This is a genomic window from Pantoea sp. AG1095 (genome assembly GCF_003208415.1).
Lineage (GTDB): Bacteria > Pseudomonadota > Gammaproteobacteria > Enterobacterales > Enterobacteriaceae > Pantoea > Pantoea leporis.
The window spans coordinates 56,822-172,164 of record NZ_QKMJ01000006.1 but is presented as its reverse complement, the minus strand read 5'-3'; the positions used below and the strand labels follow the sequence as shown (position 1 = coordinate 172,164).

Annotated in this window: 96 protein-coding genes, 1 riboswitch and 1 other annotated feature (2 of these 98 running past the window's edge); of the genes, 40 read left to right on the top strand and 56 right to left on the bottom strand. The window is 55.5% G+C overall.

Translation table 11 applies throughout. The features are described 5' to 3' along the window. On the bottom strand, positions 1 to 2,457 hold the 5' portion of the coding sequence (aceE, locus tag DEU53_RS14410; protein ID WP_110867538.1) for a pyruvate dehydrogenase (acetyl-transferring), homodimeric type. Its footprint begins 210 nt before the window's first position; only the first 2,457 of its 2,667 coding nucleotides appear in the window; its start codon is at positions 2,455 to 2,457; its stop codon lies off the left edge, out of view. Positions 2,458 to 2,584: 127 nt separating this feature from the next. Then, positions 2,585 to 3,349, bottom strand: coding sequence for a pyruvate dehydrogenase complex transcriptional repressor PdhR (gene pdhR, locus DEU53_RS14405; protein WP_008108566.1), 765 nt, complete (start codon positions 3,347 to 3,349; stop codon positions 2,585 to 2,587). A gap of 513 nt (positions 3,350 to 3,862) precedes the next feature. Here pdhR and aroP point away from each other — a divergent pair. The 3 genes from aroP to DEU53_RS14390 all read left to right on the top strand — a co-directional run bounded on the left by aroP (position 3,863) and on the right by DEU53_RS14390 (position 7,736). Continuing rightward, positions 3,863 to 5,218 carry an aromatic amino acid transporter AroP gene (gene aroP, locus DEU53_RS14400; protein WP_110867537.1) on the top strand — a complete coding sequence of 452 codons (1,356 nt, stop codon included), beginning with the start codon at positions 3,863 to 3,865 and terminating at the stop codon, positions 5,216 to 5,218. Positions 5,219 to 5,379: 161 nt separating this feature from the next. Then, positions 5,380 to 6,786, top strand: a complete 1,407-nt coding sequence (locus DEU53_RS14395; RefSeq protein WP_110867536.1) for a glycoside-pentoside-hexuronide (GPH):cation symporter — start codon at positions 5,380 to 5,382, stop codon at positions 6,784 to 6,786. Next, a complete protein-coding gene (locus tag DEU53_RS14390) occupies positions 6,783 to 7,736 on the top strand; it encodes a family 43 glycosylhydrolase (protein ID WP_110867535.1) in 954 nt (317 codons plus the stop codon). Before DEU53_RS14395 ends, DEU53_RS14390 begins: the two co-directional genes overlap by 4 nt. On the opposite strand, the gene ampE is transcribed toward DEU53_RS14390, so the two are convergent. Next, a complete protein-coding gene (ampE, locus tag DEU53_RS14385; RefSeq protein WP_110867534.1) occupies positions 7,718 to 8,572 on the bottom strand; it encodes a beta-lactamase regulator AmpE in 855 nt (284 codons plus the stop codon). The genes DEU53_RS14390 and ampE overlap by 19 nt on opposite strands. A 16-nt stretch (positions 8,573 to 8,588) precedes the next feature. Then, entirely contained in the window at positions 8,589 to 9,140 is a 552-nt protein-coding gene (ampD, locus tag DEU53_RS14380; protein ID WP_110867533.1) for a 1,6-anhydro-N-acetylmuramyl-L-alanine amidase AmpD, read from the bottom strand. 181 nt (positions 9,141 to 9,321) lie between these two features. On the opposite strand from ampD, the gene nadC reads away from it, so the two are divergent. From nadC to hofC, 4 genes are all read left to right on the top strand, one after another. Further along, complete coding sequence (nadC, locus tag DEU53_RS14375) at positions 9,322 to 10,218, top strand: carboxylating nicotinate-nucleotide diphosphorylase (RefSeq protein ID WP_110867532.1); 897 nt, start codon at positions 9,322 to 9,324, stop codon at positions 10,216 to 10,218. A gap of 177 nt (positions 10,219 to 10,395) precedes the next feature. Next, on the top strand, positions 10,396 to 10,839 hold the full coding sequence (gene ppdD, locus DEU53_RS14370) for a prepilin peptidase-dependent pilin (protein WP_110867531.1): 444 nt from the start codon (positions 10,396 to 10,398) through the stop codon (positions 10,837 to 10,839). Further along, on the top strand, positions 10,839 to 12,227 hold the full coding sequence (gspE, locus tag DEU53_RS14365) for a type II secretion system protein GspE (protein WP_101762102.1): 1,389 nt from the start codon (positions 10,839 to 10,841) through the stop codon (positions 12,225 to 12,227). Before ppdD ends, gspE begins: the two co-directional genes overlap by 1 nt. Continuing rightward, entirely contained in the window at positions 12,220 to 13,419 is a 1,200-nt protein-coding gene (gene hofC, locus DEU53_RS14360) for a protein transport protein HofC (RefSeq protein ID WP_110867530.1), read from the top strand. The genes gspE and hofC overlap by 8 nt, the downstream gene beginning before the upstream one ends. 33 nt (positions 13,420 to 13,452) lie before the next feature. Here hofC and DEU53_RS14355 read toward each other — a convergent pair whose 3' ends face one another. Further along, complete coding sequence (locus DEU53_RS14355) at positions 13,453 to 14,493, bottom strand: GMP reductase (protein ID WP_110867529.1); 1,041 nt, start codon at positions 14,491 to 14,493, stop codon at positions 13,453 to 13,455. 218 nt (positions 14,494 to 14,711) lie between these two features. Between DEU53_RS14355 and coaE the strand changes: the two genes are divergently transcribed. From coaE to yacG, 3 genes are read left to right on the top strand one after another with little or no spacing between them, the layout of a single operon-like run. Continuing rightward, entirely contained in the window at positions 14,712 to 15,320 is a 609-nt protein-coding gene (gene coaE / locus DEU53_RS14350; RefSeq protein WP_110867528.1) for a dephospho-CoA kinase, read from the top strand. A 4-nt stretch (positions 15,321 to 15,324) separates the two neighbouring features. Next, positions 15,325 to 16,068, top strand: coding sequence for a cell division protein ZapD (zapD, locus tag DEU53_RS14345; RefSeq protein WP_101762106.1), 744 nt, complete (start codon positions 15,325 to 15,327; stop codon positions 16,066 to 16,068). Positions 16,069 to 16,076: 8 nt separating this feature from the next. Then, entirely contained in the window at positions 16,077 to 16,274 is a 198-nt protein-coding gene (gene yacG, locus DEU53_RS14340) for a DNA gyrase inhibitor YacG (protein WP_061718119.1), read from the top strand. A 27-nt stretch (positions 16,275 to 16,301) separates the two neighbouring features. On the opposite strand, the gene mutT is transcribed toward yacG, so the two are convergent. Next, positions 16,302 to 16,697 carry an 8-oxo-dGTP diphosphatase MutT gene (mutT, locus tag DEU53_RS14335; protein WP_101762107.1) on the bottom strand — a complete coding sequence of 132 codons (396 nt, stop codon included), beginning with the start codon at positions 16,695 to 16,697 and terminating at the stop codon, positions 16,302 to 16,304. Between the two features lie 188 nt (positions 16,698 to 16,885). Here mutT and DEU53_RS14330 point away from each other — a divergent pair, with 188 nt between their 5' ends. Beyond that, positions 16,886 to 17,272, top strand: coding sequence for a response regulator (locus DEU53_RS14330; RefSeq protein WP_110867527.1), 387 nt, complete (start codon positions 16,886 to 16,888; stop codon positions 17,270 to 17,272). Positions 17,273 to 17,312: 40 nt separating this feature from the next. Here DEU53_RS14330 and secA read toward each other — a convergent pair whose 3' ends face one another. From secA to ilvI, 21 genes are all read right to left on the bottom strand, one after another. Continuing rightward, positions 17,313 to 20,018, bottom strand: a complete 2,706-nt coding sequence (gene secA, locus DEU53_RS14325; protein WP_101762109.1) for a preprotein translocase subunit SecA — start codon at positions 20,016 to 20,018, stop codon at positions 17,313 to 17,315. 76 nt (positions 20,019 to 20,094) lie between these two features. Then, complete coding sequence (gene secM / locus DEU53_RS14320; RefSeq protein ID WP_222185270.1) at positions 20,095 to 20,595, bottom strand: secA translation cis-regulator SecM; 501 nt, start codon at positions 20,593 to 20,595, stop codon at positions 20,095 to 20,097. Between the two features lie 274 nt (positions 20,596 to 20,869). After that, positions 20,870 to 21,787 carry a UDP-3-O-acyl-N-acetylglucosamine deacetylase gene (gene lpxC, locus DEU53_RS14315; RefSeq protein ID WP_097094933.1) on the bottom strand — a complete coding sequence of 306 codons (918 nt, stop codon included), beginning with the start codon at positions 21,785 to 21,787 and terminating at the stop codon, positions 20,870 to 20,872. A 101-nt stretch (positions 21,788 to 21,888) separates the two neighbouring features. Continuing rightward, positions 21,889 to 23,043 (bottom strand): cell division protein FtsZ, encoded by a 1,155-nt coding sequence (ftsZ, locus tag DEU53_RS14310; protein WP_008108602.1) that lies wholly within the window; start codon positions 23,041 to 23,043, stop codon positions 21,889 to 21,891. Between the two features lie 71 nt (positions 23,044 to 23,114). Continuing rightward, positions 23,115 to 24,371 (bottom strand): cell division protein FtsA, encoded by a 1,257-nt coding sequence (ftsA, locus tag DEU53_RS14305; protein ID WP_007888634.1) that lies wholly within the window; start codon positions 24,369 to 24,371, stop codon positions 23,115 to 23,117. Continuing rightward, positions 24,368 to 25,207 (bottom strand): cell division protein FtsQ, encoded by an 840-nt coding sequence (gene ftsQ, locus DEU53_RS14300; protein WP_110867525.1) that lies wholly within the window; start codon positions 25,205 to 25,207, stop codon positions 24,368 to 24,370. Before ftsQ ends, ftsA begins: the two co-directional genes overlap by 4 nt. Before the next feature lies 1 nt (position 25,208). After that, positions 25,209 to 26,129 carry a D-alanine--D-alanine ligase gene (locus DEU53_RS14295; RefSeq protein WP_110867524.1) on the bottom strand — a complete coding sequence of 307 codons (921 nt, stop codon included), beginning with the start codon at positions 26,127 to 26,129 and terminating at the stop codon, positions 25,209 to 25,211. Then, on the bottom strand, positions 26,122 to 27,597 hold the full coding sequence (gene murC / locus DEU53_RS14290) for a UDP-N-acetylmuramate--L-alanine ligase (protein ID WP_101762113.1): 1,476 nt from the start codon (positions 27,595 to 27,597) through the stop codon (positions 26,122 to 26,124). Before murC ends, DEU53_RS14295 begins: the two co-directional genes overlap by 8 nt. A 70-nt stretch (positions 27,598 to 27,667) precedes the next feature. Next, complete coding sequence (murG, locus tag DEU53_RS14285) at positions 27,668 to 28,726, bottom strand: undecaprenyldiphospho-muramoylpentapeptide beta-N-acetylglucosaminyltransferase (protein ID WP_110867523.1); 1,059 nt, start codon at positions 28,724 to 28,726, stop codon at positions 27,668 to 27,670. Beyond that, a complete protein-coding gene (ftsW, locus tag DEU53_RS14280) occupies positions 28,723 to 29,937 on the bottom strand; it encodes a cell division protein FtsW (protein ID WP_101762115.1) in 1,215 nt (404 codons plus the stop codon). Before ftsW ends, murG begins: the two co-directional genes overlap by 4 nt. Beyond that, entirely contained in the window at positions 29,937 to 31,253 is a 1,317-nt protein-coding gene (murD, locus tag DEU53_RS14275; protein WP_110867522.1) for a UDP-N-acetylmuramoyl-L-alanine--D-glutamate ligase, read from the bottom strand. The genes ftsW and murD overlap by 1 nt, the downstream gene beginning before the upstream one ends. Positions 31,254 to 31,255: 2 nt before the next feature. Beyond that, positions 31,256 to 32,338, bottom strand: coding sequence for a phospho-N-acetylmuramoyl-pentapeptide-transferase (gene mraY, locus DEU53_RS14270; protein ID WP_007888613.1), 1,083 nt, complete (start codon positions 32,336 to 32,338; stop codon positions 31,256 to 31,258). Next, on the bottom strand, positions 32,332 to 33,693 hold the full coding sequence (gene murF, locus DEU53_RS14265; protein WP_110867521.1) for a UDP-N-acetylmuramoyl-tripeptide--D-alanyl-D-alanine ligase: 1,362 nt from the start codon (positions 33,691 to 33,693) through the stop codon (positions 32,332 to 32,334). The genes mraY and murF overlap by 7 nt, the downstream gene beginning before the upstream one ends. Further along, positions 33,690 to 35,177 (bottom strand): UDP-N-acetylmuramoyl-L-alanyl-D-glutamate--2,6-diaminopimelate ligase, encoded by a 1,488-nt coding sequence (murE, locus tag DEU53_RS14260; RefSeq protein ID WP_110867520.1) that lies wholly within the window; start codon positions 35,175 to 35,177, stop codon positions 33,690 to 33,692. The genes murF and murE overlap by 4 nt, the downstream gene beginning before the upstream one ends. Further along, positions 35,164 to 36,930 carry a peptidoglycan glycosyltransferase FtsI gene (locus DEU53_RS14255; RefSeq protein WP_008108616.1) on the bottom strand — a complete coding sequence of 589 codons (1,767 nt, stop codon included), beginning with the start codon at positions 36,928 to 36,930 and terminating at the stop codon, positions 35,164 to 35,166. Before DEU53_RS14255 ends, murE begins: the two co-directional genes overlap by 14 nt. A 16-nt stretch (positions 36,931 to 36,946) precedes the next feature. Further along, a complete protein-coding gene (ftsL, locus tag DEU53_RS14250; RefSeq protein WP_101762119.1) occupies positions 36,947 to 37,267 on the bottom strand; it encodes a cell division protein FtsL in 321 nt (106 codons plus the stop codon). Beyond that, entirely contained in the window at positions 37,264 to 38,205 is a 942-nt protein-coding gene (gene rsmH / locus DEU53_RS14245; RefSeq protein WP_101762120.1) for a 16S rRNA (cytosine(1402)-N(4))-methyltransferase RsmH, read from the bottom strand. Before rsmH ends, ftsL begins: the two co-directional genes overlap by 4 nt. A 2-nt stretch (positions 38,206 to 38,207) precedes the next feature. Next, the gene (gene mraZ, locus DEU53_RS14240) at positions 38,208 to 38,666 is read right to left on the bottom strand and encodes a division/cell wall cluster transcriptional repressor MraZ (protein WP_007885013.1); all 459 of its coding nucleotides are present in this window, start codon (positions 38,664 to 38,666) and stop codon (positions 38,208 to 38,210) included. Positions 38,667 to 39,155: 489 nt separating this feature from the next. Then, entirely contained in the window at positions 39,156 to 40,166 is a 1,011-nt protein-coding gene (cra, locus tag DEU53_RS14235; protein WP_101762121.1) for a catabolite repressor/activator, read from the bottom strand. Between the two features lie 197 nt (positions 40,167 to 40,363). Beyond that, positions 40,364 to 40,855 (bottom strand): acetolactate synthase small subunit, encoded by a 492-nt coding sequence (gene ilvN, locus DEU53_RS14230; RefSeq protein WP_007885011.1) that lies wholly within the window; start codon positions 40,853 to 40,855, stop codon positions 40,364 to 40,366. 2 nt (positions 40,856 to 40,857) lie between these two features. Further along, on the bottom strand, positions 40,858 to 42,582 hold the full coding sequence (gene ilvI / locus DEU53_RS14225; protein WP_110867519.1) for an acetolactate synthase 3 large subunit: 1,725 nt from the start codon (positions 42,580 to 42,582) through the stop codon (positions 40,858 to 40,860). 732 nt (positions 42,583 to 43,314) lie between these two features. Between ilvI and leuL the strand changes: the two genes are divergently transcribed. The 5 genes from leuL to leuD all read left to right on the top strand — a co-directional run bounded on the left by leuL (position 43,315) and on the right by leuD (position 48,168). Continuing rightward, a complete protein-coding gene (leuL, locus tag DEU53_RS23320) occupies positions 43,315 to 43,398 on the top strand; it encodes a leu operon leader peptide (protein WP_099686952.1) in 84 nt (27 codons plus the stop codon). A gap of 93 nt (positions 43,399 to 43,491) precedes the next feature. Beyond that, entirely contained in the window at positions 43,492 to 45,054 is a 1,563-nt protein-coding gene (gene leuA, locus DEU53_RS14215) for a 2-isopropylmalate synthase (RefSeq protein ID WP_101762123.1), read from the top strand. A 2-nt stretch (positions 45,055 to 45,056) separates the two neighbouring features. Beyond that, positions 45,057 to 46,148: a 3-isopropylmalate dehydrogenase gene (gene leuB / locus DEU53_RS14210; RefSeq protein WP_101762124.1), complete on the top strand. Its 1,092-nt coding sequence runs from the start codon at positions 45,057 to 45,059 to the stop codon at positions 46,146 to 46,148. A 4-nt stretch (positions 46,149 to 46,152) separates the two neighbouring features. Next, positions 46,153 to 47,559 (top strand): 3-isopropylmalate dehydratase large subunit, encoded by a 1,407-nt coding sequence (gene leuC / locus DEU53_RS14205; protein ID WP_101762125.1) that lies wholly within the window; start codon positions 46,153 to 46,155, stop codon positions 47,557 to 47,559. Between the two features lie 3 nt (positions 47,560 to 47,562). Then, positions 47,563 to 48,168, top strand: coding sequence for a 3-isopropylmalate dehydratase small subunit (gene leuD / locus DEU53_RS14200; RefSeq protein WP_101762126.1), 606 nt, complete (start codon positions 47,563 to 47,565; stop codon positions 48,166 to 48,168). 36 nt (positions 48,169 to 48,204) lie between these two features. Here the strand turns inward: leuD and DEU53_RS14195 are convergent, their stop codons facing one another. Next, positions 48,205 to 49,392: an MFS transporter gene (locus tag DEU53_RS14195; protein WP_110867518.1), complete on the bottom strand. Its 1,188-nt coding sequence runs from the start codon at positions 49,390 to 49,392 to the stop codon at positions 48,205 to 48,207. Between the two features lie 254 nt (positions 49,393 to 49,646). Between DEU53_RS14195 and sgrR the strand changes: the two genes are divergently transcribed. The 4 genes from sgrR to thiQ all read left to right on the top strand — a co-directional run bounded on the left by sgrR (position 49,647) and on the right by thiQ (position 54,743). Next, positions 49,647 to 51,308, top strand: a complete 1,662-nt coding sequence (gene sgrR / locus DEU53_RS14190) for an HTH-type transcriptional regulator SgrR (protein WP_110867517.1) — start codon at positions 49,647 to 49,649, stop codon at positions 51,306 to 51,308. 35 nt (positions 51,309 to 51,343) lie between these two features. Continuing rightward, a riboswitch (TPP riboswitch) is annotated at positions 51,344 to 51,439 on the top strand. Positions 51,440 to 51,485: 46 nt separating this feature from the next. Beyond that, positions 51,486 to 52,472, top strand: coding sequence for a thiamine ABC transporter substrate binding subunit (gene thiB, locus DEU53_RS14185; protein WP_110867516.1), 987 nt, complete (start codon positions 51,486 to 51,488; stop codon positions 52,470 to 52,472). After that, positions 52,472 to 54,058 carry a thiamine/thiamine pyrophosphate ABC transporter permease ThiP gene (thiP, locus tag DEU53_RS14180; RefSeq protein WP_110867515.1) on the top strand — a complete coding sequence of 529 codons (1,587 nt, stop codon included), beginning with the start codon at positions 52,472 to 52,474 and terminating at the stop codon, positions 54,056 to 54,058. Before thiB ends, thiP begins: the two co-directional genes overlap by 1 nt. Next, positions 54,042 to 54,743, top strand: coding sequence for a thiamine ABC transporter ATP-binding protein ThiQ (gene thiQ / locus DEU53_RS14175; RefSeq protein WP_110867514.1), 702 nt, complete (start codon positions 54,042 to 54,044; stop codon positions 54,741 to 54,743). Before thiP ends, thiQ begins: the two co-directional genes overlap by 17 nt. Here thiQ and DEU53_RS14170 read toward each other — a convergent pair. Continuing rightward, on the bottom strand, positions 54,740 to 55,504 hold the full coding sequence (locus DEU53_RS14170) for a DedA family protein (RefSeq protein ID WP_101762132.1): 765 nt from the start codon (positions 55,502 to 55,504) through the stop codon (positions 54,740 to 54,742). The genes thiQ and DEU53_RS14170 overlap by 4 nt on opposite strands. A gap of 164 nt (positions 55,505 to 55,668) precedes the next feature. Between DEU53_RS14170 and polB the strand changes: the two genes are divergently transcribed. The 3 genes from polB to rluA all read left to right on the top strand — a co-directional run bounded on the left by polB (position 55,669) and on the right by rluA (position 61,767). Then, positions 55,669 to 58,029 carry a DNA polymerase II gene (gene polB, locus DEU53_RS14165; protein ID WP_110867513.1) on the top strand — a complete coding sequence of 787 codons (2,361 nt, stop codon included), beginning with the start codon at positions 55,669 to 55,671 and terminating at the stop codon, positions 58,027 to 58,029. A 152-nt stretch (positions 58,030 to 58,181) separates the two neighbouring features. Next, positions 58,182 to 61,088 carry an RNA polymerase-associated protein RapA gene (gene rapA, locus DEU53_RS14160; protein ID WP_110867512.1) on the top strand — a complete coding sequence of 969 codons (2,907 nt, stop codon included), beginning with the start codon at positions 58,182 to 58,184 and terminating at the stop codon, positions 61,086 to 61,088. Positions 61,089 to 61,107: 19 nt separating this feature from the next. Next, positions 61,108 to 61,767 carry a bifunctional tRNA pseudouridine(32) synthase/23S rRNA pseudouridine(746) synthase RluA gene (gene rluA, locus DEU53_RS14155; protein ID WP_101762135.1) on the top strand — a complete coding sequence of 220 codons (660 nt, stop codon included), beginning with the start codon at positions 61,108 to 61,110 and terminating at the stop codon, positions 61,765 to 61,767. Between the two features lie 220 nt (positions 61,768 to 61,987). Here the strand turns inward: rluA and djlA are convergent, their stop codons facing one another. Continuing rightward, positions 61,988 to 62,800, bottom strand: coding sequence for a co-chaperone DjlA (djlA, locus tag DEU53_RS14145; RefSeq protein WP_110867511.1), 813 nt, complete (start codon positions 62,798 to 62,800; stop codon positions 61,988 to 61,990). 182 nt (positions 62,801 to 62,982) lie between these two features. Here djlA and lptD point away from each other — a divergent pair, with 182 nt between their 5' ends. Genes lptD through apaH form a run of 6 tightly spaced genes read left to right on the top strand, consistent with a single transcriptional unit; the run spans position 62,983 to position 69,802 of the window. Continuing rightward, a complete protein-coding gene (gene lptD, locus DEU53_RS14140; RefSeq protein ID WP_225614463.1) occupies positions 62,983 to 65,352 on the top strand; it encodes an LPS assembly protein LptD in 2,370 nt (789 codons plus the stop codon). Positions 65,353 to 65,406: 54 nt separating this feature from the next. Next, a complete protein-coding gene (gene surA, locus DEU53_RS14135) occupies positions 65,407 to 66,702 on the top strand; it encodes a peptidylprolyl isomerase SurA (protein WP_101762137.1) in 1,296 nt (431 codons plus the stop codon). Continuing rightward, positions 66,692 to 67,684 (top strand): 4-hydroxythreonine-4-phosphate dehydrogenase PdxA, encoded by a 993-nt coding sequence (pdxA, locus tag DEU53_RS14130; protein WP_110867509.1) that lies wholly within the window; start codon positions 66,692 to 66,694, stop codon positions 67,682 to 67,684. The genes surA and pdxA overlap by 11 nt, the downstream gene beginning before the upstream one ends. After that, on the top strand, positions 67,677 to 68,501 hold the full coding sequence (gene rsmA / locus DEU53_RS14125; protein WP_008108647.1) for a 16S rRNA (adenine(1518)-N(6)/adenine(1519)-N(6))-dimethyltransferase RsmA: 825 nt from the start codon (positions 67,677 to 67,679) through the stop codon (positions 68,499 to 68,501). Before pdxA ends, rsmA begins: the two co-directional genes overlap by 8 nt. Before the next feature lie 4 nt (positions 68,502 to 68,505). After that, positions 68,506 to 68,883, top strand: coding sequence for a Co2+/Mg2+ efflux protein ApaG (apaG, locus tag DEU53_RS14120; protein ID WP_101762139.1), 378 nt, complete (start codon positions 68,506 to 68,508; stop codon positions 68,881 to 68,883). A gap of 49 nt (positions 68,884 to 68,932) precedes the next feature. Then, entirely contained in the window at positions 68,933 to 69,802 is an 870-nt protein-coding gene (apaH, locus tag DEU53_RS14115; protein ID WP_110867508.1) for a bis(5'-nucleosyl)-tetraphosphatase (symmetrical) ApaH, read from the top strand. Between the two features lie 53 nt (positions 69,803 to 69,855). On the opposite strand, the gene folA is transcribed toward apaH, so the two are convergent. From folA to ribF, 10 genes are all read right to left on the bottom strand, one after another. Next, positions 69,856 to 70,338, bottom strand: a complete 483-nt coding sequence (gene folA / locus DEU53_RS14110; RefSeq protein WP_101762141.1) for a type 3 dihydrofolate reductase — start codon at positions 70,336 to 70,338, stop codon at positions 69,856 to 69,858. Between the two features lie 285 nt (positions 70,339 to 70,623). Then, the gene (locus DEU53_RS14105) at positions 70,624 to 71,766 is read right to left on the bottom strand and encodes a porin (RefSeq protein WP_101762142.1); all 1,143 of its coding nucleotides are present in this window, start codon (positions 71,764 to 71,766) and stop codon (positions 70,624 to 70,626) included. A 237-nt stretch (positions 71,767 to 72,003) separates the two neighbouring features. Then, on the bottom strand, positions 72,004 to 75,228 hold the full coding sequence (gene carB, locus DEU53_RS14100) for a carbamoyl-phosphate synthase large subunit (protein ID WP_101762143.1): 3,225 nt from the start codon (positions 75,226 to 75,228) through the stop codon (positions 72,004 to 72,006). A gap of 13 nt (positions 75,229 to 75,241) precedes the next feature. Then, positions 75,242 to 76,390 carry a glutamine-hydrolyzing carbamoyl-phosphate synthase small subunit gene (gene carA / locus DEU53_RS14095; RefSeq protein WP_101762144.1) on the bottom strand — a complete coding sequence of 383 codons (1,149 nt, stop codon included), beginning with the start codon at positions 76,388 to 76,390 and terminating at the stop codon, positions 75,242 to 75,244. Between the two features lie 469 nt (positions 76,391 to 76,859). After that, a complete protein-coding gene (gene dapB / locus DEU53_RS14090) occupies positions 76,860 to 77,675 on the bottom strand; it encodes a 4-hydroxy-tetrahydrodipicolinate reductase (protein WP_110867507.1) in 816 nt (271 codons plus the stop codon). 221 nt (positions 77,676 to 77,896) lie between these two features. Next, the gene (gene ispH / locus DEU53_RS14085) at positions 77,897 to 78,850 is read right to left on the bottom strand and encodes a 4-hydroxy-3-methylbut-2-enyl diphosphate reductase (protein WP_064737614.1); all 954 of its coding nucleotides are present in this window, start codon (positions 78,848 to 78,850) and stop codon (positions 77,897 to 77,899) included. Further along, complete coding sequence (fkpB, locus tag DEU53_RS14080; protein WP_101762146.1) at positions 78,831 to 79,301, bottom strand: FKBP-type peptidyl-prolyl cis-trans isomerase; 471 nt, start codon at positions 79,299 to 79,301, stop codon at positions 78,831 to 78,833. Before fkpB ends, ispH begins: the two co-directional genes overlap by 20 nt. Before the next feature lie 3 nt (positions 79,302 to 79,304). Next, complete coding sequence (gene lspA / locus DEU53_RS14075) at positions 79,305 to 79,811, bottom strand: signal peptidase II (RefSeq protein WP_101762147.1); 507 nt, start codon at positions 79,809 to 79,811, stop codon at positions 79,305 to 79,307. Continuing rightward, positions 79,811 to 82,630 carry an isoleucine--tRNA ligase gene (gene ileS / locus DEU53_RS14070; RefSeq protein ID WP_110867506.1) on the bottom strand — a complete coding sequence of 940 codons (2,820 nt, stop codon included), beginning with the start codon at positions 82,628 to 82,630 and terminating at the stop codon, positions 79,811 to 79,813. The genes lspA and ileS overlap by 1 nt, the downstream gene beginning before the upstream one ends. Positions 82,631 to 82,657: 27 nt before the next feature. Continuing rightward, a complete protein-coding gene (gene ribF / locus DEU53_RS14065) occupies positions 82,658 to 83,596 on the bottom strand; it encodes a bifunctional riboflavin kinase/FAD synthetase (RefSeq protein WP_101762149.1) in 939 nt (312 codons plus the stop codon). Positions 83,597 to 83,914: 318 nt separating this feature from the next. Here ribF and rpsT point away from each other — a divergent pair, with 318 nt between their 5' ends. Further along, positions 83,915 to 84,178, top strand: a complete 264-nt coding sequence (rpsT, locus tag DEU53_RS14060) for a 30S ribosomal protein S20 (protein ID WP_036619798.1) — start codon at positions 83,915 to 83,917, stop codon at positions 84,176 to 84,178. Between the two features lie 40 nt (positions 84,179 to 84,218). On the opposite strand, the gene nhaR is transcribed toward rpsT, so the two are convergent. The 4 genes from nhaR to dnaK all read right to left on the bottom strand — a co-directional run bounded on the left by nhaR (position 84,219) and on the right by dnaK (position 89,721). After that, complete coding sequence (nhaR, locus tag DEU53_RS14055; RefSeq protein ID WP_110867505.1) at positions 84,219 to 85,133, bottom strand: transcriptional activator NhaR; 915 nt, start codon at positions 85,131 to 85,133, stop codon at positions 84,219 to 84,221. A gap of 35 nt (positions 85,134 to 85,168) precedes the next feature. Next, positions 85,169 to 86,347 (bottom strand): Na+/H+ antiporter NhaA, encoded by a 1,179-nt coding sequence (nhaA, locus tag DEU53_RS14050; RefSeq protein WP_101762151.1) that lies wholly within the window; start codon positions 86,345 to 86,347, stop codon positions 85,169 to 85,171. 231 nt (positions 86,348 to 86,578) lie between these two features. Then, complete coding sequence (gene dnaJ / locus DEU53_RS14045; protein WP_101762152.1) at positions 86,579 to 87,712, bottom strand: molecular chaperone DnaJ; 1,134 nt, start codon at positions 87,710 to 87,712, stop codon at positions 86,579 to 86,581. Positions 87,713 to 87,816: 104 nt separating this feature from the next. Next, positions 87,817 to 89,721, bottom strand: coding sequence for a molecular chaperone DnaK (gene dnaK / locus DEU53_RS14040; protein ID WP_101762153.1), 1,905 nt, complete (start codon positions 89,719 to 89,721; stop codon positions 87,817 to 87,819). 300 nt (positions 89,722 to 90,021) lie between these two features. On the opposite strand from dnaK, the gene satP reads away from it, so the two are divergent. After that, on the top strand, positions 90,022 to 90,582 hold the full coding sequence (satP, locus tag DEU53_RS14035; protein ID WP_101762154.1) for an acetate uptake transporter: 561 nt from the start codon (positions 90,022 to 90,024) through the stop codon (positions 90,580 to 90,582). Positions 90,583 to 90,620: 38 nt separating this feature from the next. Here the strand turns inward: satP and DEU53_RS14030 are convergent, their stop codons facing one another. From DEU53_RS14030 to tal, 3 genes are all read right to left on the bottom strand, one after another. Beyond that, positions 90,621 to 91,931, bottom strand: a complete 1,311-nt coding sequence (locus tag DEU53_RS14030; RefSeq protein WP_110867504.1) for an MFS transporter — start codon at positions 91,929 to 91,931, stop codon at positions 90,621 to 90,623. 110 nt (positions 91,932 to 92,041) lie between these two features. Beyond that, entirely contained in the window at positions 92,042 to 92,629 is a 588-nt protein-coding gene (gene mog / locus DEU53_RS14025) for a molybdopterin adenylyltransferase (protein WP_101762156.1), read from the bottom strand. A 120-nt stretch (positions 92,630 to 92,749) separates the two neighbouring features. After that, the gene (tal, locus tag DEU53_RS14020; RefSeq protein ID WP_110867503.1) at positions 92,750 to 93,703 is read right to left on the bottom strand and encodes a transaldolase; all 954 of its coding nucleotides are present in this window, start codon (positions 93,701 to 93,703) and stop codon (positions 92,750 to 92,752) included. A 212-nt stretch (positions 93,704 to 93,915) separates the two neighbouring features. Here tal and yaaA point away from each other — a divergent pair, with 212 nt between their 5' ends. After that, complete coding sequence (gene yaaA, locus DEU53_RS14015) at positions 93,916 to 94,692, top strand: peroxide stress protein YaaA (RefSeq protein WP_110867502.1); 777 nt, start codon at positions 93,916 to 93,918, stop codon at positions 94,690 to 94,692. A gap of 178 nt (positions 94,693 to 94,870) precedes the next feature. Here the strand turns inward: yaaA and thrC are convergent, their stop codons facing one another. The 5 genes from thrC to DEU53_RS13990 all read right to left on the bottom strand — a co-directional run bounded on the left by thrC (position 94,871) and on the right by DEU53_RS13990 (position 100,602). Beyond that, on the bottom strand, positions 94,871 to 96,154 hold the full coding sequence (thrC, locus tag DEU53_RS14010) for a threonine synthase (RefSeq protein ID WP_110867501.1): 1,284 nt from the start codon (positions 96,152 to 96,154) through the stop codon (positions 94,871 to 94,873). Positions 96,155 to 96,157: 3 nt separating this feature from the next. Next, positions 96,158 to 97,087 carry a homoserine kinase gene (gene thrB, locus DEU53_RS14005; protein WP_110867585.1) on the bottom strand — a complete coding sequence of 310 codons (930 nt, stop codon included), beginning with the start codon at positions 97,085 to 97,087 and terminating at the stop codon, positions 96,158 to 96,160. Positions 97,088 to 97,089: 2 nt separating this feature from the next. Then, the gene (gene thrA, locus DEU53_RS14000) at positions 97,090 to 99,552 is read right to left on the bottom strand and encodes a bifunctional aspartate kinase/homoserine dehydrogenase I (protein ID WP_110867500.1); all 2,463 of its coding nucleotides are present in this window, start codon (positions 99,550 to 99,552) and stop codon (positions 97,090 to 97,092) included. A gap of 26 nt (positions 99,553 to 99,578) precedes the next feature. Continuing rightward, positions 99,579 to 99,701 (bottom strand) — a sequence feature (Thr leader region). Next, entirely contained in the window at positions 99,637 to 99,708 is a 72-nt protein-coding gene (thrL, locus tag DEU53_RS23315) for a thr operon leader peptide (protein WP_071531027.1), read from the bottom strand. (Overlaps the previous feature by 65 nt.) Before the next feature lie 189 nt (positions 99,709 to 99,897). Further along, on the bottom strand, positions 99,898 to 100,602 hold the full coding sequence (locus DEU53_RS13990; RefSeq protein WP_101762160.1) for a tRNA/rRNA methyltransferase: 705 nt from the start codon (positions 100,600 to 100,602) through the stop codon (positions 99,898 to 99,900). 589 nt (positions 100,603 to 101,191) lie between these two features. Between DEU53_RS13990 and arcA the strand changes: the two genes are divergently transcribed. Continuing rightward, a complete protein-coding gene (arcA, locus tag DEU53_RS13985) occupies positions 101,192 to 101,908 on the top strand; it encodes a two-component system response regulator ArcA (protein ID WP_008108686.1) in 717 nt (238 codons plus the stop codon). A 46-nt stretch (positions 101,909 to 101,954) separates the two neighbouring features. Here arcA and creA read toward each other — a convergent pair whose 3' ends face one another. Continuing rightward, a complete protein-coding gene (gene creA, locus DEU53_RS13980) occupies positions 101,955 to 102,428 on the bottom strand; it encodes a protein CreA (RefSeq protein ID WP_101762161.1) in 474 nt (157 codons plus the stop codon). Between the two features lie 194 nt (positions 102,429 to 102,622). Here creA and robA point away from each other — a divergent pair, with 194 nt between their 5' ends. Next, positions 102,623 to 103,501: an MDR efflux pump AcrAB transcriptional activator RobA gene (gene robA, locus DEU53_RS13975; protein WP_110867499.1), complete on the top strand. Its 879-nt coding sequence runs from the start codon at positions 102,623 to 102,625 to the stop codon at positions 103,499 to 103,501. 37 nt (positions 103,502 to 103,538) lie between these two features. On the opposite strand, the gene gpmB is transcribed toward robA, so the two are convergent. Beyond that, positions 103,539 to 104,186, bottom strand: coding sequence for a 2,3-diphosphoglycerate-dependent phosphoglycerate mutase GpmB (gpmB, locus tag DEU53_RS13970; RefSeq protein ID WP_110867498.1), 648 nt, complete (start codon positions 104,184 to 104,186; stop codon positions 103,539 to 103,541). A 51-nt stretch (positions 104,187 to 104,237) separates the two neighbouring features. Between gpmB and yjjX the strand changes: the two genes are divergently transcribed. After that, positions 104,238 to 104,759: an inosine/xanthosine triphosphatase gene (gene yjjX / locus DEU53_RS13965; RefSeq protein WP_110867497.1), complete on the top strand. Its 522-nt coding sequence runs from the start codon at positions 104,238 to 104,240 to the stop codon at positions 104,757 to 104,759. Here yjjX and trpR read toward each other — a convergent pair. Further along, positions 104,756 to 105,079 (bottom strand): trp operon repressor, encoded by a 324-nt coding sequence (trpR, locus tag DEU53_RS13960; protein ID WP_101762165.1) that lies wholly within the window; start codon positions 105,077 to 105,079, stop codon positions 104,756 to 104,758. The genes yjjX and trpR overlap by 4 nt on opposite strands. A 44-nt stretch (positions 105,080 to 105,123) precedes the next feature. After that, the gene (gene sltY / locus DEU53_RS13955) at positions 105,124 to 107,043 is read right to left on the bottom strand and encodes a murein transglycosylase (protein WP_110867496.1); all 1,920 of its coding nucleotides are present in this window, start codon (positions 107,041 to 107,043) and stop codon (positions 105,124 to 105,126) included. Positions 107,044 to 107,301: 258 nt separating this feature from the next. Here sltY and atzF point away from each other — a divergent pair, with 258 nt between their 5' ends. From atzF to urtB, 5 genes are all read left to right on the top strand, one after another. Next, positions 107,302 to 109,098, top strand: coding sequence for an allophanate hydrolase (gene atzF, locus DEU53_RS13950; RefSeq protein ID WP_110867495.1), 1,797 nt, complete (start codon positions 107,302 to 107,304; stop codon positions 109,096 to 109,098). Between the two features lie 2 nt (positions 109,099 to 109,100). Continuing rightward, positions 109,101 to 112,718 (top strand): urea carboxylase, encoded by a 3,618-nt coding sequence (uca, locus tag DEU53_RS13945; RefSeq protein WP_110867494.1) that lies wholly within the window; start codon positions 109,101 to 109,103, stop codon positions 112,716 to 112,718. A 9-nt stretch (positions 112,719 to 112,727) separates the two neighbouring features. Continuing rightward, entirely contained in the window at positions 112,728 to 113,426 is a 699-nt protein-coding gene (locus tag DEU53_RS13940; protein ID WP_110867493.1) for a GntR family transcriptional regulator, read from the top strand. A gap of 28 nt (positions 113,427 to 113,454) precedes the next feature. Then, entirely contained in the window at positions 113,455 to 114,723 is a 1,269-nt protein-coding gene (gene urtA, locus DEU53_RS13935) for an urea ABC transporter substrate-binding protein (protein ID WP_110867492.1), read from the top strand. 185 nt (positions 114,724 to 114,908) lie between these two features. Next, a protein-coding gene (gene urtB / locus DEU53_RS13925; protein WP_110867491.1) for an urea ABC transporter permease subunit UrtB crosses the window boundary here: on the top strand, positions 114,909 to 115,343 show its start. It continues 1,131 nt past the right edge of the window; the window shows 435 of its 1,566 coding nt (coding positions 1-435); its start codon is at positions 114,909 to 114,911; its stop codon lies beyond the right edge, outside the window.

The window sequence follows — 115,343 nt, the reverse complement described above, 5'->3', positions numbered from 1 at the left end:
GGAAGGCACGTAGCTGCGAACCTGTTCTGCGAACAGCTTCATGTAGTCGGTCGATGCGACGGCCGGTGCTTCGTTCATCACTTGCGCGATGTAAGGTACGCGTGGCTCATCGGTTGGGTGCAGCATGTTCCAGCGCTCACAATCCTGACCATCACGCGCCAGCTCGGTGAACGAGGTTACGCTGTAGACGTCAGAAGCGATGCCGTAATCTTTCGCCAGGATCTGCGCGGCTTCACGCACGTGACGCAGAATTGAACCTGAACCCAGCAGCTGCACTTTGCCTTTGCTACCTTCTACGGTTTCCAGCTTGTAGATACCCTTACGGATACCCTCTTCCGCACCCTGCGGCATCGCAGGCATGTGGTAGTTTTCGTTCAGCGTGGTGATGTAGTAGTAGATGTTTTCCTGCGCTTCGCCGTACATACGCACCAGGCCATCTTGCATGATGACCGCGATTTCGTACGCGTAAGACGGATCGTAAGAGATACAGTTCGGGATAGTCAGCGACTGAATGTGGCTGTGACCATCTTCGTGCTGCAAGCCTTCGCCGTTCAGCGTAGTACGACCTGAAGTACCGCCCACCAGGAAGCCGCGTGCCTGCATATCGCCGGCCAGCCACATCAGATCGCCGATGCGCTGGAAGCCGAACATCGAGTAATAGATGTAGAACGGAATCATCGGCAGGTTGTTGGTGCTGTAAGAGGTTGCCGCCGCCAGCCAGGATGAACCTGCGCCCAGCTCGTTGATCCCTTCCTGCAGAATCTGGCCTTTCTCGTCTTCTTTATAGTACGCAACCTGCTCGCGGTCCTGCGGGGTGTACTGCTGACCGTTCGGGCTGTAGATACCAATCTGACGGAACAGACCTTCCATACCGAAGGTACGGGCTTCGTCGGCAAGGATTGGAACCAGACGATCTTTGATCGACTTGTTCTTCAGCATCACGTTCAATGCACGCACGAAGGCGATGGTGGTGGAGATCTCTTTATTCTGCTCTTCCAGCAGTGGACGGAACTCTTCCAGCGTTGGCATTTCCAGCTTCTCGCTGAACTCCGCCTGACGCGTTGGCAGGTAGCCGCCCAACTTCTCACGCTGACCGTGCAGATAGTTGTACTCTTCAGAACCTTTTTCGAAGGTGACGTATGGCAGCTCTTCGATTTTGTCATCGGCCACCGGCACATTGAAGCGATCGCGGATGTAGCGAACGCCATCCATGTTCATCTTCTTAACCTGGTGCGCGATGTTTTTACCTTCAGCAGTGTCACCCATGCCATAACCTTTGATGGTATGGGCCAGAATCAGCGTTGGCTGACCTTTGGTGTCCTGCGCTTTTTTCAGTGCAGCGTAGACTTTCTTCGGATCGTGGCCGCCGCGGTTCAGCGCGAAGATCTCTTCGTCTGACCAGTCTTTCACCAGAGCTGCGGTTTCCGGATATTTACCGAAGAAGTGCTCACGTACGTACGCGCCGTTACGGGATTTGAAGGTCTGATAATCGCCATCAACGGTTTCGTTCATCAGCTGAATCAGCTTGCCGCTGGTGTCCTGACGCAGCAGTTCATCCCAACGACCGCCCCAAATCACTTTGATCACGTTCCAGCCAGCACCGGCAAAGATGCCTTCCAACTCGTTGATGATCTTACCGTTACCGGTGACCGGGCCGTCCAGACGCTGCAGGTTACAGTTGATGATGAACACCAGGTTGTCCAGCTTCTCGCGGGTGGCGATGGTGATCGCACCTTTGGATTCCGGCTCATCCATCTCGCCATCACCGAGGAAGGCGTAAACGGTTTGTGCTGAGGTGTCTTTCAGACCGCGGTGTTCCAGATACTTCAGGAATTTCGCCTGATAGATCGCGTTCAACGGACCCAGGCCCATTGATACGGTTGGGAACTGCCAGAAGTCCGGCATCAGTTTCGGGTGCGGGTAAGAAGAGAGACCTTTGCCCTGCACTTCCTGACGGAAGTTGTTCATTTGGTCTTCGCTCAGACGACCCTCAAGGAAGGCGCGGGCGTAGATACCTGGAGAAATGTGACCCTGGAAGAAAACCAGATCGCCGCCGTCTTTGTCGCTACGCGCGCGGAAGAAGTGGTTAAAGCACACTTCATAAATGGTCGCGGAAGACTGGAAGGAGGACATATGGCCACCCAACTCCAGATCTTTCTTCGACGCACGCAGCACCGACATGATGGCGTTCCAACGAATTGCGGAACGGATACGACGTTCAAGAGAGGTGTTGCCCGGATAGTCCGGCTCATCTTCAACAGCAATAGAGTTAATGTAGTTGCTGATTGCAGAGGAACCTGCGGCAACTTTCACGCCACCTTTGCGTGCTGCACTCATTACCTGATCAATCAGATACTGCGCGCGCTCAACACCTTCTTCACGGATGACCGATTCGATCGCTTGTAGCCAATCACGAGTTTCGATCGGATCCACGTCATTCTGTAAACGTTCTGACATGGGGTGTATTCCTTATCTGTGTCTAATACGTTGAAATTATCAGGAGCCTGTCTTCTTGTGCTTTGCTTCTGGTTCACAGCACAAGAAGACAGGCCCGTCGTGTTTTCCGCACGTTCGTTGCCGTGCGTTATTCCTTACGTTGCTGTAAACGACGCAGGGAGCGTTCACGACGACTCTGCTCCCGACTTCTATCCAGCAAGATTTCCTCAATGAACGCCAGGTGACGATGAGATGCCTCGCGTGCTTGTTCTGGCTCACGAGCTACAATCGCCTCGTAGATACTGGCGCGGTGACCGCTCACTTTCGCCAGCATTTCCCGACGAGCGTAGAGCAATTCAAAATTCTGACGGACGTTTTGTTCCAGCATAGGGCCCATGGAACGCAGTAGATGCAGCAACACCACATTATGGGCGGCTTCTGTGACAGCGATCTGATACTTCATCACTGCATCCGCTTCGGCGTCGAGATCGCCGCTGTCCTGTGCCTGCTGAATATGAACGTGGCAGTCGCGGATGCGCTGCAGATCTTCATCGGTTCCCCGCAGTGCCGCGTAATAGGCAGCCACGCCTTCCAGCGCGTGGCGGGTTTCCAGCAGATCAAACTGAGATTCTGGATGTTCGGCAAGCAGACCGACCAGCGGGTCGCTCAGGCTTTGCCAGAGATTTTTTTGGACGAAGGTGCCGCCGCCCTGACGACGTAGCAGCAGGCCTTTAGCTTCCAGGCTCTGAATCGCTTCGCGCAGGGATGGACGTGAGACATCAAACTGTTTCGCCAGTTCACGCTCGGGGAGCAGTTTTTCACCCGGCTGGAGCGTCCCTTCCATAATGAGGGATTCCAGCTGTTGCTCGATCGCATCGGAGAGCTTGGGTTGGCGAATTTTACTGTAGGCCATCTTCCCTTCTTATCAGCCAAACGTCCGGAGTAAATTGGTAATACCAATTGAAAAATGGTGCCGGTAAAGTAACAAAGTATTCACCTTGTGTCTATATGGGTGCGGTCACACTTCAGGGGATGATCGTAGCGCTGGTGCGCTAACCTACCGGCATCAAGCGAGAAATCCCACGCACACGGCAAATGTTAATGAATTGCACTTTTACCTAACCTTACACTGAGTTAGCGTCCAGAAAACGGCTCAACCATAAGGGAAACCTATTCGTGTTCACCCTTTTTTCATGGCAGAAATACTGCGACGGGCGCGCAGAGGATGCTGCTGCTTTTTCAGTCATCTCTCAGCACAAAAAGCAAAAGCAGGTGCAAACTGACGCGCTTATCACTATTCTGAACGCCGTGGTAGCTCATGCATGCACACAGCACGCCAGATACCGTAAAGAAAAGAATACATTAAGGTAAACAGCCTTACAGTGCGCGCACTGCAGGTGCACAATAACAACATCACGAGGTTTGTATGGAACAACAGCATGGCGACACGCTGCACCGCGGCTTAAAGAATCGCCATATTCAGCTGATTGCGCTGGGCGGAGCCGTAGGTACTGGCCTGTTTCTGGGTAGCGCATCAGTGATTCAATCGGCCGGTCCGGCCGTGATTCTGGGATATGCGATTGCCGGTTTTATTGCCTTTCTGATCATGCGCCAACTCGGCGAGATGGTGGTTGAAGAGCCGGTTGCCGGCAGCTTCAGTCACTTCGCCTACAAATATTGGGGCAACTTCGCCGGTTTCGCCTCGGGCTGGAACTACTGGGTGCTGTATGTGCTGGTTGCCATGGCCGAGCTCACCGCTGTGGGCAAGTACGTACAATTCTGGTGGCCGGATTTCCCTACCTGGGCCACCGCCGCCATCTTCTTTGTATTGATCAACGCCATTAACCTGACCAACGTCAAAGTGTTCGGTGAGATGGAGTTCTGGTTCGCGATTATCAAAGTGGTCGCGGTCATCGGCATGATTCTGTTCGGTGGCTGGTTGCTGTTTAGCGGCAACGGCGGCCCGCAGGCGAGCGTCAGCAACCTGTGGGATCAGGGCGGCTTCCTGCCTCACGGCATGACCGGATTGGTGATGATGATGGCAATCATTATGTTCTCGTTTGGTGGTCTGGAGCTGGTGGGCATCACTGCCGCAGAAGCCGACAATCCACAAGAGAGCATCCCGAAAGCCACCAATCAGGTGTTGTGGCGTATTCTGATTTTCTATATTGGCTCACTGGCGGTGCTGCTTTCGCTGCTGCCTTGGACGCGAGTCACTGCCGATACCAGCCCGTTCGTGCTGATTTTTCATGAGCTGGGCGATGCCTTTGTGGCCAACGCGCTGAACGTGGTAATCCTGACGGCGGCGCTTTCGGTCTACAACAGCTGCGTTTACTGCAACAGCCGCATGCTGTTCGGCCTGGCGCAACAGGGTAACGCGCCGAAAGCATTGCTGAAAGTGGACAGTCGCGGCGTGCCGGTCGCCACCATTCTGGTCTCAGCCGTAGCGACCCTGCTGTGTGTACTGATCAACTATCTGATGCCAGGCGAAGCCTTTGGCCTGCTGATGGCGCTGGTGGTTTCTGCACTGGTGATCAACTGGGCGATGATCAGCCTCGCGCATCTGAAATTCCGTAAAAAGAAAGACCAGCAAGGTGTCACCACGCGCTTCAAAGCGGTGCTCTATCCGCTGGGTAACTGGATTTGCCTGGTGTTCCTCGCCGGTGTGTTGGTCATTATGCTGATGACGCCAGGCATGGCGATATCGGTATGGTTGATTCCGGTATGGCTGGTGATTCTGGCTATCGGTTACACCATCAAAAACAAACTACAGAAAGCGTAATGTTGTTCCTGCCCGGCACGCTGTTGCCGGGCAGCACTTCTGATCTGGCTCACACTTTTCCCCGCCCGCGCGTTTTGTCCATCTACCCGACCATTTGCTCCCCAGCAGATTACTGATTTTGCACAGATAATTCCTGCTCATCATATCGCTGGAGACGATCAATGAAAGGAGCAGCCCTCTCGTTCAGAGAGAAACTGGGATATGGCATGGGCGATGCCGGATGCAACATGATTGGCGGTGCCATCATGCTGTTCCTCAATTATTTCTACACTGATGTGTTTGGTTTAGCCCCGGCGCTGGTCGGAACGCTATTACTGTCGGTACGCGTACTTGATGCGGTAACCGATCCGATCATGGGCGCCATTGCCGATCGTACGCAAAGTCGCTGGGGCCGCTTCCGTCCGTGGCTGCTGTGGGTTTCCGTGCCTTACGTGCTGTTTAGCGTGCTGATGTTCACCACGCCGGAGTGGAGCTATGACAACAAGGTTATCTGGGCGTTTGTCACTTACTTCCTGATGTCACTCACTTACACCGCCATCAACATTCCTTACTGCTCGCTGGGCGGTGTGATCACCAACGATCCGGGTGAGCGCGTGTCATGCCAGTCCTATCGCTTTGTGATGGTGGGCATTGCCACGCTGATCCTCTCACTTTCGCTGTTGCCGATGGCCGAATGGTTTGGCGGCGACAACAAAGCGCGCGGTTACCAAATGGCCATGGGCGTGCTAGCGCTGATCGGTTTAGCGATGTTCCTGTTCTGTTTTGCCAATGTGCGTGAACGCATTCATCCTGCGACGCCAAGCAACGATGATTTGAAACAAGATTTGCGCGACGTGTGGAAAAACGATCAGTGGGTGCGCATTCTGCTGCTGACCTTCTGCAACGTCTGCCCCGGTTTTATCCGCATGGCCGCCACCATGTACTACGTCACCTGGGTGATGGGGCAATCAACGCACTTTGCCACGCTGTTTATCAGCCTGGGCGTCATCGGCATGATGTTCGGCAGCACACTGGCAAAAATCCTCACCGATCGCTGGTGCAAGCTCAAGGTGTTCTTCTGGACCAACATCGCGCTGGCGCTGTTCTCCTGCGGCTTCTACTGGATTGATCCGCACGCCACCGTCGCGGTGGTCATCGCCTACTTCCTGCTGAATATCCTGCACCAGATTCCCTCGCCGCTGCACTGGTCGCTGATGGCCGACGTGGATGATTACGGCGAATGGAAAACCGGCAAACGCATCACTGGTATGAGCTTCTCCGGCAACCTGTTCTTCCTCAAGGTGGGGCTGGCGGTGGCGGGGGCGATGGTCGGTTTCCTGCTGTCGATTTATGGCTACGATGCCGGCGCAAAACAGCAGGCTCCCAACGCGATTAACGGCATCATGCTGCTGTTCACGGTGATTCCGGGCGTGGGATATCTGATCACTGCCGGCGTCGTGCGTTTAATGAAAGTGGATCGCAACTTAATGCGTACGATTCAGGCCGATCTGGCGCTGCGCCGTGCCCATTCACACCACGAATCCCCTATCGCGTCCTCTGCGACCACGCAACCTGGAGAGATCAAATGAGCTGGCCCAATCCTTTTATTACGCAACGCGCCGATCCCTTTATTCTGCGCCATGCCGATGGCTACTATTTTATCGCCTCGGTGCCGGAATATGACCGACTGGAGATTCGCTATGCCTCAACGCTGACTGGCCTGATTGAGGCAGAAGCGGTAACGGTGTGGCACAAACCGGATACCGGCCCGTTTAGCGCGCTGATCTGGGCGCCAGAACTGCATCACATCAACGGGCAATGGGTGATCTATTTCGCCGCCGCACCGACGCGGGCGATAAAAGATGGCCTGTTCCAGCACCGCATGTATGCGCTGGTGTGTAATGATGCCGATCCGCTGAGCGGTAACTGGCAGCCCTGCCGCCGCGTACATACGCCCATCGACTCCTTCTCACTGGACGCCACCTACTTCCACCATCAAGGTAAACACTGGTATCTGTGGGCGCAAAAAGATCCGGCGATTCCCGGAAACTCTAACCTGTATCTTGCCGAGTTGCTCAATCCGTGGACGCTAAAAAGCGCCCCGCTGATGCTGAGCCGACCGGAGTATGAATGGGAGTGCGCAGGATTTAGCGTTAATGAAGGACCGGCGGTGATTCAGCATGGCGACCAGCTGTTTGTCACCTATTCCGCCAGCGCGACCGATGAAAATTACTGTCTGGGGATATTAAGCATTGATGTGTTGGCCGATCCGCTCAACATCAACGCCTGGCGTAAATCCGCGCGGCCGGTATTTGCCACCAGCTGGGATAATCAGCAATACGGACCGGGACACAATAGCTTTACGGTGGATGAAGCGGGAAGAGCGGTGCTGGTGTATCACGCACGCAATTACACCGAAATTGAGGGCGATCCGCTGTGGGATCCGAATCGCCATACGCGCTTGAAATATTTCGACTGGCGTGAAGACGGCACACCGGATTTTGGCGTGCCGCCAGCCGATCACACCAGCGTGCCGTAGATCGTCAACAGCGCGACCACCACCACCAGCACCAGAGAAATACGTTTCGCCAATGCCACTGCAACACGTGGCGTTTCAACTTTATCCATGTGCGGATCGCGCGCCAGCGAGAACTGCGCCAGGCTGGTCAGCACCTGATATTGCGGGCGATGCAGATCGCCCAGCGCGGCAAACCACGCTGGCAGCGCACGTTCGCCGTGGCCGAGCAACGCGTAAGCCACGCCGGCTAAACGCACGGGGATCCAGTCCAAAACGTGCAGCAGACGATCAACGCCAGACTGCGAGCGCGCCAGCGGCGACTGATGCTTCGCCAGCCAGCTCTGCCAGGCGCGCAGAAACGCATAACCCACCAGCAGCACCGGGCCGTAAGGTCCACCGACCACAAACCAGAACAGCGGCGCAAGATAGAAGCGGAAGTTAATCCAAATCAGCGCGTTCTGCAGTTCACGCAGGAACTCGCGCTCGCTGCACTCAACCGGCACGCCGTGAATCAGCGTCAGTTCGGCCGCCATCGCCTGATGCGCCGCTTCATCGTCATGGCTCGCGGCTTTGAGATAGCTGTGATAGTGCAGTCGCACCGAACCCGCGCCGATACACAGCAATCCCACCAAAATCCAGAACAGCAGTTGCGCCACGCCAAACAAGATGCCTTTCAGGCTCCACACCACCAGCCAGACGATCAGCATCGCTACCACTGTCATCATCAGCGTGCGCAGCAGGGAAAAACGCTGGCGGCCACGAAACAGCGGCTCCAGCCGATGGTCCAGTTGCCAATGCTCACCCAACTTAAACAGGCGTTCCCAACCTAAAACTAATAACAAGCTAAACAACGTCATACCCGCTCCTGCTGTCTCAGGGATTCTCCTGCCTGATGGATTCTTTATAGCGCAACCAGTCAAAAGAGGAACCGGGATCGGTTTTCCGCTCTGGTGCGATATCGCTATGGCCGGTGATGCGCGCAGGCGTCAACGGATAGTGCTGCAGCAGGAGTTGAGTTACCTGTTGCAAAGTCGCGTACTGGGCATCGGTATAGGGCAGCGTATCAGTGCCTTCCAGTTCAATGCCCATGGAAAAATCGTTGCAGCTTTCACGTCCTTCAAACTGCGACACGCCGGCGTGCCAGGCGCGCTGATCGAAAGAGACGTATTGCACCAGCTCGCCGTCGCGACGGATTAAACAGTGCGCCGCCACGCGTAAATGGGCGATGTCCGCAAAATAGGGATGCGCATCGGCAGGCAACGTGCCGGTAAATAAGCGATCAATCCACGGCCCGCCAAACTCACCGGGCGGTAAGCTGATGTTGTGAATCACCAACAGCGAGGGCACTTCATCATTTGGACGCTGATTGAAGTGTGGTGAAGGTAATTTACGCGCGCTGGTAATCCAGCCCTCTTCCAGTTTCATGCTGTTAAATCCTAAGCAAAATCAGGCTGAGAATAACATGTTTCACCCTGCAGACTTGCGACTTAATGCGCCGACGCAGGTGAGTTCAGGATACTAAACATTTCACCGCCAGTAACTGGCAATGGTCGATAAATCAGGCTAAGGTGAGCGCACGAAATTTCGTCTTGTGAAGGGGCACACCATGGCAACGCGTCGTTACGATCCCGATCATCGCCGTCAGGAACTGATTAAACGTATAGAACAGGATATCCCGGAAGCCGTTGCCCGGGCGCTTCAGGAGGATTTAGGCGGCGAAGTGGATGCGAATCGCGATATCACCGCGTTGCTGCTGCCAGCAGACAAGCAGGCGGTGGCAAAAGTCATCACCCGTGAAGCCGGTGTTTTTTGTGGTAAACGCTGGGTAGAGGAAGTCTTTATCCAGCTCGGTAATAAAGTCACTCTTAACTGGCATGTAGAAGATGGACAAGCGCTGGTTGCCGATCAGCTGCTGTTCGAGCTTACCGGCCCGGCGCGCCTGCTGTTAACCGCAGAACGCACCGCACTCAACTTCGTGCAGACGCTCTCTGGCGTGGCCACCGAGGTTAGCCGTTATGTCGCCCTGCTGGCGGGCAGCGAAACCCAGTTGCTTGATACACGCAAGACCTTGCCAGGCCTGCGTACCGCGCTGAAATATGCGGTGTTGTGCGGTGGCGGTAATAACCACCGTTTAGGCCTGTCGGATGCTTTCCTGATAAAAGAAAACCACATTATCGCCAGCGGCTCGGTGCGTAACGCCGTAGAAAAAGCGCTGTGGCTGTCGCCGGATGTGCCGGTAGAAGTTGAAGTTGAATCGCTGGCGGAACTGCAGGATGCCATCGATGCCGGAGCGGACATCATCATGCTCGACAACTTTAGCCTTGAGATGATGCATGCAGCGGTTGCGCTAACCCACAAACGCGCGCTGCTGGAAGTCTCTGGCAACGTAACCGAAACCACGCTGCCACAAATTGCCCAGACCGGCGTTGATTATGTCTCTGTTGGTGCGCTGACCAAACATGTACGCGCGCTGGATCTGTCGATGCGTTTCCGCGAGCTTTAATGCCCCGTTCTGCCGCGTGTTAGTGCGGCAGATATGCGAGCTGGCTTCCAAAATGCTGTTATCTCCGCTGTAAAACTGACGATTCTCTGCGCGATGCTTTCCAGCCTCGCGCAGCCATGACTTCCGCTTTCCCTCGCCCTTTTCTACCGTAGCGGCTCCACAACAAGGAGCCTCACTATGGACAGACAACGCGGTTTTACCCTTATCGAATTAATGATTGTGATTGGCATCGTCGCCATTCTCAGCGCCATCGGTTTACCGGCCTATCAAAACTACCTGCAACGCGCAGCGCTCACCGACATGCTGCAAACCATGGTGCCGTACAAAACAGCAGTAGAACTCTGTGCCATTGAGCGCGGCGGACCGGCGCAGTGTCAGGCAGGAGAACGCGGCATTCCGGTGGCCAAAGGTTCGCGCTATGTGGCAACGCTGAGCGTGGTCAACGGAACCATCAACCTGACCGGCCAGGAAAGTCTCAGCGGATTAACGGTTGAAATGCTGCCGATTTGGAGCGCAACGGATGGCACGTTGCGCTGGCAACGCACTTGTACCAGCAATAACAGCAGCCTGCGCGATAGCTGCCTCGAGCAGTTTCGCTTTGCCGACAAGGATGCCAACTGATGGACAACCCTAATAGTGCGCTGCACACGTTGTGCGCCCGTTATCAGGCGGTGATTCTGCACCATGACGCCACGTTACTGCGCGTAGCGGTAGCCGACACACCCGATCCGCTGCTGCTGGAAGCGCTACAGTTCGCCAGCCAGTGCAAGGTGGAGGTCGAGTGCTGGCCTGCGGCACGGCTTGAGCAGTTGCTGCACGAGCCGGATGCCGCTGCAGCACCACGTGAACAGGCCAGCGCTGAGTCAGCGATTAACGCGGTCGATCAGATTTTGCGCCAGGCCATTCAGCGGCGCGCCTCAGATGTGCATTTTGAACCGCAGCGCCATGGACTGCGGGTGCGTCTGCGCATCGATGGCGTGTTGCACAAACTACCGCAGCCTTCTGAAGCACAACCCGCTGCGATTCTGGCGCGCCTGAAAATTCTCGGAGGATTGGATATCGCCGAACGGCGTCTGCCGCAGGACGGACAGTTTACGCTGGAAATAGAGGACAAACTGGCGGCGTTTCGTCTCTCAACGCTACCGGTAAGCCAGGGCGAAAAAGCCGTGGTGCGGCTGCTACAAAGTGAAAACAGCGCCATCACCCTCGATAAACTCGGCATGCCCGCAGCACAGCTGCGTTTACTGAAAAATGCGCTGGCGAAACCGCAGGGTTTGATTCTGGTCACCGGACCGACCGGCAGCGGTAAAACCTTCACGCTCTATAGCGGGTTAAGCGCGCTTAATGTGCCAGAGAAGAACGTTTGTAGCGTGGAAGATCCGGTTGAGATCCCGCTGGATGGTATTAATCAAACGCAGATCCAGCCGCGTAGCGGGCTCGATTTCAATCGTGTGCTGCGCGCACTACTGCGCCAGGATCCCGATGTGATTATGGTGGGGGAAATCCGTGATGCCGAGACGGCCAGCATCGCCGTTAAAGCAGCGCAGACCGGCCATCTGGTGCTTTCCACACTGCATACTAACTCGACTGCTGAAACCCTGACGCGCCTGCGCCAGATGGATATTCCCGGTTATCTGCTGGGCCCCGCTTTGCAGTTGGTGGTGGCGCAGCGTCTGGTCAGACGCTTGTGCGTGCATTGCCGTCAGCCGGGACAAGCCATCGCCCATCTGCCGGCCGAACTCTGGCCGGGCACACTGCAAACCTGGCGAGCGCCGGGCTGTGATCACTGCTTCTCCGGCTATTACGGGCGGCTGGCACTGTTTGAAGTCTTGCCGCTAACCAGCAAATTGCAGAATGCTATCTCGGCAGATATGCCGCTGGAACATCTGCTAACGCTGGCAAATGAACAGGGAATGAAAACATTGCTAGCTGCGGGGCTGGAAGCAGTAAGTCGCGGCGATACTTCTTTTGAAGAGATGCAGCGCGTGGTGGGACTGGGCGATGGCTAATCTCTATCATTTCCGCTGGCAGGCTCTTGATACCATGGGTGTGCTGCAGGAGGGCGAATCACTTAATGCCAGCCAGGATGCGTTGCTCAATCAACTCTCCGATCGCGGCATGCTGCCGGTGAACTGGCAGCGTGGAAAATGCTGGCGTTCGCACGACTGGAAGTGGCAGCAAAAAATCGATTTGGTGCGGCAACTGGCGACGCTGCTCAAGGCCGGCTTACCGCTGGCGGAAAGTCTGATTCTGCTGGCAGAAGGCCATCCTCATGCCGGTTGGCGGGTATTACTGAAAGGATTGCAGCGCCGCGTCATCGCCGGTGAGCCCTTCTCGCAAGCCTTGCAGGAGTGGCCGCAAATCTTTCCCCCGCTGTTTCCCGCTTTGATGCAAGTGGGTGAATTAACCGGCCAACTCGACGAGTGCTGTCGCCAGCTGGCGCAGCAGCAAAGCAAGCAGCAATACTTACGGCAAAAAGTGGTGAAGGCGCTGCGCTATCCCCTGTTTATCTTGCTGGTAGCGCTCGCGGTCAGTGCTGGCATGCTGCTGTTTGTTTTGCCAGAATTTGTCTCTGTCTATGCCAGTTTTGATGCGCCGCTGCCCGCTTTTACTGCTGCGGTGATGTCGCTGTCAGAACTGCTGCAGAAGGCCGCGCTGCCGCTGTCGCTGGTAGGTGCCGTATTACTGATGATTGTGCAGCAGACTTATCGACGTTCGGTACCGTGGCAAAAGCGCGTACATCAATGGTTACTGCGTATGCCACTGTTATCTCCGCTGTGGCGCGGCGGGCAGCTCAGCCAGATATACGCCATCCTGCAACTTACACAACAATCCGGTTTGACCTTGTTGCAAAGCCTGCAGGCGGTTGAAGTGACCTTAGTATCGCGATTGTGGCGCGATGCCATCGTTCAGTTGCAGCAGCACATTGCTGCGGGTGCGCCGCTGCATCAGGCGCTGCAACAGCATCTGCTGTTTACACCTCTTTGTGCCCAACTCATCCGAGTAGGTGAAGAAGCGGGTGCATTAGATGTGATGCTGGCACGGCTGGCGGAGTGGCATGAGGCGCAAACATTAGCGCGCGCTGATGCTCTGGCGGCATCGCTGGAACCGATGATGATGGTGGTAATCGGCGGGATAGTTGGCACTTTAGTGATTGCAATGTATCTGCCGGTATTTGGTCTTGGTGATGCCATTCGATGACGGGCACGCTCGATGCGCGCCCGTTGTCTGAGATCAGCGAGTGAACACACGGTTCTCTTGTTCAGCGACGCGGATAAAGGTGGTGCGTTTCGTCAACTCTTTCAATCGTTCTGCACCGACGTAGGTACAGGCTGAGCGTAAACCGCCAAGGATATCTTTAACCGTCTCCTCAACCGGGCCGCGCACTGGCAACCGCACGGTTTTGCCTTCCGCCGCACGGTATTGCGCAACACCGCCAACGTGGCGTTTCATGGCCGATTCGGAGCTCATGCCGTAGAACAGCATAAATTTCTCACCCTGTTCTTCAACGATGGTTCCTTCACACTCGTCATGTGCCGCAAGCATGCCGCCGAGCATGGTGAAATCTGCACCGCCCCCGAAAGCTTTGGCAATGTCACCTGGAACCGAGCAGCCGCCGTCGCTGACGATCTGTCCGCCTAAACCGTGTGCCGCATCTGCGCACTCGATAACGGCAGAAAGCTGAGGATAACCAACGCCGGTCTTCACGCGCGTGGTGCACACTGAGCCGGGGCCAATACCCACTTTGACGATGTCTGCGCCAGACAAAATCAGTTCTTCCACCATTTCACCGGTAACCACGTTGCCTGCGCAGATGGTTTTACCAGGGAAGCTTTCACGCACGCGCAGCAGGAACTGAACGAAGTGCTCAGAGTAGCCGTTAGCAACGTCGATGCAGATAAAGTTGAGCTGCGATGATAACGCCAGAATGGCGGATAACTTCGTGAAATCTGATTCTGATGTACCAGATGAGACCATCACATGACTCAGCACCGCCGCTGGCACGCGTTGTACAAATGCCTGCCACTCTTGCACGCTGTAATGTTTATGCACTGCGGTCAGTACGTTAAAACTCGCCAGGGCTTCAGCCATCGTGAAAGTACCGACGGTATCCATGTTGGCGGCAATAATCGGTATGCCACTCCAGTTCAAGCCTGAGTGTTTAAAGGTGAAGGTGCGTTCCAGCTCAACCTCGGAACGGCTTTTCAAAGTGGAACGTTTTGGGCGGATCAAAACATCTTTAAAGCCCAGTTTTAAATCTTCTTCAATGCGCATAGCTGATTATCCTGGTTAGTGACGACGAACCGCGGTTCGGGTAGCGCTCACGGCTCCAGTGTCGTTATCATACGCGCCATTCGTTCCGCGACAAGACTGCGAATTTCACTTTATTTAGGCTACAATCCCTTAAATTTAGCTGAGAAAATTGATTGTGATCATGCTCTCATCTTGCTGTGGTTAATCGCCGCTCACGATATAAATTTTGCGAGAACGCTATGCCTTATACCGTTGCGCTCACCGGCGGCATTGGCAGTGGTAAAACCACTATTGCCAACGCTTTCAAAGCGCTAGGCGTTGATATTATTGACGCTGACGTCATTGCCAGAGAAGTTGTTGAGCCCGGAACGCCTGCCCTAAAGGCGATTGCTCAGCGTCATGGAGATACCATTTTGACGGCAGAAGGCACGCTCTATCGTGCGCGGCTTCGTGAAATTATTTTCCAACAGCCACAAGAGAAAAACTGGCTCAATCAGTTGCTTCATCCACTCATCAACGCCCGCACGCAACAATTAAAATTACTGGCCACCTCACCTTATGTGCTTTGGGTGGTGCCGCTGTTGGTCGAAAACGGTTTACAGCATCAGGCCGATCGCGTGTTGGTCGTGGATGTGGATACCGCCACGCAGTTGCAACGCACCCAACAGCGAGATGGTATTTCGCTAAGTCAGGCGAAAAATATTCTTGCCGCACAGGCTAGTCGCGAACAGCGTCGGGCCTGTGCGGATGACATCATTGATAACAGTGGTACGCCTGAACAGGTGCTACCGCGCGTTGCTGAGCTTCACCAGCGCTATCTACGCCTGTCAGCAACCGGAAAGGATTAACATCATGAGCACAATTGTTCTGTTTGAACACCCTTTGAATGAGAAGATGCGCACCTGGCTGCGTGTCGAATATCTGATTGATCAGCTGCATGAAACGGTGCCGGTTAACGGTTCGGTATCAGCACTCGGCGTTTTCCGTATTCTTAGCGATTTACTGGATATTTTTGAGCGCGGAGATATGCGCACTGAATTGTTAAAAGAACTGGAGCGCCAGCAACAAAAATTACGCGCCTGGCTGGATGTGCCAGGCATTGATGAACTGCGCGTGAATGATCTGCGTCAGCAGCTGAAGCAATGCTCAAGCGAACTCATGGCGGCACCGCGCATGGGCCAACAGTTACGTGAAGATCGCCTGGTTGCTCTGGTACGTCAGCGTTTGAGCATTCCCGGCGGCTGCTGCAGTTTCGATCTACCCAGCCTGCACATCTGGCTGCATCAGGAGCAAGCGGTGCGAGATGTTCAGGTGAATGGCTGGCTGGCATCACTGAATCCGCTGCGTAATAGTTTGACGATGATCCTCGATTTGGTGCGTCAGTCTGGCATATTTCGTCATCAAACCAGCCTCAACGGTTTTTATCAGGATAACGCCGAAGGATCCGATTTACTGCGCCTGCAATTAACTCTGGAAGACGCGCTGTACCCACAAGTCTCGGGTCACAAAAGCCGTTATGCGATTCGTTTCCTGCCATTAGACAGCGAACGCGGAGAAGTACCAGCCCGACTGAATTTTGAATTAGCTTGTTGTTAGAGGAAGTTATGCCGGAAGAGATAATTACCGTACCTTGCCCCAATTGTCGTCGCGATGTGATTTGGGATGAGTTGAGCCCGTGGCGGCCATTCTGCAGCAAACGTTGCCAGCTGATTGATTTAGGTGAATGGGCAGCAGAAGAGAAACGTATTCCCAGCAGCGGTGACCAGATGGACAGCGATGACTGGAGCGAAGAACAGCAGTAAAAAGTAAGGGGCTTAGCGCCCCTTCACTTAAATCTCGCCAGCCACTAATCGGCTGATCAATTCATGGTTCGCAGGCGGAAATTCATCCGCGACCAAATCCTGCTGTTCGACCCAACGCTGTGGCTGACCTTCACGACCATAAGGTTCGCCGTTCCAGCCTTCAACCAGGAAGAAATGCAGCGTAACGCGCAGATCTTCATAACTGTGATCGGCCTGACCAATCGCGCTTGCCGACGTGACTTCAATACCGGTTTCTTCCATCAGCTCACGCTTGAGCGCCTGCTCGGCAGATTCATCTTGTTCAATTTTTCCGCCGGGAAACTCCCACTTATTCGCCATATAGGAGCTTGCCGCACGCTGGGCAAGGAAGATTTGACGTTCTGTATTGCGAATGATGCCCACCGCAACCTGCAGGTGTTTCATAAGCTGGATTCCGCTTTTTTAATAAAATGAGCGCTGAGTGTAAATCAGACATCGAGTGATGTTAACCGTTGAGAGGAAAGTGACGTCCCACGCCCTACAAAAGCCAGTGATTAAGACATGTCGTAAGGATCGCAACCGGGAATGTTGGGAATACTCGCAGCACTTTCTTCTGTTAAACCCGACTACCTATGGAATTCAAAGAAACAACGTTTCTGGCGCAAAATACGCCGGAACAATTACATGCCCTACGCCATCTGGTATTTCATGACATCCTGACGTTAGACAGCGCAAAGAACACCTTAACATGGTGGCCTGAACACAAAGTTATTTCGTTGAATGAAGCGCAAAAACGATTCTTCTCCTGTCTGTTGCTGCGGATTACCTCGAAGCGTCAGATTATTGCCACCGTTTGGAATGAGAGCTATCCGAGCATCAGCGATAACAATTACCATCAGCTACTGTTCCAAAGCCGGGCGCTGTTGAAGCGAGCTGGCTTACCGGATGGTTTACTGGTCACGCTGCCGTATCATGGCGTGCGCCTAAATGAAGAGAAACTCATGGCGATAACACGCTAAATCGTCAGCAAAAAAAAGGAGCCCGAAGGCTCCTTTTTTATCAGGCCAGACGGCCGTGGCACTGCTTGTATTTTTTGCCGGAACCACATGGGCAGAGATCATTACGGCCCACTTTACGCTCCCCGCCTTGTGCGGCTAACGCTTCGGCTGCTGCGGTGGCATCATCAACATGGCTCAGCTGCTGCTGTTGCGCTAAACGCTCCGCTTCTTCACGACGCTGCTGCTCCATCGCTTCCACTTCTTCTGGCATGCGCACCTGAACTTTGCTCAGGGTGCTAATCACTTCGTACTTCAGTGATTCAAGCATCGCCGCAAACATAGAGAAGGATTCACGCTTGTATTCCTGCTTCGGATCTTTCTGGGCATAACCGCGCAGGTGGATGCCCTGACGCAGGTAATCCATCGCTGCCAGATGCTCTTTCCACAACGAATCCAGCGTTTGCAGCATCACGCCTTTCTCAAAGTTGCGCATCATCTCTTCGCCAACCACTTCTTCTTTGGCAGCATAGCTTTCCGCGGCGTGGGTCATGATACGTTCGCGCAGCGTCTCTTCGTGAAGATCGGGCTCTTTATCCAACCACTCAGCAATAGGCAAGTTGAGATCGAAGTCGTTACGCAGACGTTCTTCCAGGCCGGCAACATCCCACATCTCTTCCAGTGACTGCGGCGGAATGTAGGTATCAATGGTAGTTTTGTAGACATCTTCACGGATGCTATTGATGGTTTCAGACACATCAGACACATCCAGCAGTTCGTTACGCTGGCTGTAGATGGCGCGACGCTGATCGTTGGCAACGTCATCGTATTCCAGCAGCTGTTTACGAATATCGAAGTTGCGGCTTTCCACTTTACGCTGCGCGTTGGCAATCGCTTTAGTCACCCATGGATGCTCGATTGCTTCGCCTGGCTTCATGCCCAGTTTACGCATCATGTTCGATACGCGATCTGAAGCGAAGATACGCATCAATGCATCTTCCATCGACAGGTAGAAGCGTGAAGAACCGGCATCACCCTGACGACCCGCACGACCACGCAGCTGGTTATCGATACGGCGAGATTCGTGACGCTCAGTACCAATAATGTGCAAACCGCCTGCAGCTAGCACCGCATCGTGACGCAGTTTCCACGCTTCTTTCATCGCCTGAATCTGCTCTTCGGTTGGCTCGTCCATTGCGGCGAGTTCAGCCTGCCAGCTCCCGCCCAGCACGATATCGGTACCACGACCGGCCATGTTGGTTGCGATAGTAACCGCTGCAGGTTGACCCGCCTGAGCAACGATGTCTGCTTCGCTGGCGTGGAATTTGGCGTTCAGTACGCTGTGTTTAATGCCCGCGCGCGTCAGTTCATTGGAAACGACTTCAGATTTCTCAATCGAAATTGTGCCCACTAACACCGGCTGCCCTTTAGCAGTGCAGGCACGGATGTCTTCGATAATGGCGTCAATCTTCTCTTTCTCGGTCATATAGACCAGATCGGCCATATCTTTACGCACCATCGGACGGTTGGTTGGCACCACGATCGTGTCGAGCTTATAGATGGAGCTGAATTCGAATGCTTCGGTATCTGCGGTACCGGTCATACCGGCCAGTTTCTCGTAGATACGGAAGTAGTTCTGGAAGGTAATGGAAGCCAGCGTCTGGTTTTCATTCTGGATTTCCACGCCTTCTTTCGCTTCAACCGCCTGATGCAGACCATCTGACCAGCGGCGACCTTGCATGGTACGGCCGGTGTGTTCATCAACGATGACCACTTCGCCATCTTTAACGATGTAATCAACATCGCGGGTGAAGAGTGCATGAGCACGCAGCGCCGCAGTAACGTGGTGCATCAGCATGATGTTGGTCGGGGAGTAGAGTGACTCGCCCTCTACCATGATGTTTTGGCTAACCAGTAGCTCTTCAACTTTTACCAGGCCGCGCTCGCTCATGTGTGCCTGGCGCGCTTTTTCATCGACCCAGAAATCGCCTTCGCCCTGGAAGGTTTCAGAGTCTTCTTTTTCCTGACGCACCAGATGCGGGATGATCTTGTTAACTTTGGTATACAGCTCAGAGCTGTCTTCCGCCGGACCAGAGATGATCAATGGCGTACGTGCTTCATCGATCAGGATTGAGTCGACTTCATCCACTAATGCGTAATGCAGCTTACGCTGCACGCGCTCTTCCGGACTGAACGCCATGTTGTCGCGCAGGTAGTCGAAGCCGTATTCGTTGTTGGTGCCGTAGGTGATGTCAGCGGCATAAGCTGCACGCTTAGCCACGGCTGGCATGTTTGGCAGGTTAATGCCGATGGTCAGGCCAAGGAATTCAAACAGTGCACGGTTATTTTCGGCATCACGCTGCGCCAGATAGTCATTGACGGTAACAACGTGCACGCCTTTGCCGCTCAGCGCGTTCAGGTAAGCGGGCAGAGTCGCGGTCAGGGTTTTACCTTCACCGGTGCGCATCTCTGCGATGCAACGTTCGTTGAGCACCATGCCGCCAATCAGCTGCACATCAAAGTGACGCATACCGAAGACGCGCTTACTTGCTTCACGTACGGTGGCAAAGGCCTCAGGAATCAGGCTCTCAAGGCTTTCGCCTTTTTTCAGGCGCTCGCGGAACAGGTCAGTTTTCGCTTTCAGTTCATCGTCAGAGAGCTTTACGAAATCCGGCTCCATCTTATTGATGACGTCGACGATTTTGCGCATACGGCGCAGAGTGCGATCATTGCTGCTGCCGAATACTTTAGTTAATAATTTGATTAACATGATAAATTTTTCTCAATTCAGCCGTGATTTCACGGGCTGCAAAATCTGATTCAGGATGTGGAAAAAACGTTAGCAGTTAAGCAATGAAAGGCCCGGCGCGGATGCCATGAATAGCAGCTTGCCAATCAGCAGAGGAAAGGATTTGTGGTTCGTTGTGACGCAGGTTTTGTTGCGGCTCAACAACAGTCAGCGATTGCGCCGGAGAAGTCAGCAACGCCTGAAGCGAACCTATCAACGCCAGCTTTTGTGCCGTTAGCGGCACAGCTTGATCGGCTTCCGCCTGAGCGGGCGGCGTCATACTAAAGGAAAGGTGGCGAATAACGGTGCGAATCGCATGCTGGTGCCAGTAATCGACGTTGAAATTCGGTCGACGCGCGCTTTCCTGCAGACGAATCAGATGGTCAAAATGGACAACATTGCCGACAAACAGGCTGCTGATCGGCGAATCATTTGCTTTCGGCTCAGAACTTTGCGCACAGGCAGGCAAACCTAAACTGGCCGCCACCATCCCCAACAGGAGATGTGGCCAGAAATAGCGTCTGCCTAATTGTCGCCAGCGTGAGAAAATCCCGATCACAATCCGTCCACAATGCATTGAATAAAGTAATAAAGCGGTAGCAAAAATCTGCGTTACCCAGCTTATGTGAGCGCCAGATGATAGCACTTATGTGGGGCTTCGACACCAGTGATTAAAGGGGCTTCGGCGGAATTCACGTTTTTTTGTACAGGGTTTCGCCAGTTGCTACAGCGAATTGGGATCGGCTTGGCAGGAATAAAAATGAGGCAATAAAAAACGGCAGGTTAAACTGACCGGAGAGGGTGTCAGCGAAACCTGCCGTTTTATGTCTGACTTACGCCAGAACTAAATTTGGTGCTTTGAATGCCAGTGGCAGTTCAGCTTCATCTTCGAAGGTCGCCCATTCCCAGGCTTCCTGTTTAGCCAGAACCGCTTGTAGCAACTTGTTGTTCAATGCATGGCCCGATTTAAAGGCGGTAAACGCGCCAATAACATTATGACCGCACATGAACAGGTCGCCGATCGCATCGAGCATTTTATGACGAACAAATTCGTCTTCAAAGCGCAGACCGTCTTCGTTTAATACGCGGAAATCATCAAGGCCAATCGCACAATCTAAACTACCGCCCAGGCACAGGCCTTTAGACTGCAGATATTCGATTTCACGCATAAAGCCAAAGGTGCGCGCACGGCTGATTTGGCGAACAAAGTTCTCAGCCGAGAAGTTGAGCTGGTAACGCTGCGAGCTTGAGTCGATCGCTGGATGTTTGAAGTCGATAGTAAAGTCAAGTGAGAAACCGTTATACGGCTTGATCTCGGCCCACTTATCGCCATCTTCCACACGCACCGTTTGCTTAACGCGTACGAATTTCTTCGCGCTGCTTAGCTCTTCGATGCCAGCGTCCATCAGCAAATAGACAAAAGGCGCGGCACTGCCATCCATGATCGGGATTTCCGGTGCATCAACTTCAACAATAATGTTGTCGATGCCCAAGCCCGCCAATGCGGCGTTCAGGTGTTCAACGGTTGAAATACGCACGCCTTCATCGTTCACCAGGCAAGTACTCAGCATGGTGTCGCGCACATATTTTGCATCAGCCGGGAAATCTACCGGTGGATTCAAGTCAGTGCGACGATAGATGACCCCGGTGTTAGCCGACGCAGGGCGTAACGTCAGTGTGACTTTCTTGCCGGTATGTAAACCGACACCAGTCGCCTGAACAATACGTTTTAATGTCCTTTGTTTGATCATCGCTTTATCTCGCAATATTACCTGTCCGACCGCCAGTATAAATTACCAGCGGGCGAATACTTTAGCACAAAGAGCGGAGAATCCCAATTCTCGGGATATTCTTAATCAGCTTGCTTACGCAAGAAGGCTGGAATATCAAGGTAATCGGGTTCTTTGCTGGATGCCGCCGGTTGGTCATTCACCACTTTCGCAGCCGGCTTCTGCTCCTGCGGCAGCGGCGCCATGCCGTGCTGCTGGTAGCGATGATCCATCACTGGCTGAGTGGCCGGCTTGTTGGTCACCAGCGTGATTTCCGGACGCTTATCCATGCCGATGCCGGTTGCAACTACGGTCACACGCAGTTCGTCGTTCATCTCTGGATCCAGAGAAGTACCGATAACCACGGTTGCGTTGTCAGAAGCGAAGGCGCGGATGGTGTTACCCACGGTTTCAAACTCATCAAGACGCAGGTCGAAGCCCGCAGTAATGTTGACCAGTACGCCGCGCGCGCCGGACAGATCGATGTCTTCCAACAGCGGAGAAGAGATAGCCATCTCTGCCGCTTCTTCCGCACGATCTTCACCACATGCCACGCCTGAACCCATCATGGCGTAACCCATTTCTGACATCACGGTACGCACGTCCGCAAAGTCAACGTTCATCAGGCCAGGACGGGTAATCAGTTCAGCGATACCCTGTACAGCGCCTTTTAATACGTCGTTGGCTGCGCCAAACGCATCCAACAGAGAAATACCGCGACCCAGAACTTTCAGCAGCTTGTCGTTTGGAATAGTAATCAGTGAATCGACATGCTTAGACAGTTCAGCGATACCTTGCTCAGCAAAAGCCATACGCTTTTTGCCTTCAAAGTTGAACGGCTTAGTTACCACCGCAACGGTCAGGATACCCAAATCTTTTGCCACTTCAGCCACAACTGGCGCTGCACCAGTACCGGTACCGCCGCCCATGCCAGCTGCGATGAACACCATGTCTGCACCATCCAGCGCAGCACGCAGTGCTTCGCGATCCTCTTCTGCAGAGTTGCGGCCCACTTCTGGGTTCGCACCTGCACCAAGACCTTTGGTGATATTGGTCCCGATCTGGATCGTCTGGCCGACCGCTGTCTTACGCAACGCTTGCGCGTCGGTGTTCACAGCGAAGAATTCCACACCTTCGATACGCTCGCGTACCATGTGCTCTACGGCGTTGCCACCGCCACCGCCGACGCCGATGACTTTAATCACCGCGTCATTGGTTAATTCCATAGGTTCAAACATGATTTCTCTCCGTTATGTGCCTGTCGCCTGGAGATCATAAACATTGCCAGCATGATCTCCTTTTTCAAAAATTAAAACTCTTTCTTCAGCCAGCTGTTGATTCGCTTGAACCAGTTGCCCACTGAAGCACGTTTTTCCGTTTCTGCGTCACCGTTCATGTGTGACTCTTTGCCGTAATGCAGCAGACCAACCGCCGTAGAGTAATACGGCTCCTGCGCATAGTCCGTCAGGCCGGTGATGTTAAGCGGCTGTCCGATGCGCACTTGCGTGTGAAACACGCGCTGTGCGCAAGCTGCCAAACCTTCAATCTGCGCCGCACCACCGGTCAGCACGATACCGGCCGCCAGATGGTGTTTCACGCCTTGCTGGCGCAGCTGCTCCTGTAATTGCAGAATCTCGTCGTTGACCAGATTCAACAGTTCGGTGTAACGCGGCTCGATGACTTCAGCCAGCGTTTGACGCTGCAGGCTACGTGGTGGACGTCCACCTACGCTCGGCACTTCGACATTTTCGTCTTTGCCGACAATCGAGCCCAATGCACAACCGTGACGCACTTTAATCGCTTCTGCGTCGGTCGGCGGAGTACCAAAAGCGTATGCGATATCGCTGGTTACCACGTTCCCGGCATACGGGATCACTTTAGTGTGACGCAGTGCACCGCCAGTATAGACAGCGATATCCATTGTACCGCCACCGATATCAACAACACAGACGCCCAGCTCACGTTCATCTTCCGTTAGTACGGAGAAACTGGATGCCAACCCGGCAAAAATCAGTTGGTCAACTTTCAGGCCGCAACGTTCAACGGCTTTGACAATATTTTTTGCCATATCGTTGTGGCAAGTGATCAAATGTACTTTCGCCTGCATACGTACGCCAGAAAGTCCCACTGGATTCTTAATGCCTTCCTGATAATCGATGGCGTATTCCTGCGGGATAACATGCAGAATACGATGCTCATCACGTACGCGAACGGATTTCGCCGTATGCACCACGTTCTCTACATCATCCTGAGTCACTTCCTCTTCCGAAATCGGAACCATCCCGATTTCGTTCTGGCAACTGATATGTTTGCCCGATAAAGCAAGGTAGACCGAGGAAATCTGGCAGTCCGCCATCAATTCAGCCTGATCGATGGCGCGCTGTACGCATTTCACCACCGATTCCAGATCGTTTACGCCGCCTTTATCCATGCCGCGAGACGGGCAACTGCCCACCCCAATAATATTGACCATACCATCGGGCAGAATTTCCCCAACCAGGGCGGACACCTTCGCGGTGCCAATTTCGAGTCCTACTACCAGTTTTCTGTCCGTTGCCTTGATCATTGTGGTTTAGCCTGTGCCTGGTTCTGTTGCTGATTACTGTCCTGTGGCTCTATCGGTGCAGCGGCCCAACCGACTGCGGCGCCCGAATCGTAGCGCAAATCAACGTACGTAATGCGCTGGTTCTGAATCTGGCCCTGCTGCTGCAAATCCGGATAAAGCTCAATAAAACGGTTCAGACGCTTCATGGTATCGCTACGACCTAATTCGATGCGCACATCGTCACTGGTCACTAATTGCCACGAGCGCCGCGCCGTCATCGACGCGACCTTCAGGGTAAACTTGTTAGCCTTTAATACATCACTCATGGTGTGATAGCCGGCTAACACCTCGTTTTCACTGCCTTCCGGACCGTACAGCATCGGCAACGTTTCTTTGCCAACGTGACTGGCCGGAACGCTGAAGGAGACGCCAGCGGCGTCCACCATATGTGAGTCATTCCAGCGTGCAACCGGAACATACTCCACCAGATTTATCTTAAGCTCATCAGGCCACTGCTTGCGCACACTGACCTGCTTAATCCAGGGTAAACGCTCAATCTGCTGCTGGATGATATCCACGTTCTGCGACATGAAGGTTCCCGGCGCGCCAAGCGATAAAATGGCCTGACGAATATCATCATGCGTGGTGTAGTGGGTTTGCCCGGTCACCACCAGCTTCGATAACGGCAAGCGTGACGCGTCATTCATCCACTTCAGCACCACGAGGCCACCCGCCACCATAATGCCCAACACAATCAACAGGAACACCATGCCAAACAGTCGCGCACCGTTGCTGCGCCCGGAGCGTGTCCGCTCCTGAGGTTCGCGATTGCGTACTCGTATCGCTGCCTGAGACATATCAGTCAGCCAGCTCCAGAATACGCGCCACCAGCTGCGGGAAGCTGTATCCCGCTTGCTTCGCGGCCATCGGCACTAAACTGTGGCTGGTCATGCCGGGCGAAGTATTCACTTCCAGCAGCTGGAAGTTGCCCTCACCGTCAGCCATCACGTCCACGCGACCCCAGCCGCTGCAACCCAATGCGCGCCAGGCTGACCACACCAACGTCTGCAATTCTGCTTCCTGCTCGGCGCTTAATCCGCTCGGGCAGAAGTATTCAGTATCGTCAGAAATGTATTTAGCTTCATAGTCATAGAACTCGCTGGCGGTTTTAATTCTGATAGAAGGCAGAATTTGCTCACCCACGATGCCCACGGTGTATTCCGCGCCGCTCAGAAAAGCTTCGATCAGCACGTCATCATCATGACGAAAGGCTTCTTCAAGCGCTGCGGGTAATGCATCCGCATGGTTCACGCGGCTGATACCGACGCTAGAACCTTCGCAGCTTGGCTTGACAAACAGCGGTAAACCCAGCGCCTCAATGGCTTTGGTAGTATCCGCGTTTAAACCTTGTTCATGCTGCTGACGCGTCAGCCAGACAAATTTGCCTGAAGGTAATCCCCTGCCCTGCCACAGCAATTTGCTGCGCAGCTTATCCATGGTGATGGCGGAAGCCATCACACCGCTGCCGGTATAGGGCAGTTGCAGAAACTCCAGCACCGCTTGCAGCGTGCCGTCTTCACCACCACGACCGTGCAAAGCAATAAACGCTTTAGCGAAGCCTTGCTTTTTCAGGTCAAGCACCGACACATCACGCGTATCGACTGCATGCGCATCAATGCCCATTTCACGCAGTCCGGCCAGCACTGCCGCACCGGACATCAGCGACACATCACGCTCGGCCGAGGTGCCGCCCATCAATACTGCAACCTTCTCAGTCATGGCGCGCCTCCGACTTAACGGCAGGCTGTAATTCGTTTTCGGCCAGCTTGCGGGCAATCTTGCCGATGTTGCCTGCACCCTGCACGATCACCAGATCGTCGCCCGACAGCAACGGTGCCAGCGCATCTGGCAGTGCGTCATGCTCAGAGACCAGAATCGGATCAACTTTGCCACGGTTACGAATCGCGCGGCACAGCGAGCGGCTATCAGCGCCGGGAATCGCCGCTTCACCCGCCGGATAGACATCCAGCATCAGCAACACATCCACCTGCGACAGCACATTAGCGAAATCATCAAACAGGTCACGCGTACGCGTGTAGCGATGTGGCTGGAACACCATCACTAGCTTCTTGTCAGGCCAGCCCGCACGTGCGGCTTTGATGGTGACATCCACTTCGGTGGGATGGTGGCCGTAATCGTCGACCAGCATCGCACTGCCTGGATTACCGTTGACGGCGGCGGTATCGAACTCGCCCAGCACGTCAAAGCGGCGTCCGGTGCCCTGGAAGCTCTCCAGCGCGGCCAGAATCGCGTTATCTTCAATCCCCTCTTCGCTGGCAACAGCTACCGCGGCGGCCGCGTTCAGCGCGTTATGACGGCCCGGCGCATTCAGCGTTACTTTCAGCACCGGCTTATCCTGACGAATAATGGTGAAGTGGCCTTGTGCGCCACGCTGCTCGTAATTCTCGATACGCACATCTGCGTCATCGCTGAAGCCGTAGGTGGTTACCTGGCGGCCTACGCGCGGGATCAGGTCACGAATCACTGCATCATCCACGCACATTACCGCGCGTCCATAGAATGGCAGGTTGTGCAGGAAGTTAATGAACGTCTGCTTCAGGTTCTCGAAATCGCCCTGATAAGTGTCCATGTGATCCGCTTCGATGTTGGTGACAATTGCCACCATCGGTTGCAGATGCAGGAAGGACGCATCACTTTCATCTGCTTCAGCAATCAGATAACGGCTGCTGCCCAGGCGCGCATGCGTGCCTGCGGCTTTAACCAAGCCACCGTTAACGAAGGTGGGATCCAGTCCGCCTTCCGCGTAAATGCTGGTCACCATCGCGGTGGTGGTGGTTTTACCGTGCGTGCCCGCAACGGCGATGCCGTGACGGAAACGCATCAGTTCAGCCAACATCTCAGCACGACGAATCACGGGAATACGCTGCTCACGGGCGGCAACCAGTTCAGGGTTATCCTGCGCTACGGCCGTCGACACCACGACAACGCTGGCATCGGTGACGTTTTCCGGACGATGGTTGAAATAAATCGTCGCACCCAGCGCAGCCAGATGCTGTGTCACCGCGTTCGGCGCCAGATCAGAACCGCTGATGTGATAGCCTTCGTTCGCCAACACCTCGGCAATACCGCCCATGCCAGCACCACCGATGCCGACAAAGTGAATGTGCCGGACGCGACGCATCTCGGGCACAATAGAACGCAGTTTTGCCAATTGTTGTGTATTCATCTGTTTCAATTACCTGTTTTTCCCGTTTGTACCTGCTGAAGGTACGGGCCAAATCAACTGGCCGATTAATTTACTTCGCGACGCGCGCCACTTCATTTGCAACCCGCTCGGTTGCATCGGGAATCGCGACCTGACGGGCTTTTTCTGCCATCGCCAGCAATGTGGTGCGATCCCAGTGACGCAGCGTGTCCGCTACCACAGCCGCGGTGAACTGCGGCTGCTCGAAAATTTTGGCTGCGCCCGCTTTTTCCAGCGGCAACGCATTCCAGTACTGCTGACGATCTTTGTGCTGAAACGGTACGAAAATTGCCGGTAAACCTGCAGCCGCCACTTCACTTACCGTCAATGCGCCCGAACGGCACACTACGACATCGGCCCAGGCGTAAGCTTCGGCCATGTCATCGATAAATTCGGTGACTTTGTGCTGCGGCTGGCCCGCTGCGCGGTAAGCCTGCTGCACGGTTTCCAGTCCGCCTTTACCGGTTTGATGCCAAACCGTAATGGCATCGCCCAACGCTGCGGCCACTTGCGGCACGGTCTGGTTAAGGATGCGCGCGCCCTGACTGCCGCCAACCACCAGCACGCGAATCGGGCCGAAACGTGCACTTAGGCGCTCTGCCGGTAACGGCAGCGCTAACACATCGGTACGCACCGGATTGCCAACCACTTCAGCATTTGGAAACGCCCCCGGAAACGCCTGCATCACTTTGGTGGCGATCTTAGCCAGCCACTTGTTGGTCAGTCCGGCAATGCCGTTCTGCTCATGCAGCACCACCGGAATACCGTAGCTCCACGCCGCTAAGCCGCCAGGGCCCGAAACGTAGCCACCCATTCCCAGCACCACATCCGGCTGCCAGCTCTTCATGATGCGACGCGCCTGGCGCCATGCATTGAAGATGCGTACCGGTGCCAGCAACTGCGCTTTAACACCTTTACCGCGTAAACCGCTGATGCGGATAAAATCAATTTCAATGCCGTGTTTCGGCACCAAATCCGCTTCCATTCGGTCAGCGGTTCCCAGCCAGCGCACCTGCCAGCCTTGTTCCATCAGGTGATGGGCAACGGCCAGACCGGGGAACACATGTCCGCCAGTACCGCCTGCCATGACCATCAACCGTTTGCCACTCATCGTGCACCTCGGGTAAACGCCTGCGCTTTTGCCAAACGCGTTTCATAATCTATGCGCAATAAAAACACGATGGCGGTCGACATGATGATCAGACTCGAACCACCGTAACTGATCAGCGGCAGCGTCAGACCTTTCGTCGGCAGCATGCCAGCAGCTGCACCCACGTTAACCAGCGCCTGGAAGCTAAACCACACGCCAATTGAGCAAGCGAGGAAGCCTGAGAAGCGCTGATCGATCTCCAGAGCACGGCGACCAATCGACATCGCGCGAAAAGCGACGAAGAATACCATCAACAGCGCTAAAACCACACCGACATAACCCAACTCTTCACCGATGATGGAGAAGATGAAGTCAGTATGTGCTTCCGGCAGATATTCCAGTTTCTGCACCGAGTTGCCTAAGCCCTGCCCCCAGAACTCACCGCGCCCAAACGCCATCAACGATTGCGTCAGCTGGTAGCCGCTGCCGAAGGGATCTTCCCACGGGTTCCAGAAGGAGGTCACACGGCGCATACGGTACGGTTCGGCAATGATCAGCAGCACCACGGCGAAAATGCCGGAGCCGATGATCGCCAGGAACTGCCACATTTTCGCCCCGGCGAGGAACAGCATCGCCAGCGTGGTAACAAACAGCACAACGACGGTACCGAGGTCCGGCTGCGCCAGCAGCAGCACGGCCAGTACCACCATCACGCCCATCGGCTTACAGAAGCCCCAGAAGTTGTTACGCACCTCTTCGACTTTGCGCACCAGGTAACTGGCGAGATAGCAAAACAGCGTCAACTTCGAAAGCTCGGCTGGCTGAATACGCAGCGGGCCAAGGGCAATCCAGCGCGATGCACCGTTCACCGAGCTACCGACGACCAGGACGATCAGCAGCATCACCACGGAAACCATCAGCATCACGTTGCTGTAGCGCTGCCAGAAATCCATCGGGATGCGCAAGGTCACCAGCGCCATACCAAACGCCAAAGCGATATAAAACGCATCACGCTTGGCAAAGTAGAACGGATCTTCGTTCAGACGTTGACCGACCGGCATCGACGCCGACGTCACCATCACAAAACCAATCAGCGCCAGCCCAAAGGTCAGCCACAGCAACGTGCGATCGTACAGCACCACCGGCGCATCATCACTGTCGCGCGCGCCCATCACCCACTCACGCAGGCGCAACGACAGATAGTTGGCGATACCGGCTCCAGGAATGCGCATCAGCTCAACTCCTTCGCCAGTTGCGCGAACTGATCGCCGCGCTGTTCAAAATTACGGAACTGGTCAAGGCTGGCGCAGGCCGGTGATAACAGCACCATATCGCCGGCTTTAACCTGGGCGGCAATCTGCGTCATCGCCTGCTGCATGGTTTCAGTGCGCGTGGCGATCTCCGGACGCAATGTCGCTAACGCATCGCCATCGCGACCAAAACAGAACAGCTTCACGTTGTCGCCCTGCAGATAGCGCGCCAGCGGGCTGAAATCAGCCGACTTGCCGTCGCCGCCCAGCAGCAGCCACAAGGTACCTTTCACCTGCAAGCCATTCAGCGCCGCTTCGGTGCTGCCAACATTGGTGGCTTTGGAATCGTTAATCCAGCGCACACCGTGGGCTTCATGCACCAGCTGGAAGCGGTGCGCCAGGCCGGTAAAGGTGGTTAAGGCTTTCAGGCTGGAAGCACGCGGGATGTTCACCGCGTCGGCTAATGCCAGCGCTGCCAGCGCGTTGGTGTAATTGTGTTGACCGACCAGCGTCATCTCATCGGTGTTCAGGACTTTCTCGCCTTTTACCCGCAGCCAGGTGCTGCCCTGCTGCTGATTGAGATGATAATCGCCGAGGTTGATGCCGAAGCTTACGCAGCGCTGATCAACACCGCGCACCGGCATGGTCATGCCATCGTCAGCATTCACTATGCAGACGCTGGCGTTTTCGTAAATGCGCAGCTTGGCGGCACGATACTGCTGCATGCCGAGCGGATAGCGATCCATGTGATCCTCGGTGAGATTGAGGATCGTCGCCGCCGCCGCTTTCAGGCTATGCGTGGTTTCCAGCTGGAAGCTGGAGAGTTCGAGTACATAAAGCTGTGCTGGCGATTTCAACAGCGTCAGCGCCGGCAAACCGATGTTACCGCCCACGCCTACCTGCCAACCTGCTGCGCGCGCCATTTCACCCACCAGCGTCGTCACGGTGCTTTTGCCGTTCGAACCGGTGATCGCCACAATCGGAGCCTGCGCTTCACGGCAGAACAGCTCAATATCGCCGATGATTTCAATCCCGGCATCGGCTGCTTCGCTCAATGCAGGATGCGCCAGCGCGATCCCGGGGCTGGCGATAATCAGATCGGAGGCCAGCAGCCAATCACTATTCATACCGCCAACATAGCGCTCCGCCGAAGCTGGCAGTTTGTCCAGCCCCGGCGGCGAGACACGGGTATCCATCACGCGTGGCGTTACGCCTTGCGCGAGGAAGAAATCAACACAGGAGAGGCCAGTAATGCCTAATCCAATGATGACGACTTTTCTGCCCCGATAGTCAGCCATGATTAACGTACCTTCAGCGTTGCCAGGCCAATCAGCACCAGCATCAGCGAAATAATCCAGAAGCGCACAATGACGCGCGGCTCCGGCCAGCCTTTCAATTCATAGTGATGGTGAATCGGCGCCATGCGGAAAATACGTTGACCGCGCAGCTTGAACGATCCCACCTGCAGAATCACCGACAGCGTTTCGACCACAAACACGCCGCCCATGATTAACAGCAAGAATTCCTGACGCAGCAGCACGGCGATGGTGCCGAGCGCGCCACCCAGCGCCAATGAGCCGACATCGCCCATGAACACTTGCGCTGGATAGGTGTTGAACCACAAAAATCCGAGTCCAGCTCCGACAATCGCGGTGCAGACAATCACTAATTCGCCCGCGTGCCGTAAATAAGGAATGTGCAGATATTCGGCAAACTTGACGTTACCGGTCGCCCACGCCACCAGCGCAAAGCCTGCTGCCACGAACACCGTTGGCATAATGGCTAAGCCATCAAGGCCATCCGTTAAGTTAACCGCGTTGCCGGTACCGACAATCACGAAGTAGGCCAGCACCACGTAGAACAGGCCCAGCTGCGGCATCACGTCTTTAAAGAATGGCACCACCAGCTGCGTTGCAGGCGTATCTTTACCAGCGATAAACAGCGCGAACGCAACCGCCAGCGAAATCACTGACATCCAGAAATATTTCCAGCGCGCGATCAGGCCTTTGGTGTCTTTGCGCACCACCTTACGATAGTCATCCACAAAGCCGATGATGCCAAAACCGACCAGCACCACCAGTACGCACCAGACGTATGGATTAGACGGATAGGCCCACATCAGCACCGAAATAGTGATGGAGGTGAGGATCATTACGCCGCCCATGGTTGGCGTGCCGCGTTTGCTGAAGTGTGACTCTGGACCGTCGTTACGCACCACCTGGCCGATCTGCAGTTTCTGCAGCCAGGCAATCAGGCGCGGGCCCATCCACAGAGAAATAAACAAGGCGGTCAGCAGGCTGACAATGGCGCGAAACGTCAGATACGAAAAGACGTTAAAGCCGGAATAAAATGCGACCAGATGTTCGGCCAGCCAGACTAGCATGTTCCTTTCTCCTGTAAGCTCTGTACTACCTGCTCCATGGCGGCACTACGTGAACCTTTAACCAAAATAGTGATGTCCTGATGTTCGGACAGCAATGTGCGTAAACGTTCAGTTAGCGCGGTTTTTGTGGCGAAATGCTCGCCTTTACCGCTGTTTTCGCCAATCAGCTGGCTCAGAGTCCCAATGCTCAGCACGCGATCGACACCGGCCGCTTTGGCCGCATCGCCGACCTGGCGATGACACAGTTCGGCTTCATCACCCAATTCAGCCATATCGCCCACTACCATCACGCGATAGCCCGGCATATCGCCTAGCACCTGTGCGGCGGCAGTCATAGAACCGACATTGGCGTTGTAGCTGTCATCCAGCAGCAGTTGATTGGCCGCCAGGCGAATCGGGAACAGTCGACCAGGAACAGCCTGCAAGGTTTTAAGGCCAGCTTGAATCGCCGACAGCGGCGCATCTACTGACAATGCCAACGCTGCAGCGGCTAACGCATTCGAGATGTTATGACGGCCCGGCAGCGGCAGCTCCACGGCGATATCACCACGTGGCGTATGCAGCGTGAACAGCGTGGCATCGGCTCGCAGCACGATTTCGCTGGCGCGGAACTCTGCATCAGCCATCGGCTGCGGCGAGAAGCGCCACAAGGTTTTATCTGCAAACTGTGATTGCCAGTTGGCCAGATCGTTGCTGTCAGCGTTGACGATCGCGGTACCGTGTACCGGCAAGCCGCCAAAAATTTCGCCTTTGGCTTTCGCCACACCCGCCAGCGAGCCAAAGCCTTCCAGATGGGCAGCAGCAAGGTTATTCACCAGCGCAGTTTCCGGACGCACCAGATCGGTGGTGTAGGCAATTTCACCCTGATGGTTGGCACCTAACTCGATCACCGCGTAAGCATGCTCTTTGGTGAGACGCAGCAGCGTCATCGGTACACCGAAGTCGTTGTTCAGGTTGCCGGCCGTGTAAAGCGTTTCGCCACACTGACGCAAAATCGCGGCGGTCATCTCTTTGACCGAGGTTTTGCCAGATGAACCGGTCAGCGCAACCACGCGAGCGTTCGCCTGTTGGCGTACCCACGCGGCGAGTTGCCCAAAAGCAATCCGCGTATCAGCCACAACCACCTGCGGGACAGAAACCGGCAGCAGTTGACTGACCAGCAGCGCCTGCGCGCCGTTGGCAATGGCATCGTTAGCGAAGTCGTGAGCATCAAAACGTTCACCCACCAGCGCCACAAACAGGCTGCCGGCGTTGACTTTGCGGGTATCGGTGGTGACATCGGCAAGGGTTAAATCCGCGCCGTGCAGTTGACCGCCGCTGATTTCGGCCAGCGTATTGAGAGAAACGGGAATCATGCCATCACCCCCAACAAACGGGCGACGGTGTCGCGATCGGAGTAATCCAAACGGCGGTTGCCAATGATTTGATAATCTTCGTGGCCTTTTCCGGCCACCAACACGATGTCATCGACGCCGGCTTGCATCACGGCGTTGGTGACCGCCTGCGCACGACCGGAAACCACGCGTGCGCGGCCCGGATCGAGCAAGCCGGTGAGAATGTCATTCACAATCGCCATCGGCTCTTCGCTGCGCGGATTATCGTCGGTGATCACGACGATGTCGGAGAATTGCTCAGCAATCGCGCCCATCAGCGGACGTTTGCCTTTGTCACGATCGCCACCGCAGCCAAACACGCACCACAGCTGGCCTTTACAGTGCAGACGCGCCGCTTCCAGCGCTTTTTCCAGCGCATCCGGCGTGTGAGCGTAATCGACAACCACCGTAGGTTTGTCTGGCGCAGTGAATACTTCCATGCGACCACACACCGGCTGCAGCTGCGGTGCAGTGGCAACCAGCGCATCAAGCGGATAATCCAGCGCCAGCAGCGTACCCAGCGCCAGCAATAGGTTGCTCACGTTGAAAGCGCCCATCAGGCGGCTATCAAACTCGCCGTTGCCCCAGCTGGAGCTGAACTGAATATGCGCACCGCCGTCGTGATAATCCACCGCCGTAGCTTTCAGCCAGCGGCCATGACAGCCCGATTGCAGATTGTCTTCCATGGTGACCGCTACCGCATCCGGCAATTTTGCCAGCCAGCGACGTCCCACGTCATCATCAGCATTGATGATGGCTTCAGCGACCTGATGCTCAGAGAACAGTAACCATTTAGCGGATTCATAACTCTCCATATCACCGTGATAATCGAGGTGATCGCGGCTCAGGTTAGTAAATACCGCGGCCGCAAACGGCAAGGCGGCAACGCGATGCTGCACCAAACCGTGTGAGGAGACTTCCATTGCCGTCATGGTTGCGCCCTGCCCGACTAAATCATTCAGCACATGCTGCACATCCACCGCAGAACCGGTGGTGTTTTCGGTTGCCACCAGTTGACCGTAAAGGCCATTGCCTACCGTGCCCATCACTGCGCCGGTTTCACCGAGCAGATTGGCCCACTGCGCCATCAGTTGCGTGGTGGTGGTTTTGCCGTTAGTGCCAGTAACACCAATCAATTTCAGTTTGCTTGCAGGCTGCTGATAAAAGCGTCCGGCCAGTGCAGAGAGACGCTGCTGCAACTGCGCCAGATAGATAACCGGGACGCCATGCATCTCGCGGATATCTCCATCGCTGGCTTCGCCTTCGGCTTCGGCAATCACTGCCGCTACGCCTTGAGCAATAGCCTGCGGAATAAAACGACGTCCATCAGCATGATGGCCCGCCACGGCGATAAACAGATCGCCAGAAGCCGCCGCGCGGCTATCTAGTGTCATGTCACGGAGTGGACGCGCCGGCGCACCCGGCACCCACGGGGCCAGTAAGTCGCGCAGGTTACGATCTGTCACTTGATTCCTCACTTCTATTCTTCACCAACTCGTTCTTATCAACTGTTGGCAGCGCATCAGGTTCGATATTCATGGTACGCAATACGCCGCCCATGATGGCGCCAAACACCGGTGCTGAAACCGCACCACCATAATATTTACCGGCCTGGGGATCGTTGATCACCACCACCAGCGCAAAACGAGGACGGCTGGCAGGCGCAACGCCTGCGGTATAAGCAATGTATTTGTTGACGTAACGTCCATCCGGTCCAACTTTCTTGGCGGTACCGGTTTTGATGGCAATGCGATAGCCCTTGATGGCGGCTTTCACCCCACCACCGCCAGGCAACGCAACGCTTTCCATCATGTGCATCACCGTTTTCACCAGGTCTTCCTGGAAAACGCGTTCACCCGCCACTGGCGGGTCAACTTTGGTGATCGACAGCGGGCGATTGATGCCGTAGCTGCCAATGGTTGCGTAGACTCGCGCTAACTGTAACGGCGTTACCATTAGCCCGTAGCCGAAAGAGAAGGTGGCCCTCTCTATGTCAGACCACCGTTGTTTTTGAGGGTATAAGCCACTACTTTCCCCGACCAGCCCCAAATTGGTCGGTTTACCCAGTCCAAAGCGCGCGTAAGTATCTACAAGTGCTGAGGAGGGCATCGCTAACGCCAAACGTGAAACCCCGACGTTACTCGACTTCTGTAAGACCCCGGTAAGGGTCAATTCGTTGTAGCGCGCCACGTCTTTGATCTCATGACCATTGACGCGGTACGGCACGGTATTCAGTACGCTGTTCTCTTTCACCACACCGCGCTGCAAAGCCGTCATCACCACCATCGGTTTCACGGTGGAACCTGGCTCGAAGATGTCGGTAATAGCGCGGTTACGCATCACGTCTTTCGGCGTATTGCTGAGATTATTCGGGTTGTAAGCGGGGCTGTTCGCCATCGCCAGCACTTCGCCGGTGTTTACATCCACCAGCACCGCGGTGCCTGATTCGGCTTTGTTGAACGCCACGGCATTATTCAGTTCGCGGTACACCAGCGCCTGCAGACGTTCATCAATGCTCAGCGTCAGGTTGTGCGCGGCGCGGCTATCTACCGAGGAGATATCTTCAATGACGCGGCCGTTGCGGTCTTTACGCACCGTACGTTCACCCGGTGCGCCAGTCAGCCATTTGTCGAAGCTCTTTTCGATGCCTTCAATGCCCTGGCCATCAATGTTGGTAAAACCAATCAGGTGCGCGGTCACCTGGCCCGCCGGATAGTAGCGGCGCGACTCTTCACGCAGATAGATGCCCGGCAGCTTAAGCTTTTTCACATACTCGCCAATCGCTGGATTCACCTGGCGCGCCAGATAGACAAAGCGCCCTTTCGGGTTGGCATTGATACGTGCAGCAAGCTGATCGAGCGGGATCGATAACGCATCCGACAGCGCTTTCCAGCGACTATCCAGCGAGACGCCGCCGTGTTCGGTCAGCTCTTTCGGATCGGCCCAGATCGCATTCACCGGCACGCTCACCGCCAACGGACGACCGGCACGATCGCTAATCATACCGCGCGCGGTTGGCACCGATTGCACACGCAGCGAACGCAAATCGCCCTCTTTCACCAGCTTGTCAGGGTTGATCACCTGCAGCCACGCTACGCGCGACAGCAGTCCGCCCAGCGCCAATAAAATGCACCCGCACAGTAACGCAAAGCGCCAGCTTACAAAGCTGGCCTTATCTTCTTGTTTTTTTAACTTCAGCGTTTTGCCTGCGCCACTCATTGAGTTCTGCGATTCCTTATTTCTGCACCACAATATTTTCCTGCGAAGGATCTACATGCTGCATTTGCAGTTTATCGGTTGCTATCCGCTCTACACGGCTGTGATCGCCCAGTGCGTTCTCTTCAAGAATCAGGTTGCGCCATTCGATATCGAGCGCATCACGCTCCAGCACCAGCTGTTCACGCTGCGCCGTTAACAGGCGCGTCTTATGCGTGGTGGTCACGACCATTACCGAGGACACCAACACCGCGATCAACAGCAACAGCGGGATCTTGCCAAATCGTAGCAAGTCCCCACCAATGACACCGGGTAAGCTGTGGCGCTCGTTGCCAATCATGAGGCCGTTCGCTCCGCGATACGCAATACCGAACTGCGCGCACGTGGATTTTCGTTCACTTCGGCTTCGCCAGGAATCAATTTGCCCAGCGTTTTCAGCTCACGACCGCCTAAGGCTTTAAGCTGCGACTCCGTCATCGGAATGCCTGCTGGCACCTGAGGACCGCGGCTCTGATCGCGCATAAAACGCTTCACTAAGCGATCTTCCAGTGAGTGGAAGCTGATGATCGACAACCTGCCGCCTGGCGCGAGAACCGACAAGGCCCCTTTCAGCGCGGTATCAATCTCTTCCAGCTCACTGTTGATCCAGATACGAATCGCCTGGAAAGTACGCGTTGCCGGGTGCTTAAATTTGTCTTTGACGGGCATGGCGGCGGCAATCACCGTCGCCAGCTCTTTGGTGCGTGTCATCGGCTGGTCGCGGTTACGCTCTACGATGGCGCGCGCAATCCGTTTACCGAAACGCTCTTCACCGTAGGTCTTGATCACGAAAGCGATATCCGCCTCCTCTGCGCTCATCAGCCATTCGGCGGCCGATTGCCCGCGTGTTGGATCCATACGCATATCCAGTGGCCCATCACGCATAAAGGAGAAGCCACGTTCAGCATCATCCAGTTGCGGAGAAGAGACGCCCAGATCGAGCAGAACGCCATCGATCTTGCCGGTCAATCCACGCTCTTCGACGTATTCCGCCAAAGCCGAAAACGGCCCGTGGACGATCGAGAAGCGCGGATCGTTTATCTCAGCGGCTGCGGCTATCGCTTGCGGATCGCGATCAATCGCTATCAGTTGCCCTTTCTCACCAAGCTGCGAAAGGATTAAGCGCGAGTGACCGCCGCGACCAAAAGTGCCATCAATATAAATGCCGTCTTCCCTGATATTGAGGCCGTTTACCGCCTCATCCAGCAGCACTGTGGTGTGTTTGAAATTTTCCTGCATAGCTATAGCGACAAGTCCTGCAACCGCTCAGATAAAGGCTCCTGAGCCGACTGTTCTGTGTCAATATCATCCTTAACTTGTTGATACCAGGTCTGTTCATCCCACAGCTCAAACTTGTTGAACTGTCCAACCAGCATCACTTCTTTGGTCAGGCCGGCATGTTGACGTAACGTGTTCGCCAACAACAAACGACCCGCATTATCCATCTGGCATTCACTGGCATGTCCCAACAGCAGTCGCTGTACGCGACGCTCGGCAGGATTCATGCTGGATAAGCGAGACAGCTTTTTCTCAATGATTTCCCATTCGGGCAAGGTATAAAGCAGCAGGCATGGCTGGTGGAGGTCAATGGTACATACCATTTGCCCCTGAGACTCTGCGACAAGCAATTCACGATAGCGCGTTGGTACTGCTAATCGTCCTTTGCTGTCGAGATTGACCAACGTTGCTCCACGGAACATGCCAGCCTTACCCCTCAATCACCCGTTTTCACCACTTTATCCCACTTTTTACCACGAAACGAGTTTACGGAGCCGATGAAATCCTTGTCAAGCCGCAACGGCAAGTGAATATCACTATTTACATCGGGTGAAATTAATCAATGAGGGAATTAATCGACATGGATTCGTAAAATAAAAAATTAACCTGATGAATAATTGAATAAAAATTTCTGCACGAGGATAAATGGCGAAAAATAAAGCGCTCCGGCGCAAAAATATAATTGCCCCGCAATCTGCGACAGCGGCGGCATTTTAGGGGATTTCTGAAAGGAAGCCCAGCATCATCGCGCCAGCTCTGCCACGCCTCACTGGTGAACATGTAAACAATTAAGAAAAGTCAGCAAGGTTAAATTGTTAGCTGGAGTGGCGATTATTTACGCTTATTTACGCCCTATGGTTTCAAAATATCGACAGGATTAATAAATGCTGGGCAGCGAACTGCCCAGCATTTCATTTAGAGCGGCGACTTAATTGTCCGCGGCGGAATAAATTGCGACGAATACGGGTTAAACCCGGCTTGGGTTTACGTGGTTCATCTAGCGAGGCTAACACCAGTTCCAGCACGCGCTCAGCCACGTCGCGGTGACGTTGCCCCACCGCCAGCACCGGGCACTCGAGGAAATCCAGCAATTCATGGTCGCCAAAGGTGGCGATCGCTAAATCCGTCGGCAGGCGACCATCACGCTTCAGCGTAATGTCCATTACGCCCTGCAGCAGCCCAAACGACGTGGTGAAAAGTGCCTCCGGCATCGGATGATCTTCGAGGTACTTCTCAAATAGCGCGGCAGCGGCGGCCCGATCGAAACTGTTGCAGTAGATGTAATCAATTGGCCGCTCATCATCTTTCCACGCATCGCGGAAACCTAACTCACGCAGGAAGCTGACCGACAACTCAGGCAGCGCGCCGAGGAACAGCACATTTTTCACCGGTAGCTGACGCAATTCAGCCGCCAGCGCCTGCGCATCATCCTGATCGGCACCCACTACGCTGGTAAAGTGTTCACGATCCAGCGCACGGTCCAGCGCGATAATCGGTAACGGATCGTTGATCCAACGCTGATAGAACGGATGCTCTGGTGGCAGTGAAGTTGAAACGATGATGGCATCAACCTGGCGCTGCAACAGATGCTCGATGCAGCGCATTTCGTTGTCTGGCTGATCTTCTGAGCAGGCAATCAGCAGCTGATAGCCGCGCTGACGCGCCTGACGCTCCAGATAATTCGCAATGCGCGTGTAACTGGTGTTTTCCAGATCGGGGATCACGAGGCCAATCGAACGTGTGCGCCCGGCGCGCAGCCCAGCCGCGACGGCATTGGGGTGATAGTTGTGTTCACGCACCACCGCCATCACTTTTTCGACGGTTTTTTCGCTGACACGATACTGCCGCGCTTTGCCATTAATTACATAGCTGGCCGTGGTGCGCGACACGCCTGCCAAACGCGCAATTTCATCCAGTTTCACGGTGACACCTTAATTCTGATAAGCCAGCGCTGACGAAAATATCCGCAGAGTAGCTATGGGTAAAACATTTGTAACATCTAACCGCAGAACACTACGTCGAGCAACCGCTTTTCTCTCGCATCCTGGTCAAGCGCATAAAATAAAAAAACCCGGCATTTCGCCGGGTTAGAATCAGATGAAATCGTTACTTTGGGTGATTAACGCATCACGCGATCGCCGCGCGACACACCCACAATTCCTGAGCGCGCCACTTCGACAATTTCTGCCACGTCACGCACGGTGTTGAGAAACGCATCGAGTTTATCGCTGGTGCCCGCCAGCTGAACCGTGTAAAGCGTTGGCGTGACATCGATAATCTGCCCACGGAAAATTTCCGCGCTGCGCTTCACTTCTTCACGGCCGTAACCGCTGGCCTGGATTTTCACCAGCATGATCTCACGCTCAACGTAAGCGCCCTGACCCAGCTCGCTGACACGTAACACGTCCACCAGCTTGTGCAGCTGCTTCTCAATCTGCTCCAGCACTTTCGCGTCGCCGACCGTTTGAATGGTCATGCGTGACAAGGTGGGATCATCGGTCGGTGCCACAGTCAGGCTTTCGATGTTATAGCCACGTTGAGAGAACAGCCCCACTACGCGGGACAATGCGCCGGATTCGTTTTCCAGCAGAACCGATAAAATACGACGCATAATTAAGTCCTCTCCGTTTTGCTCAGCCACATCTCATCCATCGAACCACCACGAATTTGCATCGGGTAAACGTGCTCGCTGCCGTCAATGTTTACATCGACAAACACCAGACGGCCTTTCGCCAGCTTATCCAGTGCCAGCTGCAGCTTCTCTTCCAGCTCCGCCGGATGCGCAATGGAAATGCCCACATGCCCATACGCTTCGGCCAGACGCACGAAGTCAGGCAGCGATTGCATGTAGGACTGCGAGTGGCGGCCCGAGTAAATCATGTCCTGCCACTGCTTAACCATGCCGAGGAAGCCGTTGTTGAGGTTCAATACCAGCACCGGTAAATCGTACTGCAACGCGGTCGACAGCTCCTGAATGTTCATCTGGATACTGCCATCGCCGGTCACGCAGATAACCGTCTCATCCGGCAGCGCCATCTTCACGCCTAACGCTGCAGGCAAGCCGAAGCCCATGGTGCCTAAGCCGCCGGAGTTGATCCAGCGACGCGGCTTGTCGAACTGGTAGTAAAGTGCGGCAAACATCTGATGCTGACCAACGTCAGACGTCACGTAAGCTTCGCCTTTGGTCAAACGACAGATGGTCTCGATGACTGCCTGCGGTTTGATTTTGTCGCTGGTACGATCGAATTCCAGGCACTTGCGACCGCGCCAGCCTTCAATGGTCTGCCACCAGTCGCGCAGGCTATCAAGTTCCTGCTTCGCATCGCTTTGCGCCAGCAGCTCTAACATCTGTGCCAGCGTCTGCTTCGCATCGCCAACGATTGGAATGTCGGCGCTGACCGTTTTGGAGATCGACGTCGGATCGACATCGATATGCATGATGGTGGCGTTCGGGCAGTACTTCGCCAGATTGTTGGTGGTGCGGTCGTCGAAGCGCACGCCAATACCGAAAATCAGATCGGCATTGTGCATGGTCATGTTGGCTTCGTAAGTGCCGTGCATCCCCAGCATGCCGACACACTGACGATGTGTGCCAGGGAACACGCCCAAGCCCATCAGCGAGGTCGTTACCGGAATATTCAGTTGCTCTGCCAGCTGCAGCAGCTCGGCTTCGCAGCCCGACATAATCGCGCCGCCGCCGGCGTAAATCACCGGCTTGTGTGCTGCCAGTAACGTTTGCAGCGCGCGCTTAATCTGTCCTTTATGGCCCTGAATGGTCGGATTGTATGAGCGCATGCTCACTGTTTCCGGCCAGACGTACGGCAGCTTGTTGGCGGGATTCAGGATATCTTTTGGCAGATCGATCACCACCGGTCCCGGGCGACCGCTTGCTGCCAGCCAGAAGGCCTTTTTCAACACGGTTGGGATCTCTTCGGCGTTTTTCACCAGGAAGCTGTGCTTCACCACCGGGCGGGAGATGCCGACCATGTCGCACTCCTGGAACGCATCGTAACCAATCAGTGACGAAGGCACCTGACCCGACAGAATTACCATCGGGATCGAATCCATATAGGCGGTTGCAATACCGGTAATCGCGTTGGTGGCGCCCGGACCGGAGGTCACTAGCACCACGCCCACTTCACCGGTCGCACGCGCAAGGCCATCGGCCATGTGCACCGCGCCTTGTTCATGACGGACTAATACGTGGTCAATACCACCGACCGTTTGCAGCGCATCGTAAATATCGAGCACCGCTCCGCCCGGATAACCGAATACCTGCTTAACGCCCTGATCGATCAACGAACGGACGACCATTTCGGCTCCTGACAACATCTCCATTTTCTGCCTCCAGGCTTGAGGGACTGAATCCACTGACGTTCGCGTTTCCCGCACGCCACTGATATCCGGCCCCCGATCGCCAATTAAGATCAAAACCTTATGTTTATGCTCAGAAGGCGGCGTTCTGTCCGCCTTCCAGGTACAGGGAATCTACTTGAGTTAATTATTTGAGAGTAGGTCGATTACCATAACCGCAGACAACCCGCCCTGCAAACGCCAGGACGCCACGTCGCGCCCGATCCGGCAATAAAGGCACTGATGCGTGATTATTGCCTGCGAGGATTAAACTAATGCTTCGTCATAACCACAGAGGAAAATGCTGGTTTATAGATTATTTGCAGCGTGTTCTAAGAAATATGATTTTCATATTGCCTGACCACTCAGTCCACAATCTTTTGTGATAATTACTTTCTGGCGTGATTATCTATAAAACGACCTGATCACATCATATTCTTCTTAACAACAAGCCTAATCTTGTTTTATCAGTAATGCGCATTAGCAACTTAAAATTTTAATTATCAACAATTTAAAATAAATTCTATTTTCTAAACGATTTTTTAAGTGGATGGATTCACTTATTCTGTTGCTAATTAATGTCATTGCTCTGCGCAGCCGAAAAATCACAGCACATCGCCCTTCTGACTTCACAGAAATACCCTTGTACTTAAGGTTGACTTCACACGTCAATTCCAGTACCAATATGTGCAGCACTCAATTTACGAGGTTTGACTCATGTTTCATTCTTTCCGCCTACTCGGTCTACTACTAAACGCATCCAGTTTGCGCGGTAGACTCGTGGGCGGAATCAACAACTGATTCGAACCTGCCGAAGTTTAAGAAACCCGCGCCAATGCGCGGGTTTTTTTATGCTCGTAGCACCGGCAAAGTTAATGCATAAGGAAGATTACGATGAGCCAGCAAGTTATTATTTTCGATACCACTCTGCGTGATGGCGAACAGGCTTTACAGGCCAGCCTGAGTGTTAAAGAAAAACTGCAAATCGCTCTGGCGTTGGAACGTATGGGCGTGGATGTAATGGAAGTGGGTTTCCCCGTTTCCTCTCCAGGCGATTTTGAATCCGTACAAACCATCGCTCGTACCATTAAAAACAGCCGCGTCTGCGGACTGGCACGCTGCGTTGAGAAGGACATTGACGCCGCTTACGAATCACTGCGTGTGGCTGAAGCGTTCCGTATTCACACCTTCATCGCGACTTCGCCGATGCACATCGCCACCAAATTGCGCAGCACACTGCCAGAAGTGATTGAACGCGCAGTGCACATGATCAAACGCGCCCGCAACTATACCGACGACGTTGAGTTTTCCTGTGAAGATGGCGGGCGTACGCCAATCGACGATTTGTGCCGCATGGTTGAAGCCGCGATCAATGCCGGTGCAACCACCATCAACATTCCGGACACCGTCGGCTACACCTTGCCAGGCGAATACGCCAACATCATTGGCCAACTGGTGGCACGCGTTCCAAATATCGATAAAGCCATCTTGTCGGTTCACACCCACGACGATTTGGGTATGGCGACCGGCAACGCCATCGCTGCGGTATTGGCCGGTGCGCGTCAGGTTGAAGGTACGCTGAACGGTTTAGGCGAACGCGCCGGTAACTGTGCGCTGGAAGAAGTGATTATGGCGATCAAAACCCGCCAGCAGATCATGAACGTCCACACCAACATCAATCATCAGGAAATCTACCGCACCAGCCAAACCGTGAGCCAAATCTGCAACATGCCGATTCCAGCCAACAAAGCGGTGGTCGGTTCTAACGCCTTCGCCCACTCTTCCGGTATTCACCAGGACGGCGTGCTGAAGAATCGCGAAAACTACGAAATTCTGACGCCAGAATCTATCGGCCTGCACAAAATCCAGCTGAACCTGACTTCCCGTTCTGGCCGCGCTGCGGTGAAACACCGCATGGAAGAGATGGGTTACAAAGAGTCCGATTACAACCTCGACACGTTGTACGACGCCTTCCTGAAGCTGGCCGACAAGAAAGGTCAGGTGTTCGATTACGACCTGGAAGCGTTGGCCTTCATCAACAAGCAGAACGAAGAGCCAGAATATTTCGAGCTCAACGAATTCAACGTGCAGACCGGCTCCAGCGTAACCGCAACGGCCTCCGTGCAGTTGGGCTGCGGTGAAGAGACCAAAGCTGACGCCGCAACCGGTAACGGTCCGGTTGATGCGGTCTATCAGGCGATCAACCGTATTACCGGCTTTGAAGCCGAGCTGATTAACTACAAGCTGACGGCGAAAGGCCACGGCGAGAACGCGCTGGGTCAGGTCGATATTGTGGTCAACTACAACGGTCGTAAATTCCACGGCGTTGGCCTGGCGACCGATATCGTCGAATCATCGGCGAAAGCGATGGTGAACGCGTTGAACAATATTTGGCGTGCTAAGCAGGTGGAAAAAGAACTGCAGCGTAAATTTAAAGATCAGAAGGAAACGGTGTAATTATGTCTAAGTCTTCTCATATCGCGGTATTGCCAGGCGACGGAATTGGTCCGGAAGTGATGGCGCAGGCCATGAAAGTTCTCGATGCAATTCGTACGCGTTTCGACATGCGTATCACCACCAGCGAATATGATGTTGGCGGTATCGCCATCGATCGTCATGGTGAACCGCTGCCACCGGCTACCGTTGCCGGCGCAGAGCAGGCAGATGCAATTCTGTTTGGCTCGGTAGGTGGCCCGAAATGGGAACATCTGCCACCTGCGCAGCAACCCGAGCGCGGTGCGCTGTTGCCGCTGCGTAAGCACTTTAAGCTGTTCAGCAACCTGCGCCCTGCGGCACTGTATAAAGGTCTGGAAGCGTTCTGCCCGCTGCGTAGCGATATCGCCGGACGCGGTTTCGACATCCTGTGCGTGCGTGAACTGACCGGCGGCATCTACTTCGGTCAGCCGAAAGGCCGCGAAGGCAGCGGCCCGCACGAGCGCGCTTTCGATACTGAGGTTTATCATCGTTTCGAAATCGAGCGCATCGCGCGTATCGCGTTTGAATCCGCGCGTAAGCGCCGCAACATCGTCACCTCAATCGACAAAGCCAACGTTTTGCAGACTTCCGTCATGTGGCGCGAGATTGTGAACGAAGTGGCAAAAGATTATCCGGATGTGCAGTTGAGCCACATGTACATCGATAACGCCACCATGCAGCTGATTAAAGATCCATCACAGTTTGACGTGCTGCTGTGTTCTAACCTGTTTGGCGACATCCTGTCAGATGAATGCGCGATGATTACCGGTTCAATGGGCTTGCTGCCTTCCGCCAGCCTGAATGAAGAAGGTTTTGGCCTGTTTGAGCCAGCGGGCGGTTCCGCACCGGATATCGCCGGTCAGAACATCGCTAACCCGATTGCGCAGATTCTGTCGCTGTCACTGCTGTTGCGTTACAGCCTGAATGCGGATGAAGCCGCCGCAAGCATTGAACGCGCCGTGAGCCGTGCGCTGGAAGCGGGTTATCGCACCCGTGATTTGGCCGGTGACGGCAAAGCCGTGAGCACAGATGAGATGGGCAGCATCATTGCCGGTTTCATCGCCGAGGAAAAATAATAAAATGAAAAGCTTATATCAGAAGTTATTTGATGCACATGTCGTTAACGAAACCCCGAACGAAACGCCGTTACTCTATATCGATCGCCATCTGATCCATGAAGTGACGTCGCCGCAGGCCTTTGATGGTCTGCGTGCGCACGGGCGCAAAGTGCGTCAGCCGTCGAAAACCTTCGCCACCATGGATCACAACGTTTCGACGCAGACCAAAGACATCAATGCGTCTGGCGAGATGGCGCGTATTCAGATGCAAGAGCTGATGAAAAACTGTGCTGAGTTCGGCATTCAGCTGTATGACCTGAATCACCCATTCCAGGGCATCGTGCACGTCATTGGGCCAGAGCAAGGTATGACGTTGCCGGGCATGACCATCGTCTGCGGTGATTCCCACACCGCCACGCACGGCGCGTTTGGTTCGCTGGCATTCGGTATCGGTACTTCCGAAGTTGAGCACGTGTTTGCCACGCAAACCCTGAAACAGGGCCGCGCGAAAACCATGAAGATTGAAGTGCTGGGCGAAGCGGCGCCAGGCATTACCGCCAAAGACATTGTGTTGGCCATTATCGGTAAAACCGGCAGCGCTGGCGGTACCGGTCACGTTGTCGAATTCTGTGGCCCAGCGATCGAAGCGCTGAGCATGGAAGGCCGCATGACGCTGTGTAACATGGCGATTGAAATGGGCGCCAAAGCGGGCCTGGTCGCGCCGGACGACACCACTTTCAATTATCTGAAAGACAAGCAGTTCTCGCCGAAGGGCGAGCAGTGGGAACAAGCGGTCGCTTACTGGCGCACGCTGAAGTCTGACAGCGATGCCAAATTCGACAGCATCGTCACGCTGCACGCGGAAGATATCGCTCCGCAAGTGACCTGGGGCACCAATCCAGGCCAGGTAATGGCGGTAGATCAAGCGATTCCGAATCCACAATCCTTTGCCGATCCGGTTGAGCGCGCCTCAGCAGAGAAAGCGCTGGCTTACATGGATCTGCAGCCAGGCATCAAACTGACTGACGTGGCGATCGATAAAGTGTTTATCGGTTCCTGCACCAACTCACGTATTGAAGATCTGCGCGCTGCTGCTGCGATTGCCAAAGGCCGTAAAGTGGCGCCGGGCGTGGTGGCGATGGTGGTGCCAGGTTCGGGTCCGGTAAAAGCACAAGCCGAAGCCGAAGGTCTGGACAAAATCTTCCTCGAAGCCGGTTTTGAATGGCGTTTACCGGGTTGCTCCATGTGTCTGGCCATGAACAACGACCGCCTCAATCCAGGCGAACGTTGCGCATCAACCAGCAACCGTAACTTTGAAGGCCGTCAGGGCCGCGGTGGACGAACTCATCTGGTGAGCCCGGCAATGGCTGCTGCGGCTGCCGTAACCGGTCGCTTTGCCGACATTCGTGAATTGACTCAGGGAGCGTAAGCCATGGCGAACAAATTTACTCAACATACCGGCATTGTGGCGCCATTGGATGCGGCCAACGTCGATACTGATGCCATTATTCCAAAGCAGTTCCTGCAGAAAGTGACGCGCACCGGTTTTGGCGCGCATCTGTTCCACGACTGGCGTTTTGAAGATGATGCGGGCACCGTGCCAACCGCCAGCTTTGTCCTGAACAAACCGGAGTTCAAAGGCACCAGCATTTTGCTGGCGCGTGAGAACTTTGGCTGTGGTTCATCGCGTGAGCACGCGCCGTGGGCGCTGACCGACTTCGGCTTCCATGTGGTGATTGCGCCAAGCTTCGCCGACATTTTCTACGGCAACAGCTTTAACAACCAGCTGCTGCCGGTGAAGCTGAGCGATGAAGAAGTGGATGAGATGTTCAAACTGGTTGCCGCGCAGCCGGGCATCACCTTCACCGTGGATCTGGAAGCGCAAACTGTAACCGCAGGCGATAAGACTTATAGCTTCGAAATCGACAGCTTCCGCCGTCACTGCATGATCAACGGCCTCGACAGCATTGGCCTGACGCTGCAACACGAAGCGTCTATCTCCAGCTACGAGACCAATCAGCCCGCGTTCTTACGCTGAGGCAACAAGGGCGACATCCTGTCGCCCTTCTCTTTGCTATCTATCAACCACATCCCGCACGCGCGACGCCAATCCCAACGCCAGCACCGCCAGCCCCAACGCCAGCCAGTAAACCGACTCATGACCAAAGCGTTCACTCATGGTGCCCTGAATGATGCCAGCGATAATCATGCCGGTGGAAATTGAGGTGGTGAACAGCGTCGTCGCCGCACCTGCGCGGCCCGGCATTAAATCCTGGAACCACAACATGCCAATTCCGGCGATGATGCCAACAAACGCGGCATTAAACAGTTGCAGCACCATCAACGCTGTCCGCGACTGGAACATCACCAATCCGAGATAAAACACAATCGCCGCCACCAGCGCCAGCAACATCAGGTTGCGTTTGCCGGTGCGCCGCGCGTAATGCCCGGCCAGCAGCATAATAGGAATCTCCAGCCCGGCGGCGGTGCCCATCAGCAAGCCCGCCAGCTTCTCCGGCAGGCCAAGCGTGGTACTGATATACAGCGGCATATCAATGATATACATGGTGTTGCATGCCCACATGGTGACCGAGGCGATAAACAGTAACCGCACCTGACTGTCCTTCCACGGGCTCAGCTGCGTCAGCACCTCTTCAGGCGAGACCACCACGCGCGGCACCGAGGGCAAGGTGCGCCAGATCAGCAGCATGCTTAGCAGGAAAATCCCCGCCGCCACGCAAAACAGCGTCACAAAACCGTAATTAAGCGCCAGCGCAAACGACAGCGGTGGCCCGATCACCCACGCCAGCGACAGCTGCGCACGCATCACCGAGCTGAACATCACCACTTCACGCGCCGACTGATCGGCATATTCCCGCGCGAGGGCGAACACCTGCGGAATCGACACGCTGGCCAGCGCCGACAAAAACACGCCCAGCGTCACCAGCGTTAAATAGTGGCGATTGAAGGCAAACAGCAGCGCATTCAGCGTGGCCATCAGGCAGCAAAACAGAATCAGGTTGCGGCGATCGCCCTGATTATCGGAGCGTTTCGCCATCAGCAGGCTGACCACAATCCCCGCGATCGCATTGATGGTAAAGAACAAGCCGACCCAGAACGGACTTACCTGTACTTCGCGCGTCAGAAACAGGCTCAGCGTCGGCGCCTGTAGTGCACCGGCCACGCCGGTCATAAACGACACCGCCATAAACGAGAGGTAGACCGGATTGATGCGACGTTGACGCGTTAACAGCGATTTCATGCAGAAATCCCTTTGCGAATAAAAAAGGTAGAGAAATGAGGGTAGAAGATTCTACAGCAAAACGAAAAAAGCCAGCAGATAAAGCGCTGCTGGCGGTGAAAATGCACCCTACTCAGAAAGGGGTTCCACGTCGGCGGAACCGCTGGCAGAGCGCCATTCATTACTGAATGCCTCCCGCTCTTCCATTGCCGGGCAGTATGCCTCTAATATGAGGCAGGAAAAACTGAGCGATTCTGACAAGGAGTTCCCCTTTTATGTCATCTTCACGTCTACAGCAGCAATTTATCCGCCTATGGCAAAGCTGTCAGGGGCAGGATCAGGAAACCACGCTCAGCGAGCTGGCCGATCTGCTGCACTGCTCGCGTCGCCATATGCGTAACCTGCTCAACGCCATGCAAAGCGAAGGCTGGCTGATTTGGCAGGCAGAAGCGGGACGCGGCAAGCGCTCGATGCTGAGTTTCTGCTATACCGGCCTGGCGCTCCAGCAGCAGCGCGCCGAGGATCTGCTGGAACAAGACCGCATCGAACAGTTAGTGCAGCTGGTGGGCGATAAAAACCAGGTGCGCCAGATGATTGCGGCACATTTAGGCCGCAGCTTCCGCCAGGGTAAACACATCCTGCGCGTGCTCTATTATCGCCCGCTGCCCAATTTGCTGCCCGGTTCGCCGCTGCGCCGCTCGGAAACCCATCTGGCACGACAAATTTTCAACGGCCTGATGCGCATAAATGAGGAAAAGGGGGAAATCGAACCCGATATCGCCCATCACTGGCAGCAAACCTCGCCGCTGCAGTGGCGTTTCTTCCTGCGCCCGGCGATTCGTTTTCATCATGGCCGTGAACTGGAAATGGCGGATGTGATTGCTTCGCTGGAGCGCGTGCGCAGCCAGCCGCTGTTTTCTCACATCAGTAAACTGGATTCGCCCGCGCCCTGGACGCTGGATATCCATCTGAGCCAGCCGGACGATTGGTTGCCGTGGCTGCTGGCCAGCGTCAGCGCGATGATCCTGCCGCGCGAATGGCCCACGTTACGCCAGTTTGCCCGCCAGCCGCTTGGCACCGGTCCGTACAGCGTGGTGCGCAATCAGCAAACGCAGCTGAAAATCACCGCCTTTGATGATTACTTTGGCTATCGCGCGCTGATTGACGATGTGTCGATTTGGGTGCTGCCGGAGATCAGCGACGAGCTGGTGTATGCCGGGGTTAAATTGCAGGGCGAAACCGCCGATGAAAAATCGGAAGAGAGTCGTCTGGAAGAAGGCTGCTACTTCCTGCTGTACGATCAGCGCTCCGAGTTGGGTCGCGATGCGCATTTCCGCCGCTGGGTAAGCTATCTGTTTAATCCCATCGCCTTACTGAATCTTGCTGGCGTCGGCTATCAGCGTTACTGGTTCCCGGCTTATGGCTTGCTGCCGCGCTGGCACCATCGCCGCGATCTCACCTCCGCCGATAAACCGGCAGGCTTAACTCAGCTGACGCTGAGCTGGTACAGCCATCACGTTGAGCATGAAGGTATCGCTAACGCGCTGCGACCGCTGCTGGCGCAGCAAGGTGTTGAGCTAATTACTCGTGTCGTGAGCTACGAAGCGTGGTTCGAGGGCGAAGGTGAAAGTGATATCTGGCTCGGCAGCGTCAACTTTACCCTGCCGCTGGAGTACGCGCTGTTCGCGCAACTGTTCGAGTTGCCGTTGATGCATCACTGCATTCCGATTGACTGGCAAGCCGATGCCGCGCGCTGGCGGCAGAAAGCGTTACCGCTGGCGGAATGGAGCAAACAGCTGATCGACCGCGACTATCTGCATCCGCTGTTCCATCACTGGCTGCTGCTGGAAGGGCAACGCAGTATGCGCGGCGTGCGGCTGAATACGCTCGGCTGGTTTGACTTCAAATCAGCCTGGTTTGCACCACCGGAGCTGTGATCCTTTCGCGCTGTCATATAAATGTCTAGAATGAGCCGTTCTCAACGGGGTGCCTTGATATCAGGGCTGAGAGAAACCCGTCGAACCTGATCCGGCTAATACCGGCGTAGGGATTTGAGATGCATCACGCCTCAGATCCTTTGCGACTCAACATCTCTTCTCCTCAAGGAGCGCAAAGTGTTAAACAAAGTTCTGCCTATGTTGCTGCTGGTTACGGCACCGGCTTTCGCTGCCAAACCGGTTCTGACCGTTTACACCTACGATTCGTTCTCTGCCGATTGGGGCCCCGGCCCGGCGGTAAAAAAAGCCTTTGAAGCGCAGTGCGACTGCGAATTGAAGTATGTGGCGCTGGAAGATGGCGTATCGCTGCTCAATCGCGTACGCATGGAAGGCAAAAACAGCAAAGCCGATGTGGTGCTGGGGCTGGATAACAATCTGGTGCAGGCAGCGGAGAAAACCGGACTGTTTGCCAACAGCAGCGTCGATATTCGCAGCTTAAAACTGCCGGATGGCTGGAACAATCAAACCTTTATCCCGTTCGATTATGGCTACTTCGCTTTCGTCTACGATAAAAACAAACTGAAGAACCCGCCGAAAAGCCTGAAAGAGCTGGTCGAAAGCCCGGAAAAATGGCGCGTGATTTATGAAGATCCGCGTACCAGCACGCCGGGTCTTGGCCTGCTGCTGTGGATGCAAAAAGTGTATGGCGATAACGCAGCTGATGCGTGGCAGAAGCTGGCGCAAAAAACCGTTACCGTCACTAAAGGCTGGAGCGAAGCTTACGGCCTGTTCCTGAAAGGTGAAGGCGATCTGGTGTTGAGCTACACCACGTCTCCGGCTTATCACATTATCGAAGAGAAGAAAGAGAACTACGCCGCGGCCGAATTCAGCGAAGGCCACTATTTACAGGTGGAAGTCGCCGCGCAACTCGCCAGCAGCAAACAGCCTAAGCTGGCGCAGCAGTTCATGCAGTTTATGGTATCTCCGGCCTTCCAGCAGACCATTCCCACCGGCAACTGGATGTATCCGGTGATCAAAAGCGATCTGCCAGCCGGTTATCAAACGTTGCAGGTGCCTGCGAAGGCGTTGCAATTCACGCCAGCCGAAGTCGCCGACCATCGCGCCGCGTGGATCAGCGCATGGCAACGCGCCGTTAGCCGTTAATGCCCGGCTGGTTGATTCCCGGTAGCGCCATCGCGCTGTTGCTGTGCGCGGTGGCGCTGCTGGCGTTTGGCGCATTGGTGGTGGTCGCTCCGGCCACCGACTGGCGCGCGCTACTCGACGACAGCTATTTGCATCATGTGCTGCTGTTCTCGTTTGAGCAGGCGCTGCTGTCGGCGCTGCTTTCGTTGCTGCCCGCGATCCTGCTGGCGCGCGCGCTCTATCGTCGCCGTTTTCCGGGACGCAATCTGTTGCTACGTCTGTGCGCCATGACGCTGGTGCTGCCGGTGCTGGTGGCGGTGTTTGGCTTGCTCAGCGTGTACGGTCGCAGCGGCTGGCTGGCACAACTGTGCGCGACCATCGGCTTTGACTACCACTTTTCGCCGTATGGCCTGCAGGGCATTCTATTGGCGCACGTCTTCTTTAACCTGCCGCTGGCGACGCGCCTGCTGTTACAGGCATTGGAGAGCATTCCCGGCGAGCAGCGCCAGGTCGCCGCCCAGCTTGGCCTGCGCGGCTGGAATCTGTTTCGCTTGCTGGAGTGGCCGTGGCTGCGCCGTCAGATTCTGCCGACGGCGGCACTGATCTTTATGCTCTGTTTCGCCAGCTTCGCCACGGTGCTGGCGCTGGGCGGCGGACCACAAGCGACCACACTGGAACTGGCGATCTATCAGGCGCTGAATTTCGATTACGATCCGGGCCGCGCGGCGCTGCTGGCGCTGTTACAGCTCGCTTGCTGTTTGCTGCTGGTGCTGCTGAGCCAGCGCTTTAGCAAAGCCATTCCCACCGGCAGCCAGAGCATTCGCGGCTGGCGCGATCCGCAGGATTCATGGCAGGCGCGCATCAGCGATACGTTGCTGATTGGCCTGGCGCTGCTGCTGCTGTTACCGCCGCTGGCGGCAGTAATCGTCGATGGTTTGCGCGGCGGCGTTGCCGGTGCGCTGCAACAAGCGGCGCTGTGGCAAGCCACCTTTACCTCGCTGCGTATTGCCGTGGGCGCCGGCGTGCTCTGCGTGCTGCTGACCATGATGCTGCTGTGGAGCAGCCGCGAACTGCGGCAGCGCCAGAACAGAGTCGCCGCGCAGGCGATGGAGATGAGCGGCATGCTGATTCTGGCGATGCCGGGCATTGTGCTGGCGAGCGGTTTCTTTCTGCTGTTCAACGCCACCGTGGGGTTACCGCAGCGCGCCGATGGTTTGGTGATCTTCACTAACGCCCTGATCGCCATTCCTTATGCGATGAAAGTGCTGGAGAATCCGATGCGCGATATCAGCGCCCGTTACAGCCAGCTCTGCGCTTCACTCGGCATCTCCGGTTTCAACCGCTTGCGGCTGATTGAGCTGCGCGCGCTGAAACGCCCGATTGCTCAGGCGCTGGCGTTTGCCTGCGTGCTGTCGATTGGCGATTTTGGCGTGGTCGCGTTGTTTGGCAGCGCCGATTTCCGCACGCTGCCCTTCTATCTGTTCCAGCAGATTGGCGCCTATCGCGGTGCGGACGGTGCCGTCACCGCACTGCTGCTGCTGCTGCTCTGCTTACTACTCTTCACTCTGATGGAAAAATTACCGGGTCGCCATGCTGACACTGAATAACCTTACTTACCTTTATCAGCATCTGCCGATGCGCTTTAGTTTTGCGGCGCAGGCGGGTGAACGTCTGGCGATCCTCGGTCCGAGCGGCGCGGGGAAAAGTACTTTACTGAATCTGATTGGCGGCTTTTTGCCGATCAATCAAGGCGCGCTGGTGATGAACGGCGTTGATCATACCCACAGCGTGCCGTCGGCGCGCCCGGTTTCCATGCTGTTCCAGGAGAACAATCTGTTTCCGCATCTCACGGTGCAGCAAAACATGGCGTTGGGCTTACATCCGGGCCTGAAATTGACGCGCGAACAGCAGCAGCAAGTGGTGGATATCGCCGAGCAAACCGGCTTGCAGGCGATGCTCACGCGTTTGCCTGGTCAGCTTTCCGGTGGCCAGCGTCAGCGCGTGGCATTGGCGCGTTGCCTGCTGCGCAATCAACCGATTTTGCTGCTGGATGAACCCTTCTCAGCGCTGGATCCGGCGCTGCGCAACGAGATGCTGCAGCTGGTACGTTCGGTATGCGAAAACCGCAACATCACCTTGTTGATGGTGTCGCACAGCCTGGAAGATGCTCAGCAGATTGCGCCGCGCAGTTTGGTGATCGTCGACGGGCGCATCTATTGGGATGGCAGTACAGAGAGTTTGGTGCGCGGTGAAAGTGCCGCGGCCGCCATCCTTGGCGTGACAGCGCGTTAAGCGAAGAAAACTTTCCACAGCAGGTGGCGGAAGATTGGCATCATCGGATGGAACTGGATTGCGATAAACGCGCCCAGGCCAATCGCCGCCATCAGCGGTGCCAGCCAGCGCAAACGCGATGCAGGCAGATACTTTGTCGCCCAATCCACCGTTTTACCGCTGCGCGACCAGCGCCACAGCAACCAGCCACCGATCCACAGCAGCAGCGCCACCAGCAACAGCAGCCATTTAAAGCTGCCGCCCTGCGCGGCCTGCGGTACATCAATCGCCACGCCCGCCAGAATGCCCGGCATCAAATACGCGGGCGGCCAGAGGATGCAGCCAATCAGGTTAGGCGGCAGGAATTTGCGCACCGGCAACTCCAGCATGCCCGCTGCCAGCGGAATCAGCGGACGCGTCGGGCCGACAAATCGCCCCACCAGAATGGTGAACATGCTGTGTTGATGCAGCGCATGCTCGGTTTTATCCAGCAAACCCTTGTACTTTTTCAGATATTTCCAGCGATGCAGCGGCCCCTGAAACTTCCAGCCGATGCCGTAGGAAACCCAATCGCCGATTAAACAGCCAACGAATCCGGCCGCCCACGCAGGGTAAAGACCAATTTGTCCGCTTCCGACCAGCGCCCCAAGGCTGGCCATTAATACCGTGCCCGGCAACAGCAATCCCACGAAGGCCAGCGACTCAAGGAAGGTCACCAGCGCCACAGCGATCAGCGCGTACTCCAGCGATTGCGAAAACAGGTGTTGAATCCAGGCTTCCATAAATATCCTCTGCGGAATATAGAGGCTGGATTGTCCAGAGCATACACATGGTCGTCAAGGCAAGAATTGTAGAACGATGTTGACAAAGTGGTGACAATTTCGCCTGCAGGACACTGTATAAACATCCATGTTATACTCAAGGCAATTCATTCTCTGGAGTTCACGTGACCGATCCGCGCGCAGGTTTTCTGCTTACCCGACATTGGCGAGATACGCCGACCGGCAGCGAAGTGGTGCTGTGGCTGGCCACCGACAGCGGCCCGCAGCGGCTGGTGCTGCCTGCCCAGGAATCCGTGGCGTTTGTGCCCGAGGAGTTTCGCACGCCAACCGAAGCGCTGATCCGCGACGAACGTCATACGCGCCTGCAAACGCTGGAGCTGAAGGATTTTCGCCGCCGCCCGGTGTTTGGCCTCTATTGCCGCAGCAATCGTCAGCTACAAAATCTGGAAAAGCGCCTGCGTGAAAACGGCATTCCGGTCTATGAAGCGGATATTCGGCCACCCGAACGCTATTTGATGGAGCGCTTTATCACCGCGCCGGTGTGGTTTAGCGGTGAAACACGCGGTGACAGCGTGGTCAACGCGCGTCTGAAGCCGCATCCTAATTATCGTCCGCAGCTGAAATGGGTATCGCTGGATATCGAAACCACGCAGCACGGTGAGCTCTACTGTATCGGGCTGGAAGGCTGCGGCCAGCGCCAGGTTTACATGCTCGGTCCGCCTAACGGCGATGCCAGCACGCTCGATTTTGAGCTGATCTATGTTGATAGCCGCCCGCAGCTGCTTGAGCAGCTCAACGCGTGGTTTGAGCGGCATGAACCGGATGTGATTATTGGCTGGAATGTAGTGCAGTTCGATCTGCGCGTACTGCAGAAACACGCCGATCGCTACGGCATTCCGCTGCGTTTAGGGCGTCAGAAGCAGGCGCTGGAGTGGCGCGAGCACGGCTTCAAACCTGGTGTGTTCTTCGCGCAGGCAACGGGCCGCTTAATTATTGATGGTATCGACGCGCTCAAATCCGCGTTTTGGGATTTCCCGTCATTCAGCCTCGAAGCGGTCTCGCGCCAGCTGCTCGGTGAAGGCAAGGCCATCAATAATCCGTGGGATCGCATGGAAGAGATCAACTGGCGCTTTGCCAACGATAAACCGGCGCTGGCGAAATATAATCTCAAGGATTGTGAGCTGGTGACGCGCATTTTCCAGCACACCGCCATCATGCCGTTCCTGCTGGAACGCGCCACGGTAAATGGTTTAGCGGTGGATCGTCACGGCGGTTCGGTGGCGGCCTTTGGTCATCTCTATATCCCGCGCATGCACCGCGCCGGTTTCGTGGCGCCGAATCTCGGCGAAGTGGCGCCGGAAGCTAGCCCCGGCGGTTACGTGATGGATTCGCGGCCCGGCCTGTACGATTCGGTGCTGGTGCTGGATTACAAAAGCCTCTATCCCTCAATTATTCGCACCTTCCTTATCGATCCGGTGGGTTTGGTGGAAGGCCTGGCGCACCCGGATGACGCCGATTCCGTGCCCGGCTTCCGCAATGCGCGCTTTTCCCGTGAGACCCACTGTTTACCGGCGATTGTCGAGCAGATTTGGCAGGGGCGTGAAGCCGCCAAGCGCGACAACAACAAACCGCTGTCGCAGGCGCTGAAAATCATCATGAATGCTTTTTATGGCGTGCTCGGCACCAGCGCCTGCCGCTTCTTCGATCCGCGCCTCGCGTCATCCATCACCCTGCGCGGCCACGCCATCATGCAGCAAACGCGCGAGCTGATTGAAGCGGAAGGCTTTGATGTGATTTACGGCGATACCGATTCCACCTTCGTCTGGCTGAAAGGCGCGCACAGTGAAGCGGAGGCGACGGCGATTGGTCGTCATCTCGCTGAACAGGTTAACGGCTGGTGGCGGCAGCATCTGCAATCAACTTATGGGCTGGAGAGCGCGCTGGAGCTGGAGTATGAAACGCACTTCAGCCGTTTCCTGATGCCTACCATTCGCGGCGCCGAACAGGGCAGCAAAAAGCGCTATGCCGGGATGATTCGCAGCGAGGGCGGCGAGCGGCTGGTGTTTAAAGGCCTCGAATCAGTGCGCACCGACTGGACGCCGCTGGCGCAGCAGTTCCAGCAAAATCTGTATGGCCGTATTTTCCGTGGCGAGCCGTGGCAGGATTACATTCGCGAAACGGTGGCGCAGCTGCTGGCCGGTGAACTCGACGATCAGCTGGTGTATAAAAAACGCCTGCGGCGCGCGCTGAAAGATTACGAGCGCAATGTGCCGCCACATGTGCGCGCTGCGCGTCTCGCCGATGAGCAAAACCGCAAGCTGCAGCGCCCGCTGCAGTATCAAAACGGTGGCTCGATCCGCTATGTGATGGCCACGGCCGGACCGGAACCGCTCGAGGCGCGTAATACGCCCCTCGACTACGATCATTACGTCACCAAACAGCTGCAGCCGGTGGCTGACGGCATTTTGCCGTTCGTCGGTGACGACTTTGCTACACTCATTACTGGGCAGCTGGGGCTTTTTTGACAGGTGACGAATGCCTTGCCATCCAGTACCATAGCGCCCTTCCTGATTCTCACCGCACTCACAATCTGACCAAACACCCGTTTGGCGGTTGGGTATTGCCTGAGTACAGGTGAACTTCTTTATGGCATGTCAGAGAGTCGAGCAAAAAATATATGGTTTTTACACTGGGTCAGCGCTGGATTAGTGATACGGAAAGTGAACTGGGATTGGGCACGGTGGTCGCGCTCGATACGCGCATGATCACCATGCTTTTTCCGGCAACCGGCGAAAACCGCCTGTATGCCCGAAACGATTCTCCGGTCACTCGTGTGATTTTCAATCCGGGTGACACCATCACCAGCCACGAAGGCTGGCAGATGACCGTCGATGAAGTCCGCAACGAAAACGATTTAATGACTTACATCGGCACACGTCTCGACACCGAAGAAGCGGGCGTCGTCATGCGCGAAGTGATGCTGGACAGCAAACTGGTGTTCAGCAAGCCGCAGGATCGCCTGTTCGCCGGTCAGCTCGACCGCATGGACCGCTTTGCGCTGCGTTTCCGCGCACGCAAATACCACAGCGAGCAATACCGCCTGCCGATCAGCGGCCTGCGCGGGATGCGCACCAATTTGATTCCGCATCAGCTGCACATCGCTCACGATGTCGGCCGTCGCCACGCGCCGCGCGTGCTGCTGGCAGATGAAGTGGGCTTGGGTAAAACCATTGAAGCCGGGATGATCATCCAGCAACAGCTGCTGGCCGGTCGTGCCGAGCGCGTGCTGATTGTGGTGCCGGAAACGCTGCAACATCAGTGGCTGGTGGAAATGCTGCGTCGCTTTAACCTGCGCTTTGCGCTGTTTGATGACGATCGCTACACCGAAGCGCAGCACGACAGCGACAATGCCTTTGAAACCGAGCAGCTGATTATCTGTTCGCTCGATTTTGTACGCCGTAACAAGCAGCGTCTTGAGCTGCTGGCCGATGCCGAGTGGGATCTGCTGGTGGTTGATGAAGCGCACCATCTGGCATGGAGCGAAGACGCACCGAGCCGCGAATATCAGGTTATTGAGCAGCTGGCAGAGAAAACCGCTGGCGTACTGCTGCTGACTGCCACGCCAGAACAGCTGGGCTTAGAGAGCCACTTTGCACGTCTGCGCCTGCTCGACCCGAATCGTTTCCACGATTTCGGCCAGTTTGTCGAAGAGCAGCAGCATTATCGTCCGGTAGCCGATGCAGTGAGCTCGCTGCTGGCCGACCACGCCATCAGCAAAGATGAGATGAACCTGATTAACGATCTGATCGGTGAACAGGATATCGAGCCGCTGCTGCAAGTGGCGAACAGCGATCGCGATGGCAAAGAAGACGCGCGTAAAGAGCTGGTCTCGATGCTAATGGATCGCCACGGCACCAGCCGCGTGCTGTTCCGTAACACCCGTAACGGCGTAAAGGGCTTCCCGAAACGCGAGCTGCACCAGATTCGTCTGCCGCTGCCGGCGCAGTATCAAACCGCGATTAAAGTCTCCGGCATCATGGGCACGCGCAAAAGCGCAGAAGAGCGCGCGCGTGACATGCTGTATCCCGAGCAGATTTATCAGGAATTTGAAGGCGATAGCGGCACATGGTGGAACTTCGATCCGCGCGTTGAGTGGCTGATGGGTTACCTCACCAGCAACCGCAAAGAGAAAGTGCTGGTGATCTGCGCCAAAGCCGCCACCGCGCTGCAGCTGGAGCAGGTGCTGCGTGAGCGCGAAGGCATCCGTGCCGCCGTATTCCACGAAGGCTTGTCGATTATCGAACGCGACCGCGCAGCGGCCTTCTTCGCCTCCGAAGAGGATGGCGCGCAGGTGTTGCTGTGTTCCGAAATCGGTTCTGAAGGCCGTAACTTCCAGTTCGCAAGCCGTTTGGTGATGTTCGATTTGCCGTTCAACCCGGATCTGCTGGAGCAGCGTATCGGTCGTCTCGATCGTATCGGCCAGATGCATGACATCCAGATTCTGGTGCCGTGGCTGGAAAAAACCGCGCAGGCGGTGCTGCTGCGCTGGTATCACGAAGGGTTGGATGCGTTCGAACACACCTGCCCAACTGGCCGCGCCATTTATGACAATGAGTACAATCAGCTGATTGAATATCTTGCTGCGCCGGAAAATCCGCAGGGACTCGATGAGTTCATCAGCGCAAGCCGCAAGCAGCACGATGCGCTGAAAGCACAGCTGGAACAGGGACGCGATCGCTTACTGGAACTGAACTCCAACGGCGGTGAAGCCGCTCAGGAGCTGGCAAATGCCATCGGCGAGCAGGACAACGATACCGATCTGGTTAACTTTGCGCTGAACCTGTTCGATATCGTCGGCATCAATCAGGAAGACCGCAGCGATAGCTTGATCGTGCTGACGCCGTCCGATCACATGCTGGTGCCTGATTTCCCTGGCCTGCCGGAAGAGGGTTGCACCGTGACCTTTAACCGCAACCAGGCGCTGTCGCGCGAAGATACCCAGTTTATTACCTGGGAACATCCGCTGATCCTCAACGGCCTCGACCTGATCCTTTCGGGCGATACCGGTAGCTGTGCGCTGTCGCTGCTGAAGAACAAGGCGCTGCCGGTCGGGACGCTGCTGGTCGAGATGATCTATGTGGTTGAAGCGCAAGCGCCAAAAAGTCTGCAGCTCACCCGCTTCCTGCCGCCAACGCCGGTGCGTTTGCTGATGGATCGCGCCGGGAACAATCTGGCGGGCAAAGTAGAGTTTGAAAGCTTTAACCGTCAGCTTAATGCGGTGAATCGCCATACCGGCAGCAAGCTGGTGAATGCGGTGCAGCAAGATGTGCACGAGATTCTGACCCAGGCCGAAAAAGCGATCGTTCCGGAAGCGCAGGCAATTATCGCGGCAGCGAAAGTGGAAGCCGAAGAGAAACTCGGTGCTGAGCTGTCACGTCTCGAAGCGCTGCGCGCGGTTAACCCCAACATCCGTGATGACGAGGTTGAAGCGCTGGAGAGCAATCGCGAACAGGTATTGGAAAGCCTGGGCGATGCAGGCTGGCGTCTCGATGCGCTACGTCTGATCGTTGTCACGCACCAATAATGTTCAGGACCGCGACATCATGCTGATGGAAGCTTACAACCCGCCGCTCGAACCCTGGCTGCATATTCTGTATCAGGACGAGCACATTATGGTGGTGAATAAACCGAGCGGGTTGCTGTCGGTGCCGGGCCGTCTCGAAGAGCACAAGGATAGCGTGATGACGCGCATCCAGCGTGATTTCCCGCAGGCGGAATCGGTGCACCGTCTCGATATGGCTACCAGCGGCGTGATCGTCGTGGCCCTGAATAAAGCGGCAGAGCGTGAGCTCAAGCGACAGTTCCGTGAGCGCGAGCCTTCCAAATACTATGTGGCGCGCGTGTGGGGCCATCCGGCGGCAGAAGAGGGTTTGATCGATCTGCCGCTGATTTGCGACTGGCCGAATCGGCCGAAGCAAATGGTGTGTTTCGAGAACGGCAAAGCGGCGCAGACCGAGTATCAGGTGCTGGAGTATGAAGCCACGAACAGTGCGCGCGTCAAGCTTAAGCCAATTACCGGACGCTCACACCAGCTGCGTGTGCATCTGCTGGCGCTGGGGCATCCGATTCTTGGCGACCGCTTTTATGCACATGATGAGGCGCTGGCGATGGCGTCGCGTTTGCAGTTGCATGCGGAGTCGCTGACGATCACCCATCCGGCGTTTGGCAATAGCATGACGTTCAGGCAGCCGGCGGGATTTTAGTGTTGGAGATGCTGCCCCTCCTCGGTCCGTGCTTGCAGTCCCCCTCCTCAGTCCGTGCTTGCAGTCCCCCTCCTCGTTCCGTGCTTGCTGCCCCCCACCTCGGTCCTCCCCCATGAATAGGGGAGGAAGATGCTGCCACATGTCAGTGATGAAGCTGCATGTGGCAGTATCTCCTTCCCCCGTTTGCGGGGGAAGGCCGGGATGGGGGACAGCAATAAAATTATTTAAACCCCTTCTCCTTACGAATCAGATCGTAAGCCGCCTGAATCTCCTGCGCTTTCTGCTTCGCCATCTCCATCATTTCCGGCGGTAAACCTTTCGCCACCAGCTTGTCAGGATGATGTTCGCTCATCAGCTTACGGTACGCGCGCTTGATGGTGGTGCCATCATCGCTGCTTTTCACGCCCAGCACGCTGCAGGCATCTTCCAGCGTAGGACCGCGTTGCGCCTGCTGATAGGCGCCGCCGCGGGAAGAACCGCCGCCACCAAATTGCTGACCGCCTTCCATCATGCGCAGGAACTGATCGAACTGTGCGCGTGAAATACCCAGCTCTTCGGCAATCACATACAGCACCTGACGTTCGTTGGGATGCAGTGAACCATCGGCGAAGGCGGCCTGGATTTGGATTTCCAGAAACATCCGAATCAGATCAAACCGGCCAAAGCAGGCGCTGCGTAGCTCGCGCAGTTTACTGCGCAACGGATAGTCGCTCTGTTTACCTTCACGGAACGCACGCTGCGCGGCAGTGCGCGCATCGCCATGCAGCTGCATGCGATCCATAAATAATGAAGCAATCTGGATATCCGCTTCGGTGACGCGCCCTTTTGATTTGGTCAAATGGCCCATCACCTGAAATGTGGTACTGAAAAACAGCGTCTGACGCGCCTGGTTATTGGCGAAATAGCCCTGTCCTTTTACGCTGCGCACTTTGTCAAACATGTGACCAATGATCAGACCCAGTACAATGCCCCAAAAGCCTGCCCCGGAAATTATCCCGAGCGCCAGACCAATTACTTTTCCCCAGTAGCGCATAAACTCCTCAATTCGCCATGCTTGCGGCTGAAAATTGCATTATCATACCTGTCATTTATCTCAGCGCCTAACGGCAACGCGGACAGACAAGGATTAACACTGGCGCAACGCCGGGCAGTAAGTTAGTCTCTGACCGGATTGTCGGCATGATGCCAGTTTTCATGGAATTATCGAAACCGCGTATGAAAAAACGTATACCTACCTTGCTGGCTACCATGATTGGTGCAGCGCTTTATAGCCAGTCATCACTCGCCGACGATCTGATGTCGCAGTGCATGCTGGGCGTGCCGAGTTACAACCGCCCGCTGGTCAATGGCGACACCAACTCGCTGCCGGTCACCATCCATTCTGATTCCGCCAAAGGCAACTATCCGGATGATGCGGTGTTCACCGGTAACGTCGACGTGCAGCAAGGCAATAGCCGCCTGCGTTCAGACGAAGTGCAGCTGCATCAACGTCAGCAGGAAGGCCAAACCACGCCGGTTCGTACCGTGGATGCGCTGGGTAATGTGCACTATGACGATAATCAGGTCATCCTCAAAGGTCCGAAAGCCTGGTCAAATCTGAACACCAAAGACACCAACGTGTGGAACGGTGATTATCAGATGGTTGGCCGTCAGGGCCGCGGCGATGCCGATCAGATGAAACTGCGCGGTAACAATCGCTACACCATTCTGGAAAACGGCAGCTTTACCTCTTGTTTGCCGGGTTCCAACAGCTGGAGCGTGGTCGGTTCCGAAGTGATTCAGGACCGCGAAGAAGAAGTCGCGGAAATCTGGAACGCCCGCTTTAAGCTCGGCAATGTGCCGGTCTTTTACAGCCCTTATTTACAGCTACCGATTGGCGATCGCCGCCGCTCCGGTTTCCTGATCCCGAATGCGAAATACGGCAGTAATAACGGCTTCGAATTCATGCTGCCGTATTACTGGAACATCGCGCCGCAGGCCGATGCCACCATCACGCCGCACTATATGGAAAAACGCGGTCTGCAGCTGCAGAACGAATTCCGCTATTTGACGGTGTTTGGCGCAGGCTTGATGGAGCTGGATTATCTGCAGTCAGATAAGCAGTACGACAATGACAAAGCAGTGCGTGGTATCGCGCAGGACGATAGTTCCGATCGCTGGCTGTTCTACTGGCGCCATTCGGGTGTATACGACCAGCACTGGCGCTTCAACGCTGACTACACCAAAGTAAGCGATCCCTATTACTTCAACGATCTTGAGTCGAAGTACTACAGCTCCACCGATGGTTACGCCACGCAGAAATTCAGCCTTGGCTACGCGGATACCAACTGGGACGCGACGCTGTCGACCAAAGACTTCCAGGTGTTTGGTAACACCAGCAACAGCAACGTCTATCGTGCGATGCCGCAGCTCGATCTGAACTTCTATCAGAACGATATGGGACCGTTTGATGGTCGAATCTTTGCGCAGGCGGTGAAATTTACCAACGTGAATAGCCAGATGCCTGAAACCACGCGTCTGCATGTTGAGCCAACGTTGAATTTGCCGCTGTCTAACGGCTGGGCGAGTCTCGATACCGAAGCGAAATTCCTGGCAACCCATTATCAGCAGGATGACGTTGAGTATTACAACACCTCGGTTAATACCGCTCGTGATAATCAGCTGGAAAACTCGGTCAACCGCACGCTGCCCCAGTTCAAAGTGGATGGTCGCCTGGTGTTTGATCGCGATATGGACTGGGAACCAGGCTATACGCAAACGCTGGAACCGCGTGTTCAGTACCTTTACGTCCCCTATCGTAACCAGAGCAATATCTATCCGTACGACTCGACGTTGCTGCAAACCGACTACACCGGCCTGTTCCGCGATCGTACCTATAGCGGCCTGGATCGCATCGCTTCAGCAAATGAAGTGGCGACCGGCGTAACCACGCGTATTTATGATAACGATCTGGTTGAACGTTTTAACGTTTCTGTGGGTCAAATCTACTCGTTTACCCCGTCTCGTACCGGCGTAAACCAGACGAACCAGGAAGATGACACCGGAAGCCTGGTTTGGGCCGGCGACACGTACTGGAAAATCAGCGATCGCTGGGGCGCGCGTGGCGGTCTGCAATATGACACCCGCCTCGATAACGTCGCGCAGGGCAATGCGGTAGTTGAGTATCGTCAGGATGCCGATCGTATGGTGCAGCTGAGCTATCGCTACAGCAGCCCGGAATATGTGGCGCAGGCGCTGAATAACTCAAGCCTGGTGACTAACCCGATCTATAAAAACGGGATTTCACAGGTGGGCGGCACTGCCAGCTGGCCGATTGCGGATGCCTGGTCACTGGTGGGCGGTTATTACTACGATACCCGCAACAGTCGTCCGGCTGAACAGCTGGTCGGCCTGCAGTACAGCTCGTGCTGCTATGCCATTCGTCTGGGTTACGAACGCAAGATCAACGGTTGGGAAAACAACGACAGTAAGTATGACAACCAAATCTCATTCAACATTGAGCTGCGTGGTCTGAGTTCTAACTATGGCTTAGGCACCAACGAAATGCTGCGTCAGGGCATCATCCCTTACCAGCGCGCTTTCTGATGTTGTGATGTTTGACAGGCTCTCCCGCAGTGCGGAAACAACAATGGATAAAGTATGAAGAACTGGAGAATGCTGATTCTTGGTGTAGCGATTACCGCTAACACTGCGTTCGCAGCCCCACAAGTGGTTGATAAAGTTGCCGCAGTCGTGAACAACGGCGTGGTACTGGAAAGTGACGTTGATAACATGATGCGCACCGTGAAATCACAGGCGCAGCAGGCAAACCAGCAACTCCCTGATGACAAAACCTTACGTCATCAGATCCTTGAACGCCAGGTCATGGATGCCATCATTCTGCAAATGGGTGAAAGAGCGGGCGTGCAGATTACCGATCAGCAGCTGGATCAGGCAATTCAGAACATTGCCGCCCAAAACCGCATGAGCCTCGATCAGCTGCGTAGCCGTCTGGCCTACGACGGTATGAACTACAACGATTACCGTGCGCAAATCCGCAAAGAGATGCTGATTTCAGAAGTGCGTAACAACGAAGTGCGTCGCCGCGTCACTATCCTGCCGCAGGAAGTGGATACGCTGGCTACGCAGGTGGGTGCGCAGAATACGCAAGGTACTGAGCTGAATATCAGCCAGATTCTGCTGCCGCTGTCAGAAAACCCGACGCAGCAGCAGGTTGACGATCAGGAAACGCTGGCGCGCCAACTGGTTGCTCAGCTGAAAGGCGGTGCCGACTTTGGCAAGCTGGCCGTGACTTACTCAGCCGATCCGCAGGCGCTGAAAGGCGGCAACATGGGTTGGGGCAAAATTGAAGAGCTGCCAACGCTGTTCTCGCAGGCGCTGAGCACCGCGAAGAAAGGCGATATCGTCGGTCCAATCCGTTCAGGTGTTGGTTTCCACATCCTGAAGGTGAACGACCTGCGTGGCGAAAGCAAAAGCATCTCTGTGACTGAGGTGCATGCGCGTCACATTCTGCTGAAGCCTTCACCGATCCTGACCGACGCTCAGGCGCAGGCCAAAATCGAACAGATTGCAGCGGATATTAAAAGCGGTAAAACCACCTTCGCCGCAGCGGCCAAACAGTTCTCCGACGATCCGGGTTCGGCTAACCAGGGCGGCGATCTCGGCTGGGCATCTCCAGAGATTTACGATCCGGCATTCCGCGATGCATTGCTGAAGTTGCAGAAAGGCCAGGTCAGCCAGCCGGTTCACTCCTCATTTGGCTGGCACTTGATTCAGTTGCTGGATACGCGTCAGGTTGATAAGACCGATGCCGCGCAGAAAGAGCGCGCCTATCGCATGCTGTTCAACCGTAAATTCGCGGAAGAAGCGCAAACCTGGATGCAGGAACAGCGCGCCAGTGCTTACGTGAAAATTCTGGATAACAATGGTCAGTAATTATCGTGTGGTGATCACGCCCGGCGAACCCGCCGGGATTGGTCCCGACCTCACCCTGCAACTGGCGCAGCAAAACTGGCCGGTTGAATTGGTGGTCTGCTGCGACGGCGAGCTTTTGCGCCGTCGCGCTGCTTTATTGGGTTTGCCGCTGACGCTGCGTGACTATCAACCTGGCGTTGCGGCACAACCGCAGCAGGCCGGCACGCTTACGCTGCTGCAGGTCGATACCGCTCAGCCAGTGACCGCCGGAGAACTCTGCGTCGCAAACAGTCACTACGTGCTGGAAACCCTGATGCGCGCCTGTGACGGTTGTCTGAACGGCGAATTTGCCGCGCTGATTACCGGTCCGGTACACAAAGGCGTGATCAACGATGCGGGCATTCCGTTTACCGGTCATACCGAATTTTTTGCCGATCGCGCCGGTGGCGATGTAGTGGTGATGATGCTGGCAACAGAAGAGTTGCGTGTGGCATTGGCTACCACACATCTGCCGCTGAAAGATGTTTCTGCCGCAATTACCCGCGACACGCTGCATGAAGTGATCACCATTCTGCATCGGGATCTGCAGCAGAAGTTTGGTTTACCGCATCCTCATATTTTCGTCTGCGGCCTTAATCCGCATGCCGGCGAGAGCGGCCATATGGGCCGCGAAGAGATTGATACCATCATTCCGGCCCTCAACGAACTGCGCCAGCAAGGCATCCAACTTACCGGACCTCTGCCAGCCGATACGCTGTTCCAGCCAAAATATCTGCAACATGCCGATGCGGTTCTGGCGATGTATCACGACCAGGGCTTGCCGGTGCTAAAATTTCAGGGGTTTGGCCGCGCGGTGAATATCACACTTGGCCTGCCCTTTATCCGGACTTCTGTCGATCACGGCACCGCGCTTGAATTAGCCGGTCTCGGTCAGGCAGAACCGGGCAGCTTTATCACGGCGCTTAATCTCGCCATCACTATGATCAAGAGCAGTAATGAATAATCGCGTCCATCAGGGGCATTACGCCCGTAAACGTTTCGGGCAGAACTTCCTGAACGATCAGTACATTATCGATAGCATTGTCTCCGCCATTCACCCGCAAAAAGGTGAAGCTATCGTGGAAATCGGCCCCGGCCTGGGTGCATTAACCGAGCCGGTAGGCGAACGTCTGGATGAGCTGACCGTGGTCGAGCTGGACCGCGACCTTGCCGCGCGTCTGCAAACGCACCCGTTCCTCGGTCCTAAGCTGACCATTTTCCAGCAGGATGCCATGACCTTTGATTTCTCTGCGCTGGCGCAAGAGAAAGGTCAGCCGCTGCGCGTGTTCGGCAACCTGCCGTACAACATCTCGACGCCGCTGATGTTCCACCTTTTCAGCTATACTGGTTCGATTAAAGATATGCACTTCATGCTGCAGAAAGAAGTGGTGAATCGTTTAGTCGCCGGTCCGGGCAGCAAAGCTTACGGTCGTTTGAGCGTGATGGCGCAGTACTATTGCCAGGTTATTCCTGTGCTCGAAGTGCCACCAGAATCCTTCACGCCGGCACCGAAAGTGGAATCGGCCGTGGTGCGTTTAGTGCCGTATATGCAGCCACAGTATCCGGTCAGCGATATTCGACTGCTGAGCCGTATCACCACGGAAGCCTTTGGTAAACGCCGTAAAACGCTGCGCAACAGCCTGGCTCATATGTTTGCGGCTGGTGCGCTGGATCAATTAGAAATCGATGCCTCGCTGCGTGCAGAGAACGTCTCTGTGGCGCAATATTGCCAACTGGCAAACTGGTTGAGCAAGCATCAGGCAGAAACTCCGGAGAGTTGAGTGCATGAGTGATTTGGCCCGCGTCTGTATCCATGTGCATAGTCAGTATGTGGAGTCGCAATCCTTGCCCGACGAGGATCGCTACGTGTTTGCCTACACCATCACCATTCGCAATTTGGGGCGCAGCAACGTCCAGCTGCGTAGCCGCTATTGGCTGATCACCAACGGCAACGGTCGCGAGACTGAAGTGCAAGGTGAAGGCGTGGTCGGCGAACAGCCGCACATTGCGGCCGGCGGCGAGTATCAGTACACCAGCGGCGCGATTCTGGAGACGCCGATGGGCACCATGCAAGGCCACTATGTGATGATCGACGATGCGGGCGAAGAGTTCCACGTCGAGATTCCGGTGTTCCGACTCGCGGTGCAAACCCACATTCACTAATCCTCCTCCGCCCGGCCCGTCCGGGCGGCGCGTTTTAATCGGACTGACAATGAGTACATACCTGATTGGCGATGTTCATGGCTGTTATGACGAGCTTCGTGCGCTGTTGGCGCAGGTTGACTTCGATCCGCAGCAGGACACCTTATGGCTTACCGGCGATTTGGTGGCGCGCGGCCCCGGTTCGCTCGATGTGCTGCGCTATGTAAAATCGCTGGGAAATTGCGTGCGCCTGGTGCTGGGTAATCACGACCTGCATTTGCTGGCGGTGTATGCCGGTATCAGCCGTAACAAGCCGAAAGATCGCCTGACGCCGCTGCTGGAAGCCGATGATGCCGATGAGTTGATCAACTGGTTACGTCGTCAGCCACTGTTGCAGGTAGATGAAGAGAAGAAGCTGTTGATGGCGCATGCGGGCATTACGCCGCAATGGGATTTAGAGACGGCGCAGCTGTGCGCGCGTGAAGTGGAAGCGGTGCTCTCCAGCGACAGCTATCCGCTGTTTCTGGATGCGATGTATGGCGACATGCCAAACAACTGGACGCCGGAACTCAGCGGTCTGGCGCGACTGCGCTTTAGCACTAATGCGCTGACGCGCATGCGCTTCTGCTTCCCGAACGGCCAGCTGGATATGATCTGCAAAGAGTCGCCTGAATCAGCGCCGCCGCCGCTCAAGCCGTGGTTTAAGGTGCCGGGCAAAATCGACAGCGACTATACGCAGATCTTTGGTCACTGGGCATCGCTGGAAGGTAAAGGCACACCGGAACATGTGATTGGTCTGGATACCGGCTGCTGCTGGGGTGGAACATTGACGCTGCTGCATTGGGAAACCAAACAGTATTACGTACAGGCATCCAATCGCGAACAGGCAATGGCCGAAAGCGCGGTGAGTGCGCATCCACCGTTAAGTGATACGCCGTAAATAAAAAACCCCGCATAAGCGGGGTTTTTTATGGGTCGCCATCACTGGCAACGTTACTTGCGGCGATCCAGGATCTCGAAGCAGTAGCTGTGCGAGTTCTGCTCATCGGCGTCATGGAATTCGCTGAAGGTTGACTGCCACTCGTCCGGTTCGTAATCCGGGAACTGCGTATCCCCTTCCACTTCCGCATCGATATGGGTCAGGTAGAGGCGATCCGCGCGAGCCAGCATCTGCTCGTAAACGCGTCCACCACCAATCACCATCATCTCTTCGACATCACCCGCCGCTTTTACCGCCTCTTCCAGCGATGTCACCCAGGTGACGCCTTCATGGTTGCCCGGCTGGCTGCTGACCACAATGTTCAAGCGTCCAGGAAGCGGGCGGCCTATCGATTCAAAGGTCAGACGACCCATAATCACCGGCTTATTCAAGGTATTACGTTTGAACCATGCCAAATCTGCTGGCAGGTTCCATGGCATGGCGTTTTCCATACCAATAATGCGATCCGCTGCCAGTGCCGCGATCAGACTAATCATGTTAAAAGACCTACTGGAAAAAATTGGCGCCATCATACGTAAAGGCGAAACTTTCGTCGATAGGCCGCCCCCGCTATTTGCGTAAAGCTCCGATGCCACCGCACTTTTGTTATTGGACAGAGTTTTACACCGACTTTCCCGGCAATTGCGGGGTGAGGAGCCAGAAATTGCTGACGAGGCGGCACAACTCGGCGCGAAACGTCGCGTTATTGGTATCGCAGTGTAAAGAAAAGCGCACTCTGTGCAAAAAAAGAAAACGGCTCCCGCAGGAGCCGTTGAAACGCTTTAGAAATCGTAGCGTAGACGCACCAGATTCACGTTGCCCAGTGACTTGTCGGTGCTGGAGGTGATGACATATTCGTAGTCGACACGGAAGCCGTAATCCAGCTGCGCACTCACACCAACGCCGTTATCAATACGCTTGTAGTCACGTCCGTTGACGAACTCCAGACGGTCGCCCATGAAGTAAGGCTGAATAGATTTCACCGCATACTGGCCAATTGGGAATTTGTAGCCGGCAAAGTATTCGATGCCCCACGCGTCATCCGCGAAGTAATTGTTAACGGTATTACGTTTGGTTGGGGAGAAGTTCTCATACCAACCCGCTCCGGCTGACAGCGTCCAGTTATCCGGCGTCCAGCTCAGAGCGGTACCGTAGATATTCTGGTCATAGCGTTTGCTGTCGCCATTGCCTGGATTGCGGATATCGGCGCGGGTGTAGTTCCACGCAGTGCCCCATGCCAGGTCTTTGGTGATGTGATAGTTCACACCCAGCGAGCCGCCGCCTTTACGCTTATAGCGCAGGCCGTTACCTGGCAGGAACTCATTATCTTCAAACAGGTACGACGCATACACATCCGCATCGCCGAAGGTATTTTTGTACTTCAGCATTTTGCGCGAACGGTAAGAACCATCGTAATCACCATTGATGCCGTTGCCCGGCGCCTGCGCCAGCATGTCGTAATCCCAGATATCGGTCTTCGCTCCTACGACATCGTAGTAAACGCTGTTCTGCTGACCAAAGTAGAGCTCACCCAAGGTGGCGCTTTTGAAGCCAGTATAAAGTTGGCGGCGCGAGGTGTTATTCGCACCATCTGCATGATGATTGTCCCAACCCCACCAGGCCGGGAAGTTAACGCCCAGCTCGTAGTAACCGACCCAGCTTACGTCGTCGAACAGGTAATAATTGGCGCTGAAGCGGAAGCGTGAGCCGCCGTCGTAGCCATTACGTTTGTACGATTTGTCGTTTACGCCATTCTGATGTTGGAACTGCGGACGAATACTGCCGCCCACTTTGAAGTCGAGACGGCTTAGCGCATCGCCCGCCTGTGGATCCTGCTTGAGTAAAGTAATTTCCGCCTGGCTGGCGAGTGGCGCCGCTGCGAGTAACGCAGCAATAGCGCTGAGAGTGAAAGCACGCATTTGCATTTTTTATATCCCAGTTAAGGTGAGCGCTCTATTGGTGAGCGAGCGAAATAGTACGGTGCGCTAACTGGGATCTTATTTATAATTTTGTGCGGATATTCCGAGGTGTAACGCTTTCCGCATCAACTGATAAAACATATGTCAAATCAATAGGATTTTTACAGATAAGGAAATGCGGGCATTGGTAAAAGGATAAAAAAACGGCCCCCGCAGGAGCCGTTAATGGGTAGCCAGCTGGAATCAGCCTTTAATTTGCGCGTGCATTTCCTGCACCGAAATTACCTGCTCCGTTGGATCCGCGTTCAGCGCCATCGCTGTGGCAAAACCGCCGTTCAGCGTGGTGTCGTAATGCACTTTGTACTGTAGCGCGCTACGACGAATCAGCTTGGAGTCTTCAATCGCCTGACGTCCCGCCGTGGTGTTGACGATGTAGGTATATTCGCCATTCTTCAGGCGATCCTGAATGTGCGGACGACCTTCATGCACCTTGTTCACCAGACGTGGATTGATGCCCGCTTCGCCCAGCACCACTGCGGTACCGTGTGTCGCATCCAGCTCGAAACCAAACTTCTGCAGTTTTGCCGCCAGGTCGACGATACGTTTCTTATCGCCTTCACGCACTGACAGCAACGCGCGACCGGTTTTCTTCATGTTGCTCTGCGCACCCAGCATCGCTTTGGCGAAGGCTTCAGCGAAGGTGCGACCGACGCCCATCACTTCACCGGTAGAGCGCATTTCTGGGCCGAGAATCGGGTCAACGCCTGGGAACTTGTTGAACGGCAGCACCACTTCTTTCACCGAGTAATACGGTGGAATCACTTCTTTGGTAACGCCCTGTTCAGCCAGCGTTTTACCTGCCATCACGCGCGCGGCAACCTTCGCCAGCGCCACACCAGTGGCTTTAGACACGAACGGCACGGTACGCGCGGCACGTGGATTCACCTCAATCAGGTAAACTTCATTGTCCTTCACCGCGAACTGCACGTTCATCAGGCCACGTACGTTCAGCTCGAAGGCCAGTTTTTCCACCTGCTGACGCATCACGTTCTGGATTTCAGTGCTCAGCGTGTAGGCCGGCAGTGAACACGCGGAGTCACCGGAGTGCACGCCCGCCTGCTCGATGTGCTCCATGATGCCGCCAATCAGTACGCGCTCGCCGTCGCAAATCGCATCAACATCCACTTCAACCGCATCATCGAGGAAGCGATCCAGCAGCACTGGCGCATCGTTAGACACCGATACAGCGGTCTGGAAGTAACGCTTCAGGTCGATTTCGTCGTAAACGATCTCCATCGCGCGGCCGCCCAGCACATAAGAAGGACGCACCACCAGCGGATAACCGATCCCAGCCGCTTTCTCAACGGCCTGTTCCAGCGTGGCAACGGTGGCGTTAGCCGGCTGCTTCAGGCTCAGGCGATCAACCGCCTGCTGGAAACGCTCGCGGTCTTCTGCACGGTCAATCGAATCCGGGCTGGTACCAATCACCGGAACGCCCGCCGCTTCCAGCGCACGCGCCAGTTTCAGCGGCGTCTGGCCGCCGTACTGTACGATGACGCCTTTCGGCTTCTCGATACGTACGATTTCCAGCACATCTTCCAGCGTGACAGGTTCGAAGTAGAGGCGATCCGAGGTGTCGTAGTCGGTTGAGACGGTTTCCGGGTTACAGTTGACCATGATGGTCTCGTAACCGTCTTCACGCAGCGCCAGCGCCGCATGCACGCAGCAGTAATCAAACTCGATGCCCTGGCCGATACGGTTTGGACCGCCGCCCAGAATCATGATTTTTTCACGATCCTGGTTTGGATTGGCTTCGCACTCTTCCTCGTAGGTTGAGTACATATAGGCGGTGTCGGTGGCGAATTCAGCCGCGCAGGTATCAACGCGTTTATAAACCGGATGCAGGTTAAATTGCTGACGCAGCTTACGGATTTCGCCTTCAGATACGCCCGCCAGCGCGGCCAGACGGACATCAGCAAAGCCTTTACGCTTCAGCGCGCGCAGGAACTCCGCGTTCAGCGAGTTCACACCTTCGCGTTCAACCTGCTCTTCCAGACGCACCAGCTCTTCAATCTGCACCAGGAACCAGCGATCAATGTTGGTGAGGTTGAACACACCATCAACTGACATGCCGGCGCGGAACGCATCGGCGATGTACCAGATACGGTCAGAACCGGCATCTTTCAGTTCGCGGCGAATGCGCGTTAACGCTTCTGGATCGTCGAGGCTAACTTTCGGGTCGAAACCGTTGGCACCGACTTCCAGACCGCGCAGCGCTTTCTGCATCGATTCCTGGAACGTGCGGCCAATCGCCATCACTTCACCGACCGATTTCATCTGCGTGGTCAGACGATCGTTGGCACCGGCGAACTTCTCGAAGTTGAAGCGAGGAATCTTGGTAACGACGTAGTCGATTGAGGGTTCGAACGACGCAGGCGTTAAGCCGCCGGTGATGTCGTTCATCAGCTCATCAAGGGTAAAGCCCACCGCCAGTTTCGCCGCCACTTTGGCAATCGGGAAGCCGGTCGCTTTTGAAGCCAGCGCTGACGAACGCGATACGCGCGGGTTCATTTCGATGACGATCATACGGCCATCTTTCGGATTCACCGAGAACTGGACGTTCGAACCACCGGTTTCGACACCGATTTCACGCAGTACCGCCAGCGAGGCGTTACGCATGATTTGATACTCTTTGTCGGTCAGAGTTTGCGCGGGCGCCACGGTGATAGAGTCACCGGTGTGGATGCCCATTGCATCGAAGTTTTCGATCGAGCAGACGATGATGCAGTTGTCGTTTTTATCACGTACCACTTCCATCTCGTACTCTTTCCAGCCAATCAGCGACTCATCAATCAGCAGCTCATTGGTTGGCGACAAGTCCAGACCGCGTTCGCAAATCTCTTCGAACTCTTCGCGGTTATAGGCGATACCGCCGCCGGTGCCGCCCATCGTAAAGGAAGGGCGGATGATGCACGGGAAGCCAACGTCTTCGGCCACCGCCAGCGCTTCTTCCATGGTATGCGCGATACCGGAACGTGCGGTGCCCAGACCAATGCTCTTCATCGCCACGTCGAAGCGACGACGATCTTCGGCTTTATCAATGGCATCGGCAGTCGCACCAATCATGGTGACGCCGAACTCAGCCAGCACGCCCTGACGCTCCAGCTCCAGCGCACAGTTCAGCGCTGTCTGGCCGCCCATGGTTGGCAGCACCGCATCCGGACGCTCTTTTTCGATAATCTTGCGTACCACTTCCCAGTGAATCGGCTCGATGTAAGTCGCATCGGCCATTTCCGGGTCGGTCATAATAGTTGCCGGGTTCGAGTTCACCAGAATGACGCGGTAGCCCTCTTCACGCAGCGCTTTACACGCCTGCGCACCGGAGTAGTCAAATTCACATGCCTGGCCGATAACGATCGGGCCAGCACCAAGAATCAGGATGGATTTTATGTCTGTACGTTTTGGCATCGTGGGCTCCTGATTACTTCGCGTTAGAACGGTATGCTTTGATCAGTTCGATGAAGTGATCGAACAGTGGCGCCGCATCGTGCGGGCCTGGGCTCGCTTCCGGGTGTCCCTGGAAGCTGAAGGCCGGTTTGTCAGTGCGATGAATGCCCTGCACGGTTTGGTCGAACAGCGACACATGCGTCACGCGCAGATTGGCCGGTAATTGGCTGTCATCAACCGCAAAACCGTGGTTCTGTGCGGTGATCATCACGGTGTTGTTATCGAGATCTTTCACCGGATGGTTGCCGCCGTGGTGGCCGAGTTTCATCTTGATGGTTTTGGCACCGCTCGCTAGCGCTAACAGCTGGTGCCCAAGGCAGATACCGAATACCGGAACATCGGTTTTCAGGAATGCCTGAATGGCGTTAATGGCGTAGTCGCATGGCTCCGGGTCGCCAGGACCGTTCGACAGAAAAATACCGTCTGGATTAAGTGCCAGAACCTCTTCCGCCGGAGTTTGCGCCGGCACGACCGTCAGGCGGCAGCCGCGATCCACCAGCATACGCAGGATGTTGCGCTTAGCGCCGTAATCGTACGCCACCACATGGAACGGCAGCTCTTCCGCCGTTTTCTGCTCCGGCAGGTCACCTTCCAGTGTCCAGCTACCTTGCTGCCACGCGTAAGTTTCCGCGGTGGTCACTTCTTTCGCCAGATCCATGCCTTTCAAGCCCGGGAACGCCTGCGCTTTCTGCAGCGCCAGTGCGGCATCCGGATTATCACCCGCAATAATGCAGCCGCTCTGTGCACCCTTCTCGCGCAGCAAACGGGTCAGTTTACGCGTGTCGATATCGGCGATGCCAACGATGTTATTGCGCTGCAGGTAAGCTGCCAGACTTTCTTCGCTGCGGAAGTTGCTGGTAATCAGCGGCAGATCGCGAATTACGAGGCCTTGAGCATGGATTTGGCTGGATTCTTCATCGGCTGCGTTAACGCCAACATTGCCGATATGGGGATAAGTGAGGGTAACGATTTGGCGGGAATAGGAAGGATCAGTGAGGATTTCTTGATAACCGGTCATTGAAGTGTTGAAAACAACTTCCCCCACTGCCGACCCCGTAGCCCCGATGGCCCGACCGTGGAATTGGGTTCCGTCTTCCAGAACCAAGAGCGCTGACTTAATCAAAACATCCTCCAGGGAATAAACAGTCACAATATTTGCATATTAATTCAAAAGCAGTACCAGAATCAATGCAAAACCCGCCTGAGTACTCGAATTTTGGCAAATTGCGCGCATTCTAATGATCGCCCCGCACCTTGTCTACAGCATGTGGTTATTTTTTTGTATATTTCGGGCAACTGAATGTTAAAAACGGCGAAAGGCGACAAAAGAGTGAGATAACTCGGAAAAATAATCGGTTGCCTGACAGCGATAATGGCAAACTGGTGCTGGCGCGCATAAATTTTTGACCAAACGGTCAAAATTAGCCATCGCAAGCCTGATAATCACTCATCAACTTCGACAAATAAGCACTTCGAACCAATAATATAGCAAAATGGTCATTTACAGATAAAATAAAGGGCAATGATCACATTGCCCTCGTCAATCAAGGTCTTACCGATTGAAATAACCACATCACGATGGTTCACAACACTCACAACATCGATAAATCCAGCACATCACGCATATCATAAAGGCCAGATTTCTTGTTCTTTAACCAGCTTGCCGCTTTAACTGCACCATTTGCAAAGGTCATACGGCTGGAAGCCTTGTGGGTAATCTCTACGCGCTCACCAATATCTGCAAACATCGCGGTGTGTTCACCGACGATATCACCAGCGCGCACGGTAGCAAATCCGATGGTTTGCGCTTTACGCTCACCGGTATGACCTTCACGGGCATACACCGCGTGCTCATCCAGATTCCACTTCATGGCATCGGCAATCGCTTCGCCCATCGCCAGCGCAGTACCTGATGGTGCATCAACTTTGTGACGATGGTGCGCTTCAACGATTTCAATGTCCGCGTAGTCGCCCATCACCTTCGCTGCCTGCTGCAGCAGATTCAGCACCAGGTTGACGCCCACGCTGAAGTTAGCGGCGAACACGATGCCAATCTCTTCAGCAGCCGCGCGAATCGCCGCTTTACCGGCTTCATCAAAACCGGTGGTACCGATCACCATCGCTTTGTTGTGCTGTTGGCAAAACGCCAGATACTCCAGCGTGCCTTCCGGACGGGTGAAATCGATCAGGACATCGAAGTCGTTAACCACCTTTCGCAGGTCGTCAGAGACGATCACGCCCGTTTTACCGATGCCCGCCAGTTCGCCAGCATCTACGCCCAGCAATGACGAACCGCTACGCGACAGTGCTGCGCCTAGCGCAACACCTTCCGCCTGCTGTACGGCCTGAATCAAATTGCGTCCCATGCGACCCGGCGCACCAACGATAGCAATGCGGATTTCACTCATAATTATTCATTCCTGATACAAATCTATGCATGTAAAGCGTAAACAGGTTAACGGTCAGATAACAGTCACGCCACAATAATAAAGGGATATAAGAATTTTATGCCAGCCGCGAAACATTATCAGTAAAAGCAATCCCGCATGCTGGAAGTAGGATTTTCTACAGCGACAGGCAAAGAAAAGGCCGAACAATGTCGGCCTGATTTTACTGCGGTGTAAACCGCTTACTGCACGTTTCGCACGTCGACGCGCAGCTCTTTTGGTACTTCAAACACGATGTTCTCTTCACGGCCAATCAGCTCAATCGCCGCTTCACCGCCGAGCTCACGCAGACGTTGAATCACCTGTTGCACCAGAATATCAGGAGCAGAAGCGCCCGCTGTTACGCCGATGACCTGCTTGTCTTTGACCCACTCTTCCTGGATGTCATCAGCCGAATCAATCAGCTTCGCCAGCTTACCAGCACGCTGCGCCAGTTCGGCCAGACGGTTCGAGTTAGAGGAGTTTTTCGATCCCACTACCAGCACCACTTCAGCATCACGCGCTAAGACGCGTACCGCTTCCTGACGGTTGGTGGTGGCGTAGCAGATGTCATCTTTACGTGGACCGATAATCGCCGGGAAGCGCTGACGCAGTGCATCAATCACGTCCGAAGTATCATCGACTGAAAGTGTGGTCTGCGTCATAAAGCACAGGTTGCTCTCATCTTTGACGTTCAGCTTGAACACATCTTCCGGCGATTCCACCAGATACATGCCGCCGTTAGGATTGCTGTACTGGCCCATGGTGCCTTCCACTTCCGGATGCCCCGCGTGACCAATAAGAATCGCTTCAACACCTTTACGGCTAGCGCGCGCCACTTCCATATGAACTTTGGTCACCAGCGGACAGGTCGCATCAAACAGCATGGTGAGGTTACGCGCTTTGGCTTCGGCGCGAACCGCTTGCGATACGCCGTGCGCGGAGAAGATCAGAATGGCGTTATCCGGCACTTCAGCGATCTCTTCAATGAAGATCGCCCCACGTTCGCGCAAGCTACTCACCACGTAGCGGTTATGCACCACTTCGTGACGCACGTAGATGGGCGCGCCGTACATCTCCAGCGCGCGCTCAACGATGCTGATGGCGCGATCAACGCCTGCGCAGAAACCGCGTGGGTTAGCTAACAGGATTTGCATCGTTGGCCTCCAGCGCCGGATCAATCTCCAGCACTTCAATGTCAAACTGAATGCGCTGGCCCGCCAGCGGATGGTTGAAGTCTACGGTGATCGAGTCACCGGAAACTTCACGGATCACGCCAGGCATTTCGCTGCCGCCGCGGCCGCTGAACAGCATGATGGCACCCACTTCCGGCTCGCCCGCATCGTTAAAGTCACGACGTGAGAAGTACTGAACCAGATCCGGGCTGGTGCCGCCAAACGCATCTTCCGGCTCCAGCGTAAATGCGTGCTTGTCGCCCACTTTACGCCCGAGTAGCTGCTGTTCCAGCGCACCCGACAGGCTGCCATCACCCAGACGGAACAGCGCAGGTTTGCCGTTGGCGCGCGTGGATTCGGCCGTCGAGCCATCCTCCAGCTTCAGCGTAAAATGCACCAGCAACGCGCTATCGCGCTGAACTAAGTCTGTCATCAGTTACCCTTTCTGTTTAGCCGGTTTGCCGTTCGGGCTGAGAAAACCTTCCAGCACTACCAGCGCCGCGCCGATGCAGATGGCACAGTCGGCGATGTTAAAGGTCGCGAAGTGCCAGTCACCGACATAGAAGTCGATAAAATCGACCACAAAACCGTGATACGAACGGTCAAACAGGTTACCCAACGCCCCGCCGATAATCAGCGCGTAGGCAATATTGGTTAATTTGTTGCTGGCAGCGTTGCGATACATCATCACCAACAGCGCCACCACGATAGCAATGGCGATGCCGGCGAAGAACCAGCGCTGCCAGCCGCCTTTGTCGGCCAGGAAGCTGAACGCCGCGCCATAATTATGTGCGTAGAACAGGTTCAGGAACGGCATCAGCGGCTGCGTTTCATGCAGCATCATGTTGTTGATGACCCACATCTTGCTGCCAAAATCGATGGCAATCACCACCAGCACCAGCCAAAGCCAGCGCAAACCGGTTGAAGAGAGCGCTTTACTCATCAGGCAAATTTCCGCTGTTCGCCATTGCCGGCGACGTTGGTGTAGCAACGACCACACACCGCAGCATGCTCCGGATTCTGGCCAACGTCAGTAGTGTAATGCCAGCAGCGCGGACATTTCTCGCCTTCTGCTTTGTGCAGCGCGATTTTCAGACCTTTGAACAGCTCGCTCTGCTGCGCTTCATCGCTGGCAGTGGCGTAATCCGCCACGGTCGCGCCTGAAGTTAACAGCACGAAACGCAGCTCATCGCCCAGCGCCTGCAGCTTGGCTGCCAGCTCGGCATCCGCATACAGCGTCACCGTCGCTTCCAGCGCACCGCCGATGCTTTTGTCGCTACGCGCTTGCTCAATCACCTTGTTCACTTCACCGCGGACTTTCAGCAGATCATCCCAATAAGCATCGTTCAGCGTTTCGTTATCTGCCAGACCAAACAGATCCTGATACCACTCTTCGGTGAACACGTATTTCGCGCGCTCGCCCGGCAGGTAGCCCCAGATTTCGTCTGCGGTGAAGGACATGATTGGCGCCATCCAGCGCACCAGCGCTTCAACGATGTGCCACAGCGCGGTTTGGCAGCTGCGACGCGCCAGGCTGTCGCCTTTTGCGGTGTACTGACGATCTTTGATCACATCGAGATAGAACGAGCCCATTTCGATTGAGCAGAAGTGCATCAAACGCTGCACCACTTCGTGGAAATCGTAGTTTTCGTAGGAGTGCACGATATCCTGCTGCGCTGCCAGCGCACGGCCAACCGCCCAGCGATCCACCACCACCATCTCTTCCGGCTTGACGCAATCGGTCGCCGGGTTAAAGCCAGCAAGGTTTGCCAGCAGGAAACGCGCGGTGTTACGGATACGACGATAGCTGTCTGCGGCACGCTTCAGGATTTCGTCGGAAACCGCCATCTCACCGGAATAATCGGTAGAAGCGACCCACAGACGCAGAATGTCCGCACCCAGCTTATCCATCACATCCTGCGGCGCCACGGTGTTGCCGATCGATTTCGACATCTTGCGGCCCTGACCATCCACGGTGAAACCGTGCGTCAGTACCTGACGATAAGGCGCTTTGCCTTTCATCGCCGTGGAGATCATCAGAGAAGACATGAACCAGCCGCGATGCTGATCCGAACCTTCCAGATACATATCTGGCGTATGGCCACCGAATTCAGGACGCGCATCCACCACTGAGTAGCTGGTAGATCCAGAGTCGAACCAGACGTCTAAGGTGTCTGGCACTTTGACGTAGTGGTCAGCGTCGTCGCCCATCAGGTCGCGCGGATCGAGATCCCACCACGCCTGGATGCCGTCCTGCTCAACCCGTTTCGCGACTTTCTCCATCAGCTCCAGCGTATCCGGATGCAGCTGCTCGCTCTCTTTATGCACGAACAGCGCCATCGGCACACCCCACGTACGCTGACGTGAGATACACCAGTCCGGACGGTTCGCTACCATCGCTTCGATACGCGCCTGGCCCCAATCCGGGATCCACTGCACGCCTTTGATCTCTTTCAGCGACTGCGCACGCAGGCCTTTCTGATCCATGCTGATGAACCATTGTGGCGTGGCACGGAAGATGATTGGCGTTTTATGACGCCAGCAGTGCGGGTAGCTGTGCAGCAGTTTCTCAACGTGCAGCAGCGCGCCCTTCTCTTTCAGCAGCTCAACGATCATGTCGTTGGCTTTAAAGACGTTTACACCATCCAGCGTCGGGTAGGTGCCTGGCAGATACGTGCCATCCGGCCCCACTGGATTGACGGTTTCCAGACCGTATTTCTGACCGATAACATAGTCATCCGGGCCGTGGCCTGGCGCAGTATGTACCGCACCGGTACCGGCCTCCAGCGTCACGTGATCACCCAATACCACTTTCGATTGGATCTGCTCGAGGAACGGATGCTGGAACAGCTGCAGCTCCAGCGCCGCGCCGTTGCATTCGCCCAGCACGGTCCAGTCGCTGATACCCGCGCGCTTCATCACGCTCTCAACCATCTCTTTGGCGAGAATCAGGCTGCGACCGTCGATCTGCAGTAGCTGGTATTCAAATTCTGGATGCAGCGAGATACCGCGGTTAGCTGGCATGGTCCACGGCGTGGTGGTCCAGATCACCAGTGAAACCGGGCCTTCTGAAGCAGCGACGCCAAACTTCGCGCGCACCGCATCGGCATCCACGGCATTGAACATCACATCGATGGATGGCGAAGTTTTGTCGTAATACTCCACTTCCGCTTCAGCCAGCGCCGAACGGCAATCCATGCACCAGTGCACCGGCTTAGCGCCTTTGTGCAGATGGCCGTTGCCGATGATTTTACCCAGCGCACGGATGATGTTGGCTTCGGTCTCGAAATTCATCGTCAGATAAGGACGATCCCAGTCACCGAGCACGCCGAGGCGGATGAAGTCATTTTTCTGCCCTTCAACCTGCTCTGCCGCATATTGGCGGCAAGCGGCACGGAATTCAGACGCGCTCACTTTTTCGCCCGGCTTACCAATCATCTGCTCAACTTTGTGCTCAATCGGCAAGCCGTGGCAGTCCCAACCTGGAACGTACGGCGAGTCGTAGCCCGCCATGCCTTTCGACTTAACGATAATGTCTTTCAGAATCTTGTTAACTGAGTGACCAATATGAATGCTGCCGTTCGCATAAGGAGGGCCATCGTGCAAAATAAAGGTTTTTTTCCCTTTTTTGGCTTCGCGGATGATGCCGTACAGGTTGTCATCATACCAACGTTGCAGCATTCCCGGTTCACGCTTGGCCAGATCGCCACGCATCGGGAACCCCGTTTCCGGCAAATTCAGGGTAGATTTATAGTCACTCATCAGATTCTCGATTCCGTATTTCGGTCATTAAACCGGTGTTTTTAGCCCAAAGAATTGGCGGGCTGTCACCACATCTTTCGCAATTTGTTCTTTCAGCGCGTCCAGCGAAGCGAAACGCTGTTCATCGCGAATCTTCTGTTTCAGCACCACTTCAATGTGACGCCCATAGAGATTCATATGTGTGTCGAGCAGATGAACTTCAAGCTGCTGACGTAAACCTTTTACCGTTGGGCGCGTACCAATATTGGCCACGCCGGGCAGCGGCTGATCGCCAAGGCCCAACACTGCCACCGCAAACACGCCTTTAACCGGCGTAACGGTGCGACGCAAAGGGAGATTAGCCGTTGGGAAACCGATAGTGCGCCCGAGTGCATCGCCGTGCACTACGCGGCCTGAGATGCTGAACGGATGGCCCAGCAGCGCTTCGGCTTGCGCAAAATCATCCTGCGCCAGCGCCTGACGAACGGCGGTACTGCTGATGCGCTTGCCGCTGTCACAATAAGTCTGGGTGCTGATAACCTCAAAGCCATACTCCGCACCGGCTTTCTGTAATAACAGGAAATCCCCCTGGCGACCAGCGCCGAAGCGGAAATCATCGCCGACGGCCAGGAACTTGACGTTGAGCTTGTCTACCAGCAATTCAGAAATAAAACTCTGCGCCGAATGCGCAGCGAAGCGACGATCAAAACGTACGCAGAGTACGGCATCGACGCCCGCTTGTTCGAGGTACTTCAGCTTTTCACGCAAACGCGTAAGGCGTGCCGGGGCTTTGTCGCCGGCAAACAGCTCAAGCGGTTGTGGCTCAAATACCATCACCACCACCGGCAGATTGCGTTTTCGTCCTTCGGCAATCAGCTGCGCCATCAAAGCCTGGTGGCCGCGATGTACGCCGTCGAAATTGCCAATGGTCAGGACGCAGCCGCGATGCTGCTCTTTCAGATTATAAATACCGCGGATAAACTTCATGGCTGACTCAAACCGGTGGAAATCGGCGGATTATACCCTTGAATGGCGTTTAGGTTAACCCGTATACGTGCCTTTCCTGCTTCTGGCGCGGCTTATTCCACGCGTGGCCAGTTGCTTAGCAAGGATCTGAAGATTTTTGCTGCGAAATACTGTATTCAACGCCGCGTTGCTGGTAGAATCCTGCGCCATCAATTACGTAATCGAGTGTTGTTTTTAAAACGACGCTTATTTGCACAAATCCATTGACATAAGAAGGCGCAAAAGGCATAGTCCTCGGCCTTTGATTTGTCCATATAGATCACATTTGGGAGTTGGACCTTGGCTAATATCAAATCAGCTAAGAAACGCGCCGTAACATCTGAGAAACGTCGCAAGCATAACGCAAGCAACCGTTCAATGATGCGTACTTTCATCAAGAAAGTATACGCGGCTATCGCAACAGGCGACAAAGCTGCTGCGCAGAACGCATTCAACGAAATGCAACCACTCGTGGACCGTCAGGCTGCTAAAGGTCTGATCCACAAAAACAAAGCTGCACGTCATAAAGCAAACCTGACTGCTCAGATCAACAAACTGGCTTAATCGCCCGTCTGTTAATCGCTTTGTAAAAAAGAACCGGCGCTTAGCCGGTTTTTTTATGCCTGCAATTCAGGGTAAACAGCGCACTAAAGTCGCGATGACAGATCCGCTGTACCGCCGGATGCTGAATCATCCGTTCGGCAAAGATCACGTGATACTCCTCCATCACCGCATCCAATCGCCCAATCTCTTTGATGGCGTCATCCCGGTAAATCTCGTCGCCATACAGCGTCGGAGCCACAAATATCGCGTTGTTAAGCGCACCAAAAGCTTTCATTAATGCCGCATCATCAAACTCGCCCAGAATCTCCACCTGCAATCCCTGGCTGTGAATCCAGTTCAGCAGTTTGCGACCCAGCATCGAGCGACGCCCCGGAATCAGCAAACGCCGCTCTTCCAGGCTGGCAGGAAACGGCAGCGTCGGTAACGGTGTGTTGCACCAGAAGCTGATCGGACACTCGCCCAGCTTGACCGAAAACAGCCCTTCCTGCTGAGTCGAATCAATTGGGCAATCGGAAAGAATCATATCCAGCTTGTGCTGGCTTAACTGTTCCAGCAGCATCTCGTGCGTTGATTCAAAGCAGCGCAGATGGATTCCCTCTTCAGCCACCACCGCAGCCTGCAGCACCTTGCTCACCAGTTGCTTAGACAAGGCATCCGCTACGCCAACATCAAACAGCAGATGCGACTCTTTGCGGTAGTTAACGATATCGAGCATCTCCTGGCTCAGCATGAACATGCGGTCGGCATAGCGGAACACCAGTTGACCAAGCTCCGTCGGTACTAAACCGCGCCCCTGACGACGAAACAGCACGCCGCCGAGTTGCTCTTCCAGCGATTTAATCTGGCCAGTGACCGTCTGTGGCGCCAGGCACAGCACATCCGCCGCGCGCACTACCGAACCGGTTTTACACACCTGCCAGAAATAGTAGAGATGATTAAAGTTGAGCTGATTCATCGGCAAAAAAAGGAGGCTTTCGCCTCCTTCCTCTTTTAACGCAATTTGATGCGCAGCAGCGTGTAACCAATCACCGCTGAGAGCAGCGAGCCACTGAGAATCCCCAGCTTGGAGAAGGTCACCAGTTGCTCATGGGCGGCATCAAACGCCAGCGAACTGATAAAGATCGACATGGTGAAGCCGATACCGCACAGCACACCAATCGCCATGATATCGCGTATCGTGGTGCCCGCCGGCAACACCGCCAGCCGCCACTTCACCGCCAGCCAGCAGAACAGCGTGATACCCAACGGTTTACCAATCAGCAAGCCGAGAATGATGCCCAGCGGCTCTGGCGACAGCGTATCCATAAAGGTAATGCCGCTCAGCGAAATGCCGGCGTTGGCAAAAGCGAACAGCGGCAGAATCAGCCAGTTTACCCACGGCATTAAACCATGCGCCAGGTGCTCGGCTGGAGAATGGCCGTTCTTCTCTTCCAGCGGCACGAAGAAGCCAACAATCACGCCCGCTAACGTTGCGTGCACACCCGATTTGAGCACCGCCGTCCACAGCACAATGCCGACTAACATATAGATGGCAATGTTACGCACGCCGCAACGATTGAGAATCGCCAGCAGCACAATCGCACCTGCCGCTACGCTCAGCGACAGCACGGAGAGATCGCTGGTGTAGAACAGCGCGATAATCACGATAGCGCCGAGATCATCAATAATCGCCAGCGCCATCAGGAACACTTTCAGCGCGGTTGGCACGCGGCTGCCCAACAGTGCCAGCACGCCCAAAGCAAAGGCGATATCAGTAGCAGTAGGAATAGCCCAGCCGTTACGTGCAATAGGATCGCCATGATTAAGCATCAGGAAAATCAGTCCCGGCATAACCATGCCGCCAATTGCCGCAATCACCGGGAAAATGGCGCGATCGCGGCTGGCGAGTTCACCGGTGATCAGTTCACGTTTCACTTCCAAACCAATTAACAGGAAAAACAGCGCCATCATGGCATCGTTGATCCACAGCAGCAGGTTTTTGCTGATGTCTAATGCACCGAAGCGAATCTGCACCGGCTCGGCGAGAAACGATTGATAAGCTTGAGCGGTTTCCGCGCTGTTAGCCAAAATCATTGCCGCGACGGCCGCCAGAATCAGCACCATGCCGTTGCTGGCATCGCTGGCAATAAAGCTTTTCAGTAAGCTTCGAAGAGAACGGGGTTTGTTCACAACTCCTCCTGAGTAGAGACATTTAGGCTGAGAAGTGTAGCGGCTCAAACACCTCGTTAAAAGCAGCTTATGTCTCGTTAACGACTCGATAATACCGATGCATTACGAAAGGGTTTCTGCTTTTATCTCACGCCAGGCAGATTGAGCTTATATCAGGAGCGACGCGTTGGCGGGAAAACATAAAAAAAGCGGAGAGTTTCCTCTCCGCTTTATTAAGCATCCCAGACGGGATTAACGTGTTAAATCGTCAAAAAACTTCTTCACGCCGTCGAGGAAGCTTTTGGAGCGCGGGCTGTTTTTCTCGCCGCTCGGGCCGCCAAAACTCTCTTCCAGTTCACGCAGTAACGCTTTCTGTTTGTCATTGAGGCTGACTGGCGTTTCCACCACCACACGACACAGCAAATCGCCTACCGCACCACCACGCACCGATTTCACGCCTTTACCGCGCATGCGGAACAGCTTGCCAGTTTGCGTTTCAGAAGGCACTTTCAGGTTCACACGCCCATCAAGCGTCGGCACTTCAATCTCGCCGCCCAATGCTGCCATCGCGAAGTTAATCGGCACTTCGCAATACAGGTTGTTATCTTCACGTTCGAAGATCGGGTGCTTTTTCACCGAAACCTGAACGTACAGATCGCCCGCTGGTGCGCCCTGTTCGCCCGCTTCACCTTCGCCGGTCAGACGAATGCGATCGCCGGTATCCACGCCTGCTGGAATTTTCACCGATAGAGTTTTACTGCGCTCAACGCGACCGTGACCATGACAAGCATTGCACGGATCTTTGATCACTGAACCGCGACCGTGACAGGTCGGACACGCCTGCTGCACGGTGAAGAAGCCCTGACGCATCTGCACCTGGCCTGCGCCATGACAGGTATGACAGGTCTGCGGTTTGGTCCCCGCTTTCGCGCCGCTGCCGTGGCAGACATCGCACTCTTCCAGTGTTGGAATGCGGATCTCTTTGGTCACGCCGCGTACCGCTTCTTCCAGCGTTAGCTCCATGTTGTAGCGTAAATCGGCGCCACGTGCGGCACGCTGACGGCGGCCACCACCAAAAATATCGCCAAATACGTCGCCAAAGATATCGCTGAAGTCGGCACCGCCGCCGCCGAAGCCACCACCGCCGCCCATGCCGCCTTGTTCAAAGGCTGCGTGACCATATTGGTCGTAGGCCGCACGCTTCTGTGCGTCGGTCAGAATTTCGTAGGCTTCCTTAATTTCTTTAAACTTCGCTTCGGCTTCTTTATTGTCCGGATTACGGTCCGGATGGTATTTCATCGCCAGGCGCTTATAAGCCTTTTTGATTTCACGCTCATCTGCGGATTTAGAGACGCCTAAGATCTCGTATAAATCACTCTTAGCCATATTTGTTCTGCCCTTAACATGATCGCACGGGCGTGGAGAGATCTCCTACGCCCGTGCTGGTTTCAACGGCTGTCAGGCCAGCCGTCGCGCCCGGTCAGGGGCAATTATTTTTTGTCTTTAACTTCTTCGAACTCAGCGTCGACAACGTCGTCTTCTTTCTGTGCAGAAGCATCGCCTGCATCAGCTGCCTGACCCTGCTGCTGTGCCAGCTCCATCAGTTTGCTGGACACTTCCATCAATGCCTGCATTTTGGCTTCGATTTCTGCTTTGTCTTCGCCTTTCAGCGCGGTGTTCAGCTCGGTCAACGCAGCTTCGATTGGCGCTTTGTCGTCAGCAGACAGTTTGTCGCCCGCTTCGTCCAGCTGCTTACGGGTGCTGTGCGAAATCTGATCGCCCTGGTTACGGGTCTGAACCAGCTCTTCGAACTTGCGGTCAGACTCGGCGTTCGCTTCCGCGTCACGCACCATTTTTTCGATCTCTTCTTCATTCAGACCAGAAGAAGCCTTGATGGTGATCTTCTGCTCTTTACCGCTGTTTTTGTCTTTCGCAGACACGTGCAGGATACCATCCGCATCGATATCGAAGGTGACTTCGATCTGCGGCATACCGCGCGGTGCAGCCTGGATACCGTCGAGGTTGAACTGGCCCAGGGATTTGTTATCACCTGAACGCTTACGCTCACCCTGCAGCACGTGAATGGTCACGGCAGACTGGTTATCTTCAGCGGTAGAGAACACCTGGCTGTGCTTGGTTGGTATGGTGGTGTTCTTGCTAATCAGCGAAGTCATCACGCCGCCCATGGTTTCGATACCCAGCGACAGCGGAGTCACGTCCAGCAGCAGAACGTCTTTCACTTCACCCGCCAACACGCCGCCCTGAACCGCAGCACCCACGGCTACCGCTTCATCCGGGTTCACATCTTTACGTGGCTCTTTACCAAAGAACTCAGTCACTTTCGCCTGAACCATTGGCATACGCGTTTGACCGCCCACCAGGATCACGTCGTTGATGTCTGAAACAGACAGACCCGCATCCTGCAGAGCCACTTTCAACGGCTCGATAGAGCGAGAAACCAGGTCTTCAACCAGTGATTCCAGTTTCGCACGTGTTACTTTGATGTTCAGGTGCTTAGGACCGGTCGCATCCGCCGTGATGTAAGGCAGGTTAACGTCGGTCTGCTGTGCTGAAGACAGCTCGATCTTGGCTTTCTCTGCCGCTTCTTTCAGACGCTGCATGGCCAGCGGATCGTTGTGCAGATCGATGCCCTGATCTTTCTTAAATTCAGCCACCAGATAGTTAATCAGACGGCTATCGAAGTCTTCACCACCCAGGTGGGTATCACCGTTGGTTGCCAGAACTTCAAAGGTTTTCTCGCCATCAACGTCATCGATCTCAATGATTGAGATATCGAAAGTACCACCGCCCAGGTCGTATACCGCGATGGTGCGGTTGCCCTGACCTTTATCCAGGCCGTAAGCCAGTGCAGCTGCGGTTGGTTCGTTGATGATACGTTTTACTTCCAGACCCGCGATACGGCCGGCGTCTTTGGTCGCCTGACGCTGCGCATCGTTGAAGTAAGCTGGAACGGTAATAACCGCTTCAGTGACGGCTTCACCGAGGAAATCTTCCGCGGTTTTCTTCATCTTTTTCAGCACTTCAGCAGAGATCTGCGGCGGTGCCATTTTCTGGCCTTTTACGTCCAGCCATGCGTCGCCGTTATCTGCGCCGATGATTTTGTACGGCATAATTTTAATATCACGCTGTACTTCTTCGTCCTGGAAGCGACGGCCAATCAGGCGCTTGATCGCAAACAGGGTGTTCTGCGGATTGGTCACAGACTGACGTTTAGCCGGTTGACCCACCAGAGTTTCGCCATCCTGTGCATACGCAATGATCGACGGCGTGGTGCGATCGCCTTCGGCGTTTTCCAGTACGCGTGCTTTACCACCATCCATAACTGCAACACATGAGTTGGTTGTACCCAAGTCAATACCAATAATCTTGCCCATCTAAACGTCTCCTACTTAAATTCTTTGCCAATTTGGGTTGTGAAACAGAGATGCGGCCAAACTGACCACTTTCAACTGCTGAAGCAGGCTTTTTTTGCTGCCTCACAACGCTCGATGACAAGTAAATGGGGCCGGTTCGATGCGCATCAAGGGTTAAAACTAAAAAAAATTTCATTCTCTCGTCGATTCAGATCAAAGTTGGGCAAAAAGAGGCCGCTTATTATGCAGCGCCTCGCGCCCCCAGCGGTTTGCGCGGGTGTAAAACACGAACAACATCTTCAACGCTGCTTCTGAGGAATTATGAGCAATACCACGCTGGCGAATCCCGCCCCGTTGGGCCTGATGGGATTCGGTATGACCACCATCCTGCTCAACTTACACAACACCGGCCTGTTTGCGATGGATGTGATCATCCTAGCGATGGGGATTTTCTACGGCGGCATCGCGCAAATTTTTGCCGGGCTGCTGGAGTATAAGAAAGGCAACACCTTTGGGCTGACCGCCTTTACCTCTTACGGCAGCTTCTGGTTAACGTTGGTGGCGATTCTGCTACTGCCGAAACTGGGGCTGGCAGAGGCGGCCGACGGCCACTTCCTTGGCGCGTATCTCGCGCTGTGGGGCGTGTTCACTGCATTCCTATTTTTCGGCACGCTGAAGTCACCGAAAATGCTGCAGTTCATCTTCGCCAGCCTGACGCTGCTGTTTGCGCTGCTGGCTATCGGCCACCTGACCGACAACGCGGGGTTGCTGCGCGTTGCCGGCTGGATTGGCATTATTTGCGGTTCGAGTGCGTTCTATCTGGCGATGGGCGAAGTGCTGAACGAGAAGTTTGGTCGTACGGTATTGCCGATTGGCGAGTGACAAATGAATAGCGGAGCTGTTTGGCTCCGCTTTTTGCATTATGACGAGTGCAGCGACATATCTAACTGCGCATACTGCTGACGGCTATCGCGCCACAGCCAGATTCCCACCATAAAGCCAATTATCGCCAGCGCCAGCACATACCAGGCAGGCGCCATTGGCGTCAGGCTCATCATCAGCGTTACGCTAATCGGCGTCAGACCACCGAAAATCGCGTAAGCAACATTGTACGAGAATGAGATGCCGGTAAAGCGCACCGCCGCCGGGAATGCGCGCACCATCACAAACGGCACTACGCCGACGACACCCACGCTCAGGCCCGCTAAACCGTACCAAACAAACAGCATTTCCGGCGTGCTACCTAACTGATGGAAGAAGTTCCAGCTGCCGATCGCCAGCAGTATTGAACCGACCATCAGCGAACGCGCCGCGCCGAAGCGATCCACCAGCCATCCGGCGATAACACAACCCAGCAGCAGCATAATGGTGGCGAAGCTGTTGGCCTGCAGACTGAGCGCGGCGGGAATGCCATGCTGTTTTTGCATCAGCGTCGGCGCCATCAAAATCACCACCACAATGCAGGCCGACAGAAGCCAGGTGAGCAGCATCGAAATTACGATGCCGCGCTTATGGCTGGCGAAAATGGTTTGCAGCGGCATTTTTTCTGCCAGCGCTTTACGCTGCTGCATCTGCTGGAACACCGGGGTTTCATGCAGCCAGCGACGCAGATACATCGCCAGCAAGCCAAACACACCGCCGAGGAAGAAAGGAATGCGCCAGCCATGATCGCGCATCGCAGCCGGTGACAGCGTGGTGTTCAGCACCGTTGCCACCAGCGAACCGAGCAGAATCCCTGCGGTTAAGCCTGCGGTCAGCGTGCCGCAGGCAAAACCAATGCGTTTTTCAGGCACATGTTCGGCGACAAACACCCACGCGCCAGGCACTTCACCGCCGATAGCCGCGCCTTGCAGCACGCGCATTAGCAGCATCAATAACGGCGCAGCGATGCCAATGCTGGCATAAGTGGGCAATGCGCCCATCGCCAACGTCGGCAGCGCCATCAGCAGAATACTGAGGCTGAACATCTTCTTACGCCCCACTTTGTCACCAAAGTGCGCCATGATAATGCCGCCTAACGGACGCGCCAGATAACCCGCAGCAAAGATGGCGAAAGTCTGCACCTGACGCAACCATTCAGGAATGTCAGGCGGGAAGAACAGTTCGCCAATCACGGCGGCAAAGAAAACGAAGATAATGAAGTCGTAGAATTCCAGCGCCCCACCAAGGGCGGCCAGCGACAGGGTTTTGTAATCCTGCCCGTTGAGTCGGCGCGTTGCGTGCGTATCCATAATCCAGCGGTATCCAGAGGCAAAACAACTTATGTAAAGATTGAATTACTATACCGTCAATATTTTGCCACACCAGTGCCGATGGATTTTATGCCTGAAAATGCCGATTTTTAGTCATTTGTCTCACGACGGGCGCTTTTGGGGCGAAAAGCTGCTACCACATCGGCATGAGTTTCCACATACGGCCCTTCCAGTAGCTGTAAACAATAAGGTACAGCGGCAAAAATCCCCGGCACCTTTACCGTTCCATCTTCCGCTTTCAGCCCTTCCAGCGTCTCTTTAATGGATTTTGGCTGGCCCGGCAGATTGAGGATCAGCGACTGCTTGCGGATCACGCCAACCTGGCGAGACAAAATAGCGGTCGGCACAAATTGCAGGCTAATTTGGCGCATCTGCTCGCCGAAGCCCGGCATTTCACGGTCGGCAACCGCCAATGTGGCATCTGGCGTCACATCACGCCGCGCCGGTCCGGTGCCGCCGGTGGTGAGGACCAAATTGCAGAACAGCTCATCGACCAGCTCGCAAATCGCCTGCTCAATCATTGGCTGCTCATCCGGCACCAGACGCGTTTCAATTTCAAACGGCGTAGCCAGCGCGGCGGTGAGCCAGCTCTCTAACGCCGGAATGCCCTGATCCTGATAGATGCCGTTAGCAGCACGATCGGAAACGGAAATTAATCCAATTCGTAAAGTATCCATAGAGTTATCGCTGTGGTTAGCTGCATGGCAGCAAATGACGTGAGTAGTTAGAAGGATAATACAAGAAGCGGGGGAAAAAACGTAAAACCGTGGCAGCGGTTGCCGCCACGGCCAATCACCTTACAGCAGCTCGGCGATCATCTTCTCAAGTTTGCCCTGATCGATGGCAAAGTTGCGGATACCTTCAGCCAGTTTGGTAACGGCCATTGGATCCTGGTTGTGCTGCCAGAAGAACTCAGCTTCGGTCATCTTCGCTGGACGCGCTTTCACTTCGCCGGTGTAGCTCAGTTTACGCTCAACGGTGCCTTCGCTCTCAGCCAGCTCTTTCAGCAGGCCCGGAGAGATGGTCAGACGGTCGCAGCCAGCCAGCTCAATGATTTCACCAACGTTACGGAAGCTTGCGCCCATTACCACGGTTTCATAACCGTGCTGCTTGTAGTAGCTGTAGATTTCAGCCACAGACACCACGCCTGGATCTTCGTGGGCTGCATACTCTTTCTTATCGGTGTTCTGCTTGTACCAGTCGAGGATACGGCCAACGAATGGGGAGATCAGGAACACGCCCGCTTCGGCACAGGCACGCGCCTGCGCGAAGGAGAACAGCAGCGTCAGATTACAGTTGATACCTTCTTTTTCCAGCTGCTCAGCAGCACGAATGCCCTGCCAGGTTGACGCCAGTTTGATCAGGATACGGTCATTGCTGATGCCCGCATCGTTGTACAGTTTGATCAGGCTACGCGCTTTAGCGATGCTCGCTTCAGTGTCGTAAGAGAGGCGCGCATCGACTTCAGTCGAGATGCGACCAGGGATCAGTTTGAGAATTTCCAGACCAATGTTGACGGCCAGCTTGTCAGAAACCAGCGCCAGCTGCTCTTCTTTGTTGCTGCTCTGCTGACGTGCCCAGGTAATGGCTTCGTCAATCAGTTTGCGGTATTCAGGGATTTGAGCGGCGTTGAGAATCAAAGAAGGGTTCGTGGTCGCGTCCTGCGGCTGGTAAAGTTTCATCGCCGCGATATCACCGGTGTCGGCGACCACAGTAGTCAGCTGACGCAAGGAAGTAAGTTTGTCCGTCATGGTTCTCTTTCTCTTAGGTTGACTGTCAGGGTGTAAAAGGCTGTTGCGATAATATCACGCACAAGTGACGGCGCAACACCACGAAGTGCCCTTTACGATAGCGCTAACAAATGGGAGCGATTTGCCGATCCATGCCGCTTTTTTGCTACACTCCTTGCGACATTTTCCCTTCAATTCCCTGATAAACCTGCGGGTCAAAGAGGACGTACACGATGCTGATGGTTATCTCACCAGCGAAGACACTGGACTATGAAAGCCCGCTGGCGACACAACGCTTTACCCAACCGGCGCTGTTAGAAAAATCACACCAATTAATTGACGTTGCGCGCGATCTTTCACCGGCGCAAATCAGCTCACTGATGGGCATTAGCGACAAGCTGGCGCACCTGAATGCCGATCGTTTTAACCAATGGCAGCCGCCCTTCTCGCTGGAGAATGCGCGTCAGGCGATCCTGGCGTTTAAAGGCGATGTGTATACCGGTTTGCAGGCCGAAACTTTTAGCGACGACGATTTTGACTTTGCCCAGCAGCATCTGCGCATGTTGTCGGGTCTTTACGGCCTGCTGCGCCCACTCGATTTGATGCAGCCTTATCGCCTGGAGATGGGCATTAAGCTGGCGAATCCGGCCGGGAAAGATCTCTACAGCTTTTGGGGCGATTTGCTGACTGAGAAGTTAAACGAGGCGATTGCTGAGCAAGGCGATGACGTGCTGATCAATCTGGCATCCGATGAGTATTTCAAAGCCATCAAGCCGAAGAAACTCAACGCCGAGTTGATCAAGCCGGTGTTCCTCGATGAGAAGAATGGCAAATTTAAAGTCATCAGCTTTTACGCCAAGAAAGCGCGCGGTTTGATGAGCCGCTATGTGATTCAGAACCGCCTGACCAACCCTGCGCAGCTGAAGAAGTTCGATGTGGATGGATATTTTCTGGACGGTGCAGAAAGCAGCGAGAACGAACTGGTGTTTAAGCGCCGCGAGCAGAAATAGTTCAGCAAGCGCTGCAATGGATTGTGCTCGCTGCCCCCCTCCTCGGTCCTCCCCCATAAATGGGGGAGGAAGATGCTGCAAAATGTGAGTTTGGAGGCTGCATGTGGCAGCGTCTCCTTCCCCCGCTAGCGGGGGAAGGCCGGGATGGGGGACAGCGAGCACTTACCCCAGTCAGCACTTACTTCAGCAAAAACGCCCGCAGCTCCGCGAAATCGCCTTTCAGGTTGTGCGACAGCAGTGGCAAATCGGCGCGCTCGGCCAGCTCTTTTGGCAGCGGCAGATCCTGACCCAGAATCTCATCCACGCTCTCTTTGAACTTCGCCGGATGCGCAGTCCCGAGGAACAGGCCATATTCGCCCTCCTGCAGGTTGTCGCGCAGCAAACGGTAAGCAATCGCCGCATGCGGTTCAGAGATATAGCCAATCTCTGCCAGCTCGCGCATGGTGGATTTGGTGGTTTCATCGGTTACCGCGCCGTACGCCAGATCGGTCAAACGCCAGGTTTTGCGGCGGAACAGCTCTTCCACGCGCGGCCAGTTGTTCGGCTGGCTGACATCCATGGCGTTCGACAGCGTTGCTACCGTGGCGTTTGGCTGCCATGCGCCGTTGCCGAGGAAGCGTGGCACGGTATCGTTAGCATTGGTCGCAGCGATAAAGCGCTTAATCGGCAGACCCAATGATTTAGCCAGCAGGCCAGCCGTTAAGTCACCGAAGTTTCCGCTCGGTACCGACACCACCAGCTGATTGCGCTTCTCTTGTGGCAGCTGCGCCACCGCTTCGAAGTAGTAGCAAATCTGCGCCAGCAGACGGCTGATGTTGATGGAGTTCGCCGAGTTCAGGCCAATCGCCTTTTTCAGCTCTTCATCATCAAACGCCTGTTTCACCAACGACTGACACGCATCGAAATCGCCTTCAACCGCGATGGTTTCGATGTTGCCGCCCAGCGTACAGAACAGTTTCTCCTGCAGCGGGCTGATTTTACCCTGCGGATAGAGAATCACCACGCGCACGTTTTCCATGCCGTAGAAGGCATGCGCCACGGCGGCGCCGGTATCGCCGGAAGTGGCGGTCAGAATGGTGATCTGCTCATCCGCACCGCTCACATAGGAAAGCATCTGCGCCATAAAGCGGCCGCCGAAGTCTTTGAACGCCAGCGTTGGACCGTGGAACAGCTCGAGGCAAGCCACATCATCGCTGACCTTCGCCACCGGCGCCGGGAAAGCAAAGGCGTTTTTCACGCGCTCGGCCAGCTGATGCGCCGCAATTTCATCACCAATGTAGGCAGAGAGAATTTTGCTGCTGCGGCTGACGAAATCCATCTCCAGCATGGCATCGATATCGGTCAGTTCGAATTCCGGCAGTTCGAGCGGGAAAAACAGCCCTTGCTGCGAGCCGAGGCCCTGTTTAACGGCCTGAGCAAAACTAACCTGCTCGTTGTGATCCTTAAGGTTGTAGAGTTTCATGCGTTATCCCAATTTACGTGCGCCAGCCGTATCAAGACGGCAGATGTGGACGAAACCTTCTTCATTCTGCAGATAGTGCTGGCTCAGCCAGTCCGCCATCCGCTGTGCCGTTGCCATCTCGTTGCAAACGGCGAAAAGTGTCGGGCCGGAGCCCGAAATGCCGCACGCCAGCGCGCCAACATCCTGCGCTGCTTTACGCGCATCGGCGAAGCCTGGCAGCAGTTTGGTGCGATACGGCTCGGCGATAACATCCTGCATAAGTTTAGCCGCCAGCCCAGGCTGACGCGTATGACAAGCGTGAATAAAGCCTGCCAGCAGGCGGCCATGCTTAATGGCATCCTCTTTGCGGTACTGTGCCGGCAGAATGGCACGCGCTTCGGCGGTGGAGACTTTAATCCCCGGATACGCCATCACCCACAGCCATTCGTCAAAGCACGGCACGTCCTGACTGATGATGCCGTTCTCTTCAATCATCAGCTGCACGCCGCCAAGGAAGCACGGCGCAACGTTATCAAAGTGTACGCTGCCGGAAATACGCCCTTCCAGCTCGCCCATCAGCGCCAGCAGTTCGGTGTCGTTGAGCGGTTTGCCGCAGAATTCGTTCATCGCCATCAAACCGGCAACCACCGAACAAGCACTTGAGCCGAGTCCGGAACCAATCGGCATATTCTTTTCCAGCGTCATCGCCACCGGAACTTGTTTACCAATCGCCTGGCAAAAACGCTCCCAGCACTGATAAACGATGTTCTCCTGCGGATTGGTCGGCAGTTTGCTGACAAAACGCCCGGAGTTCACCAGGCTAAAGCTGTCGGCGGCTTCCACGGAAACGCAGTCACCCAGCAAGGTGCCATCCACCGGCGAAACCGCCGCGCCAAGCACATCAAAGCCGACGCTGACGTTACCTATCGAGGCCGGTGCATAAATTTTTACCATCATCAAACTCCCAACTTCCACGACAGCGTACGCAGCAGGTCAGCAAACACGCCCGCTGCTGTGACATCATTCCCTGCACCATATCCACGCAGAACCAGCGGGATTGGCTGATAGTAGCGGCTGTAGAATGCCAGCGCATTCTCACCGTTCTTCACTTTGTACAGCGGATCGTTGCCGTCCACCGCGTCAATCTTCACTTTGCAGACGCCACCCTCTTCTATCGCGCCGACGAAGCGTAATACTTTACCTTCGTCACGCGCTTTGGCAACGCGCGCGGCAAAGGCGTTATCCAGCTCCGGCAGACGTTGCATAAACTGCTCAACGTCGGCGATCTCCGTCAGGCTGGCGGGCAGCAGCGGTTCGATATCGATATCGCTAAGCTCCAGCTGATGCCCCGCTTCACGCGCCAGAATCAGCAGCTTACGCGCCACATCGGTGCCAGAAAGATCGTCACGTGGATCCGGCTCGGTAAAGCCCATCTCACGCGCCATTTTGGTCGCTTCCGACAGCGAAACGCCCTCATCAAGCTTGCCGAAGATAAAGGAGAGCGAGCCAGAGAGAATACCGGAGAACTTGATCAGTTCATCCCCGGCATTCATCAGGTTTTGCAGGTTTTCGATCACCGGCAAACCGGCACCAACGTTGGTGTCGTACAGGAACTTACGGCGCGATTTTGCTGCCGCTGCACGCATCTGCTGGTAATAATTCCACGACGACGTGTTGGCCTTTTTGTTCGGCGTGACGACATGGAAACCTTCGGCAAGGAAATCGGCATACTGATCGGCAACCGCCTGGCTGGAGGTGCAATCGACGATCACCGGGTTTAGCAGATGATACTCTTTCACCAAACGCATCAGGCGACCGAGATTGAACGGCTCTTTGGCTTCGTTCAGTTCTGCCTTCCAGTTGCTGAGATCGATACCGTGTACGTTGGTCAACAGCGCCCGCGAGTTAGCGATGCCGCACACGCGCAGATCGATATGCTTCTGTTTCAGCCATGTCTGCTGGCGATGCAGCTGATCCAGCAACGCTGCGCCCACACCGCCAACGCCGACCACGAACACTTCAATGACCTGATCGGTAGCGAACAACATCTGATGCACCACACGCACGCCGGTGGTGACTTCATCGTTGCTCACTACCACCGAGATGGAACGCTCAGACGAGCCCTGCGCAATCGCCACGATATTGATGTTGGCTCGCGCCAGCGCCGAGAAGAATTTAGCCGAGATGCCGCGCAGCGTACGCATGCCATCACCGACCACCGAGATCACCGCCAGCTGTTCCAGCACGTCCAGCGGATCGAGTAAGCCATCTTTCAACTCCAGATAGAACTCCTCCTCCAGCACGCGACGCGCGCGCGCCTGCTCGCTTTGCGGTACGCAGAAGCTGATGCTGTATTCCGAAGAGGATTGGGTGATCAGCACCACGGAAATGCCGGTGCGTGACATTGCGGCGAAAACGCGCGCCGCCATGCCGACCATGCCTTTCATGCCCGGACCTGACACGTTGAACATCGCCATGTTATTCAGGTTAGTAATGCCTTTCACCGGATTCTCATCCAGCTCGCCTTCGCCACCAATTAAGGTGCCCGGCGCTTGCGGGTTAGCGGTGTTTTTGATCAGGCAAGGAATCTGGAACTGGGCGATGGGCGCGATGGTACGCGGATGCAAGACTTTGGCGCCGAAGTAGGAGAGCTCCATTGCTTCCTGATACGACATCGATTTCAGTAAGCGCGCATCGGGCACCTGACGCGGGTCGCAGGTATACACACCGTCAACATCGGTCCAGATTTCACAGCAATCAGCGCGCAAACACGCAGCCAACACCGCAGCGGAGTAATCAGAACCGTTGCGGCCCAGCACCACCAGTTCACCTTTCTCGTTCCCGGCGGTGAAACCGGCCATCAGGATAAAGTGATCGGCTGGGATCTGGCTGGCGGCGATGCGACGCGTGGATTCGGCGATATCAACGGTGGATTCAAGGTAATGACCAATCGCCAGCAACTTCTCCACCGGATCGATAACGGTAACTTTGTGGCCGCGCGCCTGCAGCAGCGCTTCCATAATAGCAATCGACAGCTTTTCGCCACGGCAGATGATGGCGGCATTCACAGCGTCCGGACATTGGCCCAGCAAGCTGATGCCGTGCAGCACTTGTTTCAGCTGTGCAAATTCCAGTTCAACGCGGGTTTTCAGTCCGTCATAATCAAAGCCCGGCTGCGCATCACGCAAGCCTTGCAACAGATCGGCAAAAATACGTTCGGCATCGCTGATATTCGGCAACGTGTCCAGGCCGCTGATGGTTTTCTCAATCATCGCCACCAGATGATTGGTAATTTTTGCTGGTGCAGAGAGTACGGTCGCAACCTGTCCCTGTTGTGCATTGCTTTCCAGAATATCCGCCACACGGAGAAAACGTTCCGCATTGGCTACTGAGGTTCCGCCGAATTTCAGCACTCGCATATTTGAAGCTCTCCTGAATTTTTGCCGAAAAAAAAGCCCGCACTGTTTAGGTGCGGGCTTTTTTCTTTGTTTTTCCTGTATGCGTCAGCCCGCACCGTTACCTGTGGTAATGGTGGTGGTAATAATAATTGTGGTGTTCAGGCTGAGTTTACGCATTTAGATTTTTTTCTGTCTGTCTTTGTCTTGTCCGTCTGCCTTCCAGAAGTAAAGCAAAGCGCACGTTAAGTCAACGAATTTGTCTTAGCCGCGCCGTCCCTGGCGTTGCGCAGTGCTGCGCTTGCTGAGGCAAAAATTATCGCGATCGTTCAGGAGATGCGGCGGATTGCCGCATCAGTCACTAGCATCTCAGGATTTATCCGAGCAATTATCTATAAGTTTTTTTTCTACATCGTGTAACAAACGATGCAGCATGGCGCTGTCACGCTGTTCCAGCAGGCCGATGCGCTGATCGATCCAGTCCGCCATTTTGACGTCATCACTCACATCCAGCTTGACCAGCAACTGATGAAAGCGCTGGCGCAATGCCTGCAACTGCTGCTCATTCGCCACTTCTGCGGTCTCAGCCGCAATCTGATTGAGCGCCGACAGCTGATAGCAATACACCATCACTGCCTGACCGAGATTCAGCGACGGATAATCATTGGCCATCGGAATGCCGGTTAACAGATCGACCTGCTCCAGCTCTTCATTGGTTAAGCCGCTGTCTTCACGGCCAAACACCAACGCGATGCGGCTCAGCCATTGGCGCTTCTCCTGCAGGATGTTTTCAACCTGGCTGGGCGTAGCGTAATAGCGGAATTTCGCGCGGCTACGTGCGGTGGTCGCTACGGAAAAATCGACATCCTTGAGCGCCTCGCTCAGCGTGGCGTAGGTTTTGACGTTATCGAGGATCTCACCGGCGCCGTGCGCCACTCGACGTGCTGCGGGATCTTGCCAGGCATCGCTGGCGACAATGCGCAGCTCGCTAAATCCCATGGTTTTCATAGCGCGAGCAGCCGCACCTATATTTTCCGGACGAGCGGGAGAGACAAGGATTAAGGGGAAATGCATGATTTTTCCATCGAACTGTTAACAACTCGCATTATGTTGGCATGCAGGAGAGAAAATACCAACTGCGGCTAGAGGAGAAAATAAGATGTTAACGATGTTAAAAGAGGGATAAATCCAGCTGTAGTGGAAATTAGCGGGCATAAGCAAAATTATCGGACCTATTGAATATAAAACCCTTTTCTTTCATATCATTGAAATATAATTTCCTGCGTGTTTTAGTTTTGGTTTTATAAGGACGAAATGTAGCAAAAATGCTGCATTTTGTGAGCTAAACTAGCAATCCTGGAGAAGTTTTTCATAAAAGTGTTAACGTGCTACACTTGCATTTGATATAAGTCAACGAAGCGTTGTTTTTATGCTTATCGGTTGTTGTTGGTGCTGTTAGGTTGCTGTTAATACGGTTAGGATGAGCGCCTGTCCGAGATCCTCGGGGCGTGCAAATATCCATCCTGACTGGCTGAGCTAACACTGAAGTTGACGTAGATGGATGGTGTATTCCGAAGATTATTTCGTATACCGGTTGCAGCACATTAGCGTAACCGACGTACGCCCTGTTTTCGATTTGTTGGCAAATTTTAGGTAGCGAAACATGCAGACCCCGCACATTCTTATCGTTGAAGACGAACTGGTCACGCGTAACACCCTTAAAAGTATCTTTGAGGCAGAAGGTTACGTGGTCTATGAAGCCACCGACGGCGCCGAGATGCATCAGGTTTTGACGGAAAATGACGTCAATCTGGTGATTATGGATATCAACCTGCCAGGTAAAAACGGTTTGCTGTTGGCGCGCGAATTGCGTGAGCAAGCAAACGTCGCGCTGATGTTCCTTACCGGCCGTGATAATGAAGTGGATAAAATCCTCGGTCTGGAAATCGGTGCCGATGATTACATCACCAAACCGTTCAACCCGCGTGAGTTGACGATTCGTGCACGCAATTTGCTGTCGCGCACCATGAATCTGGCGATGCCAAGTGAAGAACGCCGTACCGTTGAAAGCTATCGCTTCAACGGTTGGGAGCTGGATATCAACAGCCGCTCACTGATCAGTCCGAACGGCGACCAGTACAAGCTGCCGCGCAGTGAATTCCGCGCCATGCTGCACTTCTGTGAAAACCCTGGCAAAATCCAGACGCGTGGTGACTTGCTGAAGAAGATGACCGGCCGCGAGCTGAAGCCGCATGACCGTACCGTGGATGTCACCATCCGCCGCATCCGTAAGCATTTCGAATCCACGCCAGACACGCCAGAAATCATCGCCACCATTCACGGCGAAGGTTACCGCTTCTGCGGCGAACTGCAGGATTAAGCGTTGCAAGAAAAAACGCCCGTGAGGGCGTTTTTTTATGCCTGCATTAATGCCACGGCATAATCGGCACGGCGCTCAGCGCATTCTTCGGCGATCCATCCACCACCTTGTCGGAATAGCTTAGGTACACCAGCGCATGACGTTTCTGGTCAAAGAAGCGCACCACCTGCAGCTTCTTAAACACCAGTGATGTGCGTTTTTTGAACACCACTTCACCTTGCGCCTTGCCTTGTGCGATTTTCTCGCTAAGCTCTACCGGTCCCACCTGTTGACAGGAGATGGCCGCGTCGGACGTGTCTTCCGCCAAACCTAATCCCCCTTTAATACCGCCGGTTTTTGCCCGGCTGATATAACAGGTTACATTTTTTACGTCGGGGTCATCGAAGGCTTCTACCACGATCTTATGATCGGGGCCAAATATCTTGAATACCGTGTCAACTGAGCCGATCTCTTCGGCCTGAACGCCAGCACTGAATACATATGTTGCCAACGTGATTATAAGAATACGAGCTATTGTCATTGAGTTACCATTGCCAATCGAATAGATGAGAATGTAATGTACTGTCAATCGAACAGAGAACCAAACCTAAAAGGGTTTTAACCCGCTTTGACTTAGCACACTCGATTAGCAAACCGCCCCCACGCTTTTGTGCATTTCGTGCTATTATTCGACGACTTCATAGTTGCGCCACCAGAGAGTTATGAGGATGTTTTATGGACCAAGCCGGTATCATTCGCGATTTGCTTGTCTGGCTGGAGAGCCATCTGGATCAACCGCTTTCATTAGATAACGTTGCGCAGAAAGCAGGCTACTCCAAGTGGCATCTACAGCGGATGTTCAAGGAAGTAACCAGCCACGCGATTGGTGCGTACATTCGCGCGCGTCGGCTGTCGAAAGCCGCGGTGGCGCTTCGCCTGACCAGCCGCCCCATCCTCGACATCGCGTTACAATATCGCTTCGATTCGCAGCAGACCTTTACCCGTGCGTTTAAAAAGCAATTCAACCAAACGCCTGCCTGGTATCGTCGCTCATCGGAGTGGAACTCGTTTGGCATTCGCCCGCCAATTCGTCTCGACAATAACAGCATGCCGGAAGCGCAGTTTGTCACGCTGCCAGAAACGGTGCTGGTCGGCCAGACGCAGAGTTACTCCTGTACGCTGGAGCAGATTTCCAGCTATCGCGATGAGATGCGCCTGCATTTCTGGAAGCAGTTCCTGCTGGAAACCGACACGGTGCCGCCGGTGCTGTATGGCTTGCATCAGGTGCGCGCCAGCCATGAAAAAGATGATGAGCAGGAGATTCTCTACACCACTGCGGTGCCTGCCGATCAGCTGGCAAAAAGCATGCAGTCGAATCAGAGCGTGATTGTGGAAGCCGGTGATTACGTGCAGTTCACCTACAACGGTGCGCGCAGCGCGCTGGGTGAATTTATCCTGCTGCTGTACGGCACTTGTATGCCAACGCTGGGATTAGTGCGTCGTCAGGGACAGGACATCGAGCGTTTCTACACGCACGGGGGTAAAAAACGTAGCGAGCCGCCAACGGAAATCCGCTGCGAATACCTGATTCCGATTCGCCAACAGAATAACTAATAAAAAATGCCGTCATCGCGACGGCATTTTTTTTGGCTTAGCGTTGAAGCTCGTCTAACGCTGGCGCATCCAGATGCGACACATCGCCCGCCGTCTCAACCACCCAACCGGCCGCCAGCCACGCGCTCTGCTGATGATCCACGCGCGAGATCGAGCAATTCCGCAAACGCAAACGACGTTCCGCATGCGCAGGCAAACCGAGAATGGTACTGACCAACACGCCCAGCGCCATCCCGTGGCTGACAATCAGCGGACGGCTACCGGCAGGCAACTCCAGCAGTGCATTCAGCGCTTCGTGCATCCGCGTCGCCATCTCCGCCATCGATTCGCCACCCGGAATACGTCCAGCAGTGGTGCCATCCACCAGCGTTTTCCGCCAGTGTTCCTCTTCTTCGGTTAAGCCATCGAGTGGACGTTGTTCCAGGCAGCCCATATTGAGCTCGCGCAGACGCGCATCAAGCGTCACGCTGCAGCCACACGCATCGGCGATAATCTCTGCCGTACGCCGCGTCCGTCCCAAATCGCTGGCAATCACATGGGTAATGCCCAGCGATTTCACTCGCTCGCCCACTTGCTGAGCCTGCTGCTCACCTTTTTCCGTTAACGGGCTGTCAGACTGCCCCTGAATGCGCCGAGCCGCATTCCATACCGTTTCACCGTGACGAACAAGATAGACCTGTAGCATGCTTAATTTCCGTTATACTGCGACAAATTTGCCTCGAGGGTTCAAACAATTATGTACCATGTTGTCGCAGCCACCATCAACCCGGCAAAAATTCGCGCGATTGCTCAGGCGTTCAACGACGTTTTCGGCGAAGGATCCTGCCACATCGAAGGGGTTGAGGTCGAGAGCGGCGTCGCAGCCCAGCCACTTAGTGATGTTGAAACGCGAACTGGCGCACGTCAGCGGGTAGAGAACGCGCGTCAAACGCGTCCACGGGCCGATTATTGGGTGGCGATCGAAGCGGGCATTGAAGGCGATTGCGCCTTTGCGTGGATGGTGGTTGAAAACGCGCAGCAGCGCGGAGAATCACGTTCGGCCAGCTTTACGCTGCCGCCGATTGTCGTGTCAGGCTTAGCCGCCGGGCATGAATTGGGTGATGAGATGGCACGCTTAACCGGCGTGGAGAATATCAAACACAAAGGTGGCGCGATTGGTGCCCTTACCCACGGCCTGCTGAGTCGCTCCAGCGTCTACCATCAGGCGTTGATTCTGGCACTGTGTCCGTTCACCCATCCGCTCTACAGCCAGCGTTAACCGCGGCCAAGACGCGCTTCCAGCCAGCGTTTCAGCTCTGGCGGCGCCTCTTTCAGACTATTAGACCCGCGCGTAATGGTGGCGATGCCGACGCCCAACTCATTCTTCAGTTCACGCTGGCTCATATCGCCGTTCATCAGCTCTTCAATAATGCGCAAACGCGTCCCGTAGGATTCACGTTCATCCGGCGTCATCATCAGTTGTAATAACGGCAGCGCCACGCCATCGGCAAAGGCATTTTGCATCAGTTCGATAAATCGCAGCCAGTTATCTTCAACAGGCTGAGCCGATTCCGGCTGGGAAGAAAGGGGTTGGCTCATGAAGGGCTTCCGTACTCATTAACGAGTACGGAAGCATAGCACAGTCAATACTGGCGATTCCACTCACTGTCGGCGAGAATCTTGTCCGGCTTGCCCATGAAGTAACGGTAATAGGCATCGTAGGCCAGCACGTTTTTCACGTAGCCACGCGTTTCGGAGAACGGGATGGTTTCGATAAACGCCACCGCATCCAGATTACCACCGCTGGTTTTCTGCCAGCTGCGCACGCGTCCCGGACCGGCATTATAGGCGGCCGAAGAGAAGATTCGGTTCTGACCAAACTGCTGATAGACATACTCCAGATACTGCGTACCGATCTGAATATTGGTCTGCGGATCCAGCAGCTGGCTGCTGTTCACATAGCCGGGAATGTTATACATCTTCACGGTATGCGTCGCCGTAGCGGGCATCACCTGCATCAATCCGCTGGCGCCCACCGGTGAACGCGCTTTCGGGTTCCACGCGCTCTCCTGACGTGAAATCGCCATCGCATAACTCTGCGGAATGCCTTTGTCGCTGGTGTATTGCTGGTAAAGGTTTTGCCATGCCAGCGGGAAGCGCTCTTTCAGGCTATCCCACATTTTCGCGGTGATGGTGGCCTGCACGCTGAGATCCCACCAATCCTGCTCGTTAGCGTAACGCGCCAGCATCTGCTGCTGCGAACGGGTTTTGCTGGAGATCAGATTGGCCCACTCGCTGCGTGCCAGATTATCCAGCCCCCAATACATCAGCTCACGCACGCGCGCCATTTCCGCACCTTGCGTCACGCTGCTGTCGGCTGCCGGAGCCTTGTCGACCTGCAACGGATACTCCACGCCCAAACGCTGCGCCGCGACCATCGGATAGAAGCCGCGCGCCTGCATCAGCTTCCGCAGAATATCATTGGCTTCCTCTTTGCGGCCCTGCGAAATCAGCAAATCCGCCTGCCAGTATTGCCACTCATCTTTCTCTTTGGCTTCCACCGGCAAACGCGCGATCCAGGTATTGAGACCACGACGATCGTTCTGGCTCAGCGCCAGGCGTACGCGGCGCTCCACCAGCGCGGTAGATTCGCTGTTCATCACCACCGCATCACGCCAGCGCGCCTGCTCGCTGGTGAGATCCGCGCCCATCATGCGCCACACCACGGTCTCTTTCAGATCCTGCTCATCGGCCTGGCTCATCTTCTGCGCCTGCACCAGCTGCGGGATCATCATGCGCGCGTTATCCATATCCTCACGCGCCACGCGGGCGAAGGCATAGCTGGTCGCCATGCGGGTGAAATCGGTGGGTCCCATGCTGCTGGCAAAGGTGGTGACGGTTTGCGGATTCTGCTGCAGCGCAATCAGCGCGCTGGCGGTGGTTTGATAATCCGCCGGCAGCATTTTCGCCAGGTAATTCACCAGGCTGTCGTTACCGGCTTTCATCGCCAGACGAATACGCTCGAGAATGGTGATCGGCGAGAGTTGCCCGCTGGCTTGCCATACCGAAAACAGCTTGTCGCAGTCGTTCGGTAACGCGGTGCCGCGCAGCCAAATCTCTTTCGCACCGGCAAACGCCGCCTGCTGCTGGCCGGTCGCCCACTTAGCGTAATACCAGTTACAGCGCGCCTGCACCGGTTTCGGTTCATCCGGGCTGAAGCTGAGCACGCCCTGCCAATCCTGACGGTTCGCCAGCACATTCACAAAGCGCGTTGAGAGCGAGCGCGCCGGTGGCAGCGTAGGATACTGTTGAATAAAGTTCTTCACCGCCAACGGCGTCTCTTGATCAAGATCCTGCGCCAGCAGGCGATATTGCAGATACGGGTAGAGCGGATAATCCTGCAGCGTCGGCATCAGCTGCGTCACCTGGTCCATCTGTTTGTTATCCCAGGCTTGCTTGATTTGCGCATAGCGCTGTCGCTGCTGATCCAGCGAATCGGCCCATACGCTGCTGGCCGTGCTGACCAGACAGATCCCTAGCATCCAGTAACGCCACTTCTCCATTACGCTCTCCTCTCAGTGCTGCGATCCAGCTCATGCCAGACTTCTTTCATGCTAACCAGGCCAACCGTCTCTTGCCATGTTCTTCACAAAATTTACGCTCGCGCACCGCCATTGCGCAGCGTTTGCGCCGCCGTTGTGCAATTTATCATCAGAAAAACGTATTACACATCAATTAACTACGCGGTTTCATCGGCTTACAAAAATGGCACGCGCTTTGCTCTGTTGAATTCCATCTTGTATACCAGTTGGAATTCACTCATGGCATCGACCTTTGGCTTTACGCTCCAGGATTGGCAACGCAGTTACCAACAGGATCCACAACAGATTACCGCCTTGCTGGCGGCTCATCTCGACGCCCTCGACGCGCAGGATAACGCGTGGCTCTATCTTGCCACGCCCGCGCAGCTGCAGGCACAGATTGAACCGCTGCTGGCGAGCTATCAGCGCAACCCGGCGGCGCTGCCGCTGTTTGGCGTGCCGTTTGCGGTAAAAGATAATATTGATGTCGCCGGCTGGCCGACCAGCGCCGCCTGCCCGGCCTTCACCTACACCGCCGAAGCCGATGCCTTTGTTGTCGCGCAGCTCAAAGCAGCAGGCGCGGTGGTGATTGGCAAAACCAACCTCGACCAATACGCCACCGGCTTAGTCGGCACGCGTTCGCCGTTTGGTGCCGTGAGCAACACCTTCAATCCTGATTACGTCAGCGGCGGTTCCAGCTCCGGTTCTGCGTCGGTGCTGGCGCGCGGTCTGGTGGGCTTCTCACTCGGCACCGACACCGCCGGTTCGGGCCGCGTGCCCGCCGGTTTCAACAACATCGTTGGCCTCAAGCCGACCAAAGGTTGGTTCTCTGCCAGCGGCGTGGTGCCGGCTTGCCGCCTCAATGACACCATTTCCGTGTTCGCGTTAACGGTCGAAGATGCCTTCGCGGTGGCTACCGCAGCGGGCGGCTATGACGCGGGCGATGCCTATTCGCGCAGCAATCCGCACACCGCGCCAGCCAGCTTCAAAGCGCAGCCCGATTTCGCCATTCCCGCCACGCCTGAATTCTTCGGCGACAAGCAAGCCGAAGCGGCCTGGCTGGCGGCGCTGGAGCAATTGCAGGCCGGCGGCGCCACACTGCATCCAATCGATTTTTCTCTGTTCCATCAACTCGCCGAGCAGCTCTATTACGGTCCGTGGGTTGCCGAGCGCACCGTGGCGGTGGGCGAGATGATCCATCGCCCGGAAGAGATGGATCCGGTGGTGTACGGCATCGTCAGCAGCGGCCTGAAATACACGGCGGTGGAAGCCTATCAGGCGGAATACCTACGCGCCGAACTGACGCGCCAGATTCAGCAAACGCTGGCGCAGTTCGATGCGCTGTTGGTGCCCACCTCGCCAACCATCCATACGCTGGACGAAATGCAGCAGGAGCCGGTGCACTATAACTCGCAGTTCGGCACCTACACCAATTTCACCAACCTGGCCGATCTCAGCGCGCTGGCGCTGCCTGCGCCGTTCCGCGCCGATGGATTGCCCGCCGGCATCACGCTGATTGCACCTGCGTGGCACGATCGCGCACTGGCTGGTTTTGGCCTGCGCTGGCAGCAGCAGATGGCGCTGCCGCTCGGTGCCACCGGCAAGGCGCAGCCTGATCAGCAAGGCGCATTGCCGATTTCAGCCGATCACGTCCGCGTGGCGGTGGTGGGCGCGCATCTCACCGGCATGCCGCTCAACTTCCAGCTCACCACGCGCCAGGCGGTGCTGGTCGAGGAGACGCAAACCGCCAGCCATTACCGTCTGTTCGCCCTGCTCGATGGCCCGATTAAGAAGCCGGGCCTGCTGCGTGGCGAGAGCGGTGCGGCAATCACCGTGGAACTGTGGGATATCCCGCTGGCGCGCTTTGGCGAGTTCGTGGCGGAAATCCCGGCCCCGCTCGGCATTGGCTCGCTGACGCTGGCCGACGGACGCATCGTCAAAGGCTTTATCTGTGAACCGGCGGTGCTGTCGCAGGCGCTGGAAATTACCGAATTTGGCGGCTGGCGCAACTGGCTGGCCTCTCTGGGGAGTAAATAAGCATGTTCAGCACCGTTCTGATTGCTAACCGTGGCGAAATCGCCTGCCGCGCCATTCGCACCTTAAAACGCCTCGGCGTGAAAAGCGTCGCCGTCTATTCCGATGCTGACCGCAACGCGCGCCACGTCAAAGAAGCAGACGTCGCCATCGCCCTCGGCGGCGACAAAGCCAGCGACAGCTATTTACGCATCGATAAAATCCTCGCCGCCGCGCAGGAAACCGGCGCGCAAGCCATCTGGCCGGGCTACGGTTTCCTGTCAGAAAGCCTGCCGTTTGCCGATGCCTGTGAAAAAGCCGGCATCGCCTTTGTCGGCCCCACCGCGCAGCAGATTGGCGAGTTTGGCCTGAAACACCGCGCGCGTGAGCTCGCCGCCAGCGCAGGCGTGCCGATGACGCCGGGCACGCCGCTGCTGAGTTCGCTGGAAGAAGCTTTAAGCGCCGCCGACACCATCGGCTATCCGGTGATGCTGAAAAGCACCGCGGGCGGCGGCGGCATTGGCCTGACGCGCTGCGCCGACGCCGATGCGCTGCGCAATGCGTGGGAGAGCGTGCGCCGCCTTGGCGAGCAGTTCTTCAGCGATGCGGGCGTGTTTTTAGAACGCTGCATCGATCGCGCGCGCCACGTTGAAGTGCAGATTTTTGGCGACGGCAGCGGCAAAGTGATCGCGCTCGGCGAACGCGACTGTTCGCTGCAGCGCCGCAACCAGAAAGTGGTGGAAGAGACGCCTGCCCCCAATCTGCCGCAGGCAACGCGTGAAGCGCTGCTCTCTTCTGCGGTGCGCCTTGGCGAGCTGGTGAATTATCGCAGCGCCGGTACGGTGGAATACATCTACGACGCCGAACAAGATGCCTTCTACTTCCTCGAAGTGAACACCCGCCTGCAGGTTGAACATCCGGTCACCGAATGTGTTACCGGCCTCGATCTGGTTGAGTGCATGCTGCAAGTCGCCGCGGGCGATGCCCTCGACTGGGCGCGCCTGCAGCAAGCGCCCGCTGGCGCATCGATTGAAGTGCGTATCTACGCCGAAGATCCGCTGAAAAACTTCCAGCCAAGCCCCGGCGTACTGACCCACGTCAGTTTCCCGGATGACGTGCGCGTTGATGGCTGGATCGCTACCGGCACCGAAGTCTCGGCGTTTTACGATCCGATGGTCGCCAAACTGATCGTGCATGCCGAGACGCGCGCAGCGGCGCTGGCGAAGATGCAGCAGGCGCTCGACGCCACCCAACTACATGGCATCGCCAGCAATCTCGATTATCTGCGCCAGATCGTCGCCACCGACGCCTTCCGCAGCGGCAACGTGTGGACGCGCTTCCTCGATAGCTTCACACCAGCCGCCAGCGTGATTGAAGTGCTGCAACCCGGCACCTTCAGCAGCATTCAGGATTTCCCTGGCCGCCTCGGTTATTGGGATATCGGCGTGCCACCGTCCGGCCCAATGGACGATTTCGCCTTCCGCCTCGCCAACCGCATTGTTGGCAACCACGACAGCGCCGCCGGACTGGAATTCACGCTGCAAGGCCCCACGCTGCGCTTCCACAGCGATGCCGTTATCGCCCTGACCGGCGCTGATTGCCCAGCCGACGTCGATGGCGAAAACATCTCCTACTGGCAGCCCGTCAGCGTCAAAGCGGGACAAACCCTGACGCTGGGCCGCGCGCAGAGCGGCTGCCGCACCTACTTAGCGGTACGCAACGGGTTCGATGTGCCGGAATATCTCGGCAGCCGCTCCACCTTCTCGCTCGGCCAGTTTGGCGGCCACGCCGGACGCACTCTGCGCGTCGCCGATATGCTGCCAATTTCTCAGCCGCAGCTTGCCGCCTGCACCACGCCCGCGCCGGTCAGCGCACCGCAGGCGCTCGATCATGCGCTGGTGCCGCACTACGGCACTGAATGGCGCATCGGCGTATTGTATGGACCGCACGGCGCACCGGATTTCTTCACTCAGGCGGCGATTGATGAGTTCTTTGCCAGCGACTGGCAGGTGCACTACAACTCCAACCGTCTCGGCGTGCGTTTGGTTGGCCCTAAACCGACGTGGACGCGCGCCAACGGCGGGGAAGCCGGCCTGCATCCGTCCAACGTGCATGACTGCGAATACGCCATCGGTGCGGTGAACTTCACCGGCGACTTCCCGGTGATCCTGACGCACGACGGCCCTAGCCTCGGCGGCTTCGTCTGCCCGGTGACCATCGCCAAAGCCGAACTGTGGAAAGTCGGCCAGGTGAAACCGGGCGATAAAATCCGTTTCCATCCGATCAGCGCCGACGAAGCGGTGGCGCTGGAAAAAGCCCAGGCGCATAGCGTGGCCACGCTGCGCAGCAGCCACGCGCCGGCCTTTGCGGTGCCCTCTTTAGCAGCCAGCGCTATCGGTTCCGCCACCTTGCTGGCGGCGCTCCCCGCCACGGCAACCACGCCAGCGGCGGTTTATCGCCAGGCGGGCGACAAATATGTGCTGATTGAGTACGGCGATAATGTGCTGGATCTGGCGCTGCGTCTGCGCGTGCATCTGCTGATGAATGCGCTACGTGAACGCGCGGTGCCGGGCGTGGAAGAGCTGTCGCCGGGCGTGCGCTCTCTGCAGGTACGCTACGACAGCCTGATTCTCAGCCAGAAACAGCTGATGCAGCTGCTGCTGGAACTGGAAGCCGGGCTCGGCGATGTCAGCCAGCTGAAAGTGCCGTCGCGCATTGTCTGGATGCCGATGGCCTTCGAAGACAGCGCCACGCTCGGCGCGGTCGAACGTTATCAGGAAACTGTGCGTGCCAGCGCGCCGTGGTTGCCAAATAACGTCGATTTTATCCAGCGTATTAATGGCCTGGCGAGCCGCGAAGCGGTGCGCGACACCCTTTTTGATGCCAGCTACCTGATTCTCGGCCTCGGCGATGTCTATCTCGGCGCGCCGTGCGCGGTACCGATCGATCCACGCCATCGCCTGCTGAGCTCCAAATATAGCCCGGCGCGCACCTTTACCGCCGAAGGCACGGTCGGCATTGGCGGCATGTACATGTGCATCTACGGCATGGATTCACCCGGCGGCTATCAGTTGGTGGGCCGCACACTACCAATCTGGAACAAGTTCCTGAAAAACGAGCAGTTTGCGGCCGACGAGCCGTGGCTGCTGCACTTCTTCGATCAGGTGCGCTTTTATCCGGTAACGGAAAACGAACTGACGCAGCTGCGCGATGACTTCCGCGAAGGCCGCGCCACGGTGCGCATCGAAGAAACGGTCTTCGACTTCGCCGCCCATCACCAATTCCTCGCCGAAAACGCCGCGTCGATCAGCGATTTCCGCCAGCGTCAGTCCGCCGCTTTCGAACAGGAAGTGACGCTGTGGGCGCAGGAAGAGCAGAACGCGCCGCTTACCAGCGAAGAAACCTTGGTGGTGGCGGAAGTCGACGACGATGCGCTGGCGGTGTGCGCCGATATGAACGGCAACATCTGGAAAGTGCTGGTTCAGCCAGGCGACGCGGTGGAAGCCGGTCAAACGCTGGTCATCGTGGAAGCGATGAAAATGGAACTGGCGATTGTCGCGCCGCAGGCCGGCACGGTGAAACGCATTGCCTGCCAGGCAGGACGTCCGGTGAGTCCGGGCGATGCCCTGCTGTGGCTGGAATAAGGAGCTGGCATGAACACGAGCCCTCGTAGCAAAGGTCGTCCGGAAGCGCTGGCCGAGAAGGTTTATCAGGCGCTGAAGCAGGACATTTTTGAGTTCCGACTGATGCCGGGCGATCGTTTTAGCGAAAACGAAATCGCCGATCGGCTGGAAGTGAGCCGCACGCCGGTGCGTCAGGCGCTGTTCTGGCTGGAGCGCGAGGGCTACGTCGAAGTGTGGTTCCGCAGCGGCTGGCAGGTGAAACCGTTTGACTTTGAATATTTCGAAGAGCTGTACGACTTTCGCACCGTGCTGGAGTGCGAAGCGGTGCGCCGCTTGTGCGCACTGCCCGCACCGCAGTGCATCGACATGCTCACCGCGCTGAAAAGCTTCTGGATGGATGCACCGCTGCTGGCCGATGGCAAAGCGGTTTCGGCGCAGGATGAAGCCTTTCACATGGCGCTGGTGGCCGCCGCTGGCAATCAGGAGATGGCGCGCATCCACGCCGAACTGACCGAAAAAATCCGCATCATTCGCCGTCTCGATTTTACCCGAGACGACCGAATGGAGGCGACATACCGCGAGCACGCTCAGATTTTACGGGCGATTTTCCAGCAACAAACCGAGGAGGCGCAGCGCATTTTAACCGACCACATCGCCGTCAGTAAGGCAGAGGTCAGAAAGATCACATTGCATATGTTACAGCAGGCTCGACTTCAACCCATTGAATAACAATACAAACATCGTGAGGGTTTTACTGATGAAAAGACGTTCGTTGCTCAAGGCTTTCGCGCTCTCTGCCTCTGTGGCCAGCATGGGCTTTGCCTTTGCGGCGCAGGCTGCTGACACCATCAAGGTCGGCATTATGTCCTCGCTCTCCGGCACCATGGCGATTTCCGAAACGCCGCTGAAGGATGTGGCGCTGATGACTATCGATGAGATCAACGCCAAAGGCGGCGTGCTGGGCAAAAAGCTGGAACCGGTGGTGGTCGATCCGGCCTCCAACTGGCCGCTGTTTGCCGAAAAAGCGCGCCAGCTGCTGACGCAGGACAAAGTGGCGGCAGTGTTTGGCTGCTGGACCTCGGTATCGCGCAAATCGGTGCTGCCGGTGTTTGAGGAGCTGAACGGCCTGCTGTTTTATCCCGTGCAGTACGAAGGCGAAGAGATGTCGCCGAACGTGTTCTACACCGGCGCCGCGCCGAACCAGCAGGCGATTCCGGCGGTGGAATACCTGATGAGTGAAGATGGCGGCAGCGCGAAACGCTTCTTCCTGCTGGGCACCGACTACGTCTATCCGCGCACCACCAACAAGATACTGCGCGCCTTCCTGCACACCAAAGGGGTACAGGATAAAGACATCGAAGAGGTCTATACGCCGTTTGGTTACAGCGATTATCAGACCATCGTCTCCAACATTAAGAAGTTCTCTGCCGGTGGCAAAACCGCGGTGATCTCCACCATCAACGGCGACTCCAACGTGCCGTTCTACAAAGAACTGGCCAATCAGGGCATCAAAGCCACGGATATCCCGGTGATCGCCTTCTCCGTCGGCGAGGAAGAGTTGCGCGGCATTGATACCAAACCGCTGGTCGGTCAGCTAGCGGCGTGGAACTACTTCGAGTCGGTGGATAACCCAACTAACCAGAAGTTCGTCGCGGATTACCGCGCCTACGCTAAGGCGCACAACCTGCCGAACGCCAACACCGTGGTGACGAATGACCCGATGGAAGCGACCTACGTTGGCCTGCACATGTGGGCGCAGGCGGTAGAGAAAGCGGGCACCACCGATGTGGATAAAGTGCGCGCGGCGATGGCGGGACAGACCTTTAAAGCCCCGGACGGTTTCACCCTGACCATGGATAAAACCAACCATCACCTGCATAAGCCAGTGATGATTGGTGAAGTGGAAGAGAACGGTCAGTTCAACGTGGTGTGGCAGACCGAGCAACCGGTACGCGCCCAGCCGTGGAGCCCGTACATCGCGGGTAACGATAAGAAGCCGGACCATCCGGTGAAATCAACGCAGTAGGGGTTGTGCTGGCTGTCCCCCATCCCGGCCTTCCCCCATAAATGGGGGAAGGAGACGCTGCCACATGCATGTTCATTGCTGGCATTGGGCAACGTCTTCCTCCCCCATTTATGGGGGAGGACCGAGGAGGGGGACAGCCACACCAATCCAAACCAAAACAACTTCTCACCATCAGGGCCAGAACCATGACAATCCGCCGTTATCTCTGCTGTCTGCTGTTACTGCTGCCCTGGCTCGCCCAGGCGGGCGATGGCGCAGACTTCGCGGCCGCCAGCCGCGCGCAACAAGCCACGCTGCTCCAGCAGTGGGCCGCCGCACCGCAGGCCAGTCGCTTGCCGCTGCTGCAGGCGCTGCGCAATGAAACCGTGGTCATCGACCAAAAACAGCAGCCGTTCAGCAAACAAGGCGAAGCGTTGCAGCCGCTCGACAGCGCGCAACAGCCCGACGGCGACACCAAAAAGCTGTTCATGAACAACCGCCTGCGCGTATTGATCGCCAGCGCCCTCGCCGCCCATCAGCTGGTGAGCGATGATGCCGCGATCCGTTTACGTGCCGCACTACAACTGCAAAATGATGGCGTCGCCGACATGCTGCCGCTGATTGAGCAGCGTCTGACGCTG

What these genes read in the sequence shown, in the direction of transcription:
- pdhR (WP_008108566.1), bottom strand. Translation starts at nt 3,349, where the DNA reads ATGGCCTACAGTAAAATTCGCCAACCCAAGCTCTCCGATGCGATCGAG.
- aroP (WP_110867537.1), top strand. Translation starts at nt 3,863, where the DNA reads ATGGAACAACAGCATGGCGACACGCTGCACCGCGGCTTAAAGAATCGC.
- DEU53_RS14395 (WP_110867536.1), top strand. Translation starts at nt 5,380, where the DNA reads ATGAAAGGAGCAGCCCTCTCGTTCAGAGAGAAACTGGGATATGGCATG.
- DEU53_RS14390 (WP_110867535.1), top strand. Translation starts at nt 6,783, where the DNA reads ATGAGCTGGCCCAATCCTTTTATTACGCAACGCGCCGATCCCTTTATT.
- ampE (WP_110867534.1), bottom strand. Translation starts at nt 8,572, where the DNA reads ATGACGTTGTTTAGCTTGTTATTAGTTTTAGGTTGGGAACGCCTGTTT.
- ampD (WP_110867533.1), bottom strand. Translation starts at nt 9,140, where the DNA reads ATGAAACTGGAAGAGGGCTGGATTACCAGCGCGCGTAAATTACCTTCA.
- nadC (WP_110867532.1), top strand. Translation starts at nt 9,322, where the DNA reads ATGGCAACGCGTCGTTACGATCCCGATCATCGCCGTCAGGAACTGATT.
- ppdD (WP_110867531.1), top strand. Translation starts at nt 10,396, where the DNA reads ATGGACAGACAACGCGGTTTTACCCTTATCGAATTAATGATTGTGATT.
- gspE (WP_101762102.1), top strand. Translation starts at nt 10,839, where the DNA reads ATGGACAACCCTAATAGTGCGCTGCACACGTTGTGCGCCCGTTATCAG.
- hofC (WP_110867530.1), top strand. Translation starts at nt 12,220, where the DNA reads ATGGCTAATCTCTATCATTTCCGCTGGCAGGCTCTTGATACCATGGGT.
- DEU53_RS14355 (WP_110867529.1), bottom strand. Translation starts at nt 14,493, where the DNA reads ATGCGCATTGAAGAAGATTTAAAACTGGGCTTTAAAGATGTTTTGATC.
- coaE (WP_110867528.1), top strand. Translation starts at nt 14,712, where the DNA reads ATGCCTTATACCGTTGCGCTCACCGGCGGCATTGGCAGTGGTAAAACC.
- zapD (WP_101762106.1), top strand. Translation starts at nt 15,325, where the DNA reads ATGAGCACAATTGTTCTGTTTGAACACCCTTTGAATGAGAAGATGCGC.
- yacG (WP_061718119.1), top strand. Translation starts at nt 16,077, where the DNA reads ATGCCGGAAGAGATAATTACCGTACCTTGCCCCAATTGTCGTCGCGAT.
- mutT (WP_101762107.1), bottom strand. Translation starts at nt 16,697, where the DNA reads ATGAAACACCTGCAGGTTGCGGTGGGCATCATTCGCAATACAGAACGT.
- DEU53_RS14330 (WP_110867527.1), top strand. Translation starts at nt 16,886, where the DNA reads ATGGAATTCAAAGAAACAACGTTTCTGGCGCAAAATACGCCGGAACAA.
- secA (WP_101762109.1), bottom strand. Translation starts at nt 20,018, where the DNA reads ATGTTAATCAAATTATTAACTAAAGTATTCGGCAGCAGCAATGATCGC.
- lpxC (WP_097094933.1), bottom strand. Translation starts at nt 21,787, where the DNA reads ATGATCAAACAAAGGACATTAAAACGTATTGTTCAGGCGACTGGTGTC.
- ftsZ (WP_008108602.1), bottom strand. Translation starts at nt 23,043, where the DNA reads ATGTTTGAACCTATGGAATTAACCAATGACGCGGTGATTAAAGTCATC.
- ftsA (WP_007888634.1), bottom strand. Translation starts at nt 24,371, where the DNA reads ATGATCAAGGCAACGGACAGAAAACTGGTAGTAGGACTCGAAATTGGC.
- ftsQ (WP_110867525.1), bottom strand. Translation starts at nt 25,207, where the DNA reads ATGTCTCAGGCAGCGATACGAGTACGCAATCGCGAACCTCAGGAGCGG.
- DEU53_RS14295 (WP_110867524.1), bottom strand. Translation starts at nt 26,129, where the DNA reads ATGACTGAGAAGGTTGCAGTATTGATGGGCGGCACCTCGGCCGAGCGT.
- murC (WP_101762113.1), bottom strand. Translation starts at nt 27,597, where the DNA reads ATGAATACACAACAATTGGCAAAACTGCGTTCTATTGTGCCCGAGATG.
- murG (WP_110867523.1), bottom strand. Translation starts at nt 28,726, where the DNA reads ATGAGTGGCAAACGGTTGATGGTCATGGCAGGCGGTACTGGCGGACAT.
- ftsW (WP_101762115.1), bottom strand. Translation starts at nt 29,937, where the DNA reads ATGCGCATTCCTGGAGCCGGTATCGCCAACTATCTGTCGTTGCGCCTG.
- murD (WP_110867522.1), bottom strand. Translation starts at nt 31,253, where the DNA reads ATGGCTGACTATCGGGGCAGAAAAGTCGTCATCATTGGATTAGGCATT.
- mraY (WP_007888613.1), bottom strand. Translation starts at nt 32,338, where the DNA reads ATGCTAGTCTGGCTGGCCGAACATCTGGTCGCATTTTATTCCGGCTTT.
- murF (WP_110867521.1), bottom strand. Translation starts at nt 33,693, where the DNA reads ATGATTCCCGTTTCTCTCAATACGCTGGCCGAAATCAGCGGCGGTCAA.
- DEU53_RS14255 (WP_008108616.1), bottom strand. Translation starts at nt 36,930, where the DNA reads ATGAGTGGCGCAGGCAAAACGCTGAAGTTAAAAAAACAAGAAGATAAG.
- ftsL (WP_101762119.1), bottom strand. Translation starts at nt 37,267, where the DNA reads ATGATTGGCAACGAGCGCCACAGCTTACCCGGTGTCATTGGTGGGGAC.
- rsmH (WP_101762120.1), bottom strand. Translation starts at nt 38,205, where the DNA reads ATGCAGGAAAATTTCAAACACACCACAGTGCTGCTGGATGAGGCGGTA.
- mraZ (WP_007885013.1), bottom strand. Translation starts at nt 38,666, where the DNA reads ATGTTCCGTGGAGCAACGTTGGTCAATCTCGACAGCAAAGGACGATTA.
- ilvN (WP_007885011.1), bottom strand. Translation starts at nt 40,855, where the DNA reads ATGCGTCGTATTTTATCGGTTCTGCTGGAAAACGAATCCGGCGCATTG.
- ilvI (WP_110867519.1), bottom strand. Translation starts at nt 42,582, where the DNA reads ATGGAGATGTTGTCAGGAGCCGAAATGGTCGTCCGTTCGTTGATCGAT.
- leuL (WP_099686952.1), top strand. Translation starts at nt 43,315, where the DNA reads ATGTTTCATTCTTTCCGCCTACTCGGTCTACTACTAAACGCATCCAGT.
- leuA (WP_101762123.1), top strand. Translation starts at nt 43,492, where the DNA reads ATGAGCCAGCAAGTTATTATTTTCGATACCACTCTGCGTGATGGCGAA.
- leuB (WP_101762124.1), top strand. Translation starts at nt 45,057, where the DNA reads ATGTCTAAGTCTTCTCATATCGCGGTATTGCCAGGCGACGGAATTGGT.
- leuC (WP_101762125.1), top strand. Translation starts at nt 46,153, where the DNA reads ATGAAAAGCTTATATCAGAAGTTATTTGATGCACATGTCGTTAACGAA.
- leuD (WP_101762126.1), top strand. Translation starts at nt 47,563, where the DNA reads ATGGCGAACAAATTTACTCAACATACCGGCATTGTGGCGCCATTGGAT.
- DEU53_RS14195 (WP_110867518.1), bottom strand. Translation starts at nt 49,392, where the DNA reads ATGAAATCGCTGTTAACGCGTCAACGTCGCATCAATCCGGTCTACCTC.
- sgrR (WP_110867517.1), top strand. Translation starts at nt 49,647, where the DNA reads ATGTCATCTTCACGTCTACAGCAGCAATTTATCCGCCTATGGCAAAGC.
- thiP (WP_110867515.1), top strand. Translation starts at nt 52,472, where the DNA reads ATGCCCGGCTGGTTGATTCCCGGTAGCGCCATCGCGCTGTTGCTGTGC.
- thiQ (WP_110867514.1), top strand. Translation starts at nt 54,042, where the DNA reads ATGCTGACACTGAATAACCTTACTTACCTTTATCAGCATCTGCCGATG.
- DEU53_RS14170 (WP_101762132.1), bottom strand. Translation starts at nt 55,504, where the DNA reads ATGGAAGCCTGGATTCAACACCTGTTTTCGCAATCGCTGGAGTACGCG.
- rapA (WP_110867512.1), top strand. Translation starts at nt 58,182, where the DNA reads ATGGTTTTTACACTGGGTCAGCGCTGGATTAGTGATACGGAAAGTGAA.
- rluA (WP_101762135.1), top strand. Translation starts at nt 61,108, where the DNA reads ATGCTGATGGAAGCTTACAACCCGCCGCTCGAACCCTGGCTGCATATT.
- djlA (WP_110867511.1), bottom strand. Translation starts at nt 62,800, where the DNA reads ATGCGCTACTGGGGAAAAGTAATTGGTCTGGCGCTCGGGATAATTTCC.
- lptD (WP_225614463.1), top strand. Translation starts at nt 62,983, where the DNA reads ATGAAAAAACGTATACCTACCTTGCTGGCTACCATGATTGGTGCAGCG.
- surA (WP_101762137.1), top strand. Translation starts at nt 65,407, where the DNA reads ATGAAGAACTGGAGAATGCTGATTCTTGGTGTAGCGATTACCGCTAAC.
- pdxA (WP_110867509.1), top strand. Translation starts at nt 66,692, where the DNA reads ATGGTCAGTAATTATCGTGTGGTGATCACGCCCGGCGAACCCGCCGGG.
- rsmA (WP_008108647.1), top strand. Translation starts at nt 67,677, where the DNA reads ATGAATAATCGCGTCCATCAGGGGCATTACGCCCGTAAACGTTTCGGG.
- apaG (WP_101762139.1), top strand. Translation starts at nt 68,506, where the DNA reads ATGAGTGATTTGGCCCGCGTCTGTATCCATGTGCATAGTCAGTATGTG.
- apaH (WP_110867508.1), top strand. Translation starts at nt 68,933, where the DNA reads ATGAGTACATACCTGATTGGCGATGTTCATGGCTGTTATGACGAGCTT.
- folA (WP_101762141.1), bottom strand. Translation starts at nt 70,338, where the DNA reads ATGATTAGTCTGATCGCGGCACTGGCAGCGGATCGCATTATTGGTATG.
- DEU53_RS14105 (WP_101762142.1), bottom strand. Translation starts at nt 71,766, where the DNA reads ATGCAAATGCGTGCTTTCACTCTCAGCGCTATTGCTGCGTTACTCGCA.
- carB (WP_101762143.1), bottom strand. Translation starts at nt 75,228, where the DNA reads ATGCCAAAACGTACAGACATAAAATCCATCCTGATTCTTGGTGCTGGC.
- dapB (WP_110867507.1), bottom strand. Translation starts at nt 77,675, where the DNA reads ATGAGTGAAATCCGCATTGCTATCGTTGGTGCGCCGGGTCGCATGGGA.
- ispH (WP_064737614.1), bottom strand. Translation starts at nt 78,850, where the DNA reads ATGCAAATCCTGTTAGCTAACCCACGCGGTTTCTGCGCAGGCGTTGAT.
- fkpB (WP_101762146.1), bottom strand. Translation starts at nt 79,301, where the DNA reads ATGACAGACTTAGTTCAGCGCGATAGCGCGTTGCTGGTGCATTTTACG.
- lspA (WP_101762147.1), bottom strand. Translation starts at nt 79,811, where the DNA reads ATGAGTAAAGCGCTCTCTTCAACCGGTTTGCGCTGGCTTTGGCTGGTG.
- ileS (WP_110867506.1), bottom strand. Translation starts at nt 82,630, where the DNA reads ATGAGTGACTATAAATCTACCCTGAATTTGCCGGAAACGGGGTTCCCG.
- ribF (WP_101762149.1), bottom strand. Translation starts at nt 83,596, where the DNA reads ATGAAGTTTATCCGCGGTATTTATAATCTGAAAGAGCAGCATCGCGGC.
- nhaR (WP_110867505.1), bottom strand. Translation starts at nt 85,133, where the DNA reads ATGAATCAGCTCAACTTTAATCATCTCTACTATTTCTGGCAGGTGTGT.
- dnaJ (WP_101762152.1), bottom strand. Translation starts at nt 87,712, where the DNA reads ATGGCTAAGAGTGATTTATACGAGATCTTAGGCGTCTCTAAATCCGCA.
- dnaK (WP_101762153.1), bottom strand. Translation starts at nt 89,721, where the DNA reads ATGGGCAAGATTATTGGTATTGACTTGGGTACAACCAACTCATGTGTT.
- satP (WP_101762154.1), top strand. Translation starts at nt 90,022, where the DNA reads ATGAGCAATACCACGCTGGCGAATCCCGCCCCGTTGGGCCTGATGGGA.
- DEU53_RS14030 (WP_110867504.1), bottom strand. Translation starts at nt 91,931, where the DNA reads ATGGATACGCACGCAACGCGCCGACTCAACGGGCAGGATTACAAAACC.
- mog (WP_101762156.1), bottom strand. Translation starts at nt 92,629, where the DNA reads ATGGATACTTTACGAATTGGATTAATTTCCGTTTCCGATCGTGCTGCT.
- tal (WP_110867503.1), bottom strand. Translation starts at nt 93,703, where the DNA reads ATGACGGACAAACTTACTTCCTTGCGTCAGCTGACTACTGTGGTCGCC.
- yaaA (WP_110867502.1), top strand. Translation starts at nt 93,916, where the DNA reads ATGCTGATGGTTATCTCACCAGCGAAGACACTGGACTATGAAAGCCCG.
- thrC (WP_110867501.1), bottom strand. Translation starts at nt 96,154, where the DNA reads ATGAAACTCTACAACCTTAAGGATCACAACGAGCAGGTTAGTTTTGCT.
- thrB (WP_110867585.1), bottom strand. Translation starts at nt 97,087, where the DNA reads ATGGTAAAAATTTATGCACCGGCCTCGATAGGTAACGTCAGCGTCGGC.
- thrA (WP_110867500.1), bottom strand. Translation starts at nt 99,552, where the DNA reads ATGCGAGTGCTGAAATTCGGCGGAACCTCAGTAGCCAATGCGGAACGT.
- DEU53_RS13990 (WP_101762160.1), bottom strand. Translation starts at nt 100,602, where the DNA reads ATGCATTTCCCCTTAATCCTTGTCTCTCCCGCTCGTCCGGAAAATATA.
- arcA (WP_008108686.1), top strand. Translation starts at nt 101,192, where the DNA reads ATGCAGACCCCGCACATTCTTATCGTTGAAGACGAACTGGTCACGCGT.
- creA (WP_101762161.1), bottom strand. Translation starts at nt 102,428, where the DNA reads ATGACAATAGCTCGTATTCTTATAATCACGTTGGCAACATATGTATTC.
- robA (WP_110867499.1), top strand. Translation starts at nt 102,623, where the DNA reads ATGGACCAAGCCGGTATCATTCGCGATTTGCTTGTCTGGCTGGAGAGC.
- gpmB (WP_110867498.1), bottom strand. Translation starts at nt 104,186, where the DNA reads ATGCTACAGGTCTATCTTGTTCGTCACGGTGAAACGGTATGGAATGCG.
- yjjX (WP_110867497.1), top strand. Translation starts at nt 104,238, where the DNA reads ATGTACCATGTTGTCGCAGCCACCATCAACCCGGCAAAAATTCGCGCG.
- trpR (WP_101762165.1), bottom strand. Translation starts at nt 105,079, where the DNA reads ATGAGCCAACCCCTTTCTTCCCAGCCGGAATCGGCTCAGCCTGTTGAA.
- sltY (WP_110867496.1), bottom strand. Translation starts at nt 107,043, where the DNA reads ATGGAGAAGTGGCGTTACTGGATGCTAGGGATCTGTCTGGTCAGCACG.
- atzF (WP_110867495.1), top strand. Translation starts at nt 107,302, where the DNA reads ATGGCATCGACCTTTGGCTTTACGCTCCAGGATTGGCAACGCAGTTAC.
- uca (WP_110867494.1), top strand. Translation starts at nt 109,101, where the DNA reads ATGTTCAGCACCGTTCTGATTGCTAACCGTGGCGAAATCGCCTGCCGC.
- DEU53_RS13940 (WP_110867493.1), top strand. Translation starts at nt 112,728, where the DNA reads ATGAACACGAGCCCTCGTAGCAAAGGTCGTCCGGAAGCGCTGGCCGAG.
- urtA (WP_110867492.1), top strand. Translation starts at nt 113,455, where the DNA reads ATGAAAAGACGTTCGTTGCTCAAGGCTTTCGCGCTCTCTGCCTCTGTG.